The organism is Pseudomonas sp. HY2-MNA-CIBAN-0224, assembly GCF_040310285.1.
GTDB lineage: Bacteria > Pseudomonadota > Gammaproteobacteria > Pseudomonadales > Pseudomonadaceae > Aquipseudomonas > Aquipseudomonas helleri.
In genome coordinates this window covers 110,892-221,386 of record NZ_JBEOPQ010000001.1, presented here as the reverse complement: position 1 = coordinate 221,386, position 110,495 = coordinate 110,892, and the positions used below count along the sequence as shown (strand labels likewise).

General features: G+C 57.6%; 122 protein-coding genes (2 of these 122 cut by a window edge). 62 read left to right on the top strand and 60 right to left on the bottom strand.

The window, feature by feature from the left end:
- The 4 genes in view from AAEZ03_RS01200 to AAEZ03_RS01185 are tightly spaced (at most 31 nt apart) and all read right to left on the bottom strand, a layout consistent with a single transcriptional unit that may run on beyond the window.
- Positions 1–1,082: the 5' portion of a phage terminase large subunit family protein gene (locus AAEZ03_RS01200; RefSeq protein ID WP_350575240.1), read on the bottom strand. Its footprint begins 238 nt before the window's first position; 1,082 of the gene's 1,320 nt are visible here — the first part of the coding sequence; it begins with the start codon at positions 1,080–1,082; the stop codon falls past the left edge of the window.
- Positions 1,057–1,533 carry a DUF2280 domain-containing protein gene (locus AAEZ03_RS01195; protein ID WP_350575237.1) on the bottom strand — a complete coding sequence of 159 codons (477 nt, stop codon included), beginning with the start codon at positions 1,531–1,533 and terminating at the stop codon, positions 1,057–1,059. The genes AAEZ03_RS01200 and AAEZ03_RS01195 overlap by 26 nt, the downstream gene beginning before the upstream one ends.
- Positions 1,534–1,564: 31 nt before the next feature.
- Positions 1,565–2,188 carry a putative metallopeptidase gene (locus AAEZ03_RS01190; protein WP_350575235.1) on the bottom strand — a complete coding sequence of 208 codons (624 nt, stop codon included), beginning with the start codon at positions 2,186–2,188 and terminating at the stop codon, positions 1,565–1,567.
- Positions 2,145–2,624 carry a proteasome subunit beta gene (locus AAEZ03_RS01185; protein WP_350575233.1) on the bottom strand — a complete coding sequence of 160 codons (480 nt, stop codon included), beginning with the start codon at positions 2,622–2,624 and terminating at the stop codon, positions 2,145–2,147. Before AAEZ03_RS01185 ends, AAEZ03_RS01190 begins: the two co-directional genes overlap by 44 nt.
- A gap of 95 nt (positions 2,625–2,719) precedes the next feature.
- Between AAEZ03_RS01185 and AAEZ03_RS01180 the strand changes: the two genes are divergently transcribed.
- Positions 2,720–3,061, top strand: a complete 342-nt coding sequence (locus tag AAEZ03_RS01180; protein WP_350575231.1) for a hypothetical protein — start codon at positions 2,720–2,722, stop codon at positions 3,059–3,061.
- A 40-nt stretch (positions 3,062–3,101) separates the two neighbouring features.
- Here AAEZ03_RS01180 and AAEZ03_RS01175 read toward each other — a convergent pair whose 3' ends face one another.
- The 20 genes from AAEZ03_RS01175 to AAEZ03_RS01080 all read right to left on the bottom strand — a co-directional run bounded on the left by AAEZ03_RS01175 (position 3,102) and on the right by AAEZ03_RS01080 (position 12,945).
- Positions 3,102–3,419 (bottom strand): hypothetical protein, encoded by a 318-nt coding sequence (locus AAEZ03_RS01175; RefSeq protein ID WP_350575228.1) that lies wholly within the window; start codon positions 3,417–3,419, stop codon positions 3,102–3,104.
- Positions 3,419–3,790: a chemotaxis protein gene (locus AAEZ03_RS01170; RefSeq protein WP_123749024.1), complete on the bottom strand. Its 372-nt coding sequence runs from the start codon at positions 3,788–3,790 to the stop codon at positions 3,419–3,421. Before AAEZ03_RS01170 ends, AAEZ03_RS01175 begins: the two co-directional genes overlap by 1 nt.
- A 629-nt stretch (positions 3,791–4,419) precedes the next feature.
- Positions 4,420–5,001, bottom strand: coding sequence for a hypothetical protein (locus AAEZ03_RS01165; RefSeq protein WP_350575225.1), 582 nt, complete (start codon positions 4,999–5,001; stop codon positions 4,420–4,422).
- Complete coding sequence (locus AAEZ03_RS01160; RefSeq protein ID WP_350575222.1) at positions 4,998–5,600, bottom strand: recombination protein NinG; 603 nt, start codon at positions 5,598–5,600, stop codon at positions 4,998–5,000. Before AAEZ03_RS01160 ends, AAEZ03_RS01165 begins: the two co-directional genes overlap by 4 nt.
- Before the next feature lie 202 nt (positions 5,601–5,802).
- Positions 5,803–6,081: a hypothetical protein gene (locus AAEZ03_RS01155; protein ID WP_350575220.1), complete on the bottom strand. Its 279-nt coding sequence runs from the start codon at positions 6,079–6,081 to the stop codon at positions 5,803–5,805.
- On the bottom strand, positions 6,078–6,566 hold the full coding sequence (locus tag AAEZ03_RS01150) for a hypothetical protein (protein WP_350575218.1): 489 nt from the start codon (positions 6,564–6,566) through the stop codon (positions 6,078–6,080). The genes AAEZ03_RS01155 and AAEZ03_RS01150 overlap by 4 nt, the downstream gene beginning before the upstream one ends.
- A gap of 23 nt (positions 6,567–6,589) precedes the next feature.
- Positions 6,590–6,817 (bottom strand): hypothetical protein, encoded by a 228-nt coding sequence (locus AAEZ03_RS01145; RefSeq protein ID WP_350575215.1) that lies wholly within the window; start codon positions 6,815–6,817, stop codon positions 6,590–6,592.
- The gene (locus AAEZ03_RS01140) at positions 6,807–6,980 is read right to left on the bottom strand and encodes a hypothetical protein (protein WP_350575212.1); all 174 of its coding nucleotides are present in this window, start codon (positions 6,978–6,980) and stop codon (positions 6,807–6,809) included. Before AAEZ03_RS01140 ends, AAEZ03_RS01145 begins: the two co-directional genes overlap by 11 nt.
- Entirely contained in the window at positions 6,977–7,543 is a 567-nt protein-coding gene (locus AAEZ03_RS01135) for a hypothetical protein (protein ID WP_350575209.1), read from the bottom strand. The genes AAEZ03_RS01140 and AAEZ03_RS01135 overlap by 4 nt, the downstream gene beginning before the upstream one ends.
- Entirely contained in the window at positions 7,540–7,998 is a 459-nt protein-coding gene (locus AAEZ03_RS01130) for a phage protein NinX family protein (RefSeq protein ID WP_350575206.1), read from the bottom strand. The genes AAEZ03_RS01135 and AAEZ03_RS01130 overlap by 4 nt, the downstream gene beginning before the upstream one ends.
- Positions 7,995–8,165 (bottom strand): hypothetical protein, encoded by a 171-nt coding sequence (locus AAEZ03_RS01125; protein WP_350575203.1) that lies wholly within the window; start codon positions 8,163–8,165, stop codon positions 7,995–7,997. The genes AAEZ03_RS01130 and AAEZ03_RS01125 overlap by 4 nt, the downstream gene beginning before the upstream one ends.
- Positions 8,162–8,476 (bottom strand): phiTE_015 family protein, encoded by a 315-nt coding sequence (locus AAEZ03_RS01120; RefSeq protein ID WP_350575200.1) that lies wholly within the window; start codon positions 8,474–8,476, stop codon positions 8,162–8,164. Before AAEZ03_RS01120 ends, AAEZ03_RS01125 begins: the two co-directional genes overlap by 4 nt.
- Complete coding sequence (locus tag AAEZ03_RS01115) at positions 8,473–8,661, bottom strand: DUF1382 family protein (protein ID WP_350575197.1); 189 nt, start codon at positions 8,659–8,661, stop codon at positions 8,473–8,475. The genes AAEZ03_RS01120 and AAEZ03_RS01115 overlap by 4 nt, the downstream gene beginning before the upstream one ends.
- Positions 8,658–9,434 (bottom strand): hypothetical protein, encoded by a 777-nt coding sequence (locus tag AAEZ03_RS01110; protein ID WP_350575194.1) that lies wholly within the window; start codon positions 9,432–9,434, stop codon positions 8,658–8,660. Before AAEZ03_RS01110 ends, AAEZ03_RS01115 begins: the two co-directional genes overlap by 4 nt.
- Positions 9,409–10,392 (bottom strand): phage replication protein, encoded by a 984-nt coding sequence (locus AAEZ03_RS01105; protein WP_350575191.1) that lies wholly within the window; start codon positions 10,390–10,392, stop codon positions 9,409–9,411. The genes AAEZ03_RS01110 and AAEZ03_RS01105 overlap by 26 nt, the downstream gene beginning before the upstream one ends.
- Before the next feature lies 1 nt (position 10,393).
- Positions 10,394–11,203, bottom strand: coding sequence for a Rha family transcriptional regulator (locus tag AAEZ03_RS01100; protein WP_350575188.1), 810 nt, complete (start codon positions 11,201–11,203; stop codon positions 10,394–10,396).
- Positions 11,204–11,205: 2 nt separating this feature from the next.
- The gene (locus AAEZ03_RS01095; protein WP_350575185.1) at positions 11,206–11,607 is read right to left on the bottom strand and encodes a hypothetical protein; all 402 of its coding nucleotides are present in this window, start codon (positions 11,605–11,607) and stop codon (positions 11,206–11,208) included.
- Positions 11,594–12,019 carry a hypothetical protein gene (locus AAEZ03_RS01090; protein WP_350575182.1) on the bottom strand — a complete coding sequence of 142 codons (426 nt, stop codon included), beginning with the start codon at positions 12,017–12,019 and terminating at the stop codon, positions 11,594–11,596. The genes AAEZ03_RS01095 and AAEZ03_RS01090 overlap by 14 nt, the downstream gene beginning before the upstream one ends.
- 20 nt (positions 12,020–12,039) lie before the next feature.
- Positions 12,040–12,660, bottom strand: a complete 621-nt coding sequence (locus AAEZ03_RS01085; RefSeq protein WP_350575180.1) for a DUF8585 domain-containing protein — start codon at positions 12,658–12,660, stop codon at positions 12,040–12,042.
- A gap of 48 nt (positions 12,661–12,708) precedes the next feature.
- Entirely contained in the window at positions 12,709–12,945 is a 237-nt protein-coding gene (locus AAEZ03_RS01080) for a helix-turn-helix domain-containing protein (RefSeq protein WP_331368589.1), read from the bottom strand.
- Positions 12,946–13,056: 111 nt separating this feature from the next.
- On the opposite strand from AAEZ03_RS01080, the gene AAEZ03_RS01075 reads away from it, so the two are divergent.
- From AAEZ03_RS01075 to AAEZ03_RS01050, 6 genes are all read left to right on the top strand, one after another.
- The gene (locus AAEZ03_RS01075; protein WP_350575540.1) at positions 13,057–13,902 is read left to right on the top strand and encodes a S24 family peptidase; all 846 of its coding nucleotides are present in this window, start codon (positions 13,057–13,059) and stop codon (positions 13,900–13,902) included.
- Between the two features lie 50 nt (positions 13,903–13,952).
- The gene (locus AAEZ03_RS01070) at positions 13,953–14,159 is read left to right on the top strand and encodes a hypothetical protein (protein ID WP_350575177.1); all 207 of its coding nucleotides are present in this window, start codon (positions 13,953–13,955) and stop codon (positions 14,157–14,159) included.
- 13 nt (positions 14,160–14,172) lie between these two features.
- Positions 14,173–14,400 (top strand): hypothetical protein, encoded by a 228-nt coding sequence (locus AAEZ03_RS01065; protein ID WP_350575174.1) that lies wholly within the window; start codon positions 14,173–14,175, stop codon positions 14,398–14,400.
- Between the two features lie 35 nt (positions 14,401–14,435).
- Complete coding sequence (locus tag AAEZ03_RS01060) at positions 14,436–14,657, top strand: hypothetical protein (RefSeq protein WP_350575172.1); 222 nt, start codon at positions 14,436–14,438, stop codon at positions 14,655–14,657.
- 291 nt (positions 14,658–14,948) lie between these two features.
- Positions 14,949–15,752, top strand: a complete 804-nt coding sequence (locus AAEZ03_RS01055; RefSeq protein ID WP_350575169.1) for a HipA family kinase — start codon at positions 14,949–14,951, stop codon at positions 15,750–15,752.
- Complete coding sequence (locus AAEZ03_RS01050; protein ID WP_350575167.1) at positions 15,753–16,577, top strand: DUF3037 domain-containing protein; 825 nt, start codon at positions 15,753–15,755, stop codon at positions 16,575–16,577. It begins immediately after the preceding gene.
- Positions 16,578–16,994: 417 nt separating this feature from the next.
- Here AAEZ03_RS01050 and AAEZ03_RS01045 read toward each other — a convergent pair whose 3' ends face one another.
- The 3 genes from AAEZ03_RS01045 to AAEZ03_RS01035 all read right to left on the bottom strand — a co-directional run bounded on the left by AAEZ03_RS01045 (position 16,995) and on the right by AAEZ03_RS01035 (position 19,176).
- On the bottom strand, positions 16,995–17,489 hold the full coding sequence (locus AAEZ03_RS01045; RefSeq protein ID WP_350575164.1) for a flagellar biosynthesis protein: 495 nt from the start codon (positions 17,487–17,489) through the stop codon (positions 16,995–16,997).
- Positions 17,490–17,894: 405 nt separating this feature from the next.
- On the bottom strand, positions 17,895–18,209 hold the full coding sequence (locus AAEZ03_RS01040; protein WP_350575538.1) for a DUF1654 domain-containing protein: 315 nt from the start codon (positions 18,207–18,209) through the stop codon (positions 17,895–17,897).
- A gap of 364 nt (positions 18,210–18,573) precedes the next feature.
- Complete coding sequence (locus AAEZ03_RS01035; RefSeq protein ID WP_350575161.1) at positions 18,574–19,176, bottom strand: hypothetical protein; 603 nt, start codon at positions 19,174–19,176, stop codon at positions 18,574–18,576.
- Positions 19,177–19,231: 55 nt separating this feature from the next.
- On the opposite strand from AAEZ03_RS01035, the gene csrA reads away from it, so the two are divergent.
- From csrA to AAEZ03_RS01010, 5 genes are all read left to right on the top strand, one after another.
- Positions 19,232–19,417, top strand: a complete 186-nt coding sequence (gene csrA / locus AAEZ03_RS01030; RefSeq protein ID WP_350575159.1) for a carbon storage regulator CsrA — start codon at positions 19,232–19,234, stop codon at positions 19,415–19,417.
- Positions 19,418–19,984 carry a hypothetical protein gene (locus AAEZ03_RS01025; protein ID WP_350575156.1) on the top strand — a complete coding sequence of 189 codons (567 nt, stop codon included), beginning with the start codon at positions 19,418–19,420 and terminating at the stop codon, positions 19,982–19,984.
- A 32-nt stretch (positions 19,985–20,016) separates the two neighbouring features.
- Entirely contained in the window at positions 20,017–20,289 is a 273-nt protein-coding gene (locus AAEZ03_RS01020) for a hypothetical protein (protein WP_350575153.1), read from the top strand.
- Positions 20,290–21,033: 744 nt separating this feature from the next.
- Positions 21,034–21,444, top strand: a complete 411-nt coding sequence (locus tag AAEZ03_RS01015) for a hypothetical protein (protein ID WP_350575151.1) — start codon at positions 21,034–21,036, stop codon at positions 21,442–21,444.
- 30 nt (positions 21,445–21,474) lie between these two features.
- Positions 21,475–21,948, top strand: a complete 474-nt coding sequence (locus AAEZ03_RS01010) for a hypothetical protein (protein ID WP_350575148.1) — start codon at positions 21,475–21,477, stop codon at positions 21,946–21,948.
- A gap of 239 nt (positions 21,949–22,187) precedes the next feature.
- Here AAEZ03_RS01010 and AAEZ03_RS01005 read toward each other — a convergent pair whose 3' ends face one another.
- Positions 22,188–22,397, bottom strand: coding sequence for a hypothetical protein (locus AAEZ03_RS01005; RefSeq protein WP_350575145.1), 210 nt, complete (start codon positions 22,395–22,397; stop codon positions 22,188–22,190).
- Between the two features lie 26 nt (positions 22,398–22,423).
- Between AAEZ03_RS01005 and AAEZ03_RS01000 the strand changes: the two genes are divergently transcribed.
- The 12 genes from AAEZ03_RS01000 to AAEZ03_RS00945 all read left to right on the top strand — a co-directional run bounded on the left by AAEZ03_RS01000 (position 22,424) and on the right by AAEZ03_RS00945 (position 27,861).
- Positions 22,424–22,684 carry a hypothetical protein gene (locus AAEZ03_RS01000; protein WP_350575142.1) on the top strand — a complete coding sequence of 87 codons (261 nt, stop codon included), beginning with the start codon at positions 22,424–22,426 and terminating at the stop codon, positions 22,682–22,684.
- Positions 22,685–22,705: 21 nt separating this feature from the next.
- Complete coding sequence (locus AAEZ03_RS00995) at positions 22,706–23,128, top strand: hypothetical protein (RefSeq protein ID WP_350575139.1); 423 nt, start codon at positions 22,706–22,708, stop codon at positions 23,126–23,128.
- Positions 23,125–23,310: a hypothetical protein gene (locus AAEZ03_RS00990; protein WP_350575137.1), complete on the top strand. Its 186-nt coding sequence runs from the start codon at positions 23,125–23,127 to the stop codon at positions 23,308–23,310. The genes AAEZ03_RS00995 and AAEZ03_RS00990 overlap by 4 nt, the downstream gene beginning before the upstream one ends.
- Positions 23,307–23,528 carry a hypothetical protein gene (locus tag AAEZ03_RS00985; protein WP_123749001.1) on the top strand — a complete coding sequence of 74 codons (222 nt, stop codon included), beginning with the start codon at positions 23,307–23,309 and terminating at the stop codon, positions 23,526–23,528. The genes AAEZ03_RS00990 and AAEZ03_RS00985 overlap by 4 nt, the downstream gene beginning before the upstream one ends.
- A complete protein-coding gene (locus tag AAEZ03_RS00980; RefSeq protein WP_055101948.1) occupies positions 23,528–23,764 on the top strand; it encodes a hypothetical protein in 237 nt (78 codons plus the stop codon). Before AAEZ03_RS00985 ends, AAEZ03_RS00980 begins: the two co-directional genes overlap by 1 nt.
- 123 nt (positions 23,765–23,887) lie before the next feature.
- Complete coding sequence (locus tag AAEZ03_RS00975; protein WP_350575133.1) at positions 23,888–24,397, top strand: zinc-finger-containing protein; 510 nt, start codon at positions 23,888–23,890, stop codon at positions 24,395–24,397.
- A 41-nt stretch (positions 24,398–24,438) separates the two neighbouring features.
- Positions 24,439–25,533 carry a hypothetical protein gene (locus AAEZ03_RS00970; protein WP_350575130.1) on the top strand — a complete coding sequence of 365 codons (1,095 nt, stop codon included), beginning with the start codon at positions 24,439–24,441 and terminating at the stop codon, positions 25,531–25,533.
- Positions 25,530–26,267, top strand: a complete 738-nt coding sequence (locus AAEZ03_RS00965) for a hypothetical protein (RefSeq protein WP_350575127.1) — start codon at positions 25,530–25,532, stop codon at positions 26,265–26,267. The genes AAEZ03_RS00970 and AAEZ03_RS00965 overlap by 4 nt, the downstream gene beginning before the upstream one ends.
- Positions 26,264–26,827: a siphovirus Gp157 family protein gene (locus AAEZ03_RS00960; protein WP_350575124.1), complete on the top strand. Its 564-nt coding sequence runs from the start codon at positions 26,264–26,266 to the stop codon at positions 26,825–26,827. Before AAEZ03_RS00965 ends, AAEZ03_RS00960 begins: the two co-directional genes overlap by 4 nt.
- A 6-nt stretch (positions 26,828–26,833) precedes the next feature.
- Positions 26,834–27,076, top strand: a complete 243-nt coding sequence (locus AAEZ03_RS00955; RefSeq protein ID WP_350575121.1) for a hypothetical protein — start codon at positions 26,834–26,836, stop codon at positions 27,074–27,076.
- A complete protein-coding gene (locus AAEZ03_RS00950; protein ID WP_350575119.1) occupies positions 27,073–27,543 on the top strand; it encodes a hypothetical protein in 471 nt (156 codons plus the stop codon). Before AAEZ03_RS00955 ends, AAEZ03_RS00950 begins: the two co-directional genes overlap by 4 nt.
- A gap of 69 nt (positions 27,544–27,612) precedes the next feature.
- Positions 27,613–27,861, top strand: a complete 249-nt coding sequence (locus AAEZ03_RS00945) for a hypothetical protein (protein ID WP_350575116.1) — start codon at positions 27,613–27,615, stop codon at positions 27,859–27,861.
- Positions 27,862–27,922: 61 nt separating this feature from the next.
- Here the strand turns inward: AAEZ03_RS00945 and AAEZ03_RS00940 are convergent, their stop codons facing one another.
- Both AAEZ03_RS00940 and AAEZ03_RS00935 read right to left on the bottom strand, forming a co-directional pair.
- Positions 27,923–28,666: a hypothetical protein gene (locus AAEZ03_RS00940; RefSeq protein ID WP_350575113.1), complete on the bottom strand. Its 744-nt coding sequence runs from the start codon at positions 28,664–28,666 to the stop codon at positions 27,923–27,925.
- A gap of 95 nt (positions 28,667–28,761) precedes the next feature.
- Positions 28,762–28,992: a hypothetical protein gene (locus AAEZ03_RS00935; protein ID WP_350575110.1), complete on the bottom strand. Its 231-nt coding sequence runs from the start codon at positions 28,990–28,992 to the stop codon at positions 28,762–28,764.
- 113 nt (positions 28,993–29,105) lie between these two features.
- Between AAEZ03_RS00935 and yejK the strand changes: the two genes are divergently transcribed.
- Positions 29,106–30,110: a nucleoid-associated protein YejK gene (gene yejK, locus AAEZ03_RS00930; protein ID WP_350575107.1), complete on the top strand. Its 1,005-nt coding sequence runs from the start codon at positions 29,106–29,108 to the stop codon at positions 30,108–30,110.
- An 18-nt stretch (positions 30,111–30,128) separates the two neighbouring features.
- Here the strand turns inward: yejK and AAEZ03_RS00925 are convergent, their stop codons facing one another.
- Entirely contained in the window at positions 30,129–30,401 is a 273-nt protein-coding gene (locus AAEZ03_RS00925) for a hypothetical protein (RefSeq protein ID WP_350575104.1), read from the bottom strand.
- Positions 30,402–30,480: 79 nt separating this feature from the next.
- Here AAEZ03_RS00925 and AAEZ03_RS00920 point away from each other — a divergent pair, with 79 nt between their 5' ends.
- The gene (locus AAEZ03_RS00920; protein ID WP_350575101.1) at positions 30,481–31,338 is read left to right on the top strand and encodes a phosphoadenosine phosphosulfate reductase domain-containing protein; all 858 of its coding nucleotides are present in this window, start codon (positions 30,481–30,483) and stop codon (positions 31,336–31,338) included.
- 220 nt (positions 31,339–31,558) lie between these two features.
- Here the strand turns inward: AAEZ03_RS00920 and AAEZ03_RS00915 are convergent, their stop codons facing one another.
- On the bottom strand, positions 31,559–32,062 hold the full coding sequence (locus AAEZ03_RS00915; protein WP_350575100.1) for a hypothetical protein: 504 nt from the start codon (positions 32,060–32,062) through the stop codon (positions 31,559–31,561).
- A gap of 46 nt (positions 32,063–32,108) precedes the next feature.
- On the opposite strand from AAEZ03_RS00915, the gene AAEZ03_RS00910 reads away from it, so the two are divergent.
- The 8 genes from AAEZ03_RS00910 (at position 32,109) to AAEZ03_RS00875 (ending at position 37,523) form a co-directional block, all read left to right on the top strand.
- Positions 32,109–34,154: a DNA cytosine methyltransferase gene (locus AAEZ03_RS00910; protein WP_350575098.1), complete on the top strand. Its 2,046-nt coding sequence runs from the start codon at positions 32,109–32,111 to the stop codon at positions 34,152–34,154.
- A gap of 430 nt (positions 34,155–34,584) precedes the next feature.
- Positions 34,585–34,911 carry a hypothetical protein gene (locus tag AAEZ03_RS00905; protein ID WP_350575096.1) on the top strand — a complete coding sequence of 109 codons (327 nt, stop codon included), beginning with the start codon at positions 34,585–34,587 and terminating at the stop codon, positions 34,909–34,911.
- The gene (locus AAEZ03_RS00900; protein WP_350575094.1) at positions 34,908–35,297 is read left to right on the top strand and encodes an ASCH domain-containing protein; all 390 of its coding nucleotides are present in this window, start codon (positions 34,908–34,910) and stop codon (positions 35,295–35,297) included. Before AAEZ03_RS00905 ends, AAEZ03_RS00900 begins: the two co-directional genes overlap by 4 nt.
- On the top strand, positions 35,294–35,776 hold the full coding sequence (locus AAEZ03_RS00895) for a class I SAM-dependent methyltransferase (RefSeq protein WP_350575091.1): 483 nt from the start codon (positions 35,294–35,296) through the stop codon (positions 35,774–35,776). Before AAEZ03_RS00900 ends, AAEZ03_RS00895 begins: the two co-directional genes overlap by 4 nt.
- Complete coding sequence (locus AAEZ03_RS00890) at positions 35,773–35,943, top strand: hypothetical protein (protein ID WP_350575088.1); 171 nt, start codon at positions 35,773–35,775, stop codon at positions 35,941–35,943. The genes AAEZ03_RS00895 and AAEZ03_RS00890 overlap by 4 nt, the downstream gene beginning before the upstream one ends.
- A complete protein-coding gene (locus AAEZ03_RS00885; RefSeq protein ID WP_350575085.1) occupies positions 35,940–36,407 on the top strand; it encodes a hypothetical protein in 468 nt (155 codons plus the stop codon). The genes AAEZ03_RS00890 and AAEZ03_RS00885 overlap by 4 nt, the downstream gene beginning before the upstream one ends.
- 55 nt (positions 36,408–36,462) lie before the next feature.
- Positions 36,463–37,197, top strand: a complete 735-nt coding sequence (locus tag AAEZ03_RS00880; protein ID WP_350575082.1) for a metallophosphoesterase — start codon at positions 36,463–36,465, stop codon at positions 37,195–37,197.
- 41 nt (positions 37,198–37,238) lie between these two features.
- Positions 37,239–37,523 carry a pyocin activator PrtN family protein gene (locus AAEZ03_RS00875; protein WP_048370299.1) on the top strand — a complete coding sequence of 95 codons (285 nt, stop codon included), beginning with the start codon at positions 37,239–37,241 and terminating at the stop codon, positions 37,521–37,523.
- On the opposite strand, the gene AAEZ03_RS00870 is transcribed toward AAEZ03_RS00875, so the two are convergent.
- Complete coding sequence (locus AAEZ03_RS00870; RefSeq protein ID WP_350575080.1) at positions 37,501–38,634, bottom strand: site-specific integrase; 1,134 nt, start codon at positions 38,632–38,634, stop codon at positions 37,501–37,503. The genes AAEZ03_RS00875 and AAEZ03_RS00870 overlap by 23 nt on opposite strands.
- 99 nt (positions 38,635–38,733) lie before the next feature.
- Here AAEZ03_RS00870 and dusA point away from each other — a divergent pair, with 99 nt between their 5' ends.
- The gene (gene dusA, locus AAEZ03_RS00865; protein ID WP_350575078.1) at positions 38,734–39,744 is read left to right on the top strand and encodes a tRNA dihydrouridine(20/20a) synthase DusA; all 1,011 of its coding nucleotides are present in this window, start codon (positions 38,734–38,736) and stop codon (positions 39,742–39,744) included.
- A gap of 62 nt (positions 39,745–39,806) precedes the next feature.
- Here dusA and rssC read toward each other — a convergent pair whose 3' ends face one another.
- The 3 genes from rssC to AAEZ03_RS00850 all read right to left on the bottom strand — a co-directional run bounded on the left by rssC (position 39,807) and on the right by AAEZ03_RS00850 (position 42,502).
- A complete protein-coding gene (gene rssC, locus AAEZ03_RS00860) occupies positions 39,807–40,289 on the bottom strand; it encodes an anti-sigma factor antagonist RssC (protein ID WP_048370295.1) in 483 nt (160 codons plus the stop codon).
- The gene (gene rssB / locus AAEZ03_RS00855) at positions 40,286–41,470 is read right to left on the bottom strand and encodes a two-component system response regulator RssB (RefSeq protein ID WP_123749523.1); all 1,185 of its coding nucleotides are present in this window, start codon (positions 41,468–41,470) and stop codon (positions 40,286–40,288) included. Before rssB ends, rssC begins: the two co-directional genes overlap by 4 nt.
- Before the next feature lie 342 nt (positions 41,471–41,812).
- Positions 41,813–42,502 carry an MlaA family lipoprotein gene (locus tag AAEZ03_RS00850; RefSeq protein WP_123748986.1) on the bottom strand — a complete coding sequence of 230 codons (690 nt, stop codon included), beginning with the start codon at positions 42,500–42,502 and terminating at the stop codon, positions 41,813–41,815.
- A 245-nt stretch (positions 42,503–42,747) separates the two neighbouring features.
- Here AAEZ03_RS00850 and AAEZ03_RS00845 point away from each other — a divergent pair, with 245 nt between their 5' ends.
- Positions 42,748–43,149 carry a RidA family protein gene (locus tag AAEZ03_RS00845; RefSeq protein WP_123748985.1) on the top strand — a complete coding sequence of 134 codons (402 nt, stop codon included), beginning with the start codon at positions 42,748–42,750 and terminating at the stop codon, positions 43,147–43,149.
- Positions 43,150–43,288: 139 nt separating this feature from the next.
- The gene (locus AAEZ03_RS00840; protein WP_048370290.1) at positions 43,289–43,552 is read left to right on the top strand and encodes a DUF4404 family protein; all 264 of its coding nucleotides are present in this window, start codon (positions 43,289–43,291) and stop codon (positions 43,550–43,552) included.
- A 78-nt stretch (positions 43,553–43,630) separates the two neighbouring features.
- Here AAEZ03_RS00840 and AAEZ03_RS00835 read toward each other — a convergent pair whose 3' ends face one another.
- Entirely contained in the window at positions 43,631–48,487 is a 4,857-nt protein-coding gene (locus AAEZ03_RS00835) for an NAD-glutamate dehydrogenase (protein WP_350575073.1), read from the bottom strand.
- A 497-nt stretch (positions 48,488–48,984) separates the two neighbouring features.
- Here AAEZ03_RS00835 and AAEZ03_RS00830 point away from each other — a divergent pair, with 497 nt between their 5' ends.
- Both AAEZ03_RS00830 and AAEZ03_RS00825 read left to right on the top strand, forming a co-directional pair.
- Positions 48,985–49,341 carry a hypothetical protein gene (locus tag AAEZ03_RS00830; protein WP_123748983.1) on the top strand — a complete coding sequence of 119 codons (357 nt, stop codon included), beginning with the start codon at positions 48,985–48,987 and terminating at the stop codon, positions 49,339–49,341.
- A gap of 42 nt (positions 49,342–49,383) precedes the next feature.
- Positions 49,384–50,133, top strand: coding sequence for an amidohydrolase family protein (locus tag AAEZ03_RS00825; RefSeq protein WP_278939813.1), 750 nt, complete (start codon positions 49,384–49,386; stop codon positions 50,131–50,133).
- Here AAEZ03_RS00825 and AAEZ03_RS00820 read toward each other — a convergent pair.
- A complete protein-coding gene (locus AAEZ03_RS00820) occupies positions 50,118–50,966 on the bottom strand; it encodes a DMT family transporter (RefSeq protein WP_278939846.1) in 849 nt (282 codons plus the stop codon). The two genes, AAEZ03_RS00825 and AAEZ03_RS00820, sit on opposite strands and share 16 nt — an antisense overlap.
- 126 nt (positions 50,967–51,092) lie before the next feature.
- Here AAEZ03_RS00820 and AAEZ03_RS00815 point away from each other — a divergent pair, with 126 nt between their 5' ends.
- The 10 genes from AAEZ03_RS00815 to AAEZ03_RS00770 all read left to right on the top strand — a co-directional run bounded on the left by AAEZ03_RS00815 (position 51,093) and on the right by AAEZ03_RS00770 (position 64,621).
- Positions 51,093–51,959, top strand: coding sequence for a LysR family transcriptional regulator (locus AAEZ03_RS00815; protein ID WP_350575071.1), 867 nt, complete (start codon positions 51,093–51,095; stop codon positions 51,957–51,959).
- 320 nt (positions 51,960–52,279) lie between these two features.
- Positions 52,280–53,239, top strand: a complete 960-nt coding sequence (locus AAEZ03_RS00810) for an AAA family ATPase (RefSeq protein WP_016780594.1) — start codon at positions 52,280–52,282, stop codon at positions 53,237–53,239.
- 2 nt (positions 53,240–53,241) lie between these two features.
- Positions 53,242–54,186 carry a DUF58 domain-containing protein gene (locus tag AAEZ03_RS00805; RefSeq protein WP_048387977.1) on the top strand — a complete coding sequence of 315 codons (945 nt, stop codon included), beginning with the start codon at positions 53,242–53,244 and terminating at the stop codon, positions 54,184–54,186.
- Positions 54,183–54,677 (top strand): DUF4381 domain-containing protein, encoded by a 495-nt coding sequence (locus AAEZ03_RS00800; protein WP_350575066.1) that lies wholly within the window; start codon positions 54,183–54,185, stop codon positions 54,675–54,677. The genes AAEZ03_RS00805 and AAEZ03_RS00800 overlap by 4 nt, the downstream gene beginning before the upstream one ends.
- Complete coding sequence (locus tag AAEZ03_RS00795) at positions 54,670–55,746, top strand: vWA domain-containing protein (RefSeq protein WP_350575064.1); 1,077 nt, start codon at positions 54,670–54,672, stop codon at positions 55,744–55,746. Before AAEZ03_RS00800 ends, AAEZ03_RS00795 begins: the two co-directional genes overlap by 8 nt.
- Positions 55,743–57,482: a tetratricopeptide repeat protein gene (locus AAEZ03_RS00790; RefSeq protein ID WP_350575061.1), complete on the top strand. Its 1,740-nt coding sequence runs from the start codon at positions 55,743–55,745 to the stop codon at positions 57,480–57,482. The genes AAEZ03_RS00795 and AAEZ03_RS00790 overlap by 4 nt, the downstream gene beginning before the upstream one ends.
- Positions 57,479–59,113 (top strand): BatD family protein, encoded by a 1,635-nt coding sequence (locus tag AAEZ03_RS00785; protein WP_350575058.1) that lies wholly within the window; start codon positions 57,479–57,481, stop codon positions 59,111–59,113. Before AAEZ03_RS00790 ends, AAEZ03_RS00785 begins: the two co-directional genes overlap by 4 nt.
- Positions 59,114–59,151: 38 nt before the next feature.
- The gene (locus AAEZ03_RS00780; protein WP_350575056.1) at positions 59,152–60,396 is read left to right on the top strand and encodes an exonuclease SbcCD subunit D C-terminal domain-containing protein; all 1,245 of its coding nucleotides are present in this window, start codon (positions 59,152–59,154) and stop codon (positions 60,394–60,396) included.
- Entirely contained in the window at positions 60,393–64,034 is a 3,642-nt protein-coding gene (locus AAEZ03_RS00775) for an AAA family ATPase (RefSeq protein ID WP_350575053.1), read from the top strand. Before AAEZ03_RS00780 ends, AAEZ03_RS00775 begins: the two co-directional genes overlap by 4 nt.
- Positions 64,031–64,621 carry a glutathione S-transferase gene (locus AAEZ03_RS00770; RefSeq protein WP_350575050.1) on the top strand — a complete coding sequence of 197 codons (591 nt, stop codon included), beginning with the start codon at positions 64,031–64,033 and terminating at the stop codon, positions 64,619–64,621. The genes AAEZ03_RS00775 and AAEZ03_RS00770 overlap by 4 nt, the downstream gene beginning before the upstream one ends.
- A gap of 103 nt (positions 64,622–64,724) precedes the next feature.
- Here AAEZ03_RS00770 and AAEZ03_RS00765 read toward each other — a convergent pair whose 3' ends face one another.
- Both AAEZ03_RS00765 and AAEZ03_RS00760 read right to left on the bottom strand, forming a co-directional pair.
- Positions 64,725–65,264: a cytochrome b gene (locus tag AAEZ03_RS00765; RefSeq protein WP_350575047.1), complete on the bottom strand. Its 540-nt coding sequence runs from the start codon at positions 65,262–65,264 to the stop codon at positions 64,725–64,727.
- Positions 65,261–66,343, bottom strand: coding sequence for a catalase family peroxidase (locus tag AAEZ03_RS00760; protein ID WP_350575044.1), 1,083 nt, complete (start codon positions 66,341–66,343; stop codon positions 65,261–65,263). The genes AAEZ03_RS00765 and AAEZ03_RS00760 overlap by 4 nt, the downstream gene beginning before the upstream one ends.
- A 182-nt stretch (positions 66,344–66,525) precedes the next feature.
- Here AAEZ03_RS00760 and AAEZ03_RS00755 point away from each other — a divergent pair, with 182 nt between their 5' ends.
- On the top strand, positions 66,526–67,032 hold the full coding sequence (locus AAEZ03_RS00755; RefSeq protein WP_350575041.1) for a sigma-70 family RNA polymerase sigma factor: 507 nt from the start codon (positions 66,526–66,528) through the stop codon (positions 67,030–67,032).
- Entirely contained in the window at positions 67,029–67,778 is a 750-nt protein-coding gene (locus tag AAEZ03_RS00750; protein WP_350575038.1) for an anti-sigma factor family protein, read from the top strand. Before AAEZ03_RS00755 ends, AAEZ03_RS00750 begins: the two co-directional genes overlap by 4 nt.
- A 40-nt stretch (positions 67,779–67,818) precedes the next feature.
- Here the strand turns inward: AAEZ03_RS00750 and AAEZ03_RS00745 are convergent, their stop codons facing one another.
- The 12 genes from AAEZ03_RS00745 to AAEZ03_RS00690 form a co-directional block, all read right to left on the bottom strand.
- The gene (locus AAEZ03_RS00745) at positions 67,819–67,989 is read right to left on the bottom strand and encodes a hypothetical protein (RefSeq protein WP_164488144.1); all 171 of its coding nucleotides are present in this window, start codon (positions 67,987–67,989) and stop codon (positions 67,819–67,821) included.
- A gap of 147 nt (positions 67,990–68,136) precedes the next feature.
- Complete coding sequence (locus AAEZ03_RS00740; protein ID WP_350575035.1) at positions 68,137–69,309, bottom strand: lactonase family protein; 1,173 nt, start codon at positions 69,307–69,309, stop codon at positions 68,137–68,139.
- A complete protein-coding gene (locus AAEZ03_RS00735) occupies positions 69,299–69,595 on the bottom strand; it encodes a DUF5629 family protein (protein ID WP_350575032.1) in 297 nt (98 codons plus the stop codon). Before AAEZ03_RS00735 ends, AAEZ03_RS00740 begins: the two co-directional genes overlap by 11 nt.
- Before the next feature lie 70 nt (positions 69,596–69,665).
- Entirely contained in the window at positions 69,666–71,723 is a 2,058-nt protein-coding gene (locus AAEZ03_RS00730) for a hypothetical protein (protein WP_350575029.1), read from the bottom strand.
- Positions 71,724–71,825: 102 nt separating this feature from the next.
- Entirely contained in the window at positions 71,826–74,351 is a 2,526-nt protein-coding gene (locus AAEZ03_RS00725) for a dermonecrotic toxin domain-containing protein (protein WP_350575026.1), read from the bottom strand.
- 137 nt (positions 74,352–74,488) lie between these two features.
- On the bottom strand, positions 74,489–79,159 hold the full coding sequence (locus AAEZ03_RS00720; protein WP_350575024.1) for a dermonecrotic toxin domain-containing protein: 4,671 nt from the start codon (positions 79,157–79,159) through the stop codon (positions 74,489–74,491).
- Positions 79,160–79,411: 252 nt separating this feature from the next.
- Entirely contained in the window at positions 79,412–82,069 is a 2,658-nt protein-coding gene (gene pepN / locus AAEZ03_RS00715; RefSeq protein ID WP_350575021.1) for an aminopeptidase N, read from the bottom strand.
- 13 nt (positions 82,070–82,082) lie between these two features.
- Entirely contained in the window at positions 82,083–82,913 is an 831-nt protein-coding gene (locus AAEZ03_RS00710; protein ID WP_278940890.1) for a DUF2797 domain-containing protein, read from the bottom strand.
- Entirely contained in the window at positions 82,910–83,170 is a 261-nt protein-coding gene (locus tag AAEZ03_RS00705; protein WP_048370246.1) for a YeaC family protein, read from the bottom strand. Before AAEZ03_RS00705 ends, AAEZ03_RS00710 begins: the two co-directional genes overlap by 4 nt.
- 29 nt (positions 83,171–83,199) lie before the next feature.
- Complete coding sequence (locus AAEZ03_RS00700; RefSeq protein WP_350575017.1) at positions 83,200–84,069, bottom strand: rhomboid family intramembrane serine protease; 870 nt, start codon at positions 84,067–84,069, stop codon at positions 83,200–83,202.
- Positions 84,066–85,037, bottom strand: coding sequence for a metallophosphoesterase (locus AAEZ03_RS00695; protein ID WP_350575013.1), 972 nt, complete (start codon positions 85,035–85,037; stop codon positions 84,066–84,068). Before AAEZ03_RS00695 ends, AAEZ03_RS00700 begins: the two co-directional genes overlap by 4 nt.
- Entirely contained in the window at positions 85,037–85,927 is an 891-nt protein-coding gene (locus AAEZ03_RS00690) for an NAD(+) kinase (protein ID WP_048370239.1), read from the bottom strand. Before AAEZ03_RS00690 ends, AAEZ03_RS00695 begins: the two co-directional genes overlap by 1 nt.
- Positions 85,928–86,026: 99 nt before the next feature.
- Here AAEZ03_RS00690 and AAEZ03_RS00685 point away from each other — a divergent pair, with 99 nt between their 5' ends.
- Together AAEZ03_RS00685 and AAEZ03_RS00680 are read left to right on the top strand one after the other, a co-directional pair.
- Entirely contained in the window at positions 86,027–86,983 is a 957-nt protein-coding gene (locus AAEZ03_RS00685; RefSeq protein ID WP_350575010.1) for a DUF1853 family protein, read from the top strand.
- A 92-nt stretch (positions 86,984–87,075) separates the two neighbouring features.
- Positions 87,076–87,621, top strand: coding sequence for a cytochrome b (locus AAEZ03_RS00680; protein WP_123748960.1), 546 nt, complete (start codon positions 87,076–87,078; stop codon positions 87,619–87,621).
- Between the two features lie 17 nt (positions 87,622–87,638).
- Here AAEZ03_RS00680 and AAEZ03_RS00675 read toward each other — a convergent pair whose 3' ends face one another.
- On the bottom strand, positions 87,639–88,562 hold the full coding sequence (locus tag AAEZ03_RS00675) for a 1-aminocyclopropane-1-carboxylate deaminase/D-cysteine desulfhydrase (protein WP_278940885.1): 924 nt from the start codon (positions 88,560–88,562) through the stop codon (positions 87,639–87,641).
- Between the two features lie 194 nt (positions 88,563–88,756).
- Here AAEZ03_RS00675 and mrdA point away from each other — a divergent pair, with 194 nt between their 5' ends.
- Positions 88,757–90,652 (top strand): penicillin-binding protein 2, encoded by a 1,896-nt coding sequence (gene mrdA, locus AAEZ03_RS00670; protein ID WP_048370234.1) that lies wholly within the window; start codon positions 88,757–88,759, stop codon positions 90,650–90,652.
- A 99-nt stretch (positions 90,653–90,751) separates the two neighbouring features.
- Here mrdA and AAEZ03_RS00665 read toward each other — a convergent pair whose 3' ends face one another.
- Entirely contained in the window at positions 90,752–92,800 is a 2,049-nt protein-coding gene (locus AAEZ03_RS00665) for a c-type cytochrome (protein ID WP_350575005.1), read from the bottom strand.
- A 267-nt stretch (positions 92,801–93,067) separates the two neighbouring features.
- On the opposite strand from AAEZ03_RS00665, the gene cahR reads away from it, so the two are divergent.
- Positions 93,068–94,063, top strand: a complete 996-nt coding sequence (gene cahR / locus AAEZ03_RS00660) for a transcriptional regulator CahA (protein ID WP_262125781.1) — start codon at positions 93,068–93,070, stop codon at positions 94,061–94,063.
- A gap of 96 nt (positions 94,064–94,159) precedes the next feature.
- On the opposite strand, the gene AAEZ03_RS00655 is transcribed toward cahR, so the two are convergent.
- Positions 94,160–95,500, bottom strand: a complete 1,341-nt coding sequence (locus tag AAEZ03_RS00655) for an MFS transporter (protein WP_282363128.1) — start codon at positions 95,498–95,500, stop codon at positions 94,160–94,162.
- Positions 95,501–95,648: 148 nt separating this feature from the next.
- Positions 95,649–96,860, bottom strand: a complete 1,212-nt coding sequence (creA, locus tag AAEZ03_RS00650) for a creatinase (RefSeq protein WP_350575001.1) — start codon at positions 96,858–96,860, stop codon at positions 95,649–95,651.
- 244 nt (positions 96,861–97,104) lie between these two features.
- On the opposite strand from creA, the gene AAEZ03_RS00645 reads away from it, so the two are divergent.
- The 5 genes from AAEZ03_RS00645 (at position 97,105) to AAEZ03_RS00625 (ending at position 103,805) form a co-directional block, all read left to right on the top strand.
- Positions 97,105–97,803, top strand: coding sequence for a response regulator transcription factor (locus AAEZ03_RS00645; protein ID WP_350574998.1), 699 nt, complete (start codon positions 97,105–97,107; stop codon positions 97,801–97,803).
- Positions 97,803–99,152 (top strand): HAMP domain-containing sensor histidine kinase, encoded by a 1,350-nt coding sequence (locus AAEZ03_RS00640; protein ID WP_350574995.1) that lies wholly within the window; start codon positions 97,803–97,805, stop codon positions 99,150–99,152. Before AAEZ03_RS00645 ends, AAEZ03_RS00640 begins: the two co-directional genes overlap by 1 nt.
- Before the next feature lie 73 nt (positions 99,153–99,225).
- Positions 99,226–101,466 (top strand): TonB-dependent siderophore receptor, encoded by a 2,241-nt coding sequence (locus AAEZ03_RS00635; RefSeq protein WP_350574992.1) that lies wholly within the window; start codon positions 99,226–99,228, stop codon positions 101,464–101,466.
- 19 nt (positions 101,467–101,485) lie between these two features.
- Positions 101,486–102,367, top strand: coding sequence for an alpha/beta hydrolase (locus tag AAEZ03_RS00630; RefSeq protein ID WP_350574989.1), 882 nt, complete (start codon positions 101,486–101,488; stop codon positions 102,365–102,367).
- 196 nt (positions 102,368–102,563) lie between these two features.
- Positions 102,564–103,805, top strand: a complete 1,242-nt coding sequence (locus AAEZ03_RS00625; RefSeq protein ID WP_350574986.1) for an MFS transporter — start codon at positions 102,564–102,566, stop codon at positions 103,803–103,805.
- Here AAEZ03_RS00625 and AAEZ03_RS00620 read toward each other — a convergent pair.
- Positions 103,802–104,992, bottom strand: a complete 1,191-nt coding sequence (locus AAEZ03_RS00620) for a sugar transporter (RefSeq protein WP_153332990.1) — start codon at positions 104,990–104,992, stop codon at positions 103,802–103,804. The two genes, AAEZ03_RS00625 and AAEZ03_RS00620, sit on opposite strands and share 4 nt — an antisense overlap.
- Before the next feature lie 366 nt (positions 104,993–105,358).
- Between AAEZ03_RS00620 and AAEZ03_RS00615 the strand changes: the two genes are divergently transcribed.
- Both AAEZ03_RS00615 and AAEZ03_RS00610 read left to right on the top strand, forming a co-directional pair.
- Entirely contained in the window at positions 105,359–106,417 is a 1,059-nt protein-coding gene (locus tag AAEZ03_RS00615; RefSeq protein WP_350574982.1) for a Rieske 2Fe-2S domain-containing protein, read from the top strand.
- Positions 106,414–107,364: a PDR/VanB family oxidoreductase gene (locus AAEZ03_RS00610; RefSeq protein ID WP_350574979.1), complete on the top strand. Its 951-nt coding sequence runs from the start codon at positions 106,414–106,416 to the stop codon at positions 107,362–107,364. Before AAEZ03_RS00615 ends, AAEZ03_RS00610 begins: the two co-directional genes overlap by 4 nt.
- Here the strand turns inward: AAEZ03_RS00610 and AAEZ03_RS00605 are convergent.
- The 3 genes from AAEZ03_RS00605 to AAEZ03_RS00595 all read right to left on the bottom strand — a co-directional run.
- Complete coding sequence (locus AAEZ03_RS00605) at positions 107,361–108,074, bottom strand: GntR family transcriptional regulator (protein ID WP_048370210.1); 714 nt, start codon at positions 108,072–108,074, stop codon at positions 107,361–107,363. The two genes, AAEZ03_RS00610 and AAEZ03_RS00605, sit on opposite strands and share 4 nt — an antisense overlap.
- Positions 108,075–108,222: 148 nt before the next feature.
- Positions 108,223–109,449, bottom strand: a complete 1,227-nt coding sequence (locus AAEZ03_RS00600; protein WP_048370209.1) for an OprD family porin — start codon at positions 109,447–109,449, stop codon at positions 108,223–108,225.
- 124 nt (positions 109,450–109,573) lie between these two features.
- Positions 109,574–110,495, bottom strand: partial view of an MFS transporter gene (locus AAEZ03_RS00595; protein ID WP_350574975.1) — the 3' portion only. 410 nt of this gene lie beyond the right edge of the window; only the last 922 of its 1,332 coding nucleotides appear in the window; its start codon lies off the right edge, out of view — the gene reads right to left on this strand; the stop codon is at positions 109,574–109,576.

The following is a 110,495-nucleotide window of genomic DNA, read 5'->3' as shown; positions in this document are numbered from 1 at the left end:
ACTCGATCTTTAACGCTGGGGTTGACCGAATCCACAATCACCGAAAACCCAGCTTTGCGCAGCAGAGATATGTCGGACTCGCTTGCATTCTTGCTGCTGGTGTTCTGGCCGCTGGCATCTGGATAAACAGCGACGGAGTGCCCAGGGAAGCGAGCCTTGATCTTCTCAATCATTTCCGGCGTGTCACGCACCGCGTGGAACTCATCCAGCGCCAGCGGCAGCCCATCGCGCACCACATAGACCACAGCGCTCATCTTCATGACGTTAAAGTCCATGCCGATGTGCAGCGCTTCGCCTGGCTTGATTCGCTCAGAGGTTCGAGACTCGTTGCGATTAAACGTGTAGTAAACGACACCCGCGTAGTTCTCGAAGCTGGCTTCGTACTCTTGGCGGAACGTGCGCGGGTCCATCTTACGCCGGGCAGCATCCAGCTCTTCAGCCGGGACGTTGCCACCATCGAGCGAGGTGTAAAGCCAGCTCTTGTGGTCAGGTTCGTGGCCGGGCCGTCCATCCTGAAACGTGTCATAGCAGTGGTTGAAGCCCTTCGGGGTGCCAATGCGCAACGCGTGGCCACCCTTTCGAGACTCTCCGCTCGGGATTGTGTACTGGCAGGTCGAGAGCATCGGGCGTAGTACTTCCTCCCAAGCCTCCCACGGGCAGTCCGCCCATTCATCCACCAAGACAAAGAACAGGCCGGAGCCGCGCAGGTTGTCGTAGTTGTCGAGTCCCACCACGCGCATGACGTGGCCAGACTTGAGGGTGATTGAGCATTCCGTCTCGTTGGGCCGTGTAGCGCGCCATGCCTCTGGTATTGCCTGCTTGAGGCGCCGCCAGAACACACGTTTGGCCTGTTTGAAGGTCGGCGCGCCGTACCAGATCTCATCCTCGACACTCACGCCCCACTCGGCAGCGAGACGGGCGGCGCGGCGCATTTCGGCTTTGCCCAAGAAGGTCTTGCCGAACCGGCGACCGCATACAGCGTCACGAAAGCGGGCTTCAGGCTGAAAACCCCAAACGTAAATGTTCGCCTGCTTCGGCGTCAGCTTTACTGGCGGGTCATAGGTACGGGGTAGTCGGGACATTCTCATCTGGCTCCAGGGTGTACTCAGCAACGGCGTGCTGCTGGTCCGCTTGGGAGCCCAGGGGTTTCTCAGGTTCAATGCGGCGATTCACGTAAACATCGCCGACTTCTTTGGCGGCCTGCTCCAGTAGCTGGGCAGTCAGCGCCATGTTCTTCATGTTCTCGGCCTTCTCAGCCATCCGCCCAAGCGTGCGCAACCGATAGGCTCGGTTGGCGATCGGGATCTCGGCCGTCTCTTCGCGGAAACGCTTGCGGGTGTCGTGGAACAGGGTTACCCACTTGGCCGCCAAGCTCACCCCGGCACGCTTGGTTGGGTCGTGCTGCTCAACCTGCTGACGGGTCACATCAATATCGAATTCTTGCTTCACCGCTTGTGAGACTTGCGTCGGAGTGTCGAAACACGCCAAAGCCTGAACGATGAAGGCCTTAACATCGCTTTTCAGGGCTGCCATAGATTGGATTCCGTCTCATACCTGTCTCATATCAGGCCGACTTGAGCAGACAGGTTCCGCAGGCCCTCGCAATGTTCAATTTCCCCACCTCAGCAGGACTGTTTGCAGCATCCACCAACGCTTGAACGTCAGGGCTTGCACCGTAGCGGCGGACGACACCGACGAACTCTTCGACGTCGTGGCCTTGGAGTTTCAGTTTTGGGGCGCCCGTCTTGGTGAATGCAGGTTGACCGTACTTGTCGGTCGCGTGAGCCAGGTGATAAAGCTCGTGCTCGAGAAGCGCGCAGAACTCAAGGTCGCTGCACTGGGCGCAGTAGTCGGCAGCCAGGGTGATGATGAAAGCCGGCACGTCGCCAAACCAATCACGCATCTGTTGCTCCATCCGAGCTTTCTGCCAGCCACCGGCGCGGAAGGCTACCTGCTCGGCCTGGCCCAGAACCGTTCGGCCTTGCTTCTCAAAGCACGATGACGCCCACATCACTCGGATATCTGCATCCAGGAGGTGAGCATGGTCTGGGTTGTGAATGCTGCCGGTGTCGGCGAGGATCTCGGCTTGGAGCCAGTGCCATACCTCAGGCGCTGGTGTAAGGCGTATCCCGAAGTCAGAGAGATCAGACAGCTCGAGAAACGACGGCGGCGGGAGCGGTCTTTGCATTTGCCCTCACCTCGTCAATGATCAATGTGCGGATTGTTCCGCCGGTGTAAATGTCGCGCTTGGCCGCAGCCTCGACAGCCTCTTTTGCGGATGCGCCCATATCCATTGCAGCCAGCGCGTATGGAGCACCACAACCAATGGCGTCTGGATTCGACAAATCGAGTTCCTGCTTCCACACCCCAGTCTTGTCGTCATGCCCAACCAGCATCAGCTTTCCGCCATCAACGGCGTATCCTGAGCATTCCACGGGAACGGGTGAAGGTGTACTGAAGTAGGCAGCTATCAGGGCTGGAATGTCGCACACAGCCCCAGCCAGGAAGAAACGAACACCACTCACCAACTCAGACTTCTCCGCGTCATCAGAAACGATCACGCCGCTTCGTGTCTGGCGGGAGTCATAGGCGATAACGCCGTCTTTGTAGGCGATGGTTGTCATTTTATCCCCCTCTTATTTCCAAAGCGCCACATATCTTGATCGGCTCGCCAGATGGCGGTATTGATACGTCTCAACACTTAACAAGGACTAAGCGCATGGATCACAACAAGGCTGGAATCGTCATTCACACAAATAATGTCGAGCCAGAGCAGCTTACTAATGTCAAGTTTCATTTCGCCCCGGGTGAGCGGTCACTCTATGCGGGCGCAGACAACACTGGCGCAATTGTCCAACGGGCAGGCTGGCTAGGGATTCGAACCGATCCTTTTTCAGGCTGGCTAGGAACCTTCTTAATCGAGCTGAGGCCCACTAATGATCCACGCAGTGAACATATGTTTGAGGTGACACGCAGCTTCCACGAACCACTTCAGGACGGCGAGTGGTTGTGGTTCCCCGTGAAGCCGGTGGTGGTGACGGCCTATAACGATCACGACTAGATCGCGCCACGATTTGGCGCATACGAAAACGTGGCGCGGATTACTGCGATACCCGATTAAGGGCTTCGTCCGCCTTGTCGGCAGCCTGGGCGGCAGTGGTTGCGGCCTTCGATGCCTTGTCAGCAGCGCTGCCGGTCTGGCGGGTCAGCTCTTCCAGACGCTTATCCCGCTCGATCATTGCCGCGTCGTAGGCCCTGCGAATTTCCTGCACCTGACTGTTCTGCTTTTCGGCGAGGCGCCAGTCAGCGGCCTGATAGCCCAGCACAGCACCGCCGCACACCAGCACGACGGCAATGGCCCAGACCTCAGTCCTGCGCCACCAACGGCGAGCGATAAATTCCAGCGAGCATCTGTCCATTAGGCGACCCCTCCCAACTTGTTACGCAGGCGGTGTATCTCGTCGCTCTGTTGCGTTACCCGTTCGGTGAGCTGGGCAACCTGGCTGGTCAGCGCTTCGATCTTGCCTTCCATGCGGCCAACGGCTGCGGCAAGGTCGTTGCGCTCTTTCGCGAACTGGTCAGCGCGGGCTTCAGCCTCTTTGCGGGCTGCGCGCTCTTGGTTCAGCAGTTCGTTCAGGCGCTTAAGCGTGCCGATATCGGCGCTGTCCATTGCGCGGTCCGCTGCATCCTTGGAAAGAAATCGGCGCAACCAAAGCAGGCCGCCGAGAATGACCGTGGCACTACCGCCCAGCCAGGTGGCTGTGCCTGGGCCGAGATCGGTAGGATCCATCGTTACTCCGTATTGTTTGAGGTCTCGACCTGAACGTCGAAAGAATAAAAACGCTTGCAGCTGGGACGACGCAGCACCGCGTTATCGTCATTGCTCAGTGTTGATATCAACAGCAGTGGCAAAAAGCTGGATAGCTGCCTTACTGATGTTCAAATAGGCAAACTTGTAAGGGACAGACCAATGAAAAAGCTTTGCTTTTTTACCGCATCATTAATTTCATTTCAGGCTTTAGCATTCTCTCAGTCAGAAATATCTGGTAGCTGGGAATGCATGAGCCCAGGACAGACCTACACAATGATGATAGGTAATGACGGTAGCTTTGAGTCTCATCAGGGTGATGGCGGCAACTACGTGGGTAGCTACTCAATCGAGGAAAATTTCCTCCGCATAAATGCGCATAACACAAGCGATCAGCCCTCGAGCCTCGGTAGTAGCTACACAGTCGTACGCTTGGGAGAGGGGCAAATGGTGCTCGCGGCTGATGGTCAAATGATCTCCTGCAACAGGCAGTAATCTGTCACCTTTTTGAGGCAATAAAAAACCCGACTCGAAGGTCGGGTTTTATTTAGCAAGTTGCCGAAGGCAAAATTCTAATTACGGGAAAATAGTGCTCTCAGCCGGGCGGGAAGTCAAGCAGCCTCTTTCATCTTGTAAATTACCCCGCCAATTGGGCTCAATGCCTGGGCGTCAATGTCGTAGCAAGCATCAAAGCAGAGCTGTACAAAAGGCTCCCAATCTCGCCCCCAACGATCCGAAACCAGCCCTACCCCGTACTCCCCTTTCAGCCACGCCCTGAACGCTTCGGGCTTTGCCAGCGGATCCTGGTTTGAGGACTGGCCACCCTGGTGCATATAGCGATATCGGCGAAACACACCCTTGGCCACGTACTCGGCACGCTCCCGCTTGCTGGCCGTCATCCGCTCGACACGTGAAGAGGCCAGGTTGAACACAGCCTCTTCCGCTGTTTCCCGGTCGTCGTCGGTCGGCTCGGCGGCGTACATGGCGTTGCCGAAGGCGCGGAGTTGCGAGTGCAGGCGCGCAATTGCCGATTGGATCTGGCCGGCCAATGCGCCATGCACCGCATGGTCAGCAGTTGGGCCGCGCTCGGTCTTCTGCACAACGACACCCAGCACAGCAGCATCAGAGGTTTGGCCTGGGGCCGGGTTGTAGTTGCAGTCATGCCACGCTTGGCGTGCTGAGTTGATTTTCATGCCGCAGCCCTCTTCAGTTCTCTTGTTTTAGCCCGGTACTCAGCCTTGATGGCCTTGATTTCTTCGATGGTGTACTTGCGCACAGGGTGCGGCCCCTCCAGCCAAGCCACCTTCTCGGCGCCGATGCGCAACAACAGGCGGATGCGATACTCCACGGCATTGCCGGAGAGATTGCGGTTGCACTTCACGCACTGACGGTGAATGTTCAGCGGCTCAAAGCGCAGCTCTGGGCAAGAGCCGACGGATCGATAGTGCCCCGAATCCCAGCGGCTGCCAGTCATGAGGTCGCTATCGCTTGGCGTGGAATCGCAGCTAATGCAAGGCAGGTCGGCATCACGTAGGCGTACGTACTCGTTCACCGCGGCCTGAGCCTCGCGCAAGTGATCCGCCCTGCTCTTCAGCTTCTCCTTGCGAACCTTGATTTCCTTGCGCTCAACCTGAGCCAGTGATTTGCGTGCCTTCTCCTGGTGGCGCGGCGCATCGATGATTGCGCAGGTCGGGCTGCATACCGACTGCCCCAGGCGTGCAGGGACGAATGTGGCGCCGCATGTAGCCACCCGACACTTCTTCGCCTTGGGCTGTTTACGCTCGATAGTCATTGGTACACGCTCCCAGGCTGACCAGACTCATTGCTATCCGTGCATGCCAAGTCATGATCGCTCGCCCGAGGGCAGCGCTTGCAGCCACACTTGGGGCACAAGATCATTTTCGTGGACGACAGCGGTAGCCAGCCAAGCGGACCTTTGGTCCCAAGATTGTGCTCAGCGATACAGCGATGGCATTCGCAAGTAAGTGGATTGGTCACAAGCATGGCACAGCCTCCTTGGCTTTCTGCTGTTCGGGAATAAGGTCGCCGCGCAGAGGCATCAACCACTTCTCCCAAACGATTGCTTTGTCTTCGCTCACTACCCACACCGGGTCGCCGCCTTCCTGTTCATAGACGCCGGGGTCCATTGGGTCTTTTCGATCCACCGGGCTCACTAAGTGACGGCTGATCAGCTCGACGCATGTACCGATTACCGGCGGGAAGGTGTGGTTGATAACCAGCGCTAGGTCGCCCGGCTTGAAGTTATGGCTCATGCGGCCTCCTTAAATGCTTCGAACTCGGCCATTTCGGTCAGACGCTCTTCCGTGAGCGTCGGCCAGTCATGCAGGACCAGATACGCACAGCACTGACGCCAGAAGTCCTGGAATATCTCCTCCCCCATCGAGTCATAGGACAGGCTGCGCGGTGTCTTGCGGGTAAGCTGGCCAAGGCCGGGAATGTCGAACTGCTCTTCATCGCAGTAAACGCCCGACTCCAGCTGGAGAGCCTTGATGGCGTCATGGGACTGCTTGCCAGAGAAGCGGTCGATGTTCTGGCTCAACACCCGGCCCAGGCCATGTACCAATCCGTTGAACCGCGGGTTGCGCGGCTGCTTCAGCTCGGCGCGGATCTTCGTGTTGATTCGAAAATCACGCTCGCGGAGGATCGACCGATCAGCCTCGGAGGACGGCACGAATGCAGCGACTTCTCGGCCGGTGGCAGGATCGACCAGGCGGCGCAGCACCAGGTACACGGGCATTGGGCGGGGTTTCGCTGGCCTGGTCACAGCTGCACCCCCGCCTTCTTGCTCACCTTCCCTTCCGCCTCAAGCCGACGCATGGTTGCGCGCAGGGTTTTCAGGTCCCAATAGAACCGCAGGTACTTGCCGAGCAGGGTGATTTTGGCGTTCAGAAGCAGAGCAGCAACGATCAACAGCGCCAGCACCACAACAGCGCCACCCACCAGCATTACGCCGTAGCCGAGCCATAAGGCGATTGAGTCAAGAGTCATGACGCAGATCCTCCAAGGCCATTTCCAAAACAACCACCAGCAAAAGCAGCCAGAACAAAGGCCAGATCAGCACACAGCGGTAGAAGTGATTGAGCTTGGTCACGGGAAAGCCAGTGATTACAGCGCCGGCGAAGTAGATGCAGGCAAGAGCTTCCAGAGTCATGACTGCTCTCCCTTGCCTGAGGCGGCGTCAATTGCCTGATCCGCTTCCACTTCAACCAGAACGTGATCGCCGTCATCAATAGTGAGCTTCGTGATACACAGCGAACCGCTGTTGCACTCGCGAAGTCGGCGGTACCGCTCTGCATCCTTGCGCAGCGCCTCGTTCTCGGCCTGGAGCTTCTTGTTTTCAGCAACACTCAGCAGGCATGCACCAACTTCTGATTGATTCTCAGCCTTGAGGCGCTCAACTTCAGCCTTGAGCTGGTCGCGTTGCGTAACGACCTCGATTAGCTCAACTACTCGACTCCAGCCAGGAACTCCTTCCAACTCAGTCAGCGGAACATGTTGTTCTACCATTCGCTCAAGAAGCTTGAGAAAGCGCTCGTTCTCGGCGGTCAGTGCCAGGACTGCAGCAGGCGTAGCAAGCTTCAAAAACGCAGTAACAGAATCAATTTCGTCCTGATTCGGCCCGCTCTCACTGGTGATCGCCACATCAACACGTACGTCGCCCATTACTGCGTTTGCGGCATCGGCCAGCCGCTTCAATTCGGTTTTGTCGGTCATGCCAGCAACTCCTTTGGCACGTTTAGGGTGTCGCCAAGCTCAAACTGAGCGATTGCGCGCATGGCAACGATTAACGGGCTGTCCGGGTGATGGAACGACGCACGACGATACTTGCGCTCTTTGCCGAAGATGGTGGAGCCCCAAAAGCCACTCTCATACCAACCATTACGCTTATCGAATGAGCCAAAGTTCCGATGTACCAGGTTGCTCGGAGGGGTAAGCAACACCTGGTACTTCTCAATCAGCGGGCCACCCTGATTCCAGTCACTGGATGGTCGATAGCCAAAACCTTCTGCTGCACCACGAACGCTGAGGCTGGTGAATACGCCCTTTGGGCTGATCAGCGATCGGCCATCACCCTCAGGATCAACCCGATACCCTTCCGCCATTGCCACAGCCCAATCAAGAGCCGCGCCCAACAGGTCCTGCGTTTTCACTTCTACAAATTCGCTCATACCTCACCCCGTACACACTGAGTTTTGATATTGGAAAGCGTGCCTTCGAGCTTCTGGGCTTGAGCCGCCGCCTGCTCGCAAAGTTCAAGGGTTTGCATTGGGACCGAGGTCATTGCAGCCCCCTGGCCGTAGATGTAGAGGATGATCAGGAGAAATGGGGCAGTCATGGCTTCACCTTCAGGCCCGCGGCCTTAATGCTCTTCTCGCACGTGCTACGCATGCGAACGGCTGCGTTGTAGCCATCCATATGGCTATCATCGATGGCGTTTTCAGGTTCCTCTGGCACCGGGGGAGCTGGTGGCAGTTCAATCACCAAGGATTCGCGGGCCCCTTGCCAGGCCGCCCAACCAAGGTTCATTGTTTGATGGTCCGCGCCCATGTACCACTCGTCGACACGCTCAAATCGCAGCGTTTTTCCTGTGGTGCTAGCGTCAGCAACGGCCCACACCTCAAAATCGTCACGCATCTTGTCGGTCATGCCCGCTTCTCCGCTGCTTCTGCAATCAACACCATGCGCTCAAGGCGATCGGCTGCCTGGTTCACCAAATTCGCACCGTCCGCTTCATCGACAACCGGAATGCACACGAAATTGATTCCGTGATCAGCCAAGGCGTTGGCGGCTTCAAGAGCTTTGCGTAGCTGTACTGGGGTTGCTCGTTTCATGATCGCGACTCCAATTCTTGGGCCTGTCGGATAAGCAGCGCCCGGCGATCAGCCAATTCGTTGGCTGCATCAATCCGCATTTCGATTTTCTTTTCGTCGTTGGCTTTTCGCATTTCCAGCATTGAGTCCTTCACCGCCTGAAGCTTTTCGCGGAACTTGGCTGTGGGCCGTGCAACCTCTCCCGTGATTAGCCCCGCCAGAGCGCGGCCGTTCTCGGTGACAGGAGTAACGCTTAGGTCAGCCAGGTACTTCTGGCCGCGCTCGCGCGGAATACGCATCAGCTCAACGGCCTTGGTGACCGCCTGAATGCGGCGACTGGCATCGAAACCAACAGAGACGTGCCAATTGACTGGCTTGGCGTTTTCCCGGGCCTGGCTTACAAATCGCTCGTAAGCACTGATGAACGCCATCCGAGCGCCGATCTTGTCGCCAGCGTCGAGCACCGGTTTAGCTGCAGCCAGGGCCAACTGAATTTCGTCAGTCAGCACCACGGTTTCAGACTCGTCGTTGGTGGTCATGGCGATGGCCCATGCTTCATCCTTGCCCGGACGACCATCTGCGGCCTGTACGCGCTGGAGGATGGCAGCCAGGGTCAACTTGCCGGTCAGTTCCCGGCGGCACGCCCAAAGCGCATTGGCGATCGCTTCCATAGGGTGTTCAGCCAAATCCTCAGCCATGAGCTTGGCGGCTGGTGCGCTGAGGGTCTGCCCGAGTGTCTCGGCAGTGGCGCAGATGGCCATGCTGAGTTCAGCGGTTTCGGCGAAGGAAAGCATTGCTCTCACCCCCTTCCAAAATGCTGCGAGCGGCTTCCTCGGCAGCGTTCAAGTTGGCCTGCGTGTTTTCCATCTGGCGGGCCGTGGTTCCGTTCATTTGGCGGTTGGTTACCCACTGGGTGTGGTAGCTCTCAGCGTTGGCCAGCAGTTCGTTGAGGCTGTGGCACTTGCGAACAACACCGGAATCGCTGTTTTTCAGGTAGTGCGCGGCGACATGGTGGGCAACGTCGATACCAAGGCGGTCAACAAGCTGGCCCAGCTGGCCGCCTGCTTTGGCGTTCCACACCGGCCAGGTGCTGTAGCGCTTGCGGTAGGCCATGGCGTAGTTGGCCCAAGCCTTGAAGGTTTTGCAGGTCTGGTCTTTGGGGCCCGGCATGTCAGCAGGGATTTCAACTCGTGGAGCGTCAGAGCGGTCAACAACCAGCACCAAGCCGTGGGGCTGCGCCGGCTTGCCGGTGGCGTCCCGCAAATCCTGATTACTGGTTCCCTGATTGGTACCCTGATTATTGGTATCCTGATTTGTCGGAGATTTTTCCGACCCTTGCGCGGATTTTTTTCCGACCTTGCTCGGAGATTTTTCCGAGGTAGATCGGATTTTTTTTCGACCCGCGAGAGCGTCAGAGGTCGGATATTTTTCCGACCCATCGAGTTTTCGATTCCACTCTTTGGCCTTCTCGGTCAAACGAACCAACGTGATGTTCGCAGTGCTGGAAAGCTCGATAAGACCAGCATCGCGCAAGGCTTTCAGGAGGCGGTAAGCGGTGTCCGGCTTGTCGGTGAGCAGCGGCAGCTCTTCGACGATCTTTGCCTTGCTCAGAGCGAAGTAAATGCCGGTGTCCGTCTTGATTGGGTTGGCCCAGCTCGGGCACTCGTAGACGAAAGCGAACAGCAGGGCTTGCTGAGAGTTCAGCCCCCACTCAAGCGCCTTCACCTGGTTGATCGTGACGGTGTATTGCATATCAGGCCTTCCCGACCAATGCGGCCAATTCAAGGAAGCGATCTACGTACCAGTGCGGCTGCGTTTCGCGGGGGCATTGAGGGCTTGTGAGGTTTTTGCCGTATTGCAGGCCTTTGTCAGTAACACCCCAGAACTCCACGGTTTCCCGCTTTGAATTCAACCGAGTCAAAGTTTTCAGGAAGCCATGGGCAGCCAGGGCGCGGTTGAACGCAGCGGCTGTACTGCTGATGCCGTTTTCCTTGATGAGAGCGGTCACGGCCTTGGTTGGCATTGAGCTGCCGCCTGTAGCGTCAGGAGCGGCGTCAATGGCATAACCAGGGAGAAGCTTAGCATCCAGTCTGTTGTTGGCAGCAATCTGAGTCAGCATCATCATTTTGCTGGAGGGGGCCGGTTTCAGTAGGCGGTCGAAGCACTCCAGGATTGCCAGCTCGCCAACAACCTTTGAGTTGTTAGTGTTCGGCGTTGCATGGGCGGTGACCGCAAGCTCAAGCTCCTGCCAGCGATCAACCAGCCTCGACGTGAACTCAGGCGAAAGCTGGGCAACGATGACGTAACTGTCTCGCTCACCAATGTTGTAGACGCGGGTGGCTCGAGGGCGCCCCAGCTTGTCCCTTGACCATTCATCCTCAGATTGAGGATGGACCAAACCGCTTGCGGCCAGCTCTTCGATTGTTCGCTTTACGTTGTCGTGACGCTTCCCCGTGACTTTTGCGATTTCTCGGGATGACATAGTCCGCGCCACGTTTTCAGATTGCGAAAAACGTGGCGCGGGATTGTTGGGGCTATTGCCGGTATTTAGTGAACTGTGCATAATCAGCTCCAGGATTTAGCTGTAAGTGCTGTACGAGAAACCACCCTTGCCCGGTGGTTTTTTTGTGCCTGCGATTTGGTGTTGCGGGTGAATTGGGTGTCCGGCGCATCCGTGGTAGCTTTTTGCTTCCACACGAAAAGGCCCGGGAGGCCGGACATATGAGCTACACAAAGGAGAGAGTTAACTACGGGATCGAATGGCAAGATCGCCTTGACGAGATAGTTCGCAAAGCGGTTCCAGAAGGAAGTGTCATCGGCGATCAGGATTACAGGGCAGCTGTTTACAAGGCATTTCCCGCCTACTTGCTCTTCTGCTTTTGCGAGAAATACCGGCAAAAGCACGCCACTCACTGGCAGGGTTTTGAGGGTTTTATCCCAGCCCAGCTCTACCTCATTGAGAAGCATCATTGGCTCCCTGATCAGGCTTTTGCTCTGAGCGAAGAGCAGCTTCTTCTTTTGCTCCATCAGGAATTGGTTGAGATGCGACTTCCTCAGCACGCACACCAGAAGCTACAGCAGAACTTTGGGTATCTTGATGTTCGTGGAGTGCGCTTGAATCCGCCTGAGGATGCAGATCGCGCATAGCCCGGTAATCCGCCATGGACTGAGTGATATGGCGGATTCGCTCAAGCTCTGATTCCAGCGCCTTAATTTGCTCGGCAAGGGGAAGATTGGTTGGCCAGATAACAAATGGCTTGCCGGGCGAATCGAGAGCTGCAATCCCCGCCAAGATTTGGCCGGCAGCCTCGACCGGAGAGCCGGACGCACGCGCCGCAATGGCTTGGACTGCGATTTGACGAAGACTTGTTTCGAGCATGTTTTTTCTCCGAGTCAAATTCAGGCTATGGATTTCAAAGTTGGCCGGCCCGCAGCCGCTATCAACTGCTCAGCTTTGCGCCCCAACTCCCCTGCCTTGGCTTCAACTTGACGGCACTGCTCGGCGAACGTCGGCAAGAGCGGCAGGTCCTGCTCGCACATAACCTGGTCGTCGAATACTTCACTGCCGGTGTTGATCACCTCGCCAAAGGCACGGATGAGCGCGCCAAAACTCTTGTTCGCGCACTGGTCGTCAGTCATTTGCTTGGCACCTGTCAGGCCGTAGCGGCTGGCAAGCTCGTTAATGCAGTGGTCGCGGTATTCCGGTTCAAGGGCGTTTACCCACGATTCCTCCAGCCAAGACGGCATTTCCTGATCCCCTGACAGCCAGCGCTGCACGCGCTTGAGCCAGCGGCCGGTCGCTTTCACAAACTCGCCCGCGTTGCTGGTGAGTTCCGGCGAATTGAAGTCAGGAACGTCCTTCTTGGACGCTCTCTCAGGAATGGCCAGATGAAGCTCACGGCTCAGCGCTTGGGCAAAGTCGTCCTGGCTCAGGCTGGTGCGAGCAATCTGGTTGGCTGCATGCGCGACCAGAACCTGATCGCGGGTTAGCGCTGTGTGTCTGGAACTGGACGTTTGCATGAGGTCCGCTCTCTTTTAGTCTGGCTTCAATGGAAAAGTGGATGAGGATCAGGCCGCGCCGCGCAGAACCTTGTGCGCCAGATCGAGAAGATCCGGGCGCAGGCCTGCAATGGTGATCTCACCGCCTGAGGCGTCTTGCAGGCGCTCAGCAAGTTCGGCGGAAGCCTTGCGGTGACCGCCCGCCAGTTGCCAGAGATGGCCTACCGTGGTCTTTGCGGCGTCCGCGACAGCCTTGCGCCGATCATTTGGAGCGCTGGCTAGCCAGTCACGCAGATGCACATTCATTGGATTCTCCTTACATATAAGCGAAATTTAGCTCACGGCTAATATCGCAGCAAGGAATATTTAGCTTTGAGCACATTTAGCATTGAGCTAAACGCTGGCATTCTTGAGCGCATGGATATTTATGCGATTCGCAAGCAGCAATTAATCAGCCTGATCGGCAACCAGAAGAAAGGCGTTTGCGCTGAACGCTGGGGGATGGCTCCTGCTCACCTGAGCCAGATCCTGTCGGACAAGACCGCCAAGAACCTGGGTGATGACGTAGCGCGCCGGATTGAGGCCGTTGAGGGGCTTCCAAGGGGCTGGTTTGACTCGCTGCAACCAGCCGACGAGCGCGACCATGCCGCTTCGCAAGACCTCGAAAACAAGGCATCAGTAAAAGAAACGTCATCGCCATTGAGCGCTGCTGACCAGGTGAAGCAAATGCTTGCCAAGGTCAAAGGTCTTTCTGGCGAAATTCGAGAAAAGATCGTTGCCGTTGCTGACGGTGCAAGCGATGGGCTGGCTGTTGATTACTTCAAGCCAGGCCAGGTCGGTGATGAGGTTTGGATTGCCCATTACGACGTGCGCGGCGCAATGGGTGGCGGGGAAGTTCCTCACGACTACCCGGAAATGCTCCAGGACGTCAGGGTGAGCCCTCAACACCTGCGCGAAATGGGTGTTGAGTTCAAAGAGCACTTTCATCTGAAGGTTGTTACGGGCTGGGGCCAGTCCATGGCGCCGACGATCAAGCATCGCGACCCCCTGCTGGTAGATGTAACGATTCGCGAGTTCTCAGGGGACGGGATTTACCTGTTTTCTTGGCAGGGGCACCTGTACATCAAGCGACTGCAAATAGTCGATGAGGATCACTTCGAAATGATCTCCGACAATGAGATGCATCGCCCCCGCCAGATTCGGAAAGATGACACATACATTCACGCGCGGGTACTCCTGGTATGGAATGCCAATCTGGTGTGACCCGATACAGGGCTGCGCTTCTTTACTGACGAGAACAGGAGCCCTACCCCATGCAAAACGCACCTGGAACTGACGGCATAGCCAAGTCATACGAAAACCTGCATGACCACAGCCAACAAATGCGGGTTAAGGCATGGGTAGAGATTCAGGCGGGCCACCTACAGGAAGCTGAAAAGCTTCTGTTCTTGGCCGATAAGTATGATCGGATGCTGGTGAAGGTGCTTGCGCGGAATGAGTCGGTTTGGAAGCGGAAGTGAGGCTGAGGTAATTATGGGGCTTAACAAACCAACGCAGGAACTACGGAGCGACCTGAAGGCAGCAGCCTCTGCTTTGGAAGATGCTGCACACGATCTGTTCCGCGAGGCGAAAAGCTACGCAGAGCCTGAGTTCCTCGCTGCGATGGAGAAAATCAGCAAGCTGCATGACCATGCGGATAGGCTGATGGTGCTGGCGGAAGAGGTGAAGTCAGGGCGTATAACAAGGTCTGCGAAGCACTGACTGCGTGGGCCGACCTGGTATGAAAGGTTAGAAGTATGACCCAATGGCGAAATCAGAGCTTCTGGAGCAAGTTTTGGATTTGTGCCTGGTTGGCGCTACTCATGGTCACTCCAGGCGCTTCCGACGCTGGCTGGATGGGCGGAGGCTCATCCAATCGCAAGCGAGTCTTCAGCCCGGGCTTCGTTGTGCTCTGTGTTCTCGTGGCTGTGGTTGAGTTGATAGCGCTGAATCACTTCTATGGCGGGTGGATGAGGTGAAAACTGAGTGATTTGGATCAATGACTATCCCCAAGAGCGCATGTGGAATGAAGCAAACCCAATCCAGATCAGTGTCGCGACATGAAAGAGACTACAACTCTTCTCAAGTGGTCGGGTGTTGATCCGATGCCAATAGCTGTACAGTTGACCAAGGCCCGCGCCAGGTTAAGGCCCGCATCCTGAGAAAGCCTAGGCTGAATGATATGGCGCTCGAGAGATTTGTGGCTTATACAATAGCGCTTGGATTTCAAAAAACATAAGACTAAAGATTCAGTAGATAAGGATATGCGCATGACAAACACTACAGGGACAGGAAAGGTATCCGCATCAAAATCGACATCCAGTTCATCAAGCGGGTATCAGAAAAGGCTATTCCCTGTAGATATCCTTACTGAATATCCGAACAACCAAGGATCTGCCGACCTCCAGCTTATTATTAATGGAAGGGATGGTCGAGATTACGCAGTAAAAAAACCTAGCGACGGCAGAGGAAGGGTTCCCGCTAGTGAATTACTATGTTATGAACTAGCATACCGCGTAACTATCCCAACTCCAAATTACGCCTATATAAATCTATCCAACGGGGATACTGGATTTGGATCAATCTGGGAGGGTGGAGTTATGAAAATAAGCCACATAACTCAGGTGATGCAGATCCTCCAATACCACATCAAAGTTAACAACATAAGAACATTCCTGAGCCGGCTATATGCGTTTGATATATTTGTAAATAACGACGACCGCCACTGGGGGAACTATCTATGGAGACAAAGCTTTGATAACAGTTTTATAGCCTTAGCATTCGACTTTAGCAGAGCTTGCTTCGAAACTGGACATGCCGGCTTCGAAGCTTTTCTCCCGGACTGCAACACCCAAAAATCGTTCACACTAATCAATCTCACTATGAACTATGATCGAACCGAAGCCATTAACTGCTTAGATATGCTATCATCTATCTCTAGTGAGGAGATCGAAGACATACTAAACAATATGCCTTCAAGCTGGATGACTGTTAAAGAGAAAAGAAATTATATAGAGTGGTGGGCCTCAAGCGCCAGAATAGAACGAATTGAAAACATCAAAAGGAAGATCTGAATGAAGAACTTCAAGTACTCCATAATTAAATATATGCCCGACCCAAGGCGTGGTGAAATCATCAACGTCGGGCTGATTATTTTCAATGATAAAAAACTTGATGTTCGAGTTCTAAATGCTTCTGCAAAGCTTAGAATGATTGATGGAAACGCAAGCATTGTAGACATGGAAGATCTAAAAGCTTCAATTGAAAGCATTTCAGATCTTTCCCCCTCACCTGAAATAGCCCGACACATCCTTGAGGGGTTTAAGTCACCAAGCTATCTATCCGCCATAGCTGAATTCACCATTGATGACGGCAACCAATATGAGCAGAGAGTAAGCAACCTATTCAACTTACTTATAAAGCCTCACGCATCAAAAGAAAGAGCCACTAGAACACCTAGAATCCTTAGTCATTTAAAAGACAGATTTGAGTCATTGGACCTGCTTGCCAAATCAACAGATGATTTGAGTAGGCACAAAGTTGTCTACAACTATCCAATCAATGAAAAAAGCGGATTCCACGCCGATTTCTTGCTGAAGAATGGCCGCTACCATATAACCGAAGCCATAGACTTCAACGTTAACGACCTCAACTCTAAATTAAAAGAAACATCTATGAAGATGATGACTTTTATGGAGGGTAGAAAAGCACTTGGAGAGGATACTGGCAGCTACTTTGTATACTCTGCCAAAAGCAGCATTGAAAATGAGATCACCTCCCATCTAAACTTAGCTAGCGACTATAGCGATGAGCTTTTCAATTTAGCAAACCCGAAAGACAATGCACGCTATTTTGATATAATTTGCTCCTTAGCAGGCCAAAATAGGCTAATGCATTAAAGACAGTTTATCAATTGTGAAGCCCTAGCCAATTACGGGCTTCATATACTCCCCTTGCAACCCCCTATACCTCGCCTACACTCTAAGGACCAAGATTGAGGCTCCATCCTCTTGGTGCCTGCCCGAATGCTCTACCCAGCACGCGGGCTTTTTTGTAGCTGCAATTCGTACTTGGCTGCCTACTTGAAGTCCTGCATCCGCCACCTACACTTATTAATGCCGGGTGACTCACCCCCTCCGACCCGGCTTGACTCGCTAATTGCGGGTCTTTTTTACATCCTGGCTTTCTTCTTCATTAAGAAAATGCGATGCCCGACCTCCCAAGCGATCCCCCCTGCACTGCTTAGCCGGTTACCCCAAAATGTCCACGATCTTAAGCAAGGGAAAACCGATGCTGAATGACTGTGCACTACCAAGTCATAGCTGCTTAAAAGTTTCCCGAGTGATTTCTTTAAGGCCCCCCTCTGTAATTTCCTTCCAGTCAGTTTCGGTAACCACCTGCATGCTTTCTCTTTTTCGGGTCACGACTTTCAGATCTGCTGCTTCCAGAGACTCGATCCTTAAGTGGGACTTATTATTTACCGCTAGCGAGAAGAAGCCCGGAGATAGCCATCCCCAGAACTCAACTATATGAACCTTGACCTTGGTAACGTCCCTAGCGCCTGCGTCGGGCACGACTTCATACCCTGCCTGCCTGTACGCAGATGCTACTGCCTCACTGACTACGCCAGAAACTGTTAGCCCTGGGGGTAATAGCACGTCTCCATATGCCTTCCCAAAACCATCTCGCTTACGAGCGATAGCTCGCTCGGTGATGGATTTGTCGGTGATCTCGTCGTTTTTTAGCGAAGGAATATCTGCACTGCGAGGCTTAATCTGAAAATTTCGCTCGTCTACGGTAATGATAGCCACCTTCTTTCCGTTACTGGCGCGCTCACCAAAAGCATGGCTTGGTTGCGCAGCGCTGATATTAACTTCCGACCTGCTGGTAACGCATCCAGCCAGTAACACTATTACTGCCAACCCTAACGCTATTCGAATGCCCATCTGCTCACCTAATCCACTTCGCCTTCATTGGCTTGGTTGAGACTCAACCAGCGGAGAGTATAAAGAATAGATGGCATTTCGATAGCGCCGCTTGCTTATAAGCCTGCCCTAAGGTGATTGGGCCCTGCGAAGATAAAGCAGAGGCCGTCGATACGCTAAAGCAGATCAGGGTTAACCACTCCATTTTTGGCGAGCTGCCCTACAAAGACTGATCAGGCCAAAGCTCAGAACTCAAATGCAGCCCGCTCAACGCGGGCTTTTTTGTGTCTTTTAAAAAGGTGCCGGCTCTTCCTCTGGCTCAAATTCGTCAGCGTCGACCTGACGATATTCATCAGCAACCATTTCCCATTTCAAGGTAATCGTCCCGTCGTCGTTGATGGTCATATCCAGCTCATCGGTTTCCGAAAGCACGCCCATCACTTCCTCCCACTCTCGGTCCCCGTCCGTGTCCAGCTTGTGAATCGTCACTGAGCGCCGAATCTGCGCGATCGGGTGATTGATCATCTCTGAAACCCGCAGGCTCAACCTCTCCATCCCGGTCATGGCCTCCCCCACATCCCTATTTTTCAGCCGCTGAACACTCATGCCCCACTCCACAAATAACTGTTTATCCATACAGCATTCAAAAATGATAGCTCAGTGCTAAGTCCTGCGTAAAGCCCCCTCAAAAGACTACTTGCGCGACGAAACCGCCTCCGTACTGAACAAATAAATTTACCCGAAAGCTAAAATATTTAGCTTTGCGCTATTGACGTAATTTTAGCGCAGAGCTAAATTTACTCCATCGCAGCAAGCAACACGCCGCGACGGGGCGAGAGCCCACTGCTCTTTAGCGACACCTCCTGCCGGATAACTACCGGCCCAGCTTCAAAGGCAGCGATGAACCGGCCTAAACGGTTCAGAGGGTTGGCAACTGACCCGGGCGTGCAGCGTAAATCGCCAAGAACAGTTATCCAGCGGGACAACAAGCCGAAAGGCCCGCGGCTGGAGATAAGGATTTACCGAATTTTTCACTGATGCAGCTTGGCGACAGGCTGCATTGGGAAAACAGCCGGGAGAAGTGCAAATGCCAACAAAGCGCGGAAGTGAAATAGAGATAGGCGACGTGATTTATCTCGGGCTTGGCGATCGATCGGGGAAAGTCGTCGATTTCAAAGCGCACCCTCGCCTCGCAGATTTCAACCCAGGCCTGACGGCTCGGATAGCAGTCGCAGACCGAGGTTCGATAACGATCATCGACCAACAACCAATCAGGGTTCCTGAATGACGTTTCACTGGCAGGCCTTCTCAAGAGGGCCTGACGGGAAACCAACCGGAGGGTAAGCAGATGCGCAACCAAAACCAGCTTCGTGCCGAAGGCGAATCCATGGAGCAGTTCAAATCCCGTCGGGCTCGCGGCGTAGCAACCAACATCATGAGCTTCATGGCTGAGTGCCGCGAAGGCGCAGGCTGGCCCCCTGCAAAAACTGAACAGATCCAGTGGTTCCATTATCACCGGGCCCGCTTGCATCAGCGCTTGGCATTGGCTGCTCGGCTTCCATGAAGTTTTCACTTCTGCACCTGGTCACCCGGGTGCAGCGGGAAAACCACCAACAAGGAGAAGGACCATGTTGATACTCACCCGCCGCGTAGGCGAAATCATCCGCATCAACAACGACATCAGCGTGCAGGTGCTGAGCGTAAGCGGCCAGCAAGTGAAGCTTGGCGTTGTTGCGCCGGAAACTGTCGCGGTGCACCGGGAAGAGATTTACCAGCGTATTCAGGCAGAGCAAGTGACAGATAGCGATGCTTGATTGGAAAGCATCACTGAAGCCCGTTCGCTGAGCGGGCTTTGGGATGACAACCAGACAGAGGTACGGAACATGCAAATTGCAGGTTTGGAAAGGAAGCGCATCAGCTTGAATGCGCTGATTGAGGCCGAAATGGCCCGCCACAAACATACCCTGGGCAGCTTGAAAACTGAGCTGGCCGAAACTAAAAGACTGATCGCCGTATCCGCTGACGGCATTGATATTGAAGTGCTGAAGCTGGGCGAGTCAGTTATTGAAGTTCGCGGCAGCTACGACAAGGCCGGTGATGACCGTGATCGCGCGCTTCAGAAAGCAATCGACGATCTGGCAACCGGCGCATCCGGCCTGAAGAAGGCGTACTTCGGAACCAAGCAATACGCCCACTGGCACGGCCAATTTATTGAGTGCAGCTACGGAATGGGGCCTGCCCACGGCAGCGTGATTTTCTCGATCGGCATCCGCCGCAGCGAACTGGGTCGCGATCTGACAGAGCCTGAAATTGAGGCTGCTCTCTACTACCTACGCAACCTCCAGCGTATTCAATCTGCGGCAACGCAAAGCGCAGCCTAGTCAAGTAGTGCTAACGCCCCGGAGATAGCGGCATGCAAATCAACCAGAAAAAAACAGTTCAGGTCGACGTGATCGAGCTGAATCTGTGCATCAAGGTCCGCGACGGTTTCGCCGCTGGCCTGAAAGACGCTCAAGGGGAGGAAGTCGGCAGTTACGAAGGCTACGTGCCTGACTTCTTCCCCGGCCAACATCATGGCGATTACCTGATGCTGGATATCGACCTTGAAACAGGCCAGATCAAGAACTGGAAGAAGCCCGAAGCCGCCGATATCGAGAAGATGCTCGATCAGGGCGAGGGTGATTGATCAACCAGCGCCAACGTCAGCCCTGACGTTAACTGCCCGGCCACCTGGACGACCCCGCCTTAGCGGAACGCAGCCCAGGCTGTATCGGAGAGTGATTTGTAAGGCGGTAGAGCAGTGTTAACCCTAAAGCGGTCATTCGCGATGGCGCCAGGGGTTGCGTAGGTCTGGTGAAGCATAAGCGCTGTGCACGAGCGCTGAAGTTGTAGCCAGATTCGAGGCTTAGCTCGCCAGTCGTGGAGGCTGGAGGTCGCCCGTGTGGGCCCGCCTTACAAATCACTCTCCGATGCAGATGAAGAAGCAAGCGCAGGCTGATGCGTGGGTTTGAAAACTAACAGTTCCCGAGAGTGATCGCTGACCGGCTAAGTACTATTTTATGCCCGCGCGGTACCGGCTCGTAATAACTGGCATTGCGGTAGCCGAAAGGCGCTGACCGCGGCATGACTCTCAACCCGGAGATCAGTACCGGGCATCTGCATCACTTATTCGGCGAAAGCCAAAACGAACCGATAAACGCGAGTAGTGGAGACGCAGTAGGTGGACACAAGCAACGTGTGTATCTGCCGACCCAATGAACCACGAAGAGCGATGAGGTGGCGCACCGCCAAGCTACTGGGCTGACAGCCGGGAAAGACCGGCACCCTCCCCCACTTCTATTACGCCAACACTCACCCCTGCGCCCATCGGCAACCAGCGGGAGGAATGAGTGTTGGCGTAATGCAGGTGAACCAACAATCGGAGTTGATCATGAGCGAACACACACAAGGCCCTCTGGAGTTTTCCAGCGCAGGGTTTGGCAGCAAGTCCGGCATCACGGTTGACGAGTATTTCATCCGTCGCCCAGAAGACGATGTCGCTGTTGCGGCTGATGTCATCGACCCCGAAACGGGTGTGCCATCCGAAAGCAACGCCCGCCGCCTTGTGGCGTGCTGGAACGCCTGTCAGAACATTGCGACCGATGTCATTGAATCCGGCTCGCTTGATCTGTTTCAGCTTCAACTTGACAGAATGGTGCTGACCCAGCAGCGCGACGAGCTGCTGAGCATTGCGCGTCGCTGGGCGGCGATAGATGCGCAATGGCATCCTGATCGCTACGAGAACGAGAAGGCAGAACTGCTGAACGACACAAAAGCCCTCATTGCAAAAGTGCCTGCCTAGCCGGGTGAACCAACGAATGGAGTCTTCGAAATGCCAAAGATCCTCGACGTGATCAAAACCCAGCAGGGGCAATTGTTCCTGCTGCTGGATGAAATGCCGCGCCGCGTGTACGAACGCACCGGGAACATGCTGGTTTCCAGTCATGACGGTTTCTTCGACTTCATGAAGATCGTGCCTGGTACACGGGATGCTTTCGCAGGCCGCTCATTCACGATTCAGCTCACTGACGGCTCAACGCTTGAATGTAAGGGCCAGGTCTGGGATTGCGGCGGCGACCCCGGCGTACCGACCTTGCAGGTTGGGGTTGGCACTCGCGAATCACTTGAAAGTTGCTACGTGTTTTGTGGCGCCACTGTTGAGAAAGCGCTGGTAGACACCTGGCTGGCCAGTAACAAGCCGAGCTCTCGCTACCGCAAGTACGACAAGCGGGAAACAGTCGAATACTGGGAATCGATTTACCGGACAGAAAAATGGGGAAATCGAGTCTCTCCTGCGCGGGCCTGAAAGCTGCGCAAGCGCGGCGCAACCATATGGCGAGTCGACGGCAAGCCAACGTGGAATGCTCGCTTTGAGAAGTGCAAAGCTCAAATCCTCGCCGATATCGCCGCTGACGCCTAACCCAAACACTGGAGGTCTCCATGCGTACAGTTGAAGAGGTCGAAAAAGAGCATGGCTGGACTGAGGAAGAGGCTTCTCAGTGTGGCTGCAACATGCGTGAAGAGCCGTGCAATCGCTGCTGGTCATTAGGCTGGGCACTTGGCGGCGAAGACATCATCAAGCCCGCCCCGCTCACCGAGTAACCCGCCATACGCAACAAACACCCCGGCACCTGCTACCGCTGCAACCTTCGGGTTGAAGTTGGCCAAGGCCACTTTGAGCGCCACGCAGGTGGCTGGCGAACCCAGCACGCCGACTGCGCCATCAAGGCCAGACAAGCGAAGCAGGAACAGCAATCCAAATAACCCTCTTAGAGGTCGCCATGGCCCGCACTTACGAATATTGGACGGTCAAGAATGGAGAGGATATTCCCGTCAAATTGACCGTCACATATTTCTCGTCTCGAAAAGGAAATTTTAGCTCCCAGGCCGCCGATCCCGATGAGTACTTCGGGCATTGCGAAATCAATTGGGAGTCGAAAGACGACACCAGCTTCATGACTGAATCCGAGATCGCCTCGATGGAAGAATGGCTTGTAAACGAGCATTCCGAGTACTTGGCCGATCAGAATTATTACGACTAACCCGCCACCCTGGAGGCGATTATGTCAGCACTACGCAAGGCTCAGTTTGAGCATGACGAACAACTGCCGCCTCCGGTGAGCGAGACAGCTCAAGAGGTGGCGCGGGAAGAATGGCTGCACAACGCCGTCGAGCAACTGCTGCTGGGCTGCGATGTGAAGTTTCAGCGCCGCATGCGCAAAGCTCAGGGCGTTACTGTGGCTGAGCTGGAAGCGGCTGTAGATGAGCATGCAAACGGCCGCTTGGCCGACGGCGAGGTTGTGACGCCTTCCCTTGCGCGTCTTCTGATCGAAAACAGCGCCGGCCGGGTCGACAAGACGGCCACGGCCGAGTTGCTGGGCCCCAGCGACCATCCTCAGGGAAAGCTTGGCGAAATCGCTGAGCGCCTGCTCCGGCCTTTGGTCGCCGACGCGCTGATCGCCCAGGCTGAGGACGGCGAATCATGAGCGCCCACATAAAAATCGACGAAGCGCTTGAAGGGCTGGAGCATGCCGCCAGCACGTCCGAACAAGCGCTGGCCGCTCAACGAATGATCGCTGGCTTCCTTGTCGATCGGTCAATCACCCTTCTTGAATTCGAGCACTACTGCGCGCGACTGAACAAGGTTACGCGCAAGGAGGCAGCGTGAGCACAGCCCCGGTTAAATCGCTCATTGATGAGCAGCTTGAAGAACTGTCACCCAGCACCAGCCCGGCAAGCGACCGCGTACTGATGGTCTTCAAGGGGCGCGACTGGCAAGACGCTTTGCGCGCTGCTGAACAGGGTTTTATAGAGAACGTTCACGCCTGGAGCCAGCGCGCTTGCTTGTGCGGCGAGTGGACAGTCACTTATGAGGTGAAGCTGTGATGATTTGCGGAAATTGCAATCAGCCTGGCATCCGCTGGGTCGGTCCATTCAGCAACTTGACCCACACCGAGTGCCCGCACTGTGGTGGCACGAACTGCCAGCGCGACGAGCAACTGGAGCAGGATGAGCCTGAGACGGAAACTTGCGGCTGCGGCGCCAAAGGCGAGGTGAACTACGACGATGGCACCGAGGTGCGCTACTACTGCTACGGCAGCCTGCCGATGTGTTCGCCATGACCACCCACCAACGCGCCCGGCGCCTACTCATCTGGCGCGGCTCATTCTCTGCCCTTTCCTTCTGCAGCTTTCTGATGCTGCTTAGCGCCTTCGCTGACCGAATCACTCAATAGGTAACCCATCATGCCAATCGATCCTCGGGCTAACGCCCCCGAGCGCATTGCTGCGCCCGCTCCGCTGCCTCACGTCAGCCGCCGCGCACTTAAACGCGTCAAGAATCCAATCCCTGCTCCAACAACCTGCCGCTACTGCAATAGCGAAGTGCGCCTGGTGTGCAACTCTGAAATCTACAACGGGCGCAGCTACGGGGATTGGCCCTATGCCTATCTCTGTGATGGCTGCCGGGCATATGTGGGCCTGCACCCGGATACGGACATTCCCCTCGGAACGCTCGCAGACGACAAGCTCCGGGCAGTTCGTAATCGCAGCAAGACAGCCTTTCACAACCATATGCGAAAGGCAGGCCTAACCCGCACGCTCGCCTATCAGTGGCTGGCCGGCCAAATGGGTATTGAGGTCGGCAAATGCCATTTCGGATGGTTTGACCACGCTGAATGTGTCGCCGCCGAGAAGGCCGTTAAACAGGCTGTTCCCCCTACCGCAATGGCTCAGGCATTCGCCAAAGCTCAATAACCCAATTTACAGCGCCTCACAGGATGGCGCGGGAGATAGACATGCTCTCAGCTATTGCAGATCGAATTCGCTCCAAATCCTACGAACTACCGCTGTCCCGCGATTACGTCCGCCACTGGGGCCTGAAAGAGGCCATCCGCGAGCTGGTGCAGAACGCTTTGGATAGTGAGTCACCGTTCGAATACGCCTTCGCCGACGGCCAGCTGTTTATCACCAGTCGCTTTGCGCGCCTGGAGGCCAGCACGCTGGTATTGGGCAGCACTTCAAAGGCTGACCGTTCAGACGCGATTGGTAGCTTTGGCGAAGGTTACAAGATTGCTCTGCTGGTTTTGACCCGAAATGGTTACGACGTGAAGGTGCTGAACGGCAACAAACAGTGGGTTCCCGAGTTTCAGCATAGCGACCAGTTCAACGCAGAGGTGCTGTGCATCAACGAGACACCGGCGCATCGGCAGAATCAGGGCGTTGAATTCGTAGTCTCCGGCCTCACCAAGGATGACGAAGCAGAAATCCGCAGTATGTGTCTGCGCATGCAGCCGCCGATGAGCGACGTGATTGGCACCAAGTACGGGCACATCCTGCCATCGAGGCCCGGAAAACTATACGTCGGCACGCTCTTCGTATGTGACACAGATCTGACCTACGGCTACGACATTCTCCCTGAGCACCTGCAATTGGAGCGTGATCGTCAGACGGTTAGTGGCTGGGATTTAAAGCAAGTCTCCAAGAATGCTTGGATCGACACTGGGCGCTTGGATGAGGTGGCCGAGAAGATTGAGGCGGGGATTCCTGATGTTGAATACGTCGAATACGGCAGCACGGAGCTTGTGCGGGAAGCATGCTACAGACTCTTCCAGCAGAAGCACCCGGGCGCCATCGCTGTTCAATCCCAAGAAGAGCTGAATAGCTTGGTTAAGCAGGGCATGACCAATACCGTCGTGGTGAGTCGGACATTCCACTCGCAAGTCGCAAACTCTACCTCTTATAAGCAACAGGTCGCCCATGTTGTGGCCATCCAAACGCCTAAAGCGGCCTTGGAAGAATGGTATCGCGACAACAAAAAATACATGAGCAGGCTGCCAGCAACTTCCTTCAAAGAGCTGGCTAAGCGCGCAGAAAGCTGGAGGAACAAGTGATGTCTACGAACATGAGTATCTGGAGCAAGGTCGACAAGACCGACACCAGATTCACCAAGAAAGCCAAGGTCAATGGCCAAGACATCACCAGTCTGAGCGGTACCGCGATGGCCATGAAGGCCACCGAGCTTTTTGGTCCGGTCGGCATTGGCTGGGGATGGAGGATTGTAGAGGAGCGCTTCGATGAGGGTCATGAAATCTTCATCGGCGAGGGCGACAAGCGCGCATGCATTGGTCGCGAGATTGGTCACACAGTCAAAATCGCGCTCTGGTTCATGCAGGACGGCCAGCGCGGCGAAATCGAGCAATACGGCTGCACTCGGTACCAGTACAAAACTACCTACGGCATGACAACTGACGGCGAAGCGCCAAAAAAATCGCTTACCGACGCCATCAAGAAATCGCTTTCGATGCTCGGGTTCAGCGCCGACGTGTTCCTCGGGCTGTTCGATGACGACGCGTACGTCACTCAGCTCAAAGAAGAGGAGGCGATCGTAAACGCCGACGACAAGGACGCAGAAATTCTTCGGCAGAAGCAGGAGCGCGTGGATTGGCTGAATTCAGCTGTTGAAACCCTCAGCAAAGCACTCACAACTCGCGAGCTCAAACTTCTGCATGCGAAATACACTCGCGAAGCAGATCGTCGCAAGGAGACAGCGTTCATCGCCCGAATTGCACGAGCATTTGAAGAGCGCAAAGCATTTCTTGAGAACGCCAAGGAGACAGCAGCATGACCCAACTCTACGCGCTTACCGGCAAGCTTGCTGAACTCCAAGCTATGGCTGACACCGATGATGTGAGCCTCAAAGAGGCTCTGCAGAACGCCATGGACGAAATCCAGGGTGACTTCAATTTAAAAGCAGACAACATCGTCATGCTGCGCCGGAATATCGAAAGCGACGTGACGGCAATTGATGCTGAGATTGAGCGCCTGACCGAGCTAAAACGCATCAAATCAAATAGCGTTACTCAGATCGGCGACTACCTGCGCCGGAATATGGAAGCCGCCAACATCAAGTCGATAAAGCGCCCACTCTTCACTATCACCCTGGCTCAGGGCAAAGAGAAAGTCATCGTCGACAACGAAGACGCAGTTCCGGATGAACTGACATCTGTAAAGACAAGCATTGCCCCCGATAAAAATGCGATCGCCGCAAAACTCAAAGAAATACGTGAGCACAACGAAGCTGTACGAAAGCGCATTGCTGCCGGCGAGGACGCAGAGCATGAGTTTTTGCCAGAACCAACTTGGGCGCACCTAGAGCGCGGAGACAGTTCAATCAGGATCAAGTGAGGCATCATGATCAGCAACCACCTCAATCTGGTTGAACAGCAACGGCAGCTAGCCGAGGCGTTATCAGACCAGGTAGCCCAGTTCATTGCGGCGGGCGGGCAGATCGCCCAACTCAAAAGCCCGCCGCGCAACCCTCTCCCGCCTCCCCGCTCAAACAGAATCGACCCTGAAACGGTGCTCAAGCGAAAGAGCAAAGGGTTGTCACTGGCTGAACGCCGGACGCTTCGCAAAATGGCGGACTCGCTATGAGCAAACGTAAGCCTCACAACCTCAAAGCGCGCATTGAGCGTTCGTGCCGCGCCCTGCTCTCCACGAATCACGTCGCGGTAGTGAATATCGACCCCAGCGGCCGCCAGGGCATGATCAATTACAAGTCGCTCAAGAACATCGCGCCCGGAAAGATCGGCCAGGCCGTTTGCGGTATCCCGCATCGCTGGACAATCTACCTCAGCGTGCTTTGCCTTGACACCCGCGGCGATCGCTACAGCAAGTCGATTGAGGTAGCACCAGACGGCAACTACCTCTCTGACCACTTGGAGGAAGTGATCGAACATTGCTACAAGCAACTGCGTGAATCGGCCAACAAAAGCCAGATGGTGGCTTCTGGATGGATCGCCATACCGGAAGTGATATCGCTGAATGAGGCGCACGCGGCGCGGATCTTTGAGGCGGTCGGCGCCTGGAATCAGCAGAAGGTCGATTCATGCGCCGCATAACTCGCATCCAGCAACGCAAACGACAGACCTGGTTGGACTTGCCGGCCAGTGGAATTGAAGAGGTAGGCCATGGCCAAATCGGCAACCGAACGCAAACGCGATCAGCGCGAGCGGGACAAGTTGAGTGCGCAGGAAAAAGAGGCGCGCTTGCTGTCACGAAAGATTGTCACGTCGCTTTATCACAACGATGACGCGGCACTCAAACGGGTCATGGTCAGGGCGAATATCGAAGAAGAGCAGGATCTAATTTCCCGCTTCATTCGTGGCGCAGATCGCATGACCGACGAGCAATTGGCGGATCACATTCGCATTGCGTGACACTCCGCCGTGACATGCCAATCCCCCCTGCTTGCTGCATCCGGTAAGCCGTAGACCCTAGTTAGCCAATCATGATACCAACCCCACAGCGACGCATGCTGACAGCTTGAAGAATACTCCAGTTACGACCATCCTGAGAAAATCTCAGGACATCCCCTTCACCTTTAAAAAAATAGCCCTCACATTGCATGTCTATCCTTTCTATAACTAAGGCATGAGGAGGCATAACTCTGACTTGCAGAGCAATATCACCGAGGCCGCGTCTAATTGTGATTAAAGGGCCGACCACTTCGACATCCCAGTTTTCATCACCTGCAAACCATTCGTTATCAACAATTCTTAAAGTCGTTGCACCTGTGACATCAGACAGGAGGCCAGATAGAAGGAAAGGTGAACCTGGCTCTGCGGGCGGCTTGAAAGAAAGAAGATCTACTCCCCTAACCTGAATTAACGTACCGCACTCGATGAAGGATGCTCCGGCAAACTTTACTTCTATCGGCTCTAAACCAAAATCGAAAAGCTCGGAAGCAAACCCTCGTTGCTTGCACTTAGGGTTAGCGTTCGCTCTGGCCACAGTGGCAGCCGACAGCGTTCCGCGTGCCCTTTTTTGGTTGCACTGCATGCAAAGGAGGGTCATTCCTTCTGCATTGTGCTCCTTCGCATCCTTGAAGTCTGGATCGAAGTGCTCGTAATCATAGTAGGCCAGCCCGCATATCACGCAGCCGAACCCACAGCGGGCGCGGATTTCACGACGGATATCCGTTGGCACGTACCGGCCAAGTCCATGCTGGTTTCGCTCTGCCATCGATCCTCCTCGAAAGTTACTCCAGCCCATGCTGGGCCGATAACAATTACCCCAACCTAAATCAAATTGCCACCACCTTTAACGGAGGGCGGCGCCTACCCAATATCGCGATCAAACCAATGCTTTGCGAGCCAGGCTGGGATCAATAACGTTCGCGCTGCATTCAACTTTGCACTGGCATCTGGTGAGCGCTCGATTTCAATACCGAAGTAAGCAATCCAGCTTCCGTCAGGCTGTAACACTAGCTCCGTCAAGTACGTGCCGACTTCAGCCACGGTCAGTCCACTTTGCTCTGCAAGCAGCTTGTTTGAAGGTTTGTCGTCCACTTGCTCCTCCTTGATCCGGCTCCATGCCGGTAACCCGTAATACCTCAACCAAAACCAAAAAGCCACCACGCCCCGCCCGGTCACGGAGGGCGGCGCCATCCCGAGGTAAACCCATGCCTATTCGCCACAGCATCATCCACCAGATCGACAAAAAGCCAGATGGCTCCCCTGCTGTGCTGCACATCAGCAGCGCGGAACTGGTTGAATCCCAGGCTACTGAAAACCTGCTGAACGACTTCAACGAAGCGTACAACGCCAAGCAGGGCAAGGGCTGGGGTTTCTTCCATGCTCAGTCCGGCGCTTTCCCACTCAGCGGTTGGCTGCAGGCCTTTATCGACGGCGGTGACTTCATCGAATTCAGCCAAACCGCTGTCGAGCACCTGACCAAGCTGATGGAAGAATCGAACCTTTCCGTTGGTGGCCACGTACTGTTTGCGCACTACCAGCAAGGCATGACCGATTACCTGGTTGTCGGCCTGCTCCAGCACAGCGAGAGCATCACGGTAAATGCTGACCTGACCGTCAATACCTCCAAGCACGTGGACTTCAGCAGCATCACCCTGGCTGCCCGGATCAACCTGTCGGAATGGCGCAATAATCCAAGCTCGCGGCAGTACATCTCCCATATCAAAGGCTCAAAGGGCCGCAAGGCAACCGACTATTTCCGTGACTTCATCGGCTGTATGGAAGGCGTCGACGGCCCCGGCGAAACCCGCACGCTGCTCAAGGCGTTCAGCGACTTCGTGGCTGCCGAGGATATGCACGAAAACAGCGCCCGCGAAAAGACAAGCACGCTGGTCAGTTACTCAATGGCCCAGGCCAAGCGCGGCGAACCAATCACCCTCGACGAACTGTCAGAGCTGATCGATGAAGATCGCCCGAAAGCCTTCTATGACTTCATCCGCAACAAGGACTACGGCCTGTCTCCGGAGATTCCAGCGGATAAGCGCACGTTGAACCAGTTCCGCCGATTCACTGGGCGTGCTGAGGGAATGTCAATCAGCTTTGAGGCACACCTGCTGGGCTCCAAGATTGAGTTCGACCAGGAAGCCGGAACGCTGACGGTGCGCGGGCTGCCAACGCAGCTCACTGACCAGCTAAAGCGCGCCATCCCCTAGCCTGCTGAGGCTGGCGAGCTATTTGGGGCGGTATGCGTTAAATAGCTGCCATATGGAACTGTTGAATTTTTCGATCTGTGCCTGATCGGCTATTCCGCGCTCTATTGTCTTTGAGTTGCTCGCGACATAATTCCAGGGCACGCCAGCTACATTATTCGCGAACTCTTCGGACTTGATACCAGCAAGCTCCCTAAAAGCCTGTTTCGCACGCTCAAGCGCGTCACCGCTGCCGGTCGCGAGCCTTTCCACTGCATTGCTGAGCTTCCAAAGCGTATCACTTGAAACGGTCATATCGCCTCCACTACGGCCCTATGCCGCAATCACATCAATACCCCATATCAACGAATCACGCCAGCCGGCGAGAGCCCCTATGACTCCCTATAAATTGTCTGGAGCGACGGTCGTCAGCTTCTCCGGCGGCCGCACCAGCGCCTATATGCTGCGCCAAGTTCTGGAAAATAACGATGACTTGAGCAGTCTGGTCGTCACCTTCGCTAATACTGGAAAGGAACATCCTGCAACTCTGGAGTTTGTTCAGGAATGCGCAGAGCGCTGGGCGGTACCAATTGTCTGGCTTGAGTTTCGCGACAACGAGGCAGGCTTTGAGGTGGTGAACTTTGCCACCGCCAGCCGCCAAGGCGAGCCGTTTGAAGCACTGATCCGCAAAAGGAAGTATCTGCCCAACCCTGTAACTAGGTTCTGCACCATCGACCTGAAGATAAGGATCATCCACAAATACCTGCGCAGCCTGTGTCTTTCGACCGAGGATGCTCAAGTAGACATGATGACCGGCATCCGCGCTGATGAGCCGAGGCGAGTCGCGAAGATCCGGCACCGAAAAAGCACCAGCGAAAGCAAGTGGGCCACGATGGTAATGCCGCTGGCGGATGCCGGAGTTGGCGTACAGGACGTGACGGACTTCTGGGCAAGCCAGCCGTTCGACCTTATGTTGCCGACCATCAACGGCCGGACGCTGGAAGGCAACTGCGACCTTTGCTTCCTCAAGGGTGCCAAACAGGTCTATTCGATCATCGCCAGTGACCGGCCCAAGGCCGAATGGTGGGCCCGTATGGAAACCTCGGTGGTGTCCGGCGGCAAGTTCACCGGTGACGGTGCTCGATTCCGCAGCGACCGCCCCAGCTACCAACAGATGCTCGACTACTCCGACACCCAGTTCGATATGTTCGCCGATCACGACGAGGCTATTGTCTGCTTCTGCGGCGACTGAGGATCTACCATCACTATCACGGCTCTGTGTGCAGCGGCATAGAAGCCTTGACGCGAGCCTGGCATTAGCTGGGCACGCGCGTAGCCTAGTTCGCCGAGTTTTAGCCAAGCACGCTGGTGGTCGCCAAGGGGGGGCCTATCACCAACACTAAAAATCAGTCGCAGACGATTAGCATTTTGGAGGGGCCGACAACCTAGAAGGCATTATCAAACAAGTGCAGTTATTTGAAGCGCTTTGAGACTTCTTTGCAACGTTGAATATTTTCATTAAGGCGTTCAATTGCAGGACTTGCGGTCATGCCAGCAAACACAATGGCTGGAATTCCCAGCGCCTCGTGGTTATTAAATTTTATAACTGTCTGGTCCACTAGGCTTCGCGCTGAGCACGCCTGGACTATGAGGTCAGGGTCAGGAAGGCTGAACAAATCAATGCCATCCAAGATCGCTTTAGCCATAGCCAAGTCATCTCTAAAACTCTGCATTTCTTTGTCACTGTTAGACATTTCTTTGTGCGTTTCGAACACTTGCATGGCATGGCCGATCATAGCGGCCAGCGCTAAGCATTTTGCTTCGTCCTTTTGTTTCAGTGCAGTCTCTGCTCTCTTGGACTGCCGACTTGCTATCCACCATGCAACCCAAATAGACAAAACTGCTCCGAATGCCTGAACCCACGACGCCAATCCAGCGTGGCGCTCGATCCAATACGAAATACATTCCCAGCTCATAACTCACTCCCTGTAGATCCCGGAACTATACCGGCGAGGATCCCCTATGTCCGCACAACAGAAGAAACACACCTTCGATTTCAAAACCCAATACGGCCTTGGCTTTAACCCGCTAGACGATGAGATCGTTGTCGACTTCTTCTGCGGCGGTGGCGGCGCCGGTACCGGGCTGGAAATGGGCCTTGGCCGAGCGGTGTCTGTCGCCAAAAACCACAGCCCCGCAGCGATCAGCATGCACACCATCAACCACCCGCATGCAAAGCACTTCACTACCGACGTGTTTGAGGGTGATCCTGACACTGAGTGCGGCGGCAAAGCCGTGGGCTGGTTTCATATGTCGCCGGACTGCACGCACCACAGCCAAGCTGCCGGTGGCCAGCCGCGCAAGCGCGAGATTCGCAACCTGTCGTGGATCGGCCTCAAGTGGGCAGGCATGAAGCGGCCCCGGGTAATTAGCTTGGAGAACGTGAAGCAGATCCTGCAATGGGGTCGTCTGGTCGCAAAACGCGACAAAGCCACCGGCCGAGTGATCAAGCTGGGCGGCGAAGTGGCTGCACCTGGTGAGGTCGTGCCGGTGGGCCAGCAGTTCCTGGTACCTGATCCGAAACAGCGCGGGCGCACATGGCGCCGGTTCGTTGCCCTGCTGGAAGGGATGGGTTACGTGGTTGAGTGGCGCGTGATCAAAGCTTGCGACTTCGGGGCCCCGACCAGCCGCGAACGTCTGTTCATGATTGCCCGCTGCGATGGTCAGCCGATCGTGTGGCCTGAGCCAACTCACGCCAAAAACCCCGGCAAGGGTCAGCAGAAGTGGCGCACCGCCGCCGAGTGCATCGACTGGACCATTCCGAGCAAAAGCATTTTCGACCGGGCAAAGCCGCTGGCACCAGCCACCCTGCGCCGAATCGCCAAAGGCATGAAGAAATTCGTCATTGATGCGGCCGACCCATTCATCGTACCGATCGCGAACTGGTCCGGTGAGAGCGTCCAGTCAGCGCGCGACCCGCTGCGCACTGTGACGTCTTGGCCACGCGGCGGATCGTTCGCCATGGCCAGCCCGATCATTGCCCCGGCCACGCACCAAGGCAGCGATCGGATTAACGATCCTCACGCCCCGCTTCCGACGGTGACCTGCGCTAATCGCGGCGAGCTGACGCTGATCAGTCCTGTGATGGTCGGCGCCGGTGGCCCGGCGTACAGCGGCAAACCTGCGTCCGCCGATCAGCCAGTTGGCACGCTGATGACCCAGAACCACCGTGCACTCGCGGCTGCGCACCTGGTCAAGTTCCGGTTCTCGGATGAAGGCAAGGCCCTCGACGAGCCTCTGCCGACCATCACTAGCGGGGGCAACTACCAGCGCCCAGCCGGCGCGGCCCATGCCATGGGCATCTCAACCGTATTCATGGCCCAGATGAATGGCGGATTCAACACGACAGCAGCCAAAAGCGTCGAAGACCCGATGACAACAGTCACCAACACCGGCAGTCAGCAGCAACTGGTTACCGCCAACCTGGTGCATCTGCGCGGCAACTGCGATGCCCGAGACCTGAATGACCCGCTGCACACTATCAGCGCAGGCGGCACACACCACGGTTTAATGACGGCATTCCTTGAGCGCCAGTTCGGCGCCAGTGTCGGCCAGGCCGTGGACGAGCCCGCGCCAACCATCACGGCGGGCGGTGGCGGCAAGAGTTCGCGGGGTGAACTGCAGCTTTCACCCGAGGTTGAAGCCGGAGCCCTGCGCGTCGCGGCATTCCTGATCAGCTACTACGGAACAGAGAACGTTAGCGGCGCTGACGAGCCAGCCCCAACCATCACCACCCGCGACCGCCTGGCACTGGTCACCGTAACCATAAAAGGCACGCCGTATGTGATCGTCGATATCTGTTTGCGAATGCTGCAACCCGCCGAGCTGTACAAGGCCCAGGGCTTCCCGGCCGACTACATCATCAGCCACGGCGCCGACGGCAAGCCCTTCACCAAGACTCAGCAGGTGCACATGTGCGGGAACAGCGTCAGCCCACCGCCGATGGCGGCACTGGCCAGAGCCAACGATCCATGGCGTACGGTCGAAAGCCAAGCAGAAGCCGCATAAACAATACGCCCAATTTTGTCGGATGGAGGTAGAACGGCTCATGCCAGCTTCAGCGGCAATCTAATTGGCTGTCAATATACCTATCGGCAGTTGTTACTGTTTCGACCAGCGCGCTTAGAAAGTCAGCCCAAGGGCCAGTTAGCCGCACCGCATAGTCATCGGAACTTTTGATTTTTCTGTCCTCAACAATATGCACATATGAAGGCGCTATATCGCTGGTCTTAGCCCAATAAAAAACCATGTGGACTACGTAACCTCGGTACAGATGGATCAGCGAGATCTTTTTTAGGAGCGACATACCCAATAACCTCAGTCTGATCAAAGATCAGTAGACCTTAGCTTGTAATCCATCTTTGTAAGCACGTCCACTTAAGCTTAAGACTCCCCCTCCCAATTCAAAGCCAGCCGCTATAGCGGCCAAGGATTAGTCATGCCTGAAGAAATCAAATTGATCCAGCCGGCCCCTATCGTGCGCGACGAAAACGGCATGTTTGCTCACCCCGACATGCCCAACTTTGACGAGGGCGACGGAGAAAAGGTGAAAGCCTGGGTTGCCGAGCAGGCGTTAGAGGTGGCCATGGTCAGCATCGAATACGCGGATCAAGCAATTGCTGATCGTTATTTTGAAGCCGGCGACCCGGACTGTAGCTACTGGGAGCCTGATCGTCCTGATGGCGACGGCTGGTTCTGCCTGGCCATTCACGACGCTGACGACGGCCCGGTCTGCTGGTGGGCTCGACGGGAGGTGACACCGTGAAGGCTCTATCAATTCGGCAGCCTTGGGCCTGGCTGGTCATTCATGGCGGCAAGGACATTGAAAACCGGTCGTGGCACACCAAGCATCGTGGCCGCTTTCTCGTGCACGCCGCCAAAGGCATGACTGGTTACGAATATGCCGAAGCCTACAACTTCTGCAAAGCAAACGGACTTCCTCTGCCTCCAGGCTTCGCAGAATTGAAGCGCGACTGGTGCGGAGGAGTCATCGGCTCTGTATTTCTGGCCGATAGCCGCGACTCCAGCGTGTCGCCCTGGTATATGGGTGAGAAGGCGTTTCTGCTGATTGACCCAAAGCCGTTGCCGTTCACACCCCTTAAGGGGCGGCTCAACTTCTTTGAGGTTTCTGAAGATTTGGTGACGCCATGACTGCTGCAACCAAAATCCTCGACCCCTGCTGTGGCAGCCGCATGTTCTGGTTCGACAAAGGCGACCAGCGCACCTTGTTTGGCGATATCCGCGACGAGCAGCACGTGCTCTGTGATGGCCGGGCTTTGAACGTTGAGCCCAATGTGATCATGGATTTCCGCAACCTGCCTTTCGAGGATGGCGCTTTCAAGCTGGTGGTGTTCGATCCGCCCCACTTGACCCGCGCCGGGCTTGATAGCTGGCTGCGGGCCAAGTACGGAATCCTGACCAGTGACTGGCGGGATGACTTGAGTAAGGGCTTTGCCGAGTGCTTTCGCGTGTTGGCCACCGATGGTGTGCTGATCTTCAAATGGAATGAAACCCAGGTGAAGGTCAGCGAAATATTGGCCCTGACTGATCAGACGCCCCTGTTTGGTCACAAGTCTGGCAAGCGCGAGAAAACACACTGGATAACGTTCATGAAGCGAGGCGAGTCATGATCACTCTACGCCGAACCGTCCGGTTACGCGGTGCGCCCATGCGGCCGCTTGACCTGAATGTCATGTGCGACCAGTGCAACAAGTCACGCGCCCACGGCAACCACACCAAATGCAGCAAGTTGCGCCAGGCCGAAGCGGCCGAGCGGCGCGCACGGGAGAAGTCATGAGTGAGGCTAAGCGGTTTTGGTGCCATGAGGCGCAAAATATACGCTGTGTTCGTGAGTCAGATTACGACGCCGCACTGGCGCGCGAGACTCAGTTAAGAGCTGACCGAGAAGACGACGCAAACACGTTCAACACTGCACTTGAAAAGCTTCAAGGTATTGAGGCTGCGCTGCGAAAAGAACTGGCTCTTTTAAAAAATGAAGACCTTAAATTCCGGGCTCTGCTTGAACAAGAAGGTGAAATCAAAAGCCTAAAACAGCTCCTGGCCGAGAAAGATAAGCGGGCGGCCGAAGCGGAGGAATTACTGAAAGCATCACTTGAAGCCTTGTGTGAGTGCCGTTCGCTGCTGCATGCCCATACAACCTCACCTCAATGCTCGCGCAGCAAGATGCACGGAGAGATCGGTCTGGCAAGAATTGACCGCCTTGCAGACAAGTTGCGGTCTGCGCTTCGCCGTCAGCTGTAAACCCAAGCTTTACAACTCAACCAGCCTGCCGGTGACCGGCGGGCAAGGATTTCGTATGCTCGAAACTATTGAGGTGTCGCTCATTAAGCGCTTCGCCGCAAACACTCCCGGCCGGGATTTCGCGGTTGGCGACATCCACGGCCACTTCACTCGGTTACAGGCCGCGCTTGATGCGGCTGGATTTAACCCTGCTGTTGACCGTCTTTTCAGTGTCGGCGATCTGGTCGATCGCGGGCCGGAGTGCGAAGACGTCATTAAGTGGCTAAACAAGCCGTGGTTTCACCCGGTGCGGGGCAATCATGACGATTACGTCTGCCGGTTTGATACCTGCGACATTGGTAACTGGATGCACAACGGGGGTTCGTGGTTCGTAGGGCTTCCACTGACCGAGCAGCAGAACTACCAGGTTATGTTCCAAGACCTACCGATCGCAATCGAGGTCGAGACGGCTGACGGCCTGATCGGCATCATTCATGCGGACTGCCCATTCCCATCATGGGATCAGTTGCGCGCCGAGCTTGAAGCCCCGGAAAGCAATAAGCGCCTGAAGCAGGTTCAGAACACTTGCATGTGGTCGCGCAGCAGGATTCAGGATGCTGACGCTTCCGGCGTGTCAGGGCTTCGTGCACTGGTTGTTGGTCATACACCGCTGCGACAGCCGACCGTACTCGGAAACGTTTATCACATCGACACAGCCGGTTGGATGGACGGGCACTTCACGCTGCTCGATCTCGCATCCCTGCAAAGCATTCCGCCAATTAACCCCGCGCTCAGTCACGACTGGGATTAACCACCCTCTGCCGCCCAGCGCGGCCGCACGGAGACATGTCAATGAATACTGAATTTCTGCTCCTGGCACAGTACGGCGGCCAAGCCATCATCCCGCTTGAGCGGGTATGCGCCGATTACTTTAGCCATTTGACGCCTGAAAAAATGAAGATGAAAGTCGCGGCCGGCCAAATCGACCTGCCGCTCGTCCCGATGGAGCGCAGCCAAAAGTCTGCAAGAGGAGTTCACCTCAAAGACCTTGCAGCTTATATAGATGCGCAGCATTCACGCGCCCGCACAGAGCACGACAAACTGATGCGTGGCTCTAGCTTTCGTCGCGTTTCTTAATTCGCTTCTGGGCCTCGATAATGGGGCCCGCAATTATCCTCTCCAGCCAAGGCCAATCTTTATACGGGTCGCCATCCCCTTTTAAATGCGTGTATCGACGCATTGAGTTCCAATCCCGGTGCCCGGACACAGAGGCTACTTTCGGGATATCCCAGCCCACCTCAAAAAGCCGACTCACCCCGTCGTGACGCAGGTCATGAAAGTGTAAGTCTTCAACTTCAAGAAAGCGGCAGGCACGCGTGAATGCGGCAGATACTGAGCGCGAGTTGTACGGGAAAACATCATCTGCGACTTTAGGCATCGACTTCATGATGCGCCACGCCTCATCAGGCACAAGGCACCAAATGTCATTTCCGTATTTCTGGCCCGGGTTTTTCATGTCCGTAATGAGGACCATCTTTCGATCCTCGTCAATGTCGGCCCATTTGATGCGGGTTATCTCTTCCTGTCGTCGCGTAGAGAAAAGGGCAAACGCGACGACACGCACCATATCTATTTCTTGTCTGCGCCTGTCGCGCATTTGGCTGAAATACTCAAACAGCTTGTCCAACTCCTCTAGGGTTGGCCGACGATTCCTTTCCTTGCTGCGGGTGACCGCACCCATCTTTCTCAAGACTTTGCGTGCGTCGGGCATGGCCATCGGGTCAATGTCATATCCCCAGGCTGGCCGGGCTACCGAAAGGACCGCACCAAAGTGAGCCAAGTCATTACCAACAGTCTGAGCCTGGATTCCATCATCCTTCATTCGACCGTTCGCGTACTCAACCAGCTTTTGGCTGGTTATCTCTTTGTCTTCCAGCTTGCCAAGCCAGGTTTCACCAATCGCCTTCAGCGTGGCTCGCTTCGTTTTACCCAAGGGCCTGAGCTTCTCGTATTCAAGAAGATAGCGGTCAATCATTTCCTTGACCGTTACCCCTGAACGATTGGCTTTGATTATTGCTCCAGGAGCAGCCATTTCTGTTTCGACACGTTTGATCCAGGCGAGCGCGGACGCCTTACGGTCGAAGGTCTGGCTTTCCTGATAAACTGTGACGCCCTTTTGCATGATCCGGACCTGCGCGTTGTAAGCGACAGACCCGTCCTTGCGCTTGCGAACGGTTATAGAGCCCATTTTTTGCTGAACGCCTGAATGAGTTTGCTGAATTTCAGCAACACCATATCAAAAATAAGCAAAAACGGTGGTAAACAGTAGTGAATGAGAGTTACCCGAATGCACACAGAACCCACAGAAAACCTAGCCCGCCCAGTAGATCCGGTAGTTAGGAGGTTTTCTGTTGCGCCCATGATGGACTGGACTGACCGCCATTGCAGATTCTTCCTGCGGCTGATGTCCAAACACGCGCTGTTGTACACTGAGATGGTGACCACCGGTGCTTTGCTGCACGGTGATGCCGAGCGGTTTTTGCGGCATGACGATACTGAGCACCCGTTGGCGTTGCAGTTGGGCGGCAGTACGCCTGCGGATTTGGCGGCGTGTGCGCGTTTGGCGCAGGCGGCGGGTTATGACGAGGTTAATCTGAATGTCGGCTGCCCGAGTGATCGGGTGCAGAACAATATGATTGGCGCGTGTTTGATGGCTCATCCGGCGCTGGTCGCCGAGTGTGTGAAGGCGATGCGCGATGCGGTGTCGATTCCGGTGACGGTCAAGCATCGGATCGGGATCAATGGCCGCGATAGCTACGCGCAGTTGTGCGATTTTGTCGGCACGGTGCGTGATGCCGGTTGCGAAAGCTTTACGGTGCATGCGCGTATCGCGATTCTGGAAGGGCTTTCACCGAAAGAAAACCGTGATATCCCGCCACTGCGCTATGACGTTGTGGCTCAGTTGAAGGCTGATTTCCCGGAACTGGAGATTGTCCTTAACGGCGGTATCAAGACGCTGGAGGAGTGCCACGCGCATTTGCAGGTGTTTGATGGTGTGATGCTGGGCCGTGAGGCGTATCACAACTCGTATCTGCTGGCGGAGGTCGATCAGCAGTTGTTTGGCAGCACAGAGCCGGTTATCACCCGTGCGCAGGTGCTGGAGCAGCTAAGGCCGTATATCGCTGCGCACATAGCCGCAGGTGGTTCGATGCATCACATCACGCGGCATATTCTGGGCTTGGGTCAAGGCTTCCCTGGCGCGCGACGCTTCCGTCAGTTGCTGTCGGCGGATATCCATAAAGCCAAGGATCCGCTGGCGCTGCTGGATCAAGCCGCCGAGCTGCTGGAAGGCCGCTAAAAACCGGGCAAGCAAAAGGGGCCGTTCCTGTTCAGGACGGCCCCTTTTTTGTGCGCCATGGATCAATGGCGCTCGAGCGCGTTCACCAGATCATGAAAAGCTTCACGGTTGGAGTCATTGAGGCCCATCAGAATTTTGTGCGCTTCAAGCACCTTGACCCGAACCACGTCTTCAGTCTCGTCTTGCGACGGCAAGTCTGTGAGGCACTCAGGGCAAGGTATTGGTCTGTTGATGATGTTGAAGACCTGATCGAAGCCCATCGACTGCAACAGTCGGGTGATGTCTTCGTGGGTGGTCACGACCGTCGGCAACAGGCCTATTTTTTGGCGCGACAAAATCGACAGTTTCGCCAGCAAGCCCAATGTGGTGCTGTCGATACTGCGAGTCTCTGTGAGGTCGATCACGATGGCCGTAAAGTTGCGCGCCGTGAAGATCCTTTCGATTGTCGCATCCAGTGCTGAACACAGTGTCAGACGCACTTCACCGACAAACTTCAGGACGAAGGTGCCGTCCTGTTCGGCGAACTGAATTCTACCGGTACTCATGTAAGATTCCTGCTTAACACCATCAGGGCGATATCATCCGGCATCTCCCCTAGCGTAGCTAATCCAAAAACCTGGCGCAGACCATCCAGGCTGCCACCCGCTGCTTTTACCAACTGAGGTAGAGCAGCTTCTTTCTCTTTGAGTGTAGGCTCGGCCAAAAGGTCCAAAATTCCGTCAGACATCAACGTCAGGCTGAATGTCTCGGGCAATTTCAGCACTTGATCTTCGTAGGTCGCTTCGTTGAACAGGCCGACCGGCAACCCTCGCCCTTCCAGATAAGTCACGCTGTCCGGGGTGTACAGCACCGGCAATGGCAGGTGCCCACCGATGCTGTAGGTCAGCAGGCCAGTCTCTTGGTCAATCACACCGCCGACCATGGTCACATGCTTGCCCAGCTTGCAGTTGATCAAGCCACGGTTGATGTGCGCGAGCACTTCGGACGGCTTGAACTCAGGCAAAGTGCCATTGCGCTTGGATTCAAATAGCAAGCGAGTGGTCATGAACTTGAGCAACACGGTCACGAACGCTGAAGACGCTCCGTGGCCAGAAACATCTGCCAGGTAAAACGCTATCCGACGCTCATCAACCTTGAAGTAGTCGACGAAATCACCCGACAAATACAACGACGGAATAATTTGGTGCGCAAAGTCGAACCCGTCGAGCGACCAGGGGCTGGTAGGCAGCATGTTCATCTGCACCTGCCGCCCGGCGTTCTGGTCTTCCTGCAGCAGATGCAGGCTGGCTTCAAGCTCGCGGTTGGCTGATTCCAGCTTCTCGCGGTAGCGCTGGTTCTCATGCAGTAACCGGGCGCGATCCAGCGCACGATGCACGGAGTGCTCCAGCACCGCCAGATCTTCAAGCGGCTTGATCAGATAGTCGGCGGCCCCCAGACGCAGCGCTTCGACCACATCACTCATCACACCGGCGCCCGAGATCACGATCACCGGGGTCTGTGCCGAGCGCTGGGCGACCTGGCGAATCAACTCCAGCCCGCTCATTTGCGGCATGCGCAGATCGCAGATCACTAAGTCCGGCTGCTCTTGCTCGAACACCTTGAGACCTTGCACGCCATTGCTGGCCTGCAGGACGCTGAAGCCGCTGTCTTCCAAATAGGCTGCCAAACTGGCACGCACGACTTCGTCGTCATCAATGATCAGCAGCGTGGCACTGGTTTTTTGCATGTGGGCAAACGGCGCCAGAATTAGGTTTGCGTCAGGGCTCGAACACATCGGGCCCAACGACTGAATAGGCTTTTGAACATCCCTCACCAGAACGATTGTTTTAATCATTCCTACAAAAGGTGCTCGTGTAAGGCGCAGACGGTACTCCCATCTGCGGGGGGTTTCAAGCTCAGGCCGATAGCGGCTTGACGTGTTCACCCGGTTAAATTCCCTCGGGTTATAAGAACATCGTAAACGGCAACTAAAACCTTGGTTTAAACGCCCTTAAAGATGCATTTTTTTCATGAACAACGATGCAAAAAACGGCCATAAAGGCCGTTTTTTGTGGGCAGGATGAATGACTTAAAAGTCGTCTTCAATCTCGCCGTCTTTGATTCTGAACTCACGGTTTTGCAGGTACGCGTTACGAATAAAGACGTACTTGTCACCGGTGATCAGTTTTTCTGCCGACAACAGGCTGGCACGTGCATCGATCACATCCATGCCGATCGCCATGTTGCGCGCCGGAATATCGTTCATGTAGCGGTATGGCTTAGTAAAGGAGTCCGGGTAGATACCGGCTGCGTCACGTACGGTGCTTGGGCCCAGCAGCGGCAAGACCAGATAAGGACCGCTTGGCAGGCCCCAACGGCCCAGCGTCTGACCGAAGTCTTCGTCGTTGCGTTGCAGGCCCATTTTAGTGCCCACATCAAAGAAGCCGCCGATACCAAAAATGGTGTTCATCAACATGCGCGAGGTGTCGACAGCTGCGGCGTGAGGTTTGCCTTGCAACACGTCGTTGGCCAGGTTGCGCACATCGCCGATGTTTCGGTACATGTTGTGAATGCCGTCTTGCAGAAACTGTGGCGTGATGAACTGATAACCCTGAGCAATCGGCTTCAAGGCATAGGTATCAAGCGTGTCGTTAAACGTGAAAATGGCGCGGTTGAAGCCTTCCCACGGGTCAGCCTCGGTGGCCGCATTGGCAGCAAACGGTGCCATTGACACAGTGGCACACAGGCCAATTTGAGCAAGACGCTTGGTCCAGCGCATAGCAAAACTCCTTGAGAATACGTATCACTTGGGCGCTACGCCCTGGGGTCAGGCGATGAGTATAACGGCAATTGCATTTTTGGCAGCCCCCAAGCTACGCAACATATGCCACACAAGGTTGGCAGGACGACTTACATAAACGCTGCACGCCGAAGAAACGCCCGGTTACAAGGCTGCAACTGCACCTTCGACCATTAAATTGCAGACTTGCCGCTCTAACACTTTGCCAAGGACCGACAAACGCTATGAACAGACGCGTTTATAACCCACCAACTGTTTTCAACTCCCTGCAGTACGGCTTCAGCCAAGCCATCGAAGTACGCGATGGACGACGGATTCTGCTATCCGGCCAGGTCGGGGTGGACGTCAATGAAAACACTGTCGGCCCGGGGATTACTGAGCAGACCGAAAAGGCGCTGGACAACATCGAGTCAATCCTCGCCCATGCCCGTGGCAACTTGTCGCATGTCATCATGCTGCGACTCTTCATCGTTGAGTCCGCCCGTGATCAGCAAGAGCCCATCGCCAGCGCGCTGCGCAACCGCTTCCCGAATAACCCGCCGCCCTCCTCCTGGATTATCGTCAGCGGGTTGTCGCTGCCCGAATGGCTTATCGAGATCGAGGCAGAAGCGTTGATCCCCGTTTAATCCAGAGGCGTCAACCAACTGCAATTTTGAGACAGATCATGCACTCTAAGCGCGACTGGATTAATCTAGACGCCCGCTTGTTGATCTTTTGCGCTCCTCGAAGGTCTACAACAGTGCCTATCAATAAAGGATGAATGCTATGCCTGCCCGCGAACTGCAAGAACAACTCAATACCTTGCGCGAGCAACTGGACCAGAATCCACCGCTCAATGAAGAACAACGTGAGCATCTAAACGATCTGGCCAAGCAGATTGAAGCCGAGATTGCTCTGGAAAAAGCCACCAACGACAGCAGCCTGGCTGACAACGTCAATCTCGCTGTTGAGCGTTTTGAAGTTGAACATCCCTCACTGGCGGTCACTCTGCGCAACATCGTGCAGACCTTGGGCAGCATGGGCATCTAACGCCCCGGCGAATCCCAGAAACAAAAAAGCCCCGGCTCAGTTCAACTGAGCCGGGGCTTTGTTTTACTGCTCAGGCTGTCAGAGCCCTGTTTGACCGCTCAACGCCAGGTCCAGCAGCTCACGGTTGGCCACGGCATACATCGCGTAGTCGTTACCGGTTGCGGCACGCAGGTCGACTAGCATCGAACGCCAGCGCTCAACCATTGACTGGTTCTGCTCAAGCCACAAAGCTACACGTGCTTCGATTTCAACCGGGGCATCAGCCATCTGCAGCACCGACACGGTGATTGCGCGCTGCTGCCAGTCAATGTCGTCACGGAAGGCCTCGCGGGCCAGCGCTTGCCAGTTGTTTTCCACCGGCAAGTTGCTGATCTGCTGCAAGTACCAGGTCAGGTCCAGTGCGCTGCCCACAGCAAAGTATGCCTTGGCCACATCCGCGGCGTTCTGACCGGTGACGTCAGACGCCTCGATGATCGGCAGCAAGGTATACAGGTGCGTGGTGCCTGCTACCATGCGCGACAGCAATTCCGGCACGCCCGCATCAACGTACGCTTGATAACGGGTCTCCCAGCCTTCGCGGGTCGGGCCTTCCAGCAGTTCGTTGAGCTTGAGGCCCAGCGCGGCCAGATGCGGACCAAAGTGCGCAACATCGCGCGCTGCGTCCAGCTCGTTACGACGGCTGCGCAAGAACCAGCGCGTGGCACGACGGCCCAGGCGCATCAGTTCGTCCATCAATGCCAGCTGAATTTCGGCCGGCACTTGATAGTCCAGCGCTTCGATCTGACGGAACCAGTGCGGGAGGTGGAAAATGTCACGCACGATGACATAAGCCCCGGCCACATTGGCCGCACTCATGCCGGTCGACTCTTTCAGACGCTCCACAAAGGTGATGCCCATGTGGTTGACCAGGTCGTTGGCGATCTGCGTGCTGACAATCTCGCGCTTCAAGCGGTGACGGCGCATCGCTGCGGCAAACTTGTTGACCAGCATCGGCGGGAACGCCGTTTCCATGTCGCGGGTCAGGTAGTCGTCATCCGGCACTTGGGAGTTGAGCAACGCCTCTTTGAGGTCGATCTTGCTGTACGAGATCAAGACCGACAGTTCAGGGCGTGTCAGCCCATGACCTGCAGCCACGCGCTCGTTGAGCTGCTCTTCTGATGGCAGGAACTCAATGGCGCGGTCCAGCTTGCCACGGGCTTCCAGGTCGTTCATCAGGCGTTTGTATTCAGCAATGCGCTCATAGGCACGACGTGCTGCCAGAGAAATGGCCTGCGTCTGCTTATAGTTGTTGCCCAAGACCAGCGCACTCACTTCGTCAGTCATGCTGCCGAGCAACTGGTTGCGCTGCTTCTCGGTCATATCGCCTGCCTGCACCACTTCATTGAGCAGGATCTTGATATTCACTTCGTGGTCAGAGCAGTCCACGCCGCCGGCATTGTCGATAAAGTCTGTGTTCGAGCCACCGCCGTTCAGGCCAAACTCCACACGGCCCAGCTGGGTCATGCCGAGGTTACCGCCCTCGCCCACCACCTTGCAGCGCAACTCGTTGCCATTGACGCGCAACGCATCGTTGGCCTTGTCACCCACATCGGCATGGCTTTCCGTGCTGGCCTTGACGTAAGTACCGATACCGCCGTTCCACAACAGATCTACCGGGGCCTTAAGCAGGGCATTGAGCAGCTCGGTCGGGGTCAGTTTGTCGGCAGTGATCGCAAAGCGCTCTTTCATTTCAGGCGAGATGGCGATGCTTTTCGCGCTACGGGAGAAGATCCCGCCGCCCGCTGACATGATGCTGGTGTCGTAGTCCGACCAGGCCGAACGCGGCAAATCAAACAAACGCTGACGTTCGGCAAAGCTGTTGGCCGGCCCAGGATTAGGGTCGATAAAGATGTGCAGGTGGTTGAAGGCCGCGACCAGTTGCAATTTGTCAGACATCAACAAGCCATTACCAAACACGTCACCGGCCATGTCGCCGACGCCCACCACGCTGATGCTGTCTTGCTGAACGTTGATCCCGCGCTCTCTGAAGTGACGCTGCACGCCCACCCAGGCACCACGGGCGGTGATGCCCATTTTCTTGTGGTCATAACCGGCCGAGCCGCCCGATGCAAAGGCGTCACCCAGCCAGAAGCCGTAGTCAATGGCAATGCCGTTGGCAATGTCCGAGAAAGTTGCCGTGCCTTTGTCCGCCGCGACCACCAGGTACGGGTCATCGTCGTCATGACGCACGACGTTCAATGGCGGCACCAGCGCGCCGTCCTTGAGGTTGTCAGTGATGTCCAGCAGGCCGGAGATGAAGATGCGGTAGCAAGCGATGGCTTCGGCCTGTACTTCATCACGGCTACCGCCCAATGGCAGACGACGCGGGACAAAACCGCCCTTGGCCCCCACCGGTACAATCACCGAGTTCTTCACTTGTTGGGCTTTTACCAGGCCCAGCACTTCAGTACGGAAGTCTTCTTCACGGTCCGACCAACGCAAGCCACCACGTGCTACGTTGCCGAAACGCAAGTGAACGCCTTCAACCCGAGGCGAATAGACAAAAATTTCAAACTTCGGCACCGGCTTGGGCAATTCTGGAATCAGGTGCGGATTGAACTTGAAGCTGAAATACGAACGGTTCTGGCCATGAGCATCCGGCTGGTAGAAGTTGGTTCGCAGGGTGGCTTTGATCAGGTCCAGATAACGTCGCAGGATGCGGTCTTCGTTGAGCACCTGAACGTCGTCCAGTGCGGTCAGAATCGCCTGCTCCAGACGCTGTTGCTTGTCTTCCAGGTCTTCGGCGGTCAGCTTGCGCGCCAGATAGAAGCGGGTTTTGAACAACCGGGTCAATTCGCGAGCGATGTCGGTGTGGTTATTCAGGGTGCTGGCGATGTAGCCCAGATCGAAGCCCAGGCGGATCTGCTTCAGGTAACGCGCATAAGCCCGCAGCAACGCCACATCACGCCACGGCAAACCGGCCGTCAGTACCAGACGGTTGAACGCATCGTTCTCGGCATCGCCTTGGACGATATGCACGAAGGCATCTTGCAGCGTGTCGTTGAGCTGCTGGATATCCAGGTTCAAGCCTTCGCCAGCAGTAAAGGCAAAGTCATGGATCCAGAACTCACGACCGTTGGCGTGACGCAGGCGGTACGGGAACTCACCCAATACGCGCAGGCCAAGGTTTTCCAGAATCGGCAATACGTCAGACAACGCCAGCGGCGTGTCGGCGTGGTACAGCTTGCAATGCAGTTCCTGCCCGGCGCTTTGGCCCAGCGGCTGGTAGAAACTCATCACCAGCGGTTTCTTTTCGCTCAAATTGGACAAATGCTGCATGTCCACCACCGCCGAGTGCGCGGCAAAGCGCTCGCGGTAACCTGCCGGGAAGCCTTTCGGGAAGTCTGCCAGCACCTTGGTGCCATTCGCCTCACCGAAGCTTTCAACCACCAGGCTGGCGTAGTCGTCGTTCCAGCTGCGGCACGCCTGAACCACTTCTTTTTCCAGCAACAGCGGGTCAATGTCGATGCGGTTTTTCGGATCAACCCGCAGAATCAGCTGAACCCGCGCCAGCACGGACTCCGAGAAGAAGGTCCAGAACTCGCAGTCCGACGCTTGCAGACGGTCCATCAGCACTTGCTGAATCTTCTGTCGCACTTCGGTGGAGTACACGTCACGCGGCACGTAGGCCAGGCAGTAGCAGAAACGCCCATACGGGTCTTTGCGCAGGAACACGCGGATCTTGTTGCGCTCCTGGATTTGCACAATCGACATCACGGTGCTGAACAGCTCATCCACCGGGGTCTGGAACAAATCATCACGGGGCAGGACTTCCAGCACCTGCGCCAACTCTTTGCCCAAGTGGGCCTTGGCCTGGAAGCCCGAGCGGCGCTCGATCTCGTCCACTTTGCGACGGATATAAGGAATCACTCGCACGCTTTCGCCATACACCGACGAGGTGTACAAGCCCATAAAGCGGCATTCCTTGATCACTTTGCCATCCGCGTCGATCTGGCGGATCGACACGTAATCCGGGTACGCCGGGCGGTGCACACGGCTCGGGTGAGCAGCCTTGGTGAACGACAGCAGGGTCGGTTCCCGCAGGTAACTCACCGCATAATCTTCGATACGCAGGTCTTCAGCGGTCAAGCCGACACGCAGCAGCTTGGTCAGGCCGAGGAACGACTGCGGGTCATATTCGATATGGCCGCCGTCTGCCTCGTCACGTACCACAAACTCTTCATAGCCCAGGAAGGTGAAATGGTTGCCCAGCAGCCACTCCAGAAAGCTCTTGATCTCGGCTTTTTCACCCGCATCCACCGCGTACGGGCAGTTGTCGACACTGGCCAGCAGTTCCCTGACCTTGGCCTTCATCGGCTCAAAGTCAGCCACGGCGATCCGCACTTCACCCAGAACCTGCTCCAGCTCCTTGCTCAGTACATTCAATTCAGCGGCGTTCGAGCAGCGGTCAATCTCCAGGTACATCAACGACTCTTGCGCGATGCCTTCACCGGTAGTGCCTTTGGGCAGGATTTCCAGCAGCTCGCCCTTGCTGCCGCGACGCACGCTCAATACGGTGGTTTGCAGGGTGTGGATGCTGTAACCACGGCGGTTCAGCTCGGTACGCACCGAGTCCACCAAGAACGGCAAATCGTGGTGCAGCACTTCAACCGCAGTGTGGGTTGATTGCCAGCCATGACGCTCGTAATCGGGGTTGAACACCCGCACTTGCGGCTGGTCCGGGTCAAAGCGCTCCAGCAACCGCCAGGCCGACAGTGTGCAGCCGGCGAGATCGGACATACGCCGTTGGGTGAGTTCGTCCAGTGAAATGATGCCGAAGAATTGCTCAGCAAACAGGGCTACTTGTGGCAGAGCCTGCTCACTGACGTGCTGGGCCAGTGCAGATTGCAGTTGATGCTGGAAGTCGGCTTTGCTGGCTGCGGTGAAGAACGCCATCTGTGGTACTCCGCTTGGGCTTGTTATTGAGAGAAGCGTCGCGTGCTATTCCCGCTTGGGGGACCTGTCACTACTGTGCTCAACCTTCAAGAACACAACGTGACAGGGAGGTGAAGCTGGCTGAAACCCTGAGGTCACAACATTATTCCGGGATGCTTATCGGTAAAAACGACTGCCAGGTCCACAGGCTGCATGTTTAGCGATAACCATCAACAACGCAGCTTAACGACTGCATCGCCCGGCCTGCTTGCGGTGCGGCGACATATTCGGTCATGGGGCGGCAATCTTGTGACCCGTACAGCAACAACCCTAGCAGTGGAGACTCATAAAACTTCATAAAAACGCCTTAATTTCTGTCGGCAGTATCAGAAATATCTGACACGAAATAACAGGCCATCAGCCACCTACCCAGATTGAGCCAGCATAAAAACGCGCGGGCTGGCAAAATCGCCGCTTGTTCAGTGATTAGATGCGCTCAGCGCCAGGAATTCCCCACCATGCAAATGACCACCGCCCTGCTCATGGCCAACCCGTGTGACGACGAAGAAGACAACATGGCCATGCTGTGCTGCCACAGCGACAAGGGCGAAATGTTTCTGATGTCGCGCTACCCGGACGAGGACGAATTGGAAATCACTCTGGATGATGAGCCTTCCAGCCTCGATGGGGTAAAGGTCACACTCAGCCCGACGCGCCTGCTGATCGAAGTGGCACCCGGCGATGCCGACGTGCTGAACGGCAGCGACCACCTGGAAATCCTCCATAGCGCCGATGCCGATGAACTGGCCGAGATCGAGCAAACCCTGAAAAACATTCTCGATGGCATTGGCACCTACATCAGCGAATTGAACTGACCCGCCACAGCCCGAACCCGCACACCGACAGGTATGACCGCCATGCGCCAACTCTTCGATGCCCACTGCCACATCATCGACAAGGCTTACCCGCTGATTCCCAATAACGGCTACGTGCCAGACTTTTTCAGCGTTGATGATTACCTCGCGCGTACCCGCGATCTGGGCGTCGTCGGGGGCGCGGTGGTTTCAGGCTCGTTCCAGGGCTTTGATCAAACCTACCTGATCGCCGCGCTCAAACGCCTGGGCGCAGGCTTTGTCGGCGTCACCCAACTGCCCGCCAGCGTCACCGACGCCGAGCTTGAAGCATTGAACCAGCACGGCGTTCGCGCCCTGCGCTTCAACCTCAAGCGCGGCGGCTCAGAGCAACTCGACCAGCTCGAATCACTGGCCAAGCGCGTCTACGACTGCGTGGGCTGGCATTCAGAGCTGTACATCGACTCACGTGAACTGGCGCCGTTGTACGAGCGTTTGCTGCGATTGCCAGCGCTGAGCATCGACCACCTGGGGCTGAGCCACGAAGGTTTGCCGGCTTTGCTGCGCCTTGCCGAGCACGGGGTGCGCATCAAGGCCTGCGGTTTTGGCCGAGTTGATTTCGACGTGCCCCAGGTGCTTAACGACATTCACGCGGCCAACCCGAACGCCTTGATGTTCGGCACTGATTTACCGTCAACCCGCGCACCAAGAACCTTTGAAAACAATGATATAGACATTGTAGTTAATGCTTTGGGTGAAACCGGGGCGCAAAAGGCACTGTGGCAAAATGCCCGGGATTTTTATCGCCTGGACTGAGGTTCGCGACTCATCGCGATCACGCTCCCCAGCACTATAGCCGCCCCGGCAATCACTCCAACTGAAACTTCACCGCCCAACACACCCGCCGCCAACGCCATGGCGACGGGCGGGATCAGGTACATCACGCTGACCGAACGGCTGACTTGGGTGTGATTCAGTACAAAGCCCCATAACAAGTACGCCAACGCACTGGGAAACAAGCCAAGGATCAACACCGCCACATTCACCCGGACCGGCGCCTTGAGCACCTCGTCCGTCAGCCCGGGCCAGTACACGCAGAGCAACAGCGTGCCGCCCCAGACCATGTAACAGACTATGGTTAAAGGGCTGTAGCGAGTAGAAATGTGCTTTTGCAGCACAAAATAAATGCTCCAGGACAACGCCGCCAGTAACAGCACCAGGCCCTGCGGGTGGAACTCACCCACGCCTTTATCGCCCCAGATCACCACCACGACCCCGAGCAAGCCAACCGCGACCCACAACCAGCGCCAGCCGCTGACGCGCTCCTTGAGGCACACCGCCGCAATAAATGTGCTGAATAACGGCGCGGTTTGCGCCAGCACACTGGATGCGCCGGGGCTGACCCAACGCTGGCCCATGTTCAACGCCATGTGGTGCAACGCCACGGCGAACAACCCCAACAGCATCAACCAGGGCACATCCCGCACCCGAGGCACGCCAATGCCGATAAACAACGCGATCAACGCCATAAACAGCGATGCAATTAAAAATCGCAGCAAAGCCAGGTGCCCCGGCGAGTAGCTTTCCAGCCCGATATGGATGCCGATTGGTGAATAGGCCCAACACAACACGACAGCCGCCATGGCCATGGCCAGTTTGAAAGGTAACGACACGTTAGTGATCCTGAACCCATTGAAGTGGTGTTCAGTGTTTATCGCGCTCACGCGGGGCCACAAGTGAGATATAAAGAGCCCAGAATTCATCAGGAGTGAACAATGGAGCTGAGCCAGTTGCGCATGGTCAAGGCCGTGGCAGAGTGCGGCAGCATTGCGCTGGCCGCCGAACAGTTGCATTGCGTCCCGTCGAACATCACCACCCGCATCAAGCAGTTGGAAAGCGAACTGGGCACCGCACTGTTCACCCGCGCAGGTCGAGGCTTGCATATCAGTGCAGCCGGGCAGGTGTTTTTAGGCTACAGCGAGCAGATTCTGGCGCTGGTCGATCAGGCCAAACGCGCGGTTGCGCCCCAGGCCGTGCCTGCCGGCAAGCTGCGTATTGGTGCAATTGAGTCCTGTGCAACCGGTCGACTGCCGCCCTTGCTGGCCGACTACCATCAGCGCTACCCGCAGGTCACCTTGGAACTGGTCACCGGCAAATCAAAACAACTGCTCGATGACGTTAAACATCACCGACTCGACGGGGCCATGGTTGCCGGCTCAATTACTCAAACAAAACTATCTAAAACAATGCTTTATAACGAACAGTTAGTGTTGATTGCGAGCCCCAAACTGGCGCCGCTTGCGCAACTGGCTGACGTGCACCGACATACCGTGTTTATGTGGCCTCCCGGTTGCCCTTACCGGGCGGCGCTGGAAAACTGGGTGGCGGAACACGGGCTGGAAGTCAGCAAGATCGACTACGCCAACTGGGGCAGCATCATTGGTTGTGTCAGTGCTGGCGCAGGTTTGGCACTGATACCCGAAGGCATGCTTCAGCAGTTTGGCGCCTGCGCACACCTTGTCACTTACCGCTTCCCTGAACTGGCGCCCATGCCCAACCTGTTTTTCTGGCACAGCGAAACCGGCACGCATGCCGCACGCGACGCCTTTGCCGCGCTGCTGGTTGAGCACTTTGCGCCATAACACACAAAACCCTGTAGCCGCTGACGAGGCACGAGGCTGCGATCGGCTGCGCAGCAGGCGTAAATGTGCCGCTGGGTTTATCCGCCCAATCGAGGTCTGAGGATTTACGATCGCTGCGCAATCGATCGCAGCCTCGTACCTCGACAGCGGCTACAACCCCACCCAAATGAACACCATTCTCAACAACCCGTCTGATTTGGTTTTTTTGCACAAAAAGCCCGTCTGCGATTAGTCCGAAACCCTCGCAATGGATTAAAGTAACGCCCCCGGCAACGGCGTAATTTATACGGCGTTGCAGTCCTTTTCAGGAACAGTCATCGATGGAACATCGTGAAGCGCTACTGGCGCTGCGAACCTTTCTTTCAACGCAGATTCTCGGTCAAGAAAAACTCATTGACCGTTTGTTGATCGCGCTGCTGGCTGACGGCCATATGCTGGTCGAAGGCGCGCCAGGCCTTGCCAAGACCAAAGCCATCAAAGAGCTGGCGGAAGGTATCGAAGCGCAGTTCCATCGCATTCAGTTCACCCCCGACCTGTTGCCTGCCGACATCACCGGCACTGAAATCTATCGCCCCGAAACCGGCAGCTTTGTCTTCCAGCAGGGTCCGATCTTCCACAATCTGGTGCTGGCCGACGAAATCAATCGGGCACCGGCCAAAGTGCAATCGGCCCTGCTTGAGGCAATGGCCGAGCGCCAAGTCAGCGTGGGACGCAGCACCTACGAGCTGTCACCGCTGTTTCTGGTCATGGCCACGCAAAACCCCATCGAGCAGGAAGGCACCTACCCGCTGCCAGAAGCCCAGCTCGACCGTTTTCTGATGCACGTGAAAATTGGCTTCCCCGACGCGGCCGTAGAGCGCCGTATCCTGCAACAAGCCCGTGGCGAAGCCCTCAACGGTGAAACCAAGCCTGAACGCCGGGTCAGCCAACAGGCCATTTTTGCCGCCCGCAAAGAAATCCTCGGCCTGTACATGGCCGATGCGGTAGAGGAATACCTGGTGCAATTGGTCATGGCGACCCGTACGCCCGGTAAATTCGACCCGGAAATGGCCGAGTGGATTGCCTACGGCGCCAGCCCCCGTGGCTCGATTGCCCTTGACCGCTGCGCCCGTGCACACGCCTGGCTTGCCGGTCGCGACTTCGTCAGCCCGGAAGACATCCAGGCCGTGCTGTTCGACGTGCTGCGCCACCGTATTATTTTGTCTTTCGAAGCCGAGGCGGCTGGCATCGACCAGGACCGCGTGGTACAACGCATCCTTGACGTTGTTGCCGTTGCCTGACGATGACCGCCCTCCTGCCCGCCGAGCCCGGCATTCGTGTGACCCTCACCGAACTGATCGAGATGCGCCATCGCGTGCGCGAGGTGCAGTTGTTCTCCACCCCCGGCCACCGCAGCCCGCTGGTGGGCTTGCACCACTCCAAGTTGCGCGGGCGTGGGGTCGACTTCGATCAGGTACGGATTTATCAGGCCGGGGACGATGTTCGCACCATTGACTGGCGCGTCACAGCACGCACCCAGGAACCGCACACCAAGATGTTCCATGAGGAACGCGAACGGCCAATCTTCATCCTCGCCGAGCAAAGCCGTCGGCTGTTCTTCGGTTCAGGGTTGATGTTCAAGTCGGTGCTCGCCGCTCAAGCCGCAAGCCTGATTGGCTGGGCCGCGCTGGGCCATAACGACCGTGTGGGCGGCCTTGTGTTTGGCGACCACGAGCATTACGAAATCAAGCCACGGCGCAGCAAGCAAAGCTTGCTGCAATTGCTCAACCGCTTGGTGCGGGTAAATCAGTCGCTGCACACCGAAGTCCAGTCAGACCGTGACGCACTGGGCATGGCCTTGATCCGCGCCCGCGAGGTGCTGCGCCCCGGCAGTCTGGTGGTGGTGATTTGTGATGAGCGGGCACTGACTGACGCCGCCGAACAGCAGCTGAGCCTGTTATCACGCCATTGCGACTTGATCCTGCTGCCGTTGTCCGACCCTCTGGACCACGCCCTGCCCGCCGCCGGGCTGCTGCGCTTTGCCGAGCGCGGTGCACAGCTGGAGCTGGACACGCTCAACTATGATTTGCGTCAGGCTTACCGTGCTCAGGCCGAAGCCCGTATCGCTCGCTGGGAGTTGCTCGCACAAAAGCTGCGGGTACTGCTGATGCCCCTCAGCACGCAAAGCGAAATGATCGAACAACTGCGTGAATACCTGAACGCCAAACGCCCTGGCAAATCGTCATGAACGAGCTCGAACACCTGCAACCGCTCATCACCCCGCCGGCGATTGGCCTGTGGCCACCGGCGCCGGGCTGGTGGTTGCTGCTGCTCCTGATTCCGGCTCTGGCCTGGGGTTTGTGGTGGTTGCGCCGTTATCTGCCCGCCAAGCGTCAATTGGCCACCACCGAACAGCCCCTTGACCCGGTCCGCGTGGCGGCCCTGGAAGAACTGGCGCGCTTCAACAAACCTTACGATGGCGCACCTGCCGGTGCCTGGCTGCAGCAACTCAACGGCCTGCTCAAACGCCTGTGCCGCAGCCACTACCCGTACAGCCAGAGCCACACGCTCAATGGCCGCAAATGGTTGGCGTTTCTTGATAACCGCTGCCCGGCGGCCGGTTTGACCCGCTGGATGGTGCTGGTAGAAGGCGCGTACAAGCCAGAGTGCAAACTCGACGACAAGGCCATCGCCGGGCTCAATCAAGCGGTTGAAACCTGGATTCGCAAACATGTTTGAGTTCGCCTGGCCCTGGCTATTCGCCTTACTGCCACTGCCCTGGGTGATGCGCCTGGTACTGCCGGCTGCCGACAGCGGCGAACCCGCACTTAAAGTCAGTTTTTTGGGCGATCTCGAAGAGCTGGCCCGGCGCAAGGCGCGACCCAACCTGCCCTCGCTGCGTCAGCAAATTCCGTATGTGCTGCTGTGGTTGTTATTGCTGACCGCCGCTGCCCGTCCGCAATGGCTCGGCGAACCGCTGCCGATTGCCGCCAGCGGCCGCGATTTGTTGGTAGCCGTGGACGTCTCGGGCTCCATGGACTACCCGGACATGCACTGGCACAACGAGGACATCAGCCGCCTCGACTCGGTGAAAAAACTGCTGGGTGACTTTCTTGAACACCGTGAAGGCGACCGTGTCGGCCTCATCCTGTTTGGCAGCCAGGCGTATCTACAAGCCCCGCTGACCTTCGATCGGCACACCGTGCGCACCTGGCTCGATGAAGCACGCATCGGCATTGCCGGTAAAAACACGGCCATCGGCGACGCTATTGGTCTGGCCGTCAAGCGCCTGCGCCAACGTCCGGCGCAGAGCCGGGTGCTGATCCTGGTCACCGACGGCGCCAACAACGGCGGCCAGATCGATCCCTTGACCGCGGCCCGCCTGGCGGCTGAAGAAGGCGTCAGAATCTACCCGATCGGGGTTGGCTCCGACCCGCAAGAAAACACCGCCAAGGGTCTGTTCAGCATTAACCCGGGCGTGGACCTGGACGAGCCGGCCATGGAAGAAATCGCCCGCATTACCGGCGGCCGCTACTTCCGTGCCCGCGACGGCAACGAATTGTCCGCCATCAAAGACACCCTCGACCAACTTGAACCTGTCGCCCAGCAGCCTACTCAGGCACGCCCGGCGCAGGCGCTTTACAGCTGGCCTCTGGCTGGTGCACTGCTGCTCAGCGTGCTGCTGGTGATCCGCGAGCTATGGCCCAACCATCCGCTGCAACGTTTACTGAGCAAGGAACACTTTCTGCCTCAAAATCCTGACTGGCGCTCGCGGCTCAAACGCCTGCGCTTGCGGAGGCGCCGATGAGCGCGCTCTGGCCCCATTGGTTTCGCCCCGAATGGCTGCTGGCACTGCCGCTGCTGTGCTGGCTGCTATGGAAACTCTGGCACCGGCAAAAACGCGCCGGGCGCTGGCAGATGATCCTGCCCGAAGCCTTTCATCGCGTCTTGCTCAGCGGCGGTAATGGCCGCGACAGCAAACTGCCGTGGATTGCCCTCGGCCTGGCCTGGTTGCTGGCGCTGTTTGCCTTGCTCGGACCAAGCTGGGAACGCGTTGAACAGTCCGCGCAAAAACCGGCCGACCCGCTGGTGGTGATGCTTGAACTGACCCCGCAAATGCTCGCGACCGACAGCCAGCCCAACCGCCTCGAACAAGCACGGCGCAAACTCTACGACCTGCTGCAAAGTCGCAGCGATGCGCAAACGGCAATTATCGTCTACGCCGGGAGCGCCCATACGCTGGTACCGCTGTCCGATGACATGGCCACCAGCCGCAACCTGCTCGAAGCGGTCAAGCCATCGATCATGCCGCAACCGGGCAATCGCGCCGATCTGGCCGTCAACAAAGCCCTCAAGCTGCTGGATCAAGGTGCGCTGGGCGAAGGCCGCCTGCTGCTGGTGACTTCATCGCTTAGCGAGCAAGAGCGCGCTGGCATCCGCAAGGAACTGGACGGCCACACGCCGCCGCTGTTGGTACTTGGTGTCGGCACCCGCGAAGGCTCACCAGTGGTCGAAGAAAACGGCGAATTTCTGAAAGATGCCCAGGGCGCCATCCTCCTGCCACGCCTCGACAGCGCGAGCCTGCGTGCCTTTGCCGAAGACGTAGGGGGCAGTTACCGACAAGCAAAGCTGGATGACAACGACCTGCGCGGCCTGGGTTTGCTCGATGGCCCGCAACATTTACGCGACGACGGCCAGACCCTGCGACTGGACACCTGGTCTGACCAAGGCTACTGGCTATTGCTGCCCCTGCTACTGCTGGCCGCGTGCGCGGGCCGTCGTGGCTGGCTGTTGTGCTTGCCGCTGCTGTTTATGCTGCCTCAACCCAGCTATGCCTTTAGCCTGACCGATCTGTGGTTGCGCCCCGACCAACAAGGCCAGCGCCTGCTTGAGCAGAAAAAACCGTTACAAGCCGTCGAACACTTCAAAGACCCATTGTGGCAAGGTCTGGCGCTGTATCAGGCGGGCGACTACAGCGCGGCAGCTCAGCGCTTTGGCGAGGTCAACAGTGCCAGCGCGCACTACAATCGCGGTAACGCATTGGCCATGAGTGGTGAACTCGAGGCGGCGATTGACGCCTACGAGCAAGCTTTGGAGTTGCAACCCGACCTGCAAGTCGCCGCGCAGAACAAAGCGCTGGTCGAGCAAGTGCTTGAGCAAAAACGCGAACAAGACACACCGCCGCCGGAAAAAGTTCCGGAAAAACCCGCCGAACCCGACGACACCGATCCGTCCGTCAGCAGCAGTAATGCCACAACCTCCGGCGAAAACGGCCAGCATGATCAAAGCAGCGCGGCCACCGACCCGGCCGCCCATGCCAACCCGGACGACGCCGTTGAACCGCCACCGGCTGGCAACGAGCCCGGCAACGAACCGGAAGAACAAACCACCACCCGTCCACCCGCCCCGACCACAGATGTGCTGGATGACGAACACCACCAGGCGCTGGAGCAATGGCTCAGACAGATTCCCGACAACCCCAGTGAATTGCTACGACGAAAATTTTGGTACGAACAGCAGCAACATCAGGACTCGCCGCAATGAATCGCTTCTGCGTTTTACTCTTTTTGCTCTGTTGCTGGACAGTGCCCGCCCATGCGCTGGGACTGGTCGCCAGTGTTGACCGCGATCAGCTCAACTCCGGTGAAACCGTCGAGCTGACCCTTGAGACCAATGACGCCACGTTGTTCGGCAAACCCGATCTGGCGCCGCTGGATACCCTGTTTGAAGTGCGCGGCACGCGTCAGGTCAACCAACTGACCACGCTGAACGATGACAACAAAGCCACCACGCGCTGGATCATCACCCTGCAACCCAAGCAGACAGGCACCGTGACCATTCCGTCCCTGCAAGTGGGCGATTATCACAGTTTGCCGATCAACCTCACGGTGACCCAGAGCAGCGCCAGTGATTCCGAGTTGGCCCCCGTGTTCATTGAAGCCAGCCTTGATCAGCCGAATGTGTACGTACAAGCCCAGGCGATATTGACCCTGCGCGTTTACCACTCGGTGGCGCTGTACGACGACAGCAACCTGACCCCGCTGCACCTGCAAGACGCCATCGTTGAGCAACTGGGCGAGTCGCGCACTTACGAGAAACTGATCAATGGCGTGCGCCACGGCGTAATCGAGGTGCGCTACGGCATCTACCCGCAACACAGCGGCGAGCTGCAAATTCCCGCGCTGACCTTCAGCGCGACACAAGTGGACAACCAGCCCGGCAACACCTCGACGCCCAGCACGCCAAAGCCCGGGAAAATGGTCCACGTGACCTCGACCGAAATCCCGTTGCAGGTCAAACCCAAACCTGAAGACTATCCGGCCACTGCCGCCTGGCTACCGGCCCGCAGCCTGAGCCTGAGCGAAAGCTGGAACCCCGAGCCGGATCATTCCAAAGTGGGCGACTCGCTGACCCGCACCCTGACCCTCAAGGCCGAAGGCCTGTCCAGCGCCCAATTGCCGCCGTTGCCCGCCACCGATGTGAATGGCTTGCGGCGTTACCCGGACTTGCCGCAACTGAGCAATCAGGTCACTGACAACGGTCTGATCGGCAGCCGCGAAGAGCGTGAAGCGCTGGTGCCGACGCGAGTGGGCCAGGTGGAACTGCCCGCCGTTGAACTGGTGTGGTGGAACACCCACGAAGACCGTCTTGAACGCAGCTACCTGCCCGCCCGCACCTTGCAGGCGGCGGCCAACACCAGCCTGGCCGCTGACACGCCCACCAGTACTGGCCCGGTCGTCGACAGCGATGACTCAACGCTGTGGCTCTGGCAACTGAGCACCTTGCTGCTGGCCTGCACCACATTGATTGGCTTCGGCCTGTGGTGGCGCGCACGCTGGCAACCGGCCATTCTGCGAGCTGCACAAACCGGCCCGAGCCCACGCACATTGCTCGACGACATCAAGCGCGCCAGCCTGGCCAACGACCCGCAGGCCACGCGCCAGGCGCTCGACGCCTGGGCGCGGCAACAACCAGAAACCCTGGCCGAAATGGCCGCACGTTTTGTACTGCTGTCCGATGCACTGGACGGCCTCAACGGCGCGCTCTACAGCGAAACCGGCCAGTACTGGCAAGGTGAAGAACTGTGGAAAGCGATTCGCAGCATCCCGGCCGCCGAACGCGAGCAGGACACCGCCAGCGAATCCAGCAGCCTGCCGCCGCTCTACCCCAAATAATCGCGGGTACGCTTTACCCTTTTTAAACGGATTTTGTTATGCGCCTGTTTCACACTTCCGACTGGCACCTGGGGCAAAACCTCCATGGCCAGGAACGCGACTTCGAACACGCTTGCTTTCTGAGCTGGCTACTCACCCAACTGGCCACAGAACAACCCGATGTGTTGCTGATTGCCGGGGACATTTTTGACACCGTCAACCCGCCGGTCAAAGCTCAGGAACGCCTGTACGACTTCATCGTCAGCGCCCACGAGCAACAACCCAAGCTGACCATCGTGATGATCGCCGGTAACCACGACTCCGGCTCGCGCATCGAATTGCCCGCGCCATTGATGCGCCGTTTGCGTACCCATGCACTGGGCCGTGTGCTGTGGCTGGATGACGGCCAACTGGATGCCGAACGTCTGTTGATCCCGCTGCCTGACGCCTCTGGCGAGATCGGCGCATGGTGCCTGGCCCTGCCCTTCTTGCGCCCGGCAGAAGTGACCGGCGCACACTTGGGGGATGACTACCTGCGAGGTATAGGCCAAGTCCACGAATGGCTGATTGAAGCCGCCAACGCCAGACGTAAGCCAGGGCAAGCGCTGATTGCCATCAGCCACGCGCACATGGCGGGCGGTTCGGTGTCCGAAGACTCCGAACGCAGCCTGATCATCGGCAATGCCGAAGCCCTGCCCGCCAGCCTGTTTGGCCCCAGCATCAGCTATGTAGCGCTGGGCCATTTGCACAAGCCGCAACGGGTGAACAGTGAAGAGCGCATCCGCTACTGCGGTTCCCCGATCCCGCTGTCGTTTTCCGAGATCGGCTACCAGCATCAGATTCTCGACGTCAAACTCGACGGCGAAACCCTTGTCAGCATCGAAAGCCGCTTGATCCCGCGCGCCGTCAATCTGCAAAGGGTCGGCCCGGCGCCACTGCTTGAGATTCTCGGCCAACTGGCAGAGTTGCCGGACATTGACCTGCTGGCCGACACCCAGCGCCAACCGTGGCTTGAAGTACGGGTCAAGCTGGACGAGCCGCAGCCCGACTTGCGCCAGCAAATTGAAACCGCCCTGCTGGGCAAAGCCGTGCGCCTGGTGCGCATCTCTGCTGAATACGCCGGTAATGGCAGCCGCGCCGGGGACAACGACGCCGCGCAATTGATCGAGCTGGACCAATTGACCCCGCAAGAACTGTTCAGTCGCGCCTGGCAGGACAACTACGGCAGTGAAGCCGACGAGCAAACCCTCAAAGACTTTGCCGTGCTGCTGCAAGAAGTCCAGATGGAAGGTGAACAGCCATGAAAATCCTCGCGATTCGCCTGAAGAACCTGGCTTCACTGGCCGGCCCTTTTGAGCTGGACTTCACCGCCGAGCCACTGGCCAGTGCCGGGCTGTTTGCAATCACCGGCCCCACCGGCGCCGGTAAAAGCACCTTGCTCGACGCCCTGTGCCTGGCTTTGTTCGGCGCGGTGCCGCGCCTGAACAACACCGGCCGGGATGCCAAAGTCCCGGATGCCGACGGCGAGATCGCCACCGGTGACCCGCGCACCCTGCTGCGTCGCGGAACCGGCGAAGGCTATGCCGAAGTCGATTTCGTCGGCATTGATGGCCGCCGCTATCGTGCTCGCTGGGAAGCCAACCGCGCCCGCGAAAAGGCCAATGGTAAGCTGCAAGCCAGCCGCCAGAGCCTGCGCGATCTGGACAGCGATCAACTGCTGGCCAGCCAGAAAAGCGATTACAAAGTGCAGTTGGAATCACGTCTGGGCCTGAACTTTGAACAGTTCACCCGTGCCGTAATGCTGGCGCAAAGCGAGTTCAGTGCATTTCTCAAGGCCGATGACAACGAGCGCAGTGAACTGCTGGAAAAACTCACCGACACGGCGCTGTACACCCGTCTCGGCAAGCGTGCCTTCGACAAAGCCAAAGAAGCCCGCGATGCGCACAAGCAGCTGCAAGATCAGGCCGTCGGTGTTACCCCGCTGGAGCCCGAAGCCCGTGCCGAGCTGGACCAGCGTCATAGCGAGGCGCAACAGCTGCTGAAAACCCGGCAAAGTCAGCTCAAGCAACTTGAACAGCAACACACGTGGCTCAAAACCCTGCGCGAGCTGCAAGAACAGCAACAGAGTGCCGCCGAACAACTCCAGCAGGCCCAAGCCCAGTGGGACGGCCAGGCCGAGCAGCGACAAACCCTCGAGTTACTGGAACAGCTAGCGCCCCAGCGTCATCAGTTCACCCGCTTGGCCGAACTGGACGCGCAACTCAGCCCACTGGCCGAGCAAATCGCCGGGCACTTGCAACAGCAAGTGGAGTTGAATCAACGCCAGACTCAACTGCAACAAGCACTCCAGACTGCCCAACAGGCGACCAATCAGGCCCAGGCCGATCTACGGGATGCCGCACCGCATCTGCAAAAAGCCCATCTGGAACACGCCAATCTCACGCGTCTGACCCAGGCCCTGGACGCGCAACAGGCGCTTAAAAAGCAGGCTGAAGACGCTTGCGCCGAAGGGCAAAAGGCCTTGAATGGCCTGTTTGAGCGCCAGCAGCAAGGCACAGAACGCTTGGCGCAGATCGCTGCGCATCTGGAGCACAGCGCCGAACTAGCCCCCTTGGCCAATGCCTGGGACGGTTACCGTCGCGGCCTGCAGCAATTGGTGCGCCTGAGCACCACGTTGAACAAAGGCCGCGAAGAATTACCGGCGCTGGAACAGCGCGCCAGCCAGGCAGCTCAGCAGCTCACTGAGCTGCGCAGCAGCCTGGAAATCTTGTTCCAGGAAGCGGGTGCCGAACCGCACGCCGTCAATGAGCAGATCCAGACCCTGGGCAGCCTGCTGGCTGACAACCGTCAGCAACAGCGCGCCTTTGAAGACTTACAGCGCCTGTGCAGCAGCCAGTTGGCCCTTGAGGCGCGTTTACAGGGGGTGCAGGTCAAACTGCAAAACCTGCAAACCGAACGCGAAAAGCTCATCGGCCAAGGCACCCAGACCAAAAAAGAATTTGAAGCTGCCGAGCAAGCCTTGCGCGTGACTCAGCAGTTGCTTGAACGCCAGCGCCTGGCCCGCAGCGCCAGCGTCGAAGAGCTGCGCGCACAGCTACAAGACGACCAGCCATGCCCGGTCTGCGGCAGCCATGAACACCCGTATCACCAGCCTGAAGTGCTGTTGCAGAGCCTGTCGCGCTTTGACGAGGAAGAAGAGACCAATGCGCGCAAGACGGTCGATGCCCTCAAGGAGACGCTCAACCAGTTACGTGAGCAACTCGCCGGGGTCAACGCGCAACAGCGCGAACTGATTCAGCAGCATCAGCAACTTGGCGAAGAAGTTCAGGCGCTGGCGCCTGGCCTGGAAGCCCATCCGCTGTATGCGCAATGGCAAGGACAAGACCCGGCCAAGCGCGAAGCCTGGCTGACTCAACGCTTGAGCCAGCTGCAGCACAGCATCAGCCAGGACGAACAACGTCAAAACGCCTTGCTCGCCCTGCAAAAAGAAGCTGCTGCATTGCAGCAACATCTGCAACGCAGCACAGAAGCCAGCCAGCAAACCACGCAGCAACTCAGCGAGCAGCAGCAACACCTCAAGGCCGACACGTTGCGCTTTGAGGAAGAGCTTGCCGAGTTTGCCAATCTGCTGCCTGAGACCACACTGGCGGCACTGCGTGAAAACGCCTCAGCCTGCTTTATGCAGCTTGATCAGCAGGTCACCCATCGCCTTGAACAACTAGATCAACAGCGCGATGAACACGCCGAGCAGACCGAACGCGGCAGCCGCATCGAGCGTGAACAGTATCAGCAAGCCACCCACACTAAAGAGCTGGATGCCCTGCAACGCAACGTAACTGAGTTGCTCGAGCAACAGCAGGCAGGTCAGCAAAGCCTCAAGCAATTGCTGGGCGATCACCCGAGCGCAGAACAATGGCAACAGCACCTTGAACAGGCGCTTGAGCAGGCGCGCAACGCCCAGACCCACGCCAGCGAAGCGCTGCAAACCATCGCTCACCAATTAGTGCAACTGGCAGCCCAGCTCAAGGCCCAACAAGAGCGCCTGCACGCCCTGCAAACTGAACACAGCAGTGTGAGCGAACAGGTCGAGCAATGGCGCGGGCAGCACTCAGCGCTCGACACGGTCCGTTTGCAACAATTGCTGAGCTTCGACGACACGCACATTCGCGACCTGCGCCAGCAGCTGCAAGCCAGCGAAAAAGCCGTAGAGCAAGCCCGCGTCTTGCTCCAGGAACGTGAGCAACGCCTCAACCAGCATCAAGCGCAGGCCAATGGCAACCTTGATGCCCAAGCGCTTGAGGTTGCCCTCAATGAACTGAACGCGCTAATCGCCGCCAGCGAACAACACGTGGCAGAACTGCGGGCGCAACAGGCAGAAGACCAACGTCGTCAGGAAGCCAATCAAGCGCTGGCGCAACGTATCGCCCAAGCCTATGAAGAATGGCAGCGCTGGGCGCGTCTGAGCGAGCTGATCGGTTCGGGCACCGGCGACAAATTCCGCAAGATCGCCCAAGCCTACAACCTCGACCTGCTGGTACACCACGCCAACGCCCAACTGCGCCAACTGGTTAAACGTTATCGCCTCAAGCGCGGCGGCAGCATGCTCGGTTTGCTGGTGATGGACACCGAAATGGGCGACGAACTGCGCTCGGTACATTCGCTATCCGGCGGTGAAACCTTCCTGGTGTCGTTGGCACTGGCGTTGGGGTTGGCGTCGATGGCGTCCAGCACGCTGAAAATCGAGTCGCTGTTTATCGACGAAGGGTTTGGCAGCCTGGACCCTGAATCTTTGCAATTGGCCATGGATGCCCTGGACGGCCTGCAAGCCCAGGGGCGCAAAGTTGGGGTGATATCCCACGTACAGGAAATGCATGAACGCATTCCGGTGCAAATCCAGGTGCGGCGCCAAGGCAATGGCCTGAGCACCGTGGAGGTCAAATGACCGGCAACATGCTGTATTCCTTCCGTCGCTGCCCGTATGCCATGCGGGCGCGCATGGCCCTGCGTTACAGCGGCGTGCCGTTGTCGATTATAGAAGTCAGCCTCAAGGCAAAGCCGGCTGAAATGCTCGCATTGTCGCCCAAAGGTACCGTGCCCGTGCTGGTCTGTGCCGATGGCCGGGTGATTGAGCAAAGCCTGGAGATCATGCACTGGGCCTTGGCCCAGCATGATCCGGACAACTGGCTTGGCCCGGACAGTGCGGCGCTGATCGAAGAAAACGACCAGGTCTTCAAGGTCGACCTTGACCGTTACAAATACGCCATCCGCTACCCGGAACACCCGATGGAACACTATCGGGCCCAAGGGGCGGCGTTTTTGCAGCGGCTGGAAGTGTTACTTGAACAGACGCCGTATTTGGCTGGCGACACCTTGAGCCTGGCGGACATTGCCCTGGCGCCGTTTGTGCGCCAGTTCGCCCACGTCGACCGTGACTGGTTCGAACAAGCGCCCTACCCCCGCCTGAATGCCTGGCTGGAACGGTTTTTAGCGTCGGAACTATTTATCTCCGTCATGACTAAAACCGCCTGACAGGATTTTCGCCAACCTTGTAACCACTGACGAGGTACGAGGACCGCCTAGGGGTCGCTACGCAACCCATCGCAGCCTCATCCTTCGGCAGCGGCTACACGCTTCAATCCTTGCCCCGCACCATGCTTTCCAACACCCCGTCACGGCGCACCCAGCCGTGGAACAGCGCTGCCGCCAAATGCGCCAACACGGTAAAAAATAATAAATACGCCAGGTACGTGTGGGCCTTGCGCAAGAACGCAAAGCTGCTTGGGTTAGCCGGCAGGATGGATGGCAGTTGCAAGGAGCTGCTCAACATCACCGGGTCACCCGCCGCCGAGATCATCGCCCAACCGATGAGCGGCAGGCTGAACATCAGTGCGTACAGCAACACGTGAGACAGTTTTGCAGCCAGAACCTGGACCGCCGGCATATCAGCAGGCAACGCCGGTTGATGGGTGGTAAAGCGCACAAACAGCCGCACAATCACCAGCAGCAAGATGGCAATCCCCAGGGGTTTGTGCAGGTTGAGCAACCATTCATGCCGCTCGGAGACAGAGGCCGCCAGCCCCGCCCCAATAAACAGCATGGCAATGATCATCAACGCCATCAGCCAATGCAGCAGGCGCGCCAGAGGTGCGAAATGCGTGTTAGAGGTGCTCATGGACGCTTCTCCTGGGACAACTGATCAACTTCACTGGTACGCCGCAAATAAGAACTGGCATAGGCGGCCGAGCGTGCAGCCAGCAAGGGGTCGTCCGAGCCTTCAATGCCATTGGGCAAAATCAACGGGTCGTAGTTGATGTCACGGCATTCGCCATCGTTTTGTGGCTCCGCACTTTGCAGCACCAAGGTCCCCGCATTGACCACCTTACGGCTGGCTGGCCAGGTTTTACTCGCATCGTTGACCGAGTCCCCCGTGTCGGCCAACGTCAGGTTGAACTGCCATCTCAATGGCCCGGCCGACAATCGCTGCACCAAGTCTTTTTCCAGGTAGTCCGCATCATTGGGGGCCGTTGCCCCGGCGGCATCCTGACCTTCCGGCACCACGCCCCAGCGCACGGCCTGACGCTGCCCGGCAGCATTCACCAGATAGAACGCGTTAATCCCGTTGTAGCTTTCAGTCGCAAAGCTGGCCGAGGGTTTGGCGGTTTTCACCCATTGCAAAAAGGCTGCGGTTTCCGGGTGTGCGGCAAAAAACGCCGGCATGGCGTCGGGCTTCGGCTTGCCGGTAGCCGGGTCCGGCGTCCCCGCTTGCAACATCGCATAAAACGCTTCAGGCGTGCCCACCGGGAAGACCGGCATGCTGTTCATTCCAGTTCGCCATTGCTGACCATTGGACTGGGTAAAGCGCAATGCCAGGCTGCGGATCGGCACACTGCTGTCCGGCGCATAGGGGTTGCCGCTCGGCAAGGCAAAGCGGCCCACAACCGGCGTGCGCCCGGTTTCAAAGACTTGTGCGCGGGACAATGGCTGAGCATTGCCGTTGCTCTCGAAATACCCGATCACGCACATGCCTTTAGCATGGTTACGCCGATACCCCGGATGCACGCCGTTATTGCGTTCCAGGGCATTGACCAGGTTTTTGGGCCGCAAGCGCTCGGCATCCAGCATGCCGTTGACGTAAAAGAAGGTTGTGGCGATGACTGCTACCACTGCGCCAATACCCGCCAGACGCAGCAACACACTGGCGGGGCTCAATGCCGCTTTCACGGGCCGTACGGGCGGTAATTGATCTACCATAAAGTGTTCCTTGGCCACGGGCCATCAGGTGGATGGCCTATGAGACGCAGGCCGATCAGGCTTATTCCCGGCGCCAGGCAATTATTTTCAGTTATTAATTTTCACACCAAGGGAATAAAGGCAAAGCCTGGTCGTCTTCATGACGCTGATCCGATTAACAGACCCACCCGGCGCCAGTCACCATGCACCCATTTGACGAGCAATTGCGCGAACTCATGCCGAGCCTCAGGCGCTTTGCCCTGTCGTTGACGCGCCACGCCAGCAATGCCGACGACTTGGTGCAAAATTGCCTTGAGCGCGCCCTCGGCAGTGTCGCCAGTAAACGCCCGGACGGTGATTTACGCGCCTGGCTGTTTACCATTCTGTACCGCCAGTTTGTCGACAACCATCGGCGCACCCGGCGTTATGCGCGGATGCTGGAATTTTTTACTGGCCGCGACGACGCGCAACCCTCCACCGAGCGCACTGTAATAGCCCAAACCACGCTGCAAGCATTCGACCAGTTGAGCACCGAGCAACGGGCGCTGCTGTTATGGGTTTCTGTCGAGGGATTGAGTTACCAGCAAGTGGCCGACATCCTTGAAGTGCCGATCGGCACAGTGATGTCGCGTCTGTCACGCGCACGCCAGGCCCTGCGCGCACTCAGTGAAGGCGAAATTACCCGCCCTGCTTTGCGGAGACTTAAATGATCACCACCCCGCCCAGTGAGCACGACCTGCATGCTTACGTCGATCACGCGCTCAGCGAGTCTGAACGACAACAGGTCGAGCGCTATCTAGACGCCCACCCCGAGGTCGCCGCCCGGGTTCATGCCTGGCAGCGAGATGCACAAAACCTTCGTACGGCGTTGCAGCAAACCCTGCAACAACCGGATAACCCGGCACTCGACCCTGCGGCCATTCGCCAGCGCCAACGTCGCCAGGCCACGCGTCATTGGGCTACGGCGGCGGTCTTGTTGATTGCAGTGAGTGTGGGCGGGCTCGGCGGCTGGCAGGCCCGGCAAATGACCTTGAGCCCTGCCATGCTGCCGATGACCGACGCACTGGCAGCACATCGCATGTTTGCCGAACAGGGATTTCTGCCTGCCGACTACAAGGTCGAGCAAAGCAGCGACATGCAAGCCTGGATGGATCGTTATTTCAGCCACGCCGAACGCCTGCCGGACTTGAGCCGCGCAGGCTTCAAACCGGTCAGTTGCCGCTTGCTCACCACCGATCAAGGCGGCGCGGCAATGGTGCTGTATGAAAACCCGCAGGGGCAGCAAATCAGCTTTTACATCCGCCCGCCAGGCCCGCAAAACAGTCTGCTGCCCCGAGGCAGCCGACGCGATGGGGACTTGCAGGCCGACTACTGGTCAGGCCCCGGCTACAACTACGCCATGGTCGGCCCCGCTGAAGGGCCGACTGCAAAGTTGCTGAATACGCTGAGTTTTTGACAGTGAACCTGGCTGCGATCAGCGTTTGAATGGGGGGAGATTATTGCGCCTTATGGTCCAGCGCCGCATAGAAGTTGGCGCTTTGCTGCAGATATTTCTGGGTATACGCCGTGGACTTTTTGTCGCTGGCCACGGTGTTGGCGCTGGCTGGCAGGGCCACGGTGGCAGAGATGGCGGAAGCAGCGATGACGGAGAAAAGATTGAAGTTCATTGCGGTAACCCTCGACGATTCAGTTAGCTTGCTTGCCTGTTCAGGCCGTGGAGCCAACTTAACGCCAAGGGTCTTCACACTGAAATTCATTGCGCCACTAACCAGTATCAGCGCGATTGATAGAAGGCGCAGCCTTCAACTCAAGCCTTAAGGGCAGTGAATGAATTTCACATCGGAGGGCGCATCCATCGCCAGCTTTTGCAGGGTTTTACCCAGCTTGCCGGTCACGGGATCACGCTCAACCACCACGATTTCATTGCTCATCTGATTGGCGATCAGCACGAATTTGCCATTGGGGCTCAGGGTGAATTCGCGCGGGTGATCACCGTCAACCGAACGACGCTGGATCTCGCTCAACTCGCCATTCGCCGGGTTGATGGCGAACACCAAAAGCTCGTTGGCCTTGCCGCGATTGCTCACGTACAGGAACTTGCCATCGGCAGAGGCGTGCACTGCGCCTGCTGCGCGGTTCTGCACGGGCATGCCATGGGCAAGGTCCAATGCCTGGCGCTGTTTGAGCTGACCATTGTCATATTCAAATACAAATACCTGCGCGCTCATTTCGGTGGTCAGGTACGCATGTTTGCCGTCCTTGGAGAACAACAGGTGACGCGGTCCGCTGCCAGCAGGCAACTCAATGGCCGCAGGCGTGGCTGCAACCAATGGGTGTTCCGGGTTGGCTGCGGGGTCGTAGCGGTAAACAAAGACTTTGTCTGCGCCCAAATCACTGGCGTAGACAAATTTGCCGTCAGGTGACGACACCACCGAATGCACATGGGCCGACATCTGCCGTTCAGGGTTAACCCGGCTTGGCTGATGGCTACTCATTTGCGTAACAGGCTGCAATTGACCGTCGGCATTGACCGGCACCACGGCCAGGCTGCCACCCGGGTCTTCATGCACACCGTAGTTGGCAATGAACAGGTATTTTTCATCGGCACTCAAACCGGAGTGCGTCGGCTCTTCGCCCAAGGTTTTGACCTGATTGACCAGGCTCAACGCGTGGGTCTTGGGATCAATGGCAATACTGCTGACACGCCCGACGACATCAGCCTGGCCTTGCCCATTCTCATTCACCACAAACAGGCGGCTCTGGTCTTTGGACAGGGTCAACCACGACGGGTTAGCAGCCTTGAAGACTTGCAACGGCTCAGGGGTGATACGCCCGCTCTCACTGTCAAACTGCAAACGGTAAATACCCTGGCTTTTGCCTTGGGTATAAGAGCCCACCAGCAACTCTGCATCAGTGGTGCAGGCGGCGTGAGCCGACATCGCCCCCACACTGGAGGCCATCAACAAGGGCAACCATTTAAGCTTCATCAAGCACCTCATCGTCGTCATCGTTGCTCGCGTACACGGCGCTAAAGCAAACCAGGCGGTGTTCACTGGCGTCGCCGGTCAGCGTCCAGCTTTGCAACTTATCGTCAAACACCGCAGCATCGACCTGCTGCGGGGTCATGCTCCAGCGCTTGCTTGCCCGACCATCGATGGCTTCAATGAGCAGCCCTTGGTCATTGAGGGTAAAGTCAAAAGCATGCAGCCCGTCAATTTCCAGCATATCGCTGGCTTCAAGGGCTGCCCGCAAGGTCTGGTTTGAATCACTCATTAATCATTCACCTGTGAGAAAGGCGTAATGATAGGCCAAACCAGCGCCTGAACCCATGTCTGTCTCACGGTTAGCGGATATCCAGTGGCAGAAAACGCTTGGTCAGCATCGACGCACTGATCGATCCGTAGTGCACATGAACTGGCGGTCGCCCCGGTTTAGCCCTGCCGTCTTCAGCGCGTTGGCTCAGGTAGCGCTGAGAAGCCAATTTAAAGTGCGCCGTGCTGACGCTCTGCGAAGGCGTGCTGGCCTGCGGGTAATGCAAGTGGGCGTACCAGAGCACGCGATTATCGGTATTTTTGATTTCGTACTCCTGAACAAAATCCTGGCGCTCGCCCTGCATGGGGATGCGTGCATTGATTTTGACAATGCTGAGCTTATGGCGCTCCAGCAATGACTCAACGGTAGACTCTACCGGTGGCAAGGACCACAAAATGCTGATGGCTTGTTCGCGTAAATACCTGGCACTCGTTTCAAGGCGCTTGAGGTACATCGGTACAGTGCCTGCACGTGGGTTCTCCACCGGAGGCTGGTCCGGTGCAGCTTGCCTGATTTCAAGCACAAGTTTGTCGAGACTTTGTGCATAGCGATCCAGAATTTCTTCCAGCTCCAACGGGAATTTGGAACGTTTGCCGTAACTTTTGACCCGGTTCACCTGCGCGCTGGCGTTATCTATCAACGTGTTGGCCTCGGTCTTGAGCACGCTCAGCGGCCTCACACTGACCGTCGCTGGAGCTTCCACCTCAACCCATTGATTGGAGGCAGTAGGTTTAAACGCTACGGTCATAAATGAAGACGCGCCACTATGGCTGCCTTGGGCCTCTGATGTCCCCCCAACCTCTGCGATTTCGCCCCCCCCTTCCACGTTTCTGGCCGTACCGATCAGAATCCCTCTTTTCGCGGTACGGATAATTTTGCGCGTGTATTGAGGGACTCGTGCCGGCGCCGCTTGCGTCGGTAACCACTCGGACTCTGCCTTCGCTTGCTCATGCAGCATGACTTCGGCCATCTGATCCAGCTCTTTAATGACTGAAAGCACGCGTTCATACGTAGGCAGGTGTAACTGCGATTTGGCTTCCTCATGAAAAACGCCCAACCGGTCTTCTGCCCGCGCATACCGTTCACGAATGTCATTAAGAATTTCAGTGCGCTCTGCCGTACTGAACAAATCCCGGTTTTCCAGTTCATGCTGGCTATTGCCGGTGTAATGCAACGCCGTGAGAATCTGGCGCAAGTTGACCCACGCGTCACTGCCGGGAGGCTGCACGGCGAGATCAATAAAAGCGATTAACTGATTGGCCCGGCACATGACGGCGGAACGGTAGTAAGTCGAACCGTCACCGACAAACTCTTTGTATGCTTCGATAGCCGCCTTATAGCCTACCTTAGGAAGGTCCCGCACTTTTTGAACATAAAGGCTCAGTTCTTTAAAATAATTGGCTGCTTTCTCCAGGGTTTCGATCATGGCCTGACAATCTGCTCGGTAGGCCGCTGTTTTAAGCAAGTCTACTCTGACAAAACGCCCGTCGTTATTGAAAATCTCGGGATGTTCCAATTGATGAACCCCCGCCTGCAGCACACAACTGTCGTACAGCGAGCTGGTATGGCGGATCAAATACTTATAAAAGCCCAATAGATTGGATATATCGGATTCTTGTGGTGACAGCGTTTGCATTTCCTGAAATTTTTCGAGCGCGGCAACATATTCCGGTTTTTGACGTTCAAGTACCGTTATGAGGTTCTCAAGTGCGGCGCGCCGCGCGGGTAATAACTCGACAGCCTCTTTGCCAAAATGACTATTACTCTCGTCCTGAGCGGTTTTGAGTTCTGCTTCCAGCACTTTGCTCCGCGCGTTGTACTGCGTGAGCTGTTCTTTTAACTCGTTAAAACGTTTGGCACGCTGCTCTTTCTTCAGGGTCAATCGGCTTTTAGGGCCCCCGCCCAATAATCGGGCTCGCGCATCGAATGTCCACACACCGGCGGCGTCCCCGACAATACGAGGGCCGCGCTCTTTAAGGTTTTTCGGATTCACCAGGTACAGCTCGTCTTGGTCAAGCTGTACACGATAAAAAGACTTATCAACCTCGGCATACACCTCGCTCTTCCAGTTATATAAACCTTTGAACACGCCTCGCTCGACAGCCGTTATTTCTTGTCTATCCAGTACGACGCGGTTACTGGTCAGCCAATTAAGTTGCCATTGCGAGAGTTTTATCTGCGGGTTGTTAAACTAGGAAAAATCCAGCATGGTTTGCCGATTGCCGACGGGCACATCCAAAGAATGGCTGTTGGTAATGTCAATTTTTGCGGGTGTGGCTGCCGCCAAATCTTTAACCTTGGCGTCTTCGGCCAGGGGGATCAAACCGGTGTCTACCTTCTCAGTGCTTGATACAGGGCGGGCTGACGAAGGTGCCAGATGCAACAAAACCAACGCACAGTTAAACAACAAATCGATGATAGAAGAGGCTTTGCTCTGCTCGTCCCCCGAGCGCAATGCCTCAATATCCTTTTGCACCGCCAGATACGTAAAGGTCATGCCCACCAACAGACGTAAAGGCCAGGCCAAAGGCAGATTCGGTACGATGGCACTGAACAACAACCACCCACCGGTAATCATGGACTGCCAGCGCTGTTCGGCATTGGACACCGATTGGCGCTCGGCCAATTTTGCCAATGTATTGCTCATGTCCTCATATAACGTGTGTAAAAAATCCGTATTCAGGGCGAACTCAGACAACTGGGCCGCACCGGCCCTCATCGGAAAGGCGAAATCTTCGTGTACCCCCAGCGACGGCAGGTTCATACGATAAAAACCGCCCGCCTCAAACAACCTGCGCGCGGTTTCCGGCAACCATTCCAGTACGCTTTTTTGCACGGCCCCTGGCGTCGCAATCCCTGCAAACAAGGCCGCCCAACTCGGGTACTCAATCAAGGGTTCGCGATGCAATGGCCGGTACAGTACGTGCCTGCCCGCGTTGACTTGCGCAGGACCAATGACAAACATGCCACTCACGGCATGCACGGGTTGCGAGGGTATGGAGATCAACGCCAGGGGGCGGATAGCAATGCCCATATCCCCGACCCTGCGGTCTTCAGGAACAACCTGCATAAGTGCCTTGATCATCTGGTAACCGGCATCAGTCATATAGGAAGTCTTGCGTATCTTGCACTCCAGCGCTTGCAGCGGCAGCAATTCGCGCAGTTCCTCGCTAAACAGTTTTTCTCGACGTTGTGCTTCATCAGCATCACCTTGCAGGCGCTGAAAAACCCACTGCGGGTAACTTTGGCCAATGTTGACGCGGGTGACCAGGTTTTTGATGTACTCAGGCGTCATCCACCAGGTCTGGATCAACTGCCCTTTGGCATGGGAAATGGTCATGCGACTGCCGCGAACGGCTGTGAGGTTCTCTACCGCGAGCTCCGTCAGCGTCAACGTGAACTTATTCAGTGTCCCTACAGTGCCCTCGCCACCAGGGCCTACCGGATCAACAAAGGTCAGCAACAGATCATCGGCGTGATAGCCCGGTGCTTGCGGTTGATCCATCCGCATGTGTTCATTCAAGACTCTTGCCGTATAGGTGTAGAGATCAGAAACATCATCATTAAAACGTTTGCCCCGTGCTTGCTTGTGCACACAGGTCAAGGCGATCAGATGCGAGCGATAGGCAAAGCGATCCACTAAGGATGCCCCCCGCAACCAATCAGGCAGTGCTTTATGCACCGGTGCGAGATCGCCGGGATCGCTTTGTCCATTGTCAACAAACGCAGCCGTTGGATCGGTGGCCAGCGCGACCTGCCGTTCCAGTTCATCCAGCGTCAACGACCGCTGCAACGAGCCGATCGCATCCAGCTGACGCTCCAATATGCACATCGCCTGCGTATCGAGAAAGTTGCTGCCCAGCTCGTACAGCTCGCATTTAACCGATTTAAGAACATACCTGGCGGTAAAGTCTGTACACCAGGCACGGGTGAACTGGTCGAGCACAGAAAACCATTCGATCTCACCATTGACCTTGCAATGGCAATAGGTGATCACGCGCCCCTCGGCGCGCTCAATCAAAATGTCCGAAGACAGCACATGGAAGGTCTGCTCCTTCACAAGCGTAGTGGCCACGCTGTACACCTTGGTACGTCGATCAAGGGTTGACTTGTTCATGCGCTCGTTACGATTGGGGTAATTCAGGACTTGCAGCAAAAAGGACCTCGCCTCGTCCGATTGCCGAGGCTTCTGGCTGACACTCTGACGTAATTGGTCATGAATCATTTGGGCCAGCCACTGCAAACGGTCATCGGCGGTATCGCCAGGTTGATTCCAGTAAGTGATGAGTGCCTCTTGCAGTGCCACTTGCCACAGGCCGGCTATGTCCAACAGTAACGGTTCGACCTTGCTCATCGGCTCAATGGAACTGAACCCTGAGGCGGGCGGCACGCTCGTACTCATGGCCACAAAACACTCAGTGGCGCTGTAGTACCGGTAATTGAGCGGTTCTTTAGTAGCCACATGCTCGAGCAGAACATCCAGCAATAAACGATAACGCTGGTTAACCAGAGGTTTGCCCTGGGCGTCTACCGTCAGCACAACATAGGTTTTGCTCACATCAAACACGTGCTGGCTGTACGTTTGCGTCAATTGTTCCATCAGTAATTTCGTCACCACCGAACGTACCGTTGGGCGGGTTGCGAATTGTGCCGCTACGGCCTGCTGAATCAAGTAGGCGCCATAAATGGGCGTGGGCGGTGAAGTGGAGGCCGGCATGGTTTCTTCCTTATCAACAGGCAGGGATCAGCCCCTGCCTGACAGGAAGATTGAAAGGTTTTGAAAGGCTACACGCGGTAGCGGGTTATATCGTGCCTACCACCGGCGTGAAGAAGCGCAAGGTTTGCCAGAAGCGTTTAGCCTTCCAAGGGCCAAAAACGCTCATTGAGCATTTTTTCGCTTATTTTGCCGTAATGTACCGTCGTCGTTTGCCCTTTGGCAGACAGGCTGGCCTGGCTGTCATAGCGCTGGCTCTTGAGCTTGAAATGCGCCGCCGACGGAGATCTGGCAGGCGTGGTGAGGTCAGGGTAATGCAGATGCGCGTACCACAGCACCTGGGTGTTTTTAGTACGCACTTCGTACTCTTGAACCACATCCCGACGCTCCCCCTTCAGGGTCACACGCTGACCAATGCGTACCAGGCTGACCTCGCCCTTGCTCAGCAGAAACTCCACCACCGGAGTGGTCGGCGACACCGACTTAAGCACCCAGATGCCTTGCTCGCGCAGCTTGGCTGCCCCCTCGCGCAGGCGCCTGAGCAATGAACCGGGAGTACCCGGTTTAGGTTTATCAACAACAAGGTCGTCAGGAAAGGTGCGTTCAATTTCAGCGATCAGCACGTCCAGCTTTTGCGCCTCTGTCTCCAGGGTTTCTTCCAGCTCCAGCGGGTATCTGGAGCGGACCGAATAAAGTTTTACCAGACTGATTTTTCCATCGAGCTTACCCAGCAACGCGTTGCACTGACGGCGAATAGTTGCCAATGGACGGCCATCCTGTCTTGGCAACGGCCTTTGCACCTCGTCCCACATGTTCTCGGGTGATCGGGTGAACACAAGCTTGGGCTTATCGGGCTCCGGGCTTTGCGAACGGCGTTCGACAGCAGACGTGGAAGTCATGACATCGACGACTTCTGGCTCCTGCTCAGATGCACGAGCACGGGCGACGCCGATCAGAATGCCTTGCTTGCGCGTGCGGATCATTCGCCGCGAAGAACGCTCAGCACTGGAGGTCCCGGGTTGCTCAGGCAGCCATTCATTGTGTTCCTTGATTTCCTGGGCCAACTGCTGCTCCACCGTCTCATTGAGCCTTTCGAGCACTTCGTTCAGCCGGTGGTAATCAGCCATGTTCAATTGCTCGCCCACCTCCAGTTGCAAGAGCGCCAGAGCGTCATGGGCCTTGGCATACCGCTCACGTACACTCTCCAGAATTTCGAGGCGCTCGTCATACGTGAACAGGGTTCTGTCGGCCAGTTGGGAATGCGCCTCAATGGTATAGCCCAAGGGCCAGATAATGGCGCTCAATCGTTCCCAGACCTCACCAAACAGCTCTTTGGGTATCAGGTCACACAGGGTTCCTAACACCTGATTTTGAAAGTCCATATCCGTGCCTTCGCGGTCCATGCCGGCGGCGTCCGTGAAGAACTGTCCGATCACCTGCTCGCGGGCCATTGTATCGCCCACACGAGGCACATCCTTGAGCGCTTGATGATAGCGTTTGAGGGTCTGGAACTCTTCGACCTGTTGGGTCTGGATTTTCAGCAAGTCACGTTTGAACCCGATAAATTGAGCTGTGCCAGCGGCGTCCAGCGTAAGTGCCTCACGGGTATTGAAGGTGGGATGCAACTGCCTCAACAGCCCCCCCAGAACATTTTGGGCAAACAGCACATTGGTCGACACCATGCACAGTGATCGATAAAAGCCACCCAGGATGCGGTGGTCCAGTGGGTCTGGCTTAATCGCGTGACGGGCCTGGATACTCTCCAGCCCCATCGCGAGATCGGCCTTGGCGTGATCCAACACGGTGCGCAAATACCTGATCCGCAGGTTCTTTTCCATGTGAGTAAACTGGTGGCTGTTCTTGCCCTCCGTGGCTTCCAGAACTCTGCCCAGTTCTTCAATGATCCTGTCATTGGTGGGTTTTTCACCCGCCAAAAACTCTTCAAGCCTTCGCGTCAGTTCATCCACCTGACGATTGCGTTGCGCCAGTCGCTCATTCAGCGCCCTCCGACGACTGGGCCCGCCACCGCGCAAGCGCATGCCACTGTCAAAATCCCACTTGCCTTCCCCGTCACTGCGCAACCAGGGCCTTGTGTCCAGTGGGTTGCCCGGGTTAACGGTGACAACGCCCTCGTCTTCCAGGGACACTTGGTAACTGAAACCCCGCACCACCGCACACCAGGCTTTATCCACCACATACAAGCCCTTGCGTTCACCGTGAGCAACAGGTTTGACTGTTCCGATTTCCGGCCCCCGATTGCGATCCAGCCAAGTCAGCTGTGCGGATGTGAAGTCGATTCTCGGATTGTTGAACCACGTGAAATCCAGGGCGCTGAGGTTATTACCCACCGGCACATCCGAGAAATACACCGAGCCGGTCTTGACCTCGACAGGTGTCTGGGGCTTTTCGATCATCGGCGCATCAAGAACGGAGGCCAGCCACGGCTCAGGCACTTCATTCGCCACACCGACGACCGGCGCTCGTGGCACCCCATGCAGCAGTACCAGGGCAATATTGAACAGCAGGTCGATGATCGCAGGTGTCCGGGCACGTTCATCACCGCTTTCGAGCGCATGAATATCCTGTCGGACTGCCGTGAAGGTCAAGTACACCCAGCCCAGCAACGCCAGCGGACCTTTGATCCACGGCGACCCCAGCACACTGTTCAGCAACAACCAGCCTCCGGCCTTAACGCTCGCCCAACGGCTTTCAGCATTCGAGACGGTTTGCCGGTCAGCCAGCATCGCCAGCGCCCGAGCGGTACTCAGAAACAGGTCATGCTTGTAGTGACTGCTCAGCGGCTGAGTAAAGAACTGTGCCTGTGCGGGCCTGCGGGCAAGGCGCAAGGCACTGTCGGCATAGCTGGATCGTGCCGCATCCGGCAACCAGTCCAGCACGCTGTCGCGCAAAGCACCTGAGGTCGTGAACGCGTCCAGCATGTCTTGCAGCGAGGCATATTCAATCAACGCCTCCTTGAACAGTGGTCGGTACAGCACGCATCGCCCGTTCAACGGGTTACCGATGCCAATCACATAAATGTTGCTGACAAAATCAGGCACAGCGCGGGGGTGTGTCAGCAGGCCCAACGGGCAAATGTTCACCGTTTGTCCTTCCAGCACGCGGGCCTCGGCATGGGGCAGCATCAGGGCTGCCACGCACCGGTAGCCCCAATCGGTCATGCCCCCCTGCCCCTGCAGCTTCATTTCCAGCGCCAGCAAAGGCAAAGACACCCGCAACTGCTCAACATACAAGCCCTCGCGACGCAGGGCTTCGGGCGCGTCGTCCAGCAGCAGGCGACGGATCAACTCGGGATAGGCTTCACCGATATTCACGCGCGTAATCAGTTGCCTGATGTAGGCAGGGGTGAGCCACCAGTCTTGAATCAGTTGGTTGTGTTTATGCCGCAGGGTCATGTGCCCACCTGGCCAGGCCACCAGGTTTTGCAGGGCCAGTTCAGTCAGCGTAAACGTGACGGTATGTACCTGCCCGGCGGTGCCAAACGGCCCGAAGGGCACCGCAAAATCGAGCACAAGATCATCCGGGTCATACCCCGGTGCCAGCGGCTGGTCCTGACGCATCTGGTGCTGCAATTGTTGCCTGGCCCAGGTATGAAGGTCGGCAATGCCTTCGTTGAAAACCCGGCCTCGGGCCTTGCGGGTGATGTCCGCGAGGTCGGTGAGGTGCGAACGGTAGGCAAAGCGATCCTCTACAGAAGCGCTGCGTAACCACGCCGGTAACGCGTTATACACGCGAGCCAGCGGCTCGGATGCCGCCTGCTCATCGTCTTCGATGAGGGCACCGGGATCGGTGATGTCCCTTAGGTGCTGTTCGAGCTTAACCAGCGTACGCGGGCCACTGGTGGCCCCGTCTTCCAGCGAGGCAATGCGCTCGAGCTGGCTGTTGAACACGATCATCGCCTGCACCTGCAAGCAGTGACCTGAGGGTTCGTAACGTTTGCAGGTCAGGGTCTTTCCCGGATAACGGCGCGGGAGTGTTCGGCCCAATACACGCTCATACGCTCCGAGCGTGGCGAAGGACTCGATGCGCCCGCCAGGCCGGCACTGCAAAAGCTGCTCCTGCCCGTTAACACCATGCATGATCAACAGATCAGGCAGCAGCAGGTTGCCCGTCGAGCCTTCCGTGCCCGGCATGACTTGGACGAAGTAGACCTTGGGCTGCTCCTGATAACGCAGTTGCTGAAGGCGATCGCGCAACAATGGCGTTCTGACGATGCCCCTCACCACCTGAATCTGCTCATCACTCAAACCGGCCGAGGTATTGGCGGCCGCCAACAAGGTGTCACTCAGCCATTGCCCCAGCCATAAAGTACGGCTCTGATAGCCGGGTACAGGCTGGTTCCAGAAATCCAGCAGCGCCTGCTGAAATGACCAGACCCAGTGCTGCAACGCATGCCGCATGGCCCGCTCAACAGTGGGTATATCAAGGAATGACGAGGTATGGGCGCTTAGCGCTTCACCTTCAGAGAGCTGCACCAGATAGCATTGCGTTGGCGTGTAGTAGCTGTAATTCAGAGGTGTGCCGACTGCGATGTGCTCAAGCATGGCGTCCAGCAACGGTACACCACGCAATGCAGGCAAAGGCTTCTCATGGGCGTCCACGGCCCAGACGATCTGCAACTGCAGCACCTGGATTTGTGCAAACAGGCTGACATAGTGCTGCTTAAGGGCCTTTTCCAGCGCATTGGCAATGACCGCGCGCAGGGTTGGGCGACCATCAAATTGATGGATTAGGCTCTGTTTAAGCAGTTCAGTGCGGCCGAGGGATAACGGGGGGGCGACCGGAACAGTCATGGCGGAGTACCTGCACGTAGAAGGAGTTGGTCGGCGCCATTGCGTCAACCTTGCGCAGGTATCTAAAAATAAATAGCAATCACAACTGCGGTATTCCGTTACCGACAGCGCTAACGTGGCTTACAGCAATGGATCGACGCGGTGACGCTTGACGCCATAAAACGTTGCTGGCTGCCTCTCAACTCCGGTGTTCAATGCACACAAAAAAGGCGCTGACCGAATAACCGGCCAGCGCCTTCTCAGCCGCCGAGTTTACGCCAGGCTTTTGCTGACCACTTCAAACACGTCACTGGACAGCTCGCCTGAGCTGCGAATGCGCTCAAGCTCTGCCTTCATCAGCGCCTGACGGGCGCTGTCGTATTTGCGCCAGCGGGTCAGCGGGGCCAACTGCCGCGAGGCGATTTGCGGGTTAAGGGCATTGAGCTGGATGACCAGATCCGCCAGGAAGCGGTAGCCCGAGCCATCGGCGGCGTGGAAGTTGATCAGGTTCTGCCCGGCAAAAGCACCGATCAAGGCCCGTACCTTGTTCGGGTTTTTGATGGTGAACGCAGGGTGCTCCATCAGTTGCTGAACGCGCTGCAAACCACCCGGCAGCGGGCTGGCCGCCTGCACGCTGAACCACTGGTCCATGACCAGCGGGTTGTCCTTGAAGTGCTCGGCAAAACTGGCCAGGGCCAGGGCTTTTTCAGTCTCAAACGGCGAGTTGACCAGTATCGCCAGCGCGTTCAGGCGCTCGGTCATGTTGTCGCTGTTTTCGAACTGTTCCAGCGTGGCTGCCACAACTTCAGGTTTGCCACTCAGGCTGAGGTACGACAGCGCAATGTTTTGCAGGCTGCGGCGGGCGAAATGCTCATCTTCGGCCACATAGGGCGTGACTTTAGACACCTCACGGTTGGCCTGATAACGCGCCCACAACTCGTCGAACAGGCTGTCGGCCAATTGCTTGCGCGCAAACTCACGGGCCGCGTGAATGGCATCAACATCGGCCACTTCGCTGATTTCGGTCAGGTAGGCTTCACCCGGCAACGACAGCATCTCGGCCACCATCGCCTGATCCAGTTGCGGGTTGGTCAGCACGCTGCGCAGGGCTTCGACCAAGCGCGGGTCCATGACCAGGGTTTCGCCACGTTGATACTGGCCAATCAGCGTCTGCAAGACTTGCACCGACAGTTGCTGGCCCGCATCCCAACGGTTGAAACCGTCGGTGTCGTGTTGCATCAGGAACACCAGTTGGTCACTGCTGTAGGCAAACTGCAATTTCACCGGCGCCGAGAAACCGCGCAGCAAGGACGGCAGCGGTTTTTCATTAATACCGACAAAGGTGAACGTCTGCTCTGCTTCGGTCACCGACAGAACACGGCTGGTGCCGACCGCCACCGATTCGCCGGCCAGTTGCAGTGGCAACTCGGCACCCTGGGCATTCAACAGGCCCAGCTCAACCGGGATCACGAACGGCAGTTTCTCAGCTTTGTCCGGGGTCTGCGGGCAGCTTTGGGCGAAGGTCAGGCTGTAGGTTTTTTGTGCAGCGTCGTAGTGCTCGCTGACTGCCAGACGCGGGGTGCCCGCCTGGCTGTACCAGCGCTTGAATTGGCTGAGGTCAGCGCCATTGGCGTCTTCCATGGCCTTGATAAAGTCGTCACAGGTCACTGCCTGACCGTCGTGGCGCTCAAAGTACAGGTCGCTGCCCTTGCGAAAGCCCTCGGCGCCGAGCAAGGTTTGCAGCATGCGCACCACTTCCGAACCCTTTTCATAAACGGTCAGGGTGTAGAAGTTGGAGATTTCGATAAAGCTCTCAGGGCGCACGGCGTGAGCCATCGGGCCTGCGTCTTCGGCGAACTGGTGCGTGCGCAGGAACGCGACGTCCTGAATGCGCTTGACCACCCGCGAATTCATGTAGGCCGAGAACTCGGAATCACGGAACACCGTGAAGCCTTCCTTGAGCGACAACTGGAACCAGTCACGGCAGGTCACGCGGTTGCCCGACCAGTTGTGGAAGTATTCGTGGGCAACAATCGCTTCAACCCGCTGGTGAGCAGCGTCGGTCGCCGTCTCTGCACGGGCCAGCACGGCGCTGGAGTTGAAGATGTTGAGGCCTTTGTTCTCCATGGCGCCCATGTTGAAGTCGTTCACCGCAACGATCATGAAGATGTCCAGATCGTATTCACGGCCGTAGGCTTCTTCGTCCCAGCGCATGGACTTTTTCAGGCTGTTCATGGCGTGCTGGCACTTGTCGATGTTCTCTGGTTCGACGTAAATGCGCAGCGCCACGGTGCGGTTGGTCATGGTGGTGAACGTGTCTTCAACACACCACAGGTCGCCCGCGACCAAGGCAAACAGGTAGGCCGGCTTTTTGAATGGGTCTTCCCAGGTCGCCCAATGGCGGCCGTCTTCATCGGGACCACTGGCCAGCGGGTTGCCGTTGGACAGCAGGATCGGGTAACGATGCTGCTCAGCCACCACGGTGGTGGTGAACGTGCTCATCACGTCCGGGCGGTCAAGGTAATAGGTGATCTTGCGAAAGCCTTCGGCCTCGCACTGGGTGCAGAACATCGTGCCGGACTTGTACAAGCCTTCCAGCGCGGTATTGGATTCGGGATGGATCTTGACGCTGGTGTCGACCACAAACTGCTCGGTGGTCGGATGCAGGGTCAGGTGGCTGTCTGTCAGCTCGTAGTCCGCTGCGGTCAGCTCGACATCGTCAAGCTTGACCGATAGCAGTTCCAGTTGCTGGCCGTCCAGCGCCAAGGCCGGGAAGCCCTCGCCACGGGCGGGATTGCGGCGCATCACCAGTTGCGCATGGACCAGCGTGTGGTCCTCGAACAACTCGAAGGTCAGGTGCGTCTCGTCAATCAGGTAGTCGGGCGCCTGGTAGTCCTTCAGGTAGATCATTTGCGGTTGTTCGGTGCGCATGCTGCAATCCTTTTTACTGATGCACGGCCAACTGGTAGGCCGTGTATTTGCGAATATTGATAACGCCGGTGTCGAAGATCAGGTATTGACCCTTGATCCCCATCAACGTGCCTTCAACGACAGGGTCTTTGTCCAGATTAAAGCTCACGATCTTGCTCGGGTACTGCTCGACCGGGTAGCGAATCTCGATAGGCTCGACGCTATGCAAAGGTTGTACCGCCTGTAGCCCGAAACGTTCCTGCAAGATCTGCAGGCCTTCTGCGCAACTGCCAAACAGCTCATCTCGTACCGCCGCCAGATCCACCGGCTGAGCATCGCCCTTTAGCAGTGCGCGCCAGTTGGTACGGTCGGCCACTTGGGTGCGCAGCAGGTCCTCGACAAACCCCGACTGCTGGCGCGTTGCCACACGCACGATCGGCAACGCCTGGCTCGCGCCCTGATCCAGCCAGCGGGTCGGCAGTTGCGTTGCACGGGTAATGCCGACTTTCACGCCTGACGAATTGGCCAGGTACACCACATGGTCAGTCATGCAGAACTTCTCGCCCCACGATGGCTCACGGCACGTGCCTGCGTCGTAATGGCAGCGCTCCGGGCTCATGATGCAGACATCGCACTGCGCCAGTTTAGTCATGCACGGGTAGCAATAGCCCTGGCTGAAGCTTTTTTTGGTTTTGCGTCCACAGTGGGTACAGTTGATCTCCCCCAAAAACTCCAGACGCAGTTGAGTCCCGATCAACGGATTGACCGGCACCTCGGTATCGCCCAAACGAAACGCATATTGAACGGTCGGCTCTTGCAGGCTTGCCGACATTTTGCTGATTGCACCGCGACCAATCTCAATCAATGGATAGCATCCGACTTGAACAGGATGTTTGGCACGGGCGCCGACTTGGAGCTGCATTCTTGCGGGCCCATGTAGCCGGTACGTTCTTCTTCAGGCAGGTTTTGCACTTCCCAGGCGATCATCGCCTGCAACGACAGCTCGCGCTGCTCGGCGGTCAGCTTGTTGCCATCGGCCCACTTGCCGATTTCGACCGCCAGTTTCAGGCTCTGATAGATATCAGGGGTGATGTTTTTAATCATTTCATTGAAAGAGGACATGCTTTTCTACTCTCGAAATACGGATGAAATTAAACCTGTTTGCGGCTGGCCCACAGCCCGCCCAGCAAACCGGTGAGGCAACCAATCAGCAACCCGCCGACGTGGGCTGCGTTGGCGATTTCGCCAAAGCCGATCATTGACACCAGCCCGGACAGGCACAACGCCAACCACACCAGCATCATCACCAGCACGCCTTTGGGCAGGTGATAGACCGGGTTGGGCGCCATCACCTGGTAAATCCACACATGCCCCAACAGACCGTACAGCACACCCGACAGCCCGCCGAACAGGCTGGGCCCGCCAAACAGGTATTGGGCGAAGTTGGACACCAGGCTGAACAGCAAGCTCAAGCCCACCAGATTAATGCTGCCCTGACGTATTTCAACCCGGCGCCCGAGTTCCCAGAACCACATGCCGTTCATGGCAATGTGCAGGACACCAAAGTGAATGAACATCGGGGTGATCAAGCGCCACCATTGCCCGGAGGCAAGGCTTTGCGACAAGGGGGTGAATTCTACGTACTGGCCATGAATATTGAAGCCGACAAAGGTCAAAGCACTCAAGGTGGACAGGTTGTCACCCAACTGCGTGATCACCGCCACGATGATGCAGATCAGCAGGATGACAGCAGTGGCCGGGCTGGCCTTCAATTGCTGGGCAAAGCCGGGGCGGCCCATTGCTGCCGGGCGTTCGGCAATCGGGATCTGGTTATCAGGGTCGCCCAGCGGGAATTGCTCATACAGCCTGCGCACATCGTCAGCAATCTCCGAAGGCGCCCACAACACTTGCTCGCCCGCCTCTTCGCTGACCCGATGGGGCACTTGCATGCGTTTGAGCAATGCCACAAAGCCTGCGAGGTCGACCGAAATAGGTAAACGTAAAACCTCCACCACACTCATTGCACAGCCTCCGGGCGCTCTACATCCACCCATACAAACTTGGCGGGATCGAGCCGGGTTTCTTGATCAAGCCTGTAGGCCACTAATTTTCCGTAAAGCACCGCGCTGTAGTCCAGGCAGGCCAGGTTTGGCCGTATGGGCGCTGGCTCACCGCTGCGCCAATAGTGGCCGACAAACAACATCGGCTCATCGACGGGATAGCGCAGCAAGGTGCCTTTTTCTGTCGAAGACAACGGCTTTTGCGCCACGCGCTCAGGCAATGCATCGGGTTGAAAGACAATATCGCCGTAGGTCTTGGGGTCGTCTTCCCAGAACTTGGTCCTGAAGAACGCCCGCGTCAGGCCGTCGCCGCCGGTCAACGTCAGGCCATCCGGCAAGCGCATGTCAGTGCCGCGCAGCAGCCGGTTGAAAGCCAGATGAGCAAAACTGTCTGCGTACGCGGCCGCCTGCACAAACGGCTGATCAATACAGCCGTCAGGGTATTGGGCGCGCAGCGGGGTTATCACGTCAGCGTCCCAACAGGCGTGCACCACCCGGAAGCGCCCGGCGTCAACAAACAGCGGCATGTCATAGAACCACTGCACAAAGTCGTGCCACTCGTCGGGGTACTGGGCGAACTGCTCAAGGGTTTCGTGGATCAGCCGGGTGTGCCGCGCATTGTGTTCGCGCACATGCTCTTTACCACTGCCCGGCGGGGCCGGTGTGCACCAGCCCAGCGCGTTGAATTCATGGTTGCCCATCAGGCACAGCGCCTGACCGGTCCGGACCATGTCGTAAACGATATGCAGCGACTCGCGAATTCGCGGGCCGCGGTCAATGATGTCACCGAGAAACACCGCCATCCGTTGCGAGTGTCGCCAGATACCGGCGAGTTTGCGATAGCCCAGACGTTCCAGCAGGTGCTCAAGGGTATGAGCACAGCCATGCACGTCACCGATCAAATCGTAACTGCGCGCAGGATCGAGCATCAGTCGCTCCTGCCGCCCAGTCGGCTGCCCCAGCCAAGCTTGGTCCGACACACTTCATAGTAGTTGTGGTCCAACGGGTGGATCAGACGCAGCTTTTGCGCCTTTTTGCTGACGGTAATGGTATCGCCCGGCGCGCAGGTGAAATGGTTCTGACCATCGCACGAGACTTGCGGGTAGATCTGCATGTCCTTGGCCACGACGATTTTCAGTTCGCTGTTTCCATCGACCACAATCGGTCGGCTGCTCAGGGTGTGCGGGTACATCGGCACGATCACGATGGCATCCAGCTTGGGATGCATGATCGGGCCGCCTGCCGACATGGCATAAGCGGTAGAGCCGGTGGGCGTGGCGACGATCAGACCGTCAGCCTTCTGGCTGCAGACGAACTGGCCGTCGATGTGCATTTCGAATTCGATCATCCGCGTCGACTTGCCGGGGTGCAGTACCACGTCATTCAAGGCATCGCCCTGGCCGATGGCTTCACCGTGACGGCGAACTTCGGCTTGCAACAGAAAGCGGTTTTCAACTTTAAAGTGGCCATCGAGCACTTCGGCGACTTTGACCTCCAGCTCATCCGGGCGGATATCGGTCAAAAAGCCCAGGCTGCCACGGTTAATGCCCAGCACCGGGACATTGTGGCGAGCCAGTGCGCGAGCGGCGCCGAGCAAACTGCCATCACCGCCGACCACAATCACCATGTCACAAACTTCGCCGAGCATCTTGCGCGAGGAGGTCTGCAAGCCGTGCCCGGGCAATACCTCGGCAATGGTGTCTTCGAGGATCACGTGCATGTGCCGCTCAAGCAGGAATTTTTTCAGTCGGCGAACCGTATCGAGCACCTGAGAACTGCCCAAACGACCAATAATGCCGATATTACGAAATTGCTCCATGAGGCTCCTGCAAGGTTTTAGGCGTGCGAAAACAGCGATTATGGTCGAAACACGACAATAGACAAAACCCTTTCAGGCTACGGGAGCTATGCTCGCACAATGATCCTCTTTCCCGACTTGCTCAACCTTCCCCGCCAATTACGTCACCCTGAGGTGCGTGATTTGGCGTGGGTCATCCTCGCCCCGCCCATGCTCAGCCAAACCCCGTGGCCACAGCGCCACCCGCTGGCTGGCAGCGACTGGGTGCAGGCACCGGACCAACTGGAGCACTGGTTGCGAGCGCTGGACCAGCACAGCGAGCCGTTGCAGCAGTGGCTGGCGTTGGCCACCACGCGCCGACTGGGGCGCTATTACGAGCGGCTCTGGCAGTTTGCCGTCGAACATGCGCCGGGGGTTGAGCTGATCGCGGCCAACCTGCCGATCCGCTTGGGCGGCCACACCTTGGGTGAACTGGACCTGTTGCTGCGTGATGGTGACGGGGTTCACCACCTGGAACTGGCGATCAAGCTGTACCTTGGCCCGCAGCAGGCCGATGGCCGCGATCCCGGCAACTGGCTGGGCCCCGGCAGCAATGACCGCCTGGACCGCAAACTCAAACACTTTAGCCAGCACCAACTGCCAATGTCCAACCGCCCAGAAAGCCGGGAGATCCTGGCCAGGCTGGATATTCAGTCGTTCACTGCCAGCCTGTGGCTGGGCGGCTACCTGCTGTACCCGTGGCCGGGGCATTCGCTGCCGCCCGCAGGCGCACACCCGCAGCATTTACGCGGGTGCTGGCTGCATCAACGTGATTGGACCGCGTTTATCCACCAGAGTCCTGAAGGCTGCTGGCAACCCCTGCCCCGCCACGCCTGGCTGGCCCCGGCGCACGCAACGCCTGAAGGGTTATGGAGTAAACAACAGCTCGCCGTGTGGCTGGCCGAACTGCATCCGCAGGCGCCGGCACAACTTATGGTGCGCCTGGTTGAGAACGGCAGCGGCGACTGGGAAGAAGCCGAGCGTCTGTTTTTGGTGTCTGACCTGTGGCCCAACGTGCCCGGCAACCCTGAAAACTGACCCACCTCAGCTTTTTCCCTGACAGGCGTATTACAGTGAAGGCACTCCGTCGACCAAGAACGGAGGCCAAACCTTAACCGTGAGGAAACCCCATGTCCTGGAAAAGCACCCCTGAGCGCTATAGTCGTGTCTCCATCGCCCTGCACTGGCTGATGGTGCTGCTGTTTGTACTGATTTACGCCTCGATTGAATTTCGCGGCATCTTCCCGAAAGACAGCGACGGTCGCAACCTGATGAAAGACGCCCACTTTATGCTCGGCCTGACGGTTTTTGCGCTGGTCTGGCTGCGGCTGTTGGCGCGAACCCTGGGCGTCGCGCCGAAAATCATCCCCACGCCCCCGGCCTGGCAAACCGCGCTGGCTACGTTGATGCACTGGGCGCTGTACCTGTTCATGATCGCTATGCCGGTGTTGGGTTATTTGATCCTCAGCCATAACGACAAGCCGGTGTTCTTCTATGGCCTCGACATCCCGCCCCTGACCGCGAAAAACGTAGACCTCGCCAAGCAAATCAAAGGCTGGCACGAACTGGGCGCAACCATCGGCTACTGGCTGATCGGCCTGCACGCCCTCGCCGGACTCGGCCATCACTACCTGATCAAAGACAACACCCTGCTGCGCATGCTGCCTGAACGCTGATCTAGCGAGGGCGGTGCTTACGAAGCGAAGGCAAACCCCCGGCGGCCTTGCAAGCCGCCGGTGTGCACGAACACCACACGTTGCCCCCGGCCAATGCGCCCCTGCTCAACCGCCGCTTTGAGCGCCATCAAGGCTTTGCCGGTATACAACGGTTCCAGCGGCAAACCACTGGCCGCTTCGCTGGCCTGTATAAACGCCAGCAAATCTTCATCTACCTTGGCAAAACCGCCACGACTGGCATCGATCAGTTCAAAATCGCGCCCGATATGCCCCGCCGCTTGCAAAATTGCTTCGATTTGCGGCGCGACACCATGATCGTCCGGCACCGCCAACGCGCCGTACACCTTGTGCTGCCCCGCCTCACCCAACACCAGGCCGGCCAGAGTGGTGCCCGTACCGGCCGCCAGCCACCAGGCGTCGTAATCGTCCCAACCTGGCGCCGCCAGTTGCTCACGCACTTGATGCACCAGGGTCATGCAGCCCTGCGCACCCGGCAGCCCTCCGCCGCCTTCCGGCACCGGCTGCAATCCAGGGTATTGCGCCTGCCAGGGCGCCCAAAAGCCCGGGGCATGCCGAGCCCGATAACCGGCAAAGCCCAGCCAATGCAGGTGCATGCCATAACGCTCAAGGTCCAGCGTGGTCGGGGTCTGTTGCGGATGGCCGCGTAACAGACCGACCGTCGCAAAATCAAAGCGCTTGCCCGCCGCGGCCAACGCATGCAAATGGTTCGAATGGGCCCCGCCCAGGCTGATCAAACCCTGTGCGCCCACGGCGTGCGCGACTGTCAGGTGCTCGGTGATCTTGAACCACTTATTGCCACTGATCAGTGGGTCGATCTGGTCCAGGCGCAAGACCGCCACCTCGACACCGGCCTGTTGCAGCCAATCCAGGTGTAAGCTCTGCAACAGCGCGCGCGGGCGCCAGTCAATCAAAGGCAACATCGCCATCGTTCCCGTAAAAGGAAGCGAGTTTACAGCAGCCCGCCGCATCAGCAGACTGTCGGCTTTGGCTGAACAACCGACCAATAAACCGACTTCAACCCGAGCTTCTTGGTAAGGTGTGCGCCGACTTTTGTTGCCCGTTATCGTCCTGCGGGCTGCTGCACTTTTGTTTACTGACATGAGACACCCGGAACATGCCCGAGCCGATCCCTCTTAAAGATCACGACACCGAGAAACGGCTGGTCAATAAAAGACTGATTGCGTGCGCCCTGCTGGTCCTGGCGATCAGTTGCACGCTGATCGGCCGCCTGTATTTTCTGCAAGTCACCGAGTTCGATTACAACTCCACCGTGTCTGAAAACAACCGGGTCCACGTGCTGCCCATCCCGCCGGAACGCGGCCTGATCTATGACCGCAACGGCGTGCTGCTGGCGGATAACCAGCCCAGCTTCAACATGACCATCACCCGCGAACGCGCTGGCGACACCGCCAAGGTGCTGGACAACGTGATGAGCATCCTGCACTTGCCGGAAGAAGACCGCGCGGTATTCACCAAGGCCATGAAGCAGGCCCGGCATCCGTTTGACCCCTCGACCCTGTTGTACGAGTTGACCGAAGAGCAAATCGCCCTGCTGGCAGTCAACCAGTACCGTTTGCCGGGTATTGATGTCGAAGCCCAGTTCGTGCGCCATTACCCGCAGGGCGATCACTTTGCCCATTCGGTGGGCTATGTCGGGCGCATCAACGAGAAAGAAGCCAAGCAACTGGACCCCACCGAGTACCGGGGCACCCAGTCGATTGGCAAAACCGGCATCGAGCGCTTTTACGAGCACGAACTGCACGGCCAGGTGGGTTTTGAAGAAGTCGAGACCAATGCCCAGGGCCGGGTGATGCGTGTGCTGCGCCACCACGACGCGGTGGCGGGCAAGAACATTGTCCTGAGCCTGGATATCCACCTGCAAGAAGCCGCCGAAGAAGCCTTGGGCGACCGTCGCGGCTCTATCATCGCCATCGACCCGAAAACCGGTGAAGTGCTGGCAATGGTCAGCAAGCCCAGCTTCGACCCCAATCTGTTTGTGACCGGCATCAGTTCCAAGGATTACTCGGCCCTGCGTGACTCGGTCGACAAACCCCTGTTCAACCGGGCCTTGCGCGGCCTGTATGCACCGGGCTCGACCATCAAGCCTGAAGTGGCGATTGCCGGCCTGGACAGCGGCGTGATTTCAGCCTCGACGCGGGTCTTCGACCCCGGCTATTTCCAGTTGCCCAACGTTGACCACAAATACCGCAACTGGAACCACAGCGGCGACGGCTGGGTCGACTTGAATGCGGCGATCATGCGCTCCAACGACACCTACTTCTACGATCTGGCGTCCAAACTGGGCATTGACCGCATGCACGACTACATGTCGATGTTCGGCCTTGGCCAGAAAGTCTCGATGGACATGTTTGAAGAGTCGTCGGGCTTGATGCCGTCCCGCGAATGGAAGCGCAGCACCCGCCGCCAAGCCTGGTTCCCCGGTGAAACGGTGATTCTGGGTATTGGCCAGGGCTACATGCAGGTCACGCCGCTGCAACTGGCGCAAGCCACCGCGTTGATTGCCAACAAAGGCGTGTGGAACCGTCCGCACTTGGCCAAGACCATCGACAGCACCCCGCCCGTCGATGAAAACCCGATGCCGAACATCGTGCTGCACGACCCCAAGGAGTGGGAACAGGTTAACCACGCGATGCAATTGGTGATGCATGACCCGCGCGGCATCGCTCGGGCGGCGGCACAGGGCGTGCAATACCGGATCGCTGGTAAAAGTGGTACGGCGCAAGTGGTGGCGATCAAGCAAGGTGAGCGTTACGACCGTTTGAAAACCGCCGAGCGCAACCGTGACAACGCTTTGTTTGTTGGCTTTGCCCCGGCAGAAGACCCGCAAATCGTGATCTCGGTGATGATCGAAAACGGTGAAGCCGGTGGCCGTGTTGCCGGCCCGGTGGTGCGTAAAGTGATGGACGCCTGGTTGCTGGACAACCACGGCGTGCTCAAACCGCAATACGCCAGCCCACAGGAAAAACCCCACACCACCCCGCACGTTTGATATCACGCACTGGCGAATGCCCTGTAGGAGCGAGCTTGCCTCGCGATCCTTTGATCTTTTAAAAGATCGCGAGACAAGCTCGCTCCTGCACGGGTTTACTCAGTAACGCGCATCCACCGGTTTACCGCCCTTGGGCCAGTCCTTGGCCTTGTCGACGAAGTCTGGCCGGGGTTTGTGCGAGAAGTACTCGGCCACGTCCACGGCGTCCTGATCTGACAAGCCGCCCTGGCCCAACGGGAATTTCTCGTGAAAGCCGATCGGCATGTTGCGCTTGACGAACGCCGCCGCAGTGAAGGTACGCGCCATGCCCGCGCCGATATTGAACGACTCATCGCCCCACAACGGCGGGTACACATAGCTGCCATCCGCGTGTTTCAGGCCTTGGCCGTCATCGCCGTGGCACACTGCGCATTGCTGCGCATACACCACTTTGCCGTTGTCGACATTGGGCTTGATGCCCGGGTCGATCTTGCCGACCCCACGGCCCGCCACTTTATCGCCGGGGGCGGTGTTCATTTTCATCCAGTCGAAATACGCCACCATGGCCTGCATGTCAGGGGACGCGACGGGCAGCGGCTTGCCGTCCATCGAACGGCGGAAACAGCCGTTGATCCGTTCCTCCAGGGTGATGTCCTTGCCCGCACGCGGCGCATAACCCGGAAAGAACGCAGACACGCCCACAAACGGCGAGCCATCCGCCACAGTGCCCGCATTCAAGTGGCAACTGGTGCAATTGAGCGCATTGCCGACGTTGTCCGGGAGCAGAGCCTTGGTTTGCAGGTGCAGACGCATGCCGCGCACCACTTGATCGGCGTTGGATGCGCTCAACAGATTCGCCAGACGCGGGGTTTCAAAGGCGCTGGAATCAGTGGTCTGCGGGTCGAGCTGCTTGCGCATCTTGGCTACTTGCGCCGGCTTGATGGCCGCAGCGTCATTGCCCCAACTGCTGCGCATAAAGCTCAGGATTTCAGCGATTTCTGCATCGCTCAGCCTCGCGAAGCCGGGCATGGTGTAGACCCGTGGATGAGCCGCCGTTTGCGCGGTTTGCCAGCCGGTCAGGGTGATATGCAACAACGAGGTCGGGTTAGGCGAAAGGATGCTCGGGTTGCCATTCAAGGGCGGGAAGATGCCTTTGACCCCGCCGCCATCCGGGCGGTGGCAGTCGGCGCAAAACTGCGTATAACCTAGCCCGCCACGGGTGCTGAACAAGGTCTCAGGGGCAAGGGCCGGGGCGTTGGCCACTGCGGGCATCGGCAACTCGTCCTTGCCAGCTGGCAGCGATTTCAAATAGCTGGCAATGGCCGTCAGGTCGGCATCGGTGAAATGCTGGGTGCTGTGGTGAATCACATCGACCATGTTGCCCGAGACCGTGGCGAAGCGGTTTTGCCCGGTCTTGAGCAATTGCACAGTGTCTTGCACCGTCCACAGGTTACGCAGGCTCAACGCTTGCCACTCTTCGACCGTCTCGCCAGCCAGGTAGTGCTTGCCACTGCTGCCGGCATCGCTCATGGCTTTTTCCTGGAAAGCCAGCCCGCGCGGCGTATGGCATGAGCCGCAGTGCCCAAGCCCTTGCACCAGATAGGCGCCACGGTTAATCACGTCAGTCCTGGCCGGGTCAGGCACAAACGGCTGGGTGTCGAGGAACATCATGTTCCACAACGCCAGGCCCCAACGCTGATTGAACGGGAAGCTCATTTCAGATTCCAGGTTGGCGTTTTTGACCGGGGTTACGCCCTGCATCAGGTAGGCATACAAGTCCTGCATATCGCCTTCGCTCATCTTCGCGTAAGACGGGTACGGCATGGCCGGGTACAGGTGTTGCCCGCTCGGGGTCACGCCTTTGCGCATAACCTCATCAAACTGCTCAAAGCTGTAGTTGCCGATACCGGTGTCGCGGTCAGGGGTGATGTTGGTCGAGTAAATGGTCCCCATCGGGGTTTTCAGCGCCAGACCACCAGACATGGGCGCCGCGCCTTTGGCAGTGTGGCAAGCGATGCAGTCACCTAGCTGGGCAACATACTGGCCGCGCTCGGTCTGCGTGGGTTCGGGGGCGGAGCCAACTGCCGGGGCTGGCTCATTGGCGCAGGCTGCAAAGGTACTCATCAGCGTCAGACCGGCTATGGCCAGACGCGGGAAGGTTAAAACCATGGCGTTATTCCTTTAAGGCGCCGACCTGGGGTGGACCCCTCGGTGCGGACCATTATTTTTATGAACTCCTCATGGGTGGTTGTACCTGATAACAAAATGACATCGCTTGACCCGGATCACACCACACGCCGCAAGCCACGCTTAACCGCTGGCATAACAAATGCTTGGCTAGGTTCCAGCGCATCACACGTTGCGCAATGGGCAATGCAACGAACTGCGAAAAACCCGACGCTAGACGCGTCCTGGAGCGTAAGAAGGAACCTTGGAATGCCAGCACCTGTTACAGGCTCGTCGATTAATGTGCCCACGGCGAAAACCGTGGGTTTTTTAGTGATACCGAACTTCACCACTATCGGTTTTGCCTCGGCGATTGAGACCCTGCGCATGGCCAATATGGCGGCGCGCCGCGAGTTGTTCCGCTCGGTGATCATCGCCCCCAATATGGACCCGGTAACCGCCAGCAACGGCATGCGCATCCTGCCCGACTACGCCATTGGCGACGCACCAAAACTGGACATATTGCTGGTGGTGGGCTCAAACCCGATCGTGTCTCACCTCAGCAGTCGCCCCTTGCTTAACTGGCTGCGCAAACTGGCCCACGAAAAAGTCACCTTGGGCGGCATTTGTACCGGCAGTTACTGGCTGGCCCGTGCAGGCTTGCTCAAGGGCTATCGCTGCACCATCCACTGGGAAGACATTGAAACCCTTAAGGACCACTTCCCCGGAATCATCATTTCCAACCAGTTGTTTGAGATGGACCGCGACCGCTTCACCTGCTCCGGCGGCGTTGCGTCCATGGACATGACCTTGCAATTGATCGCCCGTGAACCGGGTGGCCGGGAGATTGCCGCCCACGCCGCCGAGCTGCTGTTGTGCGATCGGGCCCGTGGCGCGCAAGAGCAACAACGCGTGCCCCTACGGCAAAAGCTGGGGACTTCGCAGCCCAAGCTCAGCCAGGTGGTGGCGATCATGGAGGCCAACCTGGAAGAACCGGTCAGCCTTGAAGACTTGGCCCGGTTCAATGACGTGTCGGTGCGCCAGCTGGAGCGCCTGTTCAACAAACACCTGCAACGCACGCCAAGCCAGTACTACCTGGAACTGCGTCTGGCCCGCGCTCGAACCTTGTTGCTGCGCAGCGAGTCGCAAGTGCGCGACATCGCCCTCGCCTGCGGCTTTGTCTCGGCGGCGCATTTCTCCAAATGCTACAGCCGCCTGTTCGGCGTCTCGCCGGTTGGCGAGCGTAAGCAAGTAGCGTTGCACTGATCCCGCAAACGTAGAAGCGAGCTTGTCTCGCGATCTTTTGACTGTTTAAAAGATCGCGAGGCAAGCTCGCTCCAACAGAAACCCGCGCGTTTTTTGTTAATCCTGCAATGCCTTGTACGCGGTCTCGCGGCTGGCGAGCATCGCGATCAAGGCCACGGCGGCTGCCGCCAACAAGTACCAGGCCGGGGCCATTTTGTTGCCTGTTAGCTGGATCAACCACGTTGCGATAAACGGCGCGGTGCCGCCAAACACGGCATTGGCGATGTTAAAGCTGAAAGCGAAGCCGCTGAAGCGCACCCGCGTCGGGAATATCTCAGCCAGGAAACACGGCAAGGTGCCGTCGTTCATCGCCAGAATCGCCCCGAAAGCGATCTGAATCATCAGGATCACCATCAGCGACGGGTTGCCGAGCATCCCGAACAGCGGAAAGGTCAGCAGCAAAAACAGCACCGACGCCGCCACCAGCATTGTCTTGCGACCAAAGCGATCGGACAGTTTGCCCATCAGGAAGATCAAGCCGATGTAAGTCGCCAAAGACACGGTAGAGGCGATAAATGAATCGCTTTCACTCATGCCCATTTCTGTCGACAGATACGTCGGCATGTAACTGAGCAGCAGGTAAAACGCCACGGCATTCAAGCAGGTCACGCCGATCCCGATGACCACCGCACGGCGATGCACCGTGAGCAATTCACGAATCGGCGCGTGGGTCGCGCATTCCTTGGCCTCCAGACGTTTTTCCATCTCCAGGAACTTGGGGGAATCCTGCAAGCTGATGCGGATATAACGCCCGACCAGACCAAACGGTGCGGCCAGCAAGAACGGTAAGCGCCAGCCCCAGTCATGGAGGTTTTCGACGGTCATCAGCGCATGCAGACCCGCGACAAATACCGCACCGAACAACAGCCCGGCAGCAGTGCTCGCCGGGACAATGCTGGTATAAAAGCCGCGTTTGCCCTGAGGGGCATACTCGGCCAAAAACGCCGAAGCCCCCGCGTACTCACCGGAGGCCGAAAAGCCCTGCACCAGCCGGATCAACAACAGCAGCGCCGGAGCCCACAGGCCGATGTGGTTGTAACCCGGCAACAAACCAATGCAAAAGGTCGAGACAGTCATGATCAGAATCGACCAGGCCAAGGCGCTGCGACGCCCGTATTTGTCGCCAAAATGGCCCCATACCAGCCCGCCGATGGGACGCACGATAAACGACAGCGCAAACACCGCGAAGGTTGCCAGCAGACCGGTTGCCGCATCGGTCTGCGGGAAAAACGTCAAGGCGATGATGGTCGCCAGATAGCCATACGCAGCGTAATCAAACCACTCGACAAAATTGCCCAGAAAACTGGCGGTGGCCGCACGGCGCAAGGCCTTGCGTTCACTGCTGAGTTCGAGCTGTTGTTCGGCGGTCAGGGAAAGCGTGGACGAGACGGTGGACATGACAAATACCCTCATTGTGTTCTTGTTGGCAGGGGTAATGGGTCAGAAACGCTGCGCGTCTAAGGCGCGCATGCGTTGAGCAGGGCTTTGTAGTCGCTGCCGCAGGCTGCGATGGGTTGCGCAGCCTGCGGCAGCGGATACAAGTGTTCTATTTCTTGATGATGTTGTGCTGCGGGCCATACGGGAAATGGGTGATGTTTTCACCGCCCTGTTCGCTCACGATCAGAATGTCGTGTTCGCGATAGCCGCCGGCACCGGGCCGACCTTCGGGAATCATGATCATCGGCTCGATCGAGACCACCATGCCTGGCTCCAGCACCGTGTCGATGTCTTCACGCAGCTCCAGCCCGGCTTCACGCCCGTAGTAGTGGCTCAAGGTGCCAAACGAATGGCCGTAACCAAAGGTGCGATATTGCAGCAAATCGTGTTCCAGAAAGATCTCATTCAACTCCCGGGCAATGTCCGAGCAGCGCATGCCCGGCTTGATCAGCTTTAACCCGGCCTCGTGCACCTTGACGTTCACTTCCCACAGGCGCAGGTGTGCGTCGGAGCAATGATCCAGGAACAACGTACGCTCCAGCGCGGTGTAGTAACCGGCAATCATCGGGAAGCAGTTCAGGCTCAGAATGTCGCCTTTGTTGACCTTACGGGTGGTCACCGGGTTGTGTGCGCCATCGGTGTTGATGCCGGACTGAAACCAGGTCCAGCTGTCCATCAATTCAGAGTCAGGGAAGGTGCGGGCAATTTCCCGGACCATGGCCTGGGTCGCATGCAGCGCCACTTCGTATTCCGGCACCTGATCAGCCAAGGCCTCGACAACCGCCGCCCCGCCGATATCGGCGATACGCGCGCCATGGCGAATAATCGCGTGTTCTTCGGCCGATTTGATCATGCGCAGGCGCATGCAGGGTGCGGCGATGTCGACAAACTCCGCTTGCGGGTAACGGCTGGCGAGCTTGTCGCGATTGAGCAGGTTCATGTGATCGAATTCGATCCCGATGCGCCCGGCCTTGGGCAACGCTTGCTGGATGGCGACAAAGTAGTTGTCGCGCTGCCAGTCGGTGTAAACGATGTTGTCAGTGCCCATAGTCCGGCGCCAGGGCTGGCCGCCATCGATGTTGGCGCTGATGGTCACCACGCGGTCCTGCGTGACAACCAGTGCGTAGTTACGGCCAAACGAGCAGTACAGGAAATCACTGTAATAGTTGAGGTTGTGGTACGAGGTAAACACCGCGGCATCGATATTGTTCTGCTCCATGTAGGCACGCAGCTTGGCCTGGCGATGGGCGTACTCCTGGGCCGAGAACGTTGGGGTGACTTTTTCGCCGTTCTTGATCTGGATGGTTTTAGGCATTTGCATGTCAGGTACCCTTGTCGTTGATCGCACTTGAAAGCCGCCTGCGGGGCCGGCCGTTGAGGATCATTCGAACAGAAGCAAGACCGCCCTTTTTGTGCGAATCCGACCTGTAGTTGATCAGATCCGCTGTGCATCCACCGGGCTAGACAGATGACAACGTTCATCCTGTCCGTCATAGCAATTGCGCAGCATCGGTATTAGTGGGATATTCGCGAATGTGAAATATTCTCATTGATACCTTTCTCCTATGCCTAGCCCCACCCACCTGCTGCTGGTCGAAGACGATTTCCGGCTTCGCCACGACCTCGAACGTCATCTGTTGCAGCGCGGCTTTGCCGTCACCAGTTGCCCGGATGGTATTCAGGGCCTCAACGCCCTGCAACAACGCCCTTTTGATCTGGTACTGCTGGACATCATGTTGCCAGGCATCGACGGCTTGTCACTGCTCGAAGCCCTGCGTAGCCAGCAAAATGTGCCGGTGATGCTGATGTCGGCCCTGGGCAATGAACAGGACCGCATCACCGGCTTTACCCGTGGTGCCGATGATTACCTGCCCAAACCCTTTAGCCTGGCCGAACTCGACGCGCGCACCGATGCGCTGCTGCGGCGCATGGCCATGTTCAAGCCACCTGCGGTTGAGCGTGAGTACGGCTCAATGATCTTTGATGAGAGCGCCCAGGATGTGCTGCACAACGGCGAGCTGGCCGGGCTTACCGGCTCGGAGTTCAGGCTGCTGCTCACCTTGCATGAACACGGCGGCGAACCCTTGAGCAAGGCGTTTCTATATCAGCAGGTGTTGCACCGTATCTACACGCGACTGGACCGTGGCCTCGATGTGCACGTGTGCAATGTCCGGCGCAAGCTGGCGGCGATCGGCGCGCAGCATATTCAGATCCAGGCGATACGTGGCCAGGGCTATATTCTGGTCGACACGGAAAAACACTGATGCGCCGTCACCCCCTGCTGTGGAAGCTGGCGCTGATACAAGTCAGTTTTTGTTTGCTGCTGACCTGGATCATCTGGATCTGGGGCCTGTCGACTGAACGCCAGACCTACTTTCTGACGCCTGAAGAGCGCGATTACCTGGCCGAGTATGCCCAGCAAGCCGAAGACATTTGGCAGCAGCAAGACCGTGACGCACTGCAGCGCTTTACCCGTCAAGTCGCCGCCAAAGAGAACACCTGGGTCACGGTGCTGGGGCCGCACCTGGAAAGCTTGAGCAACACCCCGCTGACGCCCGAGATTTATCGCCAGCTGACCTTTATGCGCCAACTGCATTGGCCCATGAGCCGACGCCTGCAGGACGAACTGCCGTATGTCAGCATTCCGTTCCCCACGCATCCCGAGCAAGGGCAGTTGGTTATCCAGTTGCCCGAGCGCCTGTTGCCCAGCGGCCTTACGCCGTGGACCCATGTGCTCAGTCACGGCGTGATGCCGACCTTGCTCGCCGCACTGCTCGGCCTGCTGCTGTATCGAAATCTGGTGGTGCCGCTCAATCGCTTGCGTGATCGCGCCGATGCCTTGCGCGCAGATGACCTGGACAGCGAAGTGCCTTTGCCGTTGATCAAGCGTCGCGATGAGTTGGGCGAGCTGGCTCAAGCCTTCGAACACATGGCCAGCCGCTTGCGCCAAAGCCTGAATCAGCAGCGTTTGTTGTTGCGCACCCTGAGTCACGAATTGCGCACACCGCTGGCACGCCTGCGCATCGCCCATGACAGCCAGTTACCGGCGCAGCAGTTGCGCCAGCGTCTGGACCGCGAAATCGACGACATGCAGCGCTTGCTCGAAGACACCCTTAACCTGGCCTGGATGGACACCGAGCGCACGCAACTGCCCAGCGAGCCAGTGCTGGTGCTGTCGGTCTGGGAAGCCTTGTGCGAAGACGCCTGCTTTGAAAGTGGCTGGTCAGCCGAGCGTTTGCCTTGCCTGTTGGGCACCGAGTGTTATGCGCAAGTGCACCTCGACAGCCTGGCACAGGCCCTGGAAAACCTGCTGCGCAACGCCATTCGCTATTCGCCGCCAGATGGCAACGTCACCCTCAGCGGCTGGCGCGAAGGCGATGCCTGGCATTTGTGCCTGCAAGATCAGGGGCCCGGCGTGGCAGAAGAAGACCTGCCCAACCTGTTTGTGCCGTATCACCGCCTCAAAGGTTCGATCGGCGAAGGATTTGGCCTGGGCCTGGCCATTGCCCAGCGCGCCATCGAGCTACAACAAGGGCGCCTGTGGGCGACTAACGGCGAGACCGGTTTGTGCATGCACCTGTTGCTGCCTGCCCAGAAGTGTTTAGAAAGTTAATGCGCTTTACTCTCAATTAGCAGTCATTATCATTCGTGATCTTCTTGTATCTGGTTGTCTCGGAGATCACCCGATGTCGTTACATGCGCTGCGCCCTTTCGCCCCTTTTGTGTTGTCCAGTTGCTGGCTGCTGACCAGCTCAGTTCACGCTGCGACTCAGGACACCACGCCTGCGGCGCTGGAACTCGAAAACACCAACGTCGTCGCCACGGCTCTGGAAGAAACCAAGCAGATGCCCGGTGTGTCGATCATCACCGCAGAAGACATCAAAAAGCGCCCTCCGGCCAATGACCTGTCTCAGATCATTCGCACCATGCCGGGGGTCAACCTGACGGGCAACTCCACCAGCGGCCAGCGCGGCAACAACCGCCAGATCGACATCCGTGGCATGGGCCCGGAAAACACCCTGATTCTGGTGGATGGCAAGCCGGTCAACAGCCGTAACTCTGTGCGTTACGGCTGGCGCGGTGAGCGGGACAGTCGCGGCGACACCAACTGGGTGCCAGCCGATCAGGTCGAACGCATAGAGGTCTTGCGTGGCCCGGCCGCTGCGTTGTACGGCAACGGTGCTGCAGGCGGGGTGGTCAATATCATCACCAAACAGCCGGGGGCCGAAACCCACGGTGAGGCCACGGTCTACAGCAACTTCCCGACCCACAAGGATGAAGGCGCCACCGAGCGCATGAGTTTCGGCCTGAACGGCCCGCTGACCGAGAACCTGAGCTACCGGGTGTACGGCAACATCGCCAAGACCGACCCGGATGACTGGGACATCAACCAGGGCCACGAATCACTGCGCACCGGTAACCAGGTCGGCACCCTGCCCGCTGGCCGTGAAGGCGTGCGCAACAAAGACGTGAACGGCTTGCTGAGCTGGCACCTGACCCCGCAGCAGACTCTGGAGTTCGAAGCGGGCTTCAGCCGCCAGGGCAACATCTATACCGGCGACACGCAAAATACCAACAGCAACGCTTACGTAAAAAGCCTGCTGGGCCATGAAACCAACCGAACTTACCGCGAAACCTATGCGCTGACCCATCGCGGTGAATGGGATTTCGGCAGCAGCATGGCCTACCTGCAATACGAAAAAACCCGCAATACGCGGATCAACGAAGGCTTGGCCGGGGGCACCGAAGGCATCTTCAGCAACAGTGGCTTCTACACCGCCGTGCTCAAGGACCTGACCGCCCATGGCGAGCTTAACTTGCCATTGCACGCGGGGCTGGATCAGACCTTGACCCTGGGCACCGAGTGGACCCAGCAAAAACTCGATGACCCCAGCGCCAACACCCAACTGACCACCGAAGGAGGCGCGGTTCCGGGCTTGACCAGCACCAACCGCAGCACCAGCTCTTCGGCGCAGATTTTCTCGCTGTTTGCGGCCGACAATATCGAGCTGCTGCCCGGCACCATGCTGACCCCGGGCTTGCGCCTGGATCACCACAGCATCGTGGGCAACAACTGGAGCCCATCGCTCAACCTGTCACACGAATTGACCAACACCGTAACCCTTAAAGCCGGTATCGCCCGCGCCTACAAGGCACCCAACCTGTACCAGTTGAACCCGGACTATCTGCTGTATAGCCGCGGCCAGGGTTGCTACGGGCAAACAACCAGTTGCTACCTGCAAGGCAATGCAGACCTCAAAGCTGAAACCAGCGTCAACAAAGAGCTGGGCATTGAGTACAACAACGAAGGCGTTGTCGCGGGTTTGACCTACTTCCGCAACGACTACAAAAACAAGATCGAATCCGGCCTCTCGCCAATCGGCCAGGCCGTGGGTGGTACCGGCGACTATGCCAATGCCGGGATCTATCAGTGGGAAAACGTGCCCAAGGCACTGGTTGAAGGCCTTGAAGGCACCCTGACTTTGCCGCTGTCAGCGCAAGTGACCTGGACCAACAACTTCACCTACATGCTGCAATCGAAAAACAAGGAGACCGGTGATTACCTGTCGGTGACCCCGCGTTACACCCTGAACTCGATGCTGGACTGGCAGGCCACCCAAGACCTGTCGCTGCAAGCCAGCGTGGCCTGGTACGGTAAACAGACGCCGAAAAAATTCGATTACCACGGCGAACGCGTCACGGGGACGTCCAACAACCAGCTGGCACCTTACGCCATCGCCGGGATCAGCGGCACCTACGCCATCACCCGTAACCTGAGCATCACCGCAGGCGTCGAGAACCTGTTTGACAAGCGCTTGTACCGCGAAGGCAACGCCCAAGGTGTGGCCAATATCGAAGGCGCCGGTGCCGCGACTTACAACGAACCGGGCCGTACGCTGTTCACCAGCCTGACCGCGTCGTTCTGAGCCATAACGAGATCGCCTGATGAGAACGAAGATCCTCCCTCTGGCGCTGCTGCTTGCACTGGCCCTGCCCGTGCAAGCCGCTCAGGCCCGACCTGCGCCTGACCAGCCCATGGACACCAGCCTGCTGCAGCGCAAAGACCTGAAATACAGCTTCAGCTCGCTACTGCTGGACTCGGCCGATGGCCAGCGCCACTACCAACTGTGGATTGGTCGCCCCGCCAGCGCAGCGCCCAAAGACGGCTATCCGGTGGTCTGGATGCTCGATGGCAATGCCGCAATGGGCGCGCTGGATCCTCAGTTGCTCAATACGTTGGCGGACGGAAAAGCGCCGCTGCTGGTGGCCATCGGTTACCAGACGCCGTTACGCATTGAGCGCAACGCCCGCACCTATGACTACACCCCGAACAGACCGGGCGCCGCCCGGCAAACAGACCCGCTGACCGAGCAACCCAGCGGCGGTGCTGACGTCTTCCTCGACCTGCTGCGCGAGCGCATGCGCCCGGCGGTTGCCGCCCAGGCGCCGATCAATCTGCAACAGCAAACCTTGTGGGGCCACTCGTATGGCGGCCTGTTGGTGCTGCACGCCCTGCTCAACCGGCCGGGCGAGTTTGCACACTACGCCGCGGCAAGCCCGTCTTTGTGGTGGACCGACATCAACGTGGATGCGGGCTTCAAACAGCGCCTTAAGGGGCACCAGCCGCACCTGCTATTGATGCGTGGCACTGCCGAACCCGGCAACCCGCGCGGGCCGCGTGTCGGGCAACCGGATCAGCGCATGCAAACGCTCAAAAGCCAATTGAACGGCCTGCCGGGGCTGAGCGTCGACTACCACTCCTTTGAGGGCATGAGTCACGGCGAAACCCTGCCCGCCTCGTTGCGTTTCGTGCTGCAAGCCCTCTAACCATTCCCCAAACCGTAGGAGCGAGCTTGCCTCGCGATCTTTTAAAAGATCAAAAGATCGCGAGACAAGCTCGCTCCTACACAAAGAGATATGCGCAAACTCATTCCTGCTCGGAATCCACTCTATAAAAAACATGAATTTTATTTATGGTATGCCTTTGTTTATCTTCACCTGACCTCCATCACCGGGCACAGCCATGACCAGCCAAGCACACTCGAACCCGCTGAATGAAGCTCCTGTCGAGGTCAACTGGCAGCGCAACCTGGCTGTGAGTGTGTTCGGCGCGTTCACCACGATTATTGCCATGACCCTGTTGCTGCCCTTTCTGCCGTTGTATGTCGAGCAACTGGGGGTCAGCGATCCGGCGGCTATCGTGCAGTGGTCTGGCATCGCCTTTGGCGCAACGTTTTTGACGGCAGCCCTGACGGCACCGTTGTGGGGCCGCCTGGGGGATCGCTACGGGCGCAAGTTGATGCTGATTCGCGCAAGCCTGGGCATGGCCATCGCCATGTCATTGATTGGTCTGGCTGAAAACATCTACCAACTGGTCGGCTTGCGGCTGTTGGCCGGTTTGCTCGGTGGCTACGCGTCGGGGGCAACCATCCTGGTGGCCACGCAAACGCCTAAAGCGCGCTCGGGTTGGGCGCTGGGCATGCTGGCGTCGGGGATCATGGCCGGTAACCTTACCGGGCCGCTGATTGGCGGCTTGCTCCCGCCGTTGGTGGGCATCCGCAACACCTTCTTTCTGGCCGGCGGCCTGATCTTTATCACCTTCCTTGCCACGTTGTTCCTGATGAAAGAAGTGCCCCGTCGCAAGCCTGCCGCCGGTACACCTAAAGCCACAGCAGCCAGCGCGTGGAGCGCAATCGCGGACAAACGCCCGGTCATGACCATGTTTGTCGTGGCGGGCCTGATGATGTTCGCGATCATGTCCATTGAACCCATCATCACCGTGTACTTGATCCAGTTGCACACCCAGGATGTCACCCTGATGGCGGGCGTGGTCATGTCCGCCACCGCGCTGGCCAGCGTTTTGTCCGCGTCGCGGGTGGGTAAATTGGCCGATCGCATTGGCCACTGGAAAGTCGTCACGGGATGCATGAGCGTGGCCGCCCTGCTGCTGATTCCTCAGGCGTTCGTGACCAATGAATGGCAGCTTGTGGGGCTGCGTTTTCTGATGGGGTTGGCGCTGGGCGGATTACTGCCGGGGATCGCCGCGATCATTCGCCACGCTGTGCCCGACAAAGTCGCCGGGCACATGCTCGGCTACTCAACGTCCTGCCAGTACATCGGCCAGGTGCTCGGGCCATTGACCGGCGGCTTTGTCGGCGGGCATTTCGGCATGCCCGCCGTGTTCATCATCACCTGCGTGTTGATGGCGGGCTGTGCCGCAGTGATGCTCGCCCTGCGCCCCCGCCACTCAGTTCAAGCGCATTAAGGGGCATTCGCGGCTTCTGAACGGGCAACCCGATACATCGTCCATGTGTAGGCGGCCAGGGCCAGACCGGCCAGCGTGCCGCCGATCAAACCGATGTACGAGAACCCCAGGTGGCTGCCGACCCAACTGCCCAACAGCGCACCGCCGCCGATACCAATGTTGTAGATGCCCGAAAACATCGCCATGGCGACGTCAGTGGCATCCGGCGCCAGGGTCAGCACTTTTGATTGCAGGGCCAGACCAAAGCCCATGATTGACATGCCCCAGATAATGCTCAGGACACTCAACGACTCGACCCAACCACTGGCCGGCAACAGCAGGAGCAGGCACAGCGCCAGCAAGCCGATGGCGATCAGCAGGAACAGGTGCGGGTTGTATTTGTGGAACAGGCTGAAGCACAGCGAGCCAATGATCCCGGCGCCGCCGAACAGCAACAGGGTGGTGGTCACGATGGTGCCGCTCATGCCCGCCACGCTCTGCACGAACGGCTCGATGTAGCTGTAAGCGGTGAATTGCGCGGTGATCACCACTGCAGTCAGCACGTAAACCGCCACCAGCGCAGGTCGCCTGAACAATACCGGCAAGCTTCTCAGCGACCCCGAGTTCTGGCTCGGCAGCAGCGGCAAGGTCTTGAACAGCCACAGCACCAGCAACGACGCCAACCCGGCGATCACCAGGAACGTGGTGCGCCAGCCCATCGCCTCACCCAGCAAACGACCCAGGGGCACGCCCAAGACCATGGCCAGCGAGGTACCGGTGGCAAGCAAACCCAATGCCTGCACCTGCTTGCCTTCCGGGGCCATGCGCACGGCCAGGGACGCGGTGATCGACCAAAACAGCGCGTGGGACAAGGCCACGCCGATCCGGCTGAGCAGCAAAATGCCGAAATGGGTGGCGACGCTGGACAGCAAGTGGCTGGCGATAAAGATGCCGAACAACGACAGCAGCAGCTTTCGGCGCTCGACGTTGCGCGTCAGCAGCATGATCGGCAGCGAGGTCAGGGAGACCACCCACGCGTAGATCGTCAGCATCAACCCGACGCTGGCGGTGGTCATGTCGAAGCTGGCGCCAATGGCACTCAGCAAGCCGACGGGGACAAATTCAGTGGTATTGAACACAAAGGCGGCCAGCGCCAATGCGATGACAGGTTGCCAATTTGCCTGAGGTGTTGCGCCATGGCTGCTCATTTATAGGGTGTTCTACTCGCATTCGGGAAGCTGACAGGTTCTTTTTGCTGCACTGGCGGTCACGCGCTGCACACACAACACGCCCCGGTGCCAGAAGCATAGCCAGAACCACACGGGGCGGCATTCTATAGCGTTCTTGACGGTATGACGGTGAACATCGAGTGACGCCTGCGAGACATTTAGCCGCACGGCTGCGCCACAGCACGAAGCAACCCTTCAATGGATCCACTAAATCCACACACCACCCAATTTGCGTTCGTTAATCGCCTAAAATGGCTGCTATTCACTGATTACAAATTGACTCGCCCAAGACCAATCCCGCCTAATGGATCCATAAAAGCAATAACACCTGATCTGGAGATTGGTATGTATCCAAAAAATACGTGGTACGTCGCCTGCACCCCCGACGAAATCGTCGACAAACCGCTGGGCCGGCAGATTTGCGGTGAAAAGATGGTTTTTTATCGCGGCCTGGAAAATAAAGTCGCGGCTGTCGAAGACTTTTGCCCGCATCGCGGTGCCCCGCTCTCGCTGGGGTATGTCGACAACGGCAACCTGGTGTGCGGCTACCACGGCCTGGTGATGGGCTGCGACGGCAAGACCGTCGAGATGCCCGGCCAGCGCGTTCGCGGCTTCCCCTGCAACAAGACCTTTGCCGTGGTCGAGCGTTACGGGTTTATCTGGGTATGGCCGGGCGAACAGGACAAAGCCGACCCCGATCTTATCCACCACCTGGAGTGGGCCGTCAGCGATGAATGGGCCTACGGCGGCGGGCTGTTTCATATCGGCTGCGACTACCGCCTGATGATCGACAACCTGATGGACCTGACGCACGAAACCTACGTGCACGCATCCAGCATCGGCCAGAAGGAAATTGACGAAGCCCCGCCCGTGACCACCGTCGAAGGCAACGAAGTGGTCACCGCCCGGCACATGAAAAACATCATGGCCCCGCCGTTCTGGCGCATGGCGTTGCGCGGTAACAACCTGGCCGATGATGTGCCGGTGGACCGCTGGCAGATCTGCCGTTTCTCACCCCCCAGCCATGTGCTGATCGAAGTCGGCGTGGCCCATGCGGGCAAAGGTGGTTATCACGCCCCGGCGCAGGCCAAGGCCTCAAGCATCGTGGTGGACTTTATTACCCCCGAAACCGACACCTCGATCTGGTATTTCTGGGGCATGGCGCGCAACTTCAACCCGCAGGATCAAGCGCTCACGGCGACGATCCGCGAGGGCCAGGGCAAGATTTTCAGCGAAGACCTGGAAATGCTCGAACGCCAGCAACAAAACCTGCTGGATCACCCGCATCGCGCCTTGCTCAAGCTCAATATCGACTCTGGCGGCGTGCAGTCGCGTCGCGTCCTGGAACGCATCATCGCCAGCGAACGTGAGACCACCGAAAGCGTGGTGAGGATCCAGCCATGATTGAAGTTCAGGTTGTTTCGCGCAAAACCGAAGCCCATGGGATTTGCAGTTATGAACTGGCCCGTCCCGATGAAAGCCCCCTGCCCGCTTTCAGCGCAGGGTCGCATATTGACGTGCATTTGCCCGACGGGCTGATTCGCCAGTACTCACTGTGCAATCACCCGGATGAACGCCATCGCTACCTGATTGGCGTGCTCAAGGACCCGGCTTCACGCGGCGGCTCTCAACACCTGCACGAGCAGATCAATACTGGCGACCGCTTGCAGATCAGTGAGCCGCGCAACTTGTTCCCGCTCGTCCACGAAGCCCGGCGCAGCCTGCTGTTTGCGGGCGGCATCGGCATCACGCCGATTCTGTGCATGGCCGAGCGCCTGGCCCACAGCAATGCTGACTTCGAGCTGCACTACTGCGCCCGCTCCAGCGACCGCGCAGCCTTTGTGGAGAGGATTCGCCAGTCAGCGTTCGCGGACCGCTTATTCGTGCATTTTGATGAGCAACCCGAGACGCTCATGAACGCCGCCCAAGTGCTGGCCAATCCGCAACTTGGTGTGCATCTCTACGTGTGCGGCCCGGCTGGTTTTATGCAACACGTACTGGACAGTGCACGCGTCCAAGGGTGGGCAGAAGACCGCTTGCACCGCGAATACTTCGCCGCCGCAGCCATCGACAGCAGCCACGATGGCAGCTTTAGCATCAAAGTCGCAAGCAGCGGCCAGATCATCGAGATCCCGGCCGACAAAACCGTGGTGGCGGTGCTGGAAAGCCATGGCATCGACATCCCCATGTCGTGCGAACAAGGCGTGTGCGGCACCTGCCTGACCAATGTGCTGGAGGGCATACCCGACCACCGCGACATGTTCCTGACCGAAGAGGAGCAAGCGTGCAACAACCAGTTCACGCCGTGCTGCTCACGCTCGAAATCGCCGCTGCTGGTGCTGGATATCTAGTCGGCGCGCAGAATCACCCGCATCCGCTCACTGGCCACTGCCGAGCTGAAAATCTCGGCATAGCGCAACGTGGCATTGGCGTGCTCGCGCATCATGGCTTCAGCGCGAGCACCCTGGCCATTGACCAGCGCATCGAACACCGAATGGTGCTGCATGTGGGCGTAATTGAAGCGTCGATACTCGCGGGCCATGTCTTTACGATCAACCGCCAGCGCCGTCACCGAGGCAAACGGTAAATGATCATTGCGCGCCAGCGCATCGGCAATTGCCGGGTTGTGGCTACCCTCAATAATCACCTGATGAAAGCGCATGTTGAGGTCGTGATAGGCCTCAAGGTCATCTTCGGTCACAAAGCCTTTATCGAACAGTTCATCGCCTTGCAACAGGCACAGTTCAAGGGCTGCCCGACCTTCTGGCGAAAGCCCGCGCTCAGCAGTCAGACGCGCCGCCAACCCCTCAAGCACCCCGCGCACCTCGACGGCACCGGCGATGTCATTGGCACTGACCGAGCGCACCTGAAACCCGCGACCGCCAAAACGCACCAGCAAGCCTTCCTGCTCCAGCGTACGAAACGCCATGCGCACGGGCATGCGTGAGACACCGAACAGTTCAGCGGTAGGGATTTCCATCAGACGTTCGCCTGCGGCCAGCTCGCCCGAGGCAATCATTTTGCGCAGTGCGATCAGCACCAGTTGGCCGGGCTTGCTCATCCAGGCGGCTTCCAGAAAACAGGGGGCCGACATAGTAGCCCAGATCGACCTCAAAACCCTGTAGGAGCGAGCTTGCCTCGCGATCTTTTCAACATCAACAGATCGCGAGACAAGCTCGCTCCTACAGGGTGGGTTGAGTGCCGGGGTATTACATCGACAACGGGTAGCTGATGATCACGCGGGTTTGATCAAAGTCGCTGTTGAAGGTGCGCCGGTTGGTCGAGTTGTTGACCCGCAGGCTGAGGTTTTTGAAGCTGCCACTCTGAACGGTGTATCCGATCTCGGTATCGCGCTCCCATTCCTTGCCGTTGGTGCCTTGCTTGGTGGTGGCATTGTCGCCGTGACCATATCGCACCATTGCCAATAAGCCCGGCACGCCCATGGCGGCAAAGTTGTAGTCGTAACGCGCTTGCCACGAACGCTCGTCCGCGTTGCTGAAGTTGCCGTTGAACATGTCGTTGCCCAGGGTTCGCCCGCTGCTGCCGTACACCGACATCCAGCTGGTATCGCCACTCACTTTCTGCAAACCGAGATACAGCGTGTGCCCGCCCGTCGCTGCAGAAAACAGGCCGTACGCCGTGCGGCTGCTGACGTTGCCGATGCGCGCGCTGCCGTCATCCTTGTCGATGAAGTAGCCCAGGTTGGCACCCAGTACCCAGTCACCCACCGGCTGCTTGTGCAGCAGGTTAAAGTAGCTCTGCTGGTAGATGTCTTTGAGTTGCGAATGCCAGACACCCACCTGGGTACGCTGCTCGTTGAAGCGATAGTCTGCCCCGGCATAGTTAAAACGGTCAGACGTCACGCCCGGTGCCGCCCACGTCGACAGCTCTTGCATGTCCGAAGAGTTACGCAGGCTGACCTTGCGATATTGACCGGCCTGTACCGCCAGCCCTTCGATCTCTTTGGACACCAGCATGGCCCCGCGGAAGGTTTGCGGGAGCAGGCGACCATCGTCATAGCGCAACACCGGCACGTCCGGCATCAGCTCACCGACTTTGATTTCAGTGGCCGAGAAGCGCATTTTTGCCGCCACCCCGGCACGGCTGAAATTGTCTGCAGCGCGCCCATTGCTGCGCACCGGCAGCAGCTCCGAACCACTGGCCTCGCGGCTGCTGTCGAGCTTGACGCCGAGCATGGCAATGCCATCCACCCCGAACCCGACGACGCCTGGGGTAAAGCCCGAACTGAACTTGAGGATAAAGCCTTGCGCCCACTCATCGACCTTACTTTTGGTCGCGCCAGGGTCACGAAAGTCGCGGTTGAAGTAGTAGTTGCGCAGCAGTAAATCCGTGCTGGAATCTTCAAAAAAGCCTTGATCCTGTGCCATGACAGGGGCGCACAAGGTCAACGACAGCAAGCCAATGGTGTTCTTCATTATTATTGTTCTCCGTTTTTTGGACGCAGCCGCTCCCCGCAGCTGAAAAAGCCCGCCCAGCTCTGGTTGAGTTGTAGGTGTGGAATGTGCCCGGCCAGGGCCGGGCATTAATCAGCGCCCGAAATCAGGCTGGCGAAAGTACCGGCTGCGCGGTAGGAGCGCCCGGTTTGAGCAGCAACAAACAGCCTGCTGCGATCACGAATACGATGGCGAACACCCCGTACAAGTGCAGCGGTTGCCAGCCGCCATCGAGCAGAAAACCGGCCACGATGGGCGACAGGATCGCGCCGATCCGGCCAATCCCGATGCCCCAGCCCACGCCCGTGGTGCGCACCGAGGCGTCATAGACGATTGGCGACAACGCATACAGCCCGGCCACGCAACCGTTGGAGAACATCCCGATCAACAGGCCCAGGCCCAGCGCCGCCATGACCGAAGAAGCCGAGCCGACAAACAGCACCAACAAGCCCGCCGTCACCAGCATGAACAGCGACAACACCCGTGTCAGCGGCCAGCGCGAGGCCAAACCACCGACCAGCGCGGCGCCAAAGATCCCGCCCACGCTCAACAGCACGCCGCCGGTGATGCCCTGCTGCGCAGAAAGCCCGGCAGACACCAGCAACTTGGGCGTCCAGCTCATCACGAAGTAGAAGCCGAACATCACCAGGAAGAACAGCGTCCAGATCAACAACGTGGTGCGGCGCAGTGCCGGCGTCAGCAGCTTGGTAAAGCCCTTGCCCTCGCCTGCCACGCTCGCCACCACGGGCGGCATTTGGCTCAAGGTCGGCAGCCCCATGCGCTGGGCCAGACGGTTGATACGTTGCAAGGCGGTTGCCGGGCGACGGGCCAGCAGAAAGTCCAGCGACTCAGGCAACCACAACAGCACCAGCGGGATAACCGCAAAAGTCACGATGCCGCCGAACAGAAACACCGAACGCCAACCCCAATGCGACAACAACCACACAGCGATCAGGCCGCCCAGCGTGGCGCCCAGGGCATAGCCGGTGGACTGCAAGCTCACCGCCAGACCGCGCCAGCGCTTGCTC

Excerpts from the sequence above, each read along its gene's own strand:
- AAEZ03_RS01195 (WP_350575237.1), bottom strand. The coding sequence starts at position 1,533 with ATGGCAGCCCTGAAAAGCGATGTTAAGGCCTTCATCGTTCAGGCTTTG.
- AAEZ03_RS01190 (WP_350575235.1), bottom strand. The coding sequence starts at position 2,188 with ATGCAAAGACCGCTCCCGCCGCCGTCGTTTCTCGAGCTGTCTGATCTC.
- AAEZ03_RS01185 (WP_350575233.1), bottom strand. The coding sequence starts at position 2,624 with ATGACAACCATCGCCTACAAAGACGGCGTTATCGCCTATGACTCCCGC.
- AAEZ03_RS01180 (WP_350575231.1), top strand. The coding sequence starts at position 2,720 with ATGGATCACAACAAGGCTGGAATCGTCATTCACACAAATAATGTCGAG.
- AAEZ03_RS01175 (WP_350575228.1), bottom strand. The coding sequence starts at position 3,419 with ATGGACAGATGCTCGCTGGAATTTATCGCTCGCCGTTGGTGGCGCAGG.
- AAEZ03_RS01170 (WP_123749024.1), bottom strand. The coding sequence starts at position 3,790 with ATGGATCCTACCGATCTCGGCCCAGGCACAGCCACCTGGCTGGGCGGT.
- AAEZ03_RS01165 (WP_350575225.1), bottom strand. The coding sequence starts at position 5,001 with ATGAAAATCAACTCAGCACGCCAAGCGTGGCATGACTGCAACTACAAC.
- AAEZ03_RS01160 (WP_350575222.1), bottom strand. The coding sequence starts at position 5,600 with ATGACTATCGAGCGTAAACAGCCCAAGGCGAAGAAGTGTCGGGTGGCT.
- AAEZ03_RS01155 (WP_350575220.1), bottom strand. The coding sequence starts at position 6,081 with ATGAGCCATAACTTCAAGCCGGGCGACCTAGCGCTGGTTATCAACCAC.
- AAEZ03_RS01150 (WP_350575218.1), bottom strand. The coding sequence starts at position 6,566 with ATGCCCGTGTACCTGGTGCTGCGCCGCCTGGTCGATCCTGCCACCGGC.
- AAEZ03_RS01145 (WP_350575215.1), bottom strand. The coding sequence starts at position 6,817 with ATGACTCTTGACTCAATCGCCTTATGGCTCGGCTACGGCGTAATGCTG.
- AAEZ03_RS01140 (WP_350575212.1), bottom strand. The coding sequence starts at position 6,980 with ATGACTCTGGAAGCTCTTGCCTGCATCTACTTCGCCGGCGCTGTAATC.
- AAEZ03_RS01135 (WP_350575209.1), bottom strand. The coding sequence starts at position 7,543 with ATGACCGACAAAACCGAATTGAAGCGGCTGGCCGATGCCGCAAACGCA.
- AAEZ03_RS01130 (WP_350575206.1), bottom strand. The coding sequence starts at position 7,998 with ATGAGCGAATTTGTAGAAGTGAAAACGCAGGACCTGTTGGGCGCGGCT.
- AAEZ03_RS01125 (WP_350575203.1), bottom strand. The coding sequence starts at position 8,165 with ATGACTGCCCCATTTCTCCTGATCATCCTCTACATCTACGGCCAGGGG.
- AAEZ03_RS01120 (WP_350575200.1), bottom strand. The coding sequence starts at position 8,476 with ATGACCGACAAGATGCGTGACGATTTTGAGGTGTGGGCCGTTGCTGAC.
- AAEZ03_RS01115 (WP_350575197.1), bottom strand. The coding sequence starts at position 8,661 with ATGAAACGAGCAACCCCAGTACAGCTACGCAAAGCTCTTGAAGCCGCC.
- AAEZ03_RS01110 (WP_350575194.1), bottom strand. The coding sequence starts at position 9,434 with ATGCTTTCCTTCGCCGAAACCGCTGAACTCAGCATGGCCATCTGCGCC.
- AAEZ03_RS01105 (WP_350575191.1), bottom strand. The coding sequence starts at position 10,392 with ATGCAATACACCGTCACGATCAACCAGGTGAAGGCGCTTGAGTGGGGG.
- AAEZ03_RS01100 (WP_350575188.1), bottom strand. The coding sequence starts at position 11,203 with ATGCACAGTTCACTAAATACCGGCAATAGCCCCAACAATCCCGCGCCA.
- AAEZ03_RS01095 (WP_350575185.1), bottom strand. The coding sequence starts at position 11,607 with ATGCTTCTCAATGAGGTAGAGCTGGGCTGGGATAAAACCCTCAAAACC.
- AAEZ03_RS01090 (WP_350575182.1), bottom strand. The coding sequence starts at position 12,019 with ATGCTCGAAACAAGTCTTCGTCAAATCGCAGTCCAAGCCATTGCGGCG.
- AAEZ03_RS01085 (WP_350575180.1), bottom strand. The coding sequence starts at position 12,660 with ATGCAAACGTCCAGTTCCAGACACACAGCGCTAACCCGCGATCAGGTT.
- AAEZ03_RS01080 (WP_331368589.1), bottom strand. The coding sequence starts at position 12,945 with ATGAATGTGCATCTGCGTGACTGGCTAGCCAGCGCTCCAAATGATCGG.
- AAEZ03_RS01075 (WP_350575540.1), top strand. The coding sequence starts at position 13,057 with ATGGATATTTATGCGATTCGCAAGCAGCAATTAATCAGCCTGATCGGC.
- AAEZ03_RS01070 (WP_350575177.1), top strand. The coding sequence starts at position 13,953 with ATGCAAAACGCACCTGGAACTGACGGCATAGCCAAGTCATACGAAAAC.
- AAEZ03_RS01065 (WP_350575174.1), top strand. The coding sequence starts at position 14,173 with ATGGGGCTTAACAAACCAACGCAGGAACTACGGAGCGACCTGAAGGCA.
- AAEZ03_RS01060 (WP_350575172.1), top strand. The coding sequence starts at position 14,436 with ATGACCCAATGGCGAAATCAGAGCTTCTGGAGCAAGTTTTGGATTTGT.
- AAEZ03_RS01055 (WP_350575169.1), top strand. The coding sequence starts at position 14,949 with ATGACAAACACTACAGGGACAGGAAAGGTATCCGCATCAAAATCGACA.
- AAEZ03_RS01050 (WP_350575167.1), top strand. The coding sequence starts at position 15,753 with ATGAAGAACTTCAAGTACTCCATAATTAAATATATGCCCGACCCAAGG.
- AAEZ03_RS01040 (WP_350575538.1), bottom strand. The coding sequence starts at position 18,209 with ATGAGTGTTCAGCGGCTGAAAAATAGGGATGTGGGGGAGGCCATGACC.
- csrA (WP_350575159.1), top strand. The coding sequence starts at position 19,232 with ATGTTGATACTCACCCGCCGCGTAGGCGAAATCATCCGCATCAACAAC.
- AAEZ03_RS01020 (WP_350575153.1), top strand. The coding sequence starts at position 20,017 with ATGCAAATCAACCAGAAAAAAACAGTTCAGGTCGACGTGATCGAGCTG.
- AAEZ03_RS01015 (WP_350575151.1), top strand. The coding sequence starts at position 21,034 with ATGAGCGAACACACACAAGGCCCTCTGGAGTTTTCCAGCGCAGGGTTT.
- AAEZ03_RS01010 (WP_350575148.1), top strand. The coding sequence starts at position 21,475 with ATGCCAAAGATCCTCGACGTGATCAAAACCCAGCAGGGGCAATTGTTC.
- AAEZ03_RS01000 (WP_350575142.1), top strand. The coding sequence starts at position 22,424 with ATGGCCCGCACTTACGAATATTGGACGGTCAAGAATGGAGAGGATATT.
- AAEZ03_RS00995 (WP_350575139.1), top strand. The coding sequence starts at position 22,706 with ATGTCAGCACTACGCAAGGCTCAGTTTGAGCATGACGAACAACTGCCG.
- AAEZ03_RS00990 (WP_350575137.1), top strand. The coding sequence starts at position 23,125 with ATGAGCGCCCACATAAAAATCGACGAAGCGCTTGAAGGGCTGGAGCAT.
- AAEZ03_RS00980 (WP_055101948.1), top strand. The coding sequence starts at position 23,528 with ATGATTTGCGGAAATTGCAATCAGCCTGGCATCCGCTGGGTCGGTCCA.
- AAEZ03_RS00975 (WP_350575133.1), top strand. The coding sequence starts at position 23,888 with ATGCCAATCGATCCTCGGGCTAACGCCCCCGAGCGCATTGCTGCGCCC.
- AAEZ03_RS00970 (WP_350575130.1), top strand. The coding sequence starts at position 24,439 with ATGCTCTCAGCTATTGCAGATCGAATTCGCTCCAAATCCTACGAACTA.
- AAEZ03_RS00960 (WP_350575124.1), top strand. The coding sequence starts at position 26,264 with ATGACCCAACTCTACGCGCTTACCGGCAAGCTTGCTGAACTCCAAGCT.
- AAEZ03_RS00955 (WP_350575121.1), top strand. The coding sequence starts at position 26,834 with ATGATCAGCAACCACCTCAATCTGGTTGAACAGCAACGGCAGCTAGCC.
- AAEZ03_RS00950 (WP_350575119.1), top strand. The coding sequence starts at position 27,073 with ATGAGCAAACGTAAGCCTCACAACCTCAAAGCGCGCATTGAGCGTTCG.
- AAEZ03_RS00945 (WP_350575116.1), top strand. The coding sequence starts at position 27,613 with ATGGCCAAATCGGCAACCGAACGCAAACGCGATCAGCGCGAGCGGGAC.
- AAEZ03_RS00940 (WP_350575113.1), bottom strand. The coding sequence starts at position 28,666 with ATGGCAGAGCGAAACCAGCATGGACTTGGCCGGTACGTGCCAACGGAT.
- yejK (WP_350575107.1), top strand. The coding sequence starts at position 29,106 with ATGCCTATTCGCCACAGCATCATCCACCAGATCGACAAAAAGCCAGAT.
- AAEZ03_RS00925 (WP_350575104.1), bottom strand. The coding sequence starts at position 30,401 with ATGACCGTTTCAAGTGATACGCTTTGGAAGCTCAGCAATGCAGTGGAA.
- AAEZ03_RS00920 (WP_350575101.1), top strand. The coding sequence starts at position 30,481 with ATGACTCCCTATAAATTGTCTGGAGCGACGGTCGTCAGCTTCTCCGGC.
- AAEZ03_RS00915 (WP_350575100.1), bottom strand. The coding sequence starts at position 32,062 with ATGAGCTGGGAATGTATTTCGTATTGGATCGAGCGCCACGCTGGATTG.
- AAEZ03_RS00910 (WP_350575098.1), top strand. The coding sequence starts at position 32,109 with ATGTCCGCACAACAGAAGAAACACACCTTCGATTTCAAAACCCAATAC.
- AAEZ03_RS00905 (WP_350575096.1), top strand. The coding sequence starts at position 34,585 with ATGCCTGAAGAAATCAAATTGATCCAGCCGGCCCCTATCGTGCGCGAC.
- AAEZ03_RS00895 (WP_350575091.1), top strand. The coding sequence starts at position 35,294 with ATGACTGCTGCAACCAAAATCCTCGACCCCTGCTGTGGCAGCCGCATG.
- AAEZ03_RS00890 (WP_350575088.1), top strand. The coding sequence starts at position 35,773 with ATGATCACTCTACGCCGAACCGTCCGGTTACGCGGTGCGCCCATGCGG.
- AAEZ03_RS00885 (WP_350575085.1), top strand. The coding sequence starts at position 35,940 with ATGAGTGAGGCTAAGCGGTTTTGGTGCCATGAGGCGCAAAATATACGC.
- AAEZ03_RS00880 (WP_350575082.1), top strand. The coding sequence starts at position 36,463 with ATGCTCGAAACTATTGAGGTGTCGCTCATTAAGCGCTTCGCCGCAAAC.
- AAEZ03_RS00875 (WP_048370299.1), top strand. The coding sequence starts at position 37,239 with ATGAATACTGAATTTCTGCTCCTGGCACAGTACGGCGGCCAAGCCATC.
- AAEZ03_RS00870 (WP_350575080.1), bottom strand. The coding sequence starts at position 38,634 with ATGGGCTCTATAACCGTTCGCAAGCGCAAGGACGGGTCTGTCGCTTAC.
- dusA (WP_350575078.1), top strand. The coding sequence starts at position 38,734 with ATGCACACAGAACCCACAGAAAACCTAGCCCGCCCAGTAGATCCGGTA.
- rssC (WP_048370295.1), bottom strand. The coding sequence starts at position 40,289 with ATGAGTACCGGTAGAATTCAGTTCGCCGAACAGGACGGCACCTTCGTC.
- rssB (WP_123749523.1), bottom strand. The coding sequence starts at position 41,470 with ATGCAAAAAACCAGTGCCACGCTGCTGATCATTGATGACGACGAAGTC.
- AAEZ03_RS00850 (WP_123748986.1), bottom strand. The coding sequence starts at position 42,502 with ATGCGCTGGACCAAGCGTCTTGCTCAAATTGGCCTGTGTGCCACTGTG.
- AAEZ03_RS00845 (WP_123748985.1), top strand. The coding sequence starts at position 42,748 with ATGAACAGACGCGTTTATAACCCACCAACTGTTTTCAACTCCCTGCAG.
- AAEZ03_RS00840 (WP_048370290.1), top strand. The coding sequence starts at position 43,289 with ATGCCTGCCCGCGAACTGCAAGAACAACTCAATACCTTGCGCGAGCAA.
- AAEZ03_RS00835 (WP_350575073.1), bottom strand. The coding sequence starts at position 48,487 with ATGGCGTTCTTCACCGCAGCCAGCAAAGCCGACTTCCAGCATCAACTG.
- AAEZ03_RS00830 (WP_123748983.1), top strand. The coding sequence starts at position 48,985 with ATGCAAATGACCACCGCCCTGCTCATGGCCAACCCGTGTGACGACGAA.
- AAEZ03_RS00825 (WP_278939813.1), top strand. The coding sequence starts at position 49,384 with ATGCGCCAACTCTTCGATGCCCACTGCCACATCATCGACAAGGCTTAC.
- AAEZ03_RS00820 (WP_278939846.1), bottom strand. The coding sequence starts at position 50,966 with ATGGCCATGGCGGCTGTCGTGTTGTGTTGGGCCTATTCACCAATCGGC.
- AAEZ03_RS00815 (WP_350575071.1), top strand. The coding sequence starts at position 51,093 with ATGGAGCTGAGCCAGTTGCGCATGGTCAAGGCCGTGGCAGAGTGCGGC.
- AAEZ03_RS00810 (WP_016780594.1), top strand. The coding sequence starts at position 52,280 with ATGGAACATCGTGAAGCGCTACTGGCGCTGCGAACCTTTCTTTCAACG.
- AAEZ03_RS00805 (WP_048387977.1), top strand. The coding sequence starts at position 53,242 with ATGACCGCCCTCCTGCCCGCCGAGCCCGGCATTCGTGTGACCCTCACC.
- AAEZ03_RS00800 (WP_350575066.1), top strand. The coding sequence starts at position 54,183 with ATGAACGAGCTCGAACACCTGCAACCGCTCATCACCCCGCCGGCGATT.
- AAEZ03_RS00795 (WP_350575064.1), top strand. The coding sequence starts at position 54,670 with ATGTTTGAGTTCGCCTGGCCCTGGCTATTCGCCTTACTGCCACTGCCC.
- AAEZ03_RS00790 (WP_350575061.1), top strand. The coding sequence starts at position 55,743 with ATGAGCGCGCTCTGGCCCCATTGGTTTCGCCCCGAATGGCTGCTGGCA.
- AAEZ03_RS00785 (WP_350575058.1), top strand. The coding sequence starts at position 57,479 with ATGAATCGCTTCTGCGTTTTACTCTTTTTGCTCTGTTGCTGGACAGTG.
- AAEZ03_RS00780 (WP_350575056.1), top strand. The coding sequence starts at position 59,152 with ATGCGCCTGTTTCACACTTCCGACTGGCACCTGGGGCAAAACCTCCAT.
- AAEZ03_RS00775 (WP_350575053.1), top strand. The coding sequence starts at position 60,393 with ATGAAAATCCTCGCGATTCGCCTGAAGAACCTGGCTTCACTGGCCGGC.
- AAEZ03_RS00770 (WP_350575050.1), top strand. The coding sequence starts at position 64,031 with ATGACCGGCAACATGCTGTATTCCTTCCGTCGCTGCCCGTATGCCATG.
- AAEZ03_RS00765 (WP_350575047.1), bottom strand. The coding sequence starts at position 65,264 with ATGAGCACCTCTAACACGCATTTCGCACCTCTGGCGCGCCTGCTGCAT.
- AAEZ03_RS00760 (WP_350575044.1), bottom strand. The coding sequence starts at position 66,343 with ATGGTAGATCAATTACCGCCCGTACGGCCCGTGAAAGCGGCATTGAGC.
- AAEZ03_RS00755 (WP_350575041.1), top strand. The coding sequence starts at position 66,526 with ATGCACCCATTTGACGAGCAATTGCGCGAACTCATGCCGAGCCTCAGG.
- AAEZ03_RS00750 (WP_350575038.1), top strand. The coding sequence starts at position 67,029 with ATGATCACCACCCCGCCCAGTGAGCACGACCTGCATGCTTACGTCGAT.
- AAEZ03_RS00745 (WP_164488144.1), bottom strand. The coding sequence starts at position 67,989 with ATGAACTTCAATCTTTTCTCCGTCATCGCTGCTTCCGCCATCTCTGCC.
- AAEZ03_RS00740 (WP_350575035.1), bottom strand. The coding sequence starts at position 69,309 with ATGAAGCTTAAATGGTTGCCCTTGTTGATGGCCTCCAGTGTGGGGGCG.
- AAEZ03_RS00735 (WP_350575032.1), bottom strand. The coding sequence starts at position 69,595 with ATGAGTGATTCAAACCAGACCTTGCGGGCAGCCCTTGAAGCCAGCGAT.
- AAEZ03_RS00725 (WP_350575026.1), bottom strand. The coding sequence starts at position 74,351 with ATGCCGGCCTCCACTTCACCGCCCACGCCCATTTATGGCGCCTACTTG.
- AAEZ03_RS00720 (WP_350575024.1), bottom strand. The coding sequence starts at position 79,159 with ATGACTGTTCCGGTCGCCCCCCCGTTATCCCTCGGCCGCACTGAACTG.
- pepN (WP_350575021.1), bottom strand. The coding sequence starts at position 82,069 with ATGCGCACCGAACAACCGCAAATGATCTACCTGAAGGACTACCAGGCG.
- AAEZ03_RS00705 (WP_048370246.1), bottom strand. The coding sequence starts at position 83,170 with ATGTCCTCTTTCAATGAAATGATTAAAAACATCACCCCTGATATCTAT.
- AAEZ03_RS00700 (WP_350575017.1), bottom strand. The coding sequence starts at position 84,069 with ATGAGTGTGGTGGAGGTTTTACGTTTACCTATTTCGGTCGACCTCGCA.
- AAEZ03_RS00695 (WP_350575013.1), bottom strand. The coding sequence starts at position 85,037 with ATGCTCGATCCTGCGCGCAGTTACGATTTGATCGGTGACGTGCATGGC.
- AAEZ03_RS00690 (WP_048370239.1), bottom strand. The coding sequence starts at position 85,927 with ATGGAGCAATTTCGTAATATCGGCATTATTGGTCGTTTGGGCAGTTCT.
- AAEZ03_RS00685 (WP_350575010.1), top strand. The coding sequence starts at position 86,027 with ATGATCCTCTTTCCCGACTTGCTCAACCTTCCCCGCCAATTACGTCAC.
- AAEZ03_RS00680 (WP_123748960.1), top strand. The coding sequence starts at position 87,076 with ATGTCCTGGAAAAGCACCCCTGAGCGCTATAGTCGTGTCTCCATCGCC.
- AAEZ03_RS00675 (WP_278940885.1), bottom strand. The coding sequence starts at position 88,562 with ATGTTGCCTTTGATTGACTGGCGCCCGCGCGCGCTGTTGCAGAGCTTA.
- mrdA (WP_048370234.1), top strand. The coding sequence starts at position 88,757 with ATGCCCGAGCCGATCCCTCTTAAAGATCACGACACCGAGAAACGGCTG.
- AAEZ03_RS00665 (WP_350575005.1), bottom strand. The coding sequence starts at position 92,800 with ATGGTTTTAACCTTCCCGCGTCTGGCCATAGCCGGTCTGACGCTGATG.
- cahR (WP_262125781.1), top strand. The coding sequence starts at position 93,068 with ATGCCAGCACCTGTTACAGGCTCGTCGATTAATGTGCCCACGGCGAAA.
- AAEZ03_RS00655 (WP_282363128.1), bottom strand. The coding sequence starts at position 95,500 with ATGTCCACCGTCTCGTCCACGCTTTCCCTGACCGCCGAACAACAGCTC.
- creA (WP_350575001.1), bottom strand. The coding sequence starts at position 96,860 with ATGCAAATGCCTAAAACCATCCAGATCAAGAACGGCGAAAAAGTCACC.
- AAEZ03_RS00645 (WP_350574998.1), top strand. The coding sequence starts at position 97,105 with ATGCCTAGCCCCACCCACCTGCTGCTGGTCGAAGACGATTTCCGGCTT.
- AAEZ03_RS00640 (WP_350574995.1), top strand. The coding sequence starts at position 97,803 with ATGCGCCGTCACCCCCTGCTGTGGAAGCTGGCGCTGATACAAGTCAGT.
- AAEZ03_RS00635 (WP_350574992.1), top strand. The coding sequence starts at position 99,226 with ATGTCGTTACATGCGCTGCGCCCTTTCGCCCCTTTTGTGTTGTCCAGT.
- AAEZ03_RS00630 (WP_350574989.1), top strand. The coding sequence starts at position 101,486 with ATGAGAACGAAGATCCTCCCTCTGGCGCTGCTGCTTGCACTGGCCCTG.
- AAEZ03_RS00625 (WP_350574986.1), top strand. The coding sequence starts at position 102,564 with ATGACCAGCCAAGCACACTCGAACCCGCTGAATGAAGCTCCTGTCGAG.
- AAEZ03_RS00620 (WP_153332990.1), bottom strand. The coding sequence starts at position 104,992 with ATGAGCAGCCATGGCGCAACACCTCAGGCAAATTGGCAACCTGTCATC.
- AAEZ03_RS00615 (WP_350574982.1), top strand. The coding sequence starts at position 105,359 with ATGTATCCAAAAAATACGTGGTACGTCGCCTGCACCCCCGACGAAATC.
- AAEZ03_RS00610 (WP_350574979.1), top strand. The coding sequence starts at position 106,414 with ATGATTGAAGTTCAGGTTGTTTCGCGCAAAACCGAAGCCCATGGGATT.
- AAEZ03_RS00605 (WP_048370210.1), bottom strand. The coding sequence starts at position 108,074 with ATGAGCAAGCCCGGCCAACTGGTGCTGATCGCACTGCGCAAAATGATT.
- AAEZ03_RS00600 (WP_048370209.1), bottom strand. The coding sequence starts at position 109,449 with ATGAAGAACACCATTGGCTTGCTGTCGTTGACCTTGTGCGCCCCTGTC.